We start from the raw sequence: 112722 nt of genomic DNA, 5'->3' as shown, positions 1-112722 counted from the left end.
GCGGGTGGTCGCGCTCGGCTTCCAGATCAAGGACGGCCGGTTGATCGGCCCGCGCGACATGTTCGACGACCCGGCGTTCGACGGAGCCCGGCGGCAGGCCGTCGAGGTGATGGACTACCTGCGCCGCCACGGCCCGTTCGAGCCCCACCGGCTGCCGCTCGAGGACCTCGAATACACCACCATGACCTCCCTCACCAAGCGCCTGGCACACCGCTGGACGCCGATCACGACCGAGGTCGCGACCCCGGTGGGTTCCTGATGAAGGCGTCGGTCGGCGACCGGCTGATCGTCGAGAGCATCCATCGGGGCAGGGCGGGCCGCATCGGGATCGTGATGGCGCTCTACCACACCGACGGCTCGCCCCCCTACCTCGTGCGGTGGCTCGACGAGGAGCGGGAGACGTTGTGCTTCTACCCCGGGCCCGACGCCCGGATCGAGCACTACTGGGAGCGGTTGCCGGAGAGCCCCTGACCACCCAGCAGGTCGCGCACCTCGCGCGGCAGCTGGCCGAGCGCGTGGTCGACCACCCCCGGCGTCAGCTCCTCGTACATCACCGCGGTCACCGCCCTGGCGAGCTTGGGCACGTCGGCGTTGGCGATGCGGCCGGTGGCGGCGAAATGGGCCGCGAACTCCTCGCGGTCCCGGCGGATCGGCACCGCCGCGGGGTCCCAGCCGTTGTAGTAGATCCCGCGCAGCAGGTCGGGCAGTTGCGCGGCGAGGTGCGCCGCGGCGGGCACCGGGAGGCCGTCGCGCACGGCGTGCAGCCAGGTCCGCAGCACGCGGTGGGCGAACTCCCGGTCCTCGGTGCCGATGGCTCCCGCGAGGGCGGCCAGCCACCGGTTGGTCGTCTGGACCGTGTGGTCAAGGCTGTGCACATGGTGGGTGGTGGACATGACGTCCTCCTCCGCTGACAGTCGCTCCATCCCACGCTGCGCATCCGGCCACGTCTTCCACCAGGGCCGATGGTCCCTATTCGGCCGCGAGCCGCAAACACTCGACCACGTCCTCGTCGCTCGCCTGGGTGAAGTCGTCGTACCACGCGCCGATCGCGTAGAAGTGGTCGGGCGTGTCCAGGCAGACGACCTCATCGGCGTCTCTGCGCAGGCTCGCGATCGTCTCGGGGGCGCCGACCGGCACCGCGAGCACCACCCGGGAGGCTCCGTGCGCGCGGGCCACCTGGCAGGCGGCGCGGGCCGTCCCGCCCGTCGCGATCCCGTCGTCCACCACGATCACCGTGCGGCCGGCCAGGTCCACCGGCTCGCGGCCGGCCCGGAAGCGGCGGGCGCGGCGCTCCAGCTCGGCCCGCTCGCGGCGCTCCACCTCGGCCATCTCGTCGCGGGTGATGTTGGCGAGCCGTACGACGTCGGGGTTCACCACCCGCACCCCGCCCTCGCCGATGGCGCCGAAGCCCAGCTCCGGCTGGTACGGCACGCCCAGCTTGCGTACGACGATCACGTCCAGGGGGGCGCCGAGGGCCCTGGCCACGTGATACGCCACCGGCACGCCCCCTCGGGGCAGCCCGAGGACGACCGCGTCCTCCGTCCCCGGGAGTCCGCGCAGCCGCTCGCCCAGGCGCAGGCCCGCGTCACGACGATCGACGAACACGGCGGTCACCCCTGCCTTTCACCCCTGCCTTTCAGCCCTGCCTTTCACCCCCTGACTTTCACCGTCGGCCCCCGCCGCCGTCCGCGGTAGGGCCGAAGGGCCCGGGGAAGACTTGGAGCATGTCCCATCCTGAAGAGATCGACGAGCTCAAAGCCAGGCTCGACGCGACGGAACGGCAGGTGCGCACGCTCGCCGAGGCCGTACGGGCGCTTGCGGGCGGCCTGGAGGGCGGGCCGCTGGAGGAGGCCGGGCAGGCCCGGCCCGAGCACGCCGCCCGGCTCGCCCACGAACTGCTGCTCGCGGCCGGCCTGATCCAGCCGAAAGAGAGCGAAGGCCCATAGACTGTCGCCGTGACCTCGACCGACCGGGCCCTCGACGGGGAGCTTCCGCCTCAGAGGCTGACCGTGGCCGAGATCGCCCACCTGGCGGGAGTGTCGGCGCCGACCGTGTCGCGGGTGCTCAACGGGCATGCGGGAGTCGCCCTGGCCACCCGGCAGCGGGTGGAGGCGGTGCTGCGGGAGCACGGATACCGGCGCCGCGACAGCGAGCCCGCGGCGATCATCGAGCTCGTCTTCCACGCTCTGGAGAGCCTGTGGGCGCTGGAGATCATCCAGGGGGTCGAGCAGGTCGCCAGGGAGCATGAGCTGGCCGTGGTGCTGACCGAGATGCAGGGCCGGCTCACCCCGGGCAGGGCGTGGACCGAGCAGGTGCTCGCCCGCCGCCCGACCGGCGTCGTGGCGGTCTTCTCCGAGCTCACGGTGCAGCAGCAGTCGCAGCTCGCCACCCGCTCGATCCCCCTGGTCGTGCTCGACCCGACGGGCGAGCCGCTGCACGAGACCCCGTCGGTCGGCGCCACCAACTGGAGCGGCGGGATGGCCGCGACCCGCCACCTGCTCGACCTCGGCCACCGCCGCATCGCGATGCTGAGCGGCCCGACGCAGTGGCCGTGCTGCCGGGCGCGCCTCGACGGCTACCGCGCCGCGATGGACGCGGCGGGCGTGCCCGTCGACCCCGATCTCGTGCGCGTCAGCACCCTGTACGTGGAGGGCGGCCTGCGTGACGGGGCCGAACTGCTGCGCCTGCCCGATCCCCCGACCGCCGTCTTCACCGCCAACGACCTGCAGGCGCTCGGCGTGTACGAGGCCGCCAGGCGGGCCGGGCTGCGAATCCCCGAGGACCTCAGCGTCGTCGGGTTCGACGACCTGTCGTTCACCCAGTGGGCCGGGCCGCCCATCACGACCGTACGGCAGCCGCTCGTGCAGATGGGGGCCGCCGCCGCGCGGATGGTCCTGGCCCTCGCGGACGGCGAGCCGCTCGAACAGCACCGGGTCGAGCTCGCGACCACCCTCGTCGTACGGGAGAGCACCGCACCGCCGCACCGATGACCGGCACAGCGATAACAGTACTTTCGGCCGGTTCTGCCCGGGCGGCCGATCTCGTAGCCTCGCTGCTGTGCGTGTAGGGGGATGGGCGGCCGACGTCGGACTTGGCGCCGTTTTCGCCGCGGTGCTGGCCTTCTGGGCGTCCCGGATCGCCGGCAGCTGGGGCGGCGGCTACTGGCGGTTCGACTGCGCCGCGGGCGCGGTGGTGTGCGTGATCGCCCTGGCGCGGCGGTTCGACCCGGCACGGGCGGCCGGGGCCGGTCTGGCCGTCGCGGCGACCGCCGTCCTGGCCGCCAGGTTCGCCGATCTGCCCAGCGAGCCCGGTCCCGGGATGGCCCTCGGCCTGGCGGTGCTGGTCGGCACGGCGGTCAGGGCGCTGCCGGTCCTCACGGCCTGCGGCGTGGCGGCCGGCGGGCTTGCCGTGGCCGCCGGCAGCCTGCTGACGGCGCACACGCTCGCCGCCGCAGTGCCCTCGGTCACCCTGATGAACGTCCTGGCCTGGGCCTTCGCCGTCGTGGCCGGGCTGTGCCCGCGGCTGCTCGACGCCCGCAGGCGGGCCGTCGCCGATAGGGTGCGCCGCGCGGAACGGCTGAGGCTCGCCCGCGAGCTGCACGACGTCGTCGCCCATCACGTCACCGGCATCGTGGTGCAGGCCCAGGCCGCCCGCCTGGTCGCGCGGAGGAGCCCGGAGAAGGCGGGCGACGCCCTGGCCGAGATCGAGGCCGCCGGGTCCGACGCGCTGGCCGCGATGCGCCGGGTTGTCGGCCTGCTGCGCGACCCGGACGAGCCCGCCGCCCCCGCGCCCGGCGGGCTCGGCGAGCTGGGTGGGCTCGGCGATCTGGTCGGGCGTTTCGAGGCGGGCGGCCGTGCGGTGCGCCTGCGGCTGCCGGGCGAGGAGGAGACGGCGACGTGGCCGCCCGAGGTGGCCGCCACGGTCTACCGGATCGTGCAGGAGTCGCTGACCAACGTCTCCCGCCATGCCCCGCGGGCCCGCTCGGTCACGGTCAGCGTGGAGCGGGACCGTGAGACGCTCACCGTCGAGGTCGCCGACGACTCCCCGCGAGGCCCCTCGCGGCACCACCAGCGCGGCGGGTACGGCCTGATCGGAATGCGCGAGCGGGTCGAGGCACTCGGCGGCACACTGCGCGCCGGGGCGCGTCCGGGGTCCGGCTGGTCGGTGCTCGCCACCCTGCCCGTGCCCCGGTCACAGGCGCTGCCGGAGCGGGCACGCCGATGACGATCAGGGTGTTGGTGGCCGACGACCAGGCGATGGTCCGCGGCGGCCTGCGGCTGATCCTGGAGGACCAGCCCGACATCGAGGTGGTCGCCGAGGCGGCCGACGGCGCCGAGGCCGTGGAGGCGGCCCGGCGGCTGCGACCCGACGTGTGCCTCGTGGACGTGCGCATGCCCCGGCTCGACGGCATCGAGGTCACCCGCGCCCTGGCCGGGCCCGGCGTCCCCGACCCGCTGCGGGTGGTCGTCGTCACCACGTTCGACCTGGACGAGTACGTCTACGGTGCGTTGCGGGCGGGTGCGACCGGCTTCGTACTCAAGGACTGCGGCCCCGCCCTGCTCGTGGAGGCCGTGCGTGCCGCCCACCAGGGGGACGCCCTGGTCTCCCCGTCGGTCACCCTGCGGCTGCTGCGCCATCTGACGGCTCAGCTGCCGACCTCCGGCGGGGCGGACCATCCGCTCTCCAACAGGGAGCTGGAGGTCGTCCGGGCCGTCGCCCGGGGCCGTACGAACCAGGAGATCGCGACCGAGCTGTTCATCTCGCTGAGCACGGTCAAGAGCCACGTGGCCGGCATCCAGGCCAAGCTCGGCCTGCGCAACCGGGTCGAGGTCGCGGCCTGGGCCTGGGAGAACCGCATCGCCCGGCCCTGATCGTCACTCTTTGTTGCGTTTTGTCCGGTTTCGCCTGGGCAGAAGGCAGGCAGCCGAACACAAGGAGGGTGGCAGCATGGCCGTCAGCGGCATCATCTCCGCCATAATCATCGGACTCATCATCGGCGCTCTCGGCCGGCTGGTCGTTCCCGGGCGCCAGGCCATCCCTATCTGGCTGACCGTGGTCATCGGTATCATCGCCGCTCTCATCGGCTCGGCGATCGCCCGGGGCCTGGGAGTGGCCACCACTCCGGGGATCGACTGGATCGAACTGATCATCCAGGTGGCCCTCGCCGCCGTCGGCGTCGTGGCCGTGGTGGCGTTGTACCGCCGCAAGAGCGTCGGGTAGGCCCTCGCTCCCTCGATGGCCCCGGCGCGACCGGGGCCATCGGTGTGCCCGGAATGTAGCGGTCTTTACGAAATCACCGACATCTGTTGATTCCCCCCGTCACGACGCGGCGTACGGTCGTTAACCAGGGGATTTCCTGCGGGGAAGACGCGATCCGGGGGAAGTGGTCCGCGATGGACCAGGCGGTCCTTGCACGTGTTCCTGAGGTGTTCGCTCGTCGTGTGGGGCCGGCGCTCGGCCTTGCCGACGAGGCCGACGTGGTGGCCAGGGCCTGCCACGCGATGGCGACGCGCTTCCACGGCGGCGGCAGGCTCATCGTCTTCGGCAACGGCGAGGCCGCCACCGACGCCCAGCACATCTCGGTGGAGTTCGTCCACCCGGTGATCGTGGGCAAGCGGGCGCTGCCGTCGTTCTCGCTCACGAGCGACGTGGCGACGATCACGGGGGTGGCCGCGACCGCGGGCCTGGAGGAGGTCTTCGCGCACCAGCTTCGCCGTCTCGCCGCGCCGCGGGACATCGCGCTCGGCATCTCCTCCGACGGCGGCTGCGTGAACGTGCTCAGAGGCTTGGAGACGGCGCACCGGCTCGGCCTGCTCACGCTGGCGCTGACCGGCGGCGACGACGGCGGCCCGATCGGCCGCAGCCCGGCCGTCGACCACGTCCTGATCGCCCGCTCCGCCGATCCCCGCGTGGTCAAGGAGGTGCACGTCACCACCTACCACATCCTCTGGGAGCTGGTGCACGTGTTCTTCGAGCAGCCCGGCGTGCTGGATCCACGGGTCATGCCATGAGCTGCCACGACGACACACACGGCGAGACGTGCGTCACCTGCTCGGACGAGGCCGTCGCGGTGACCGTCGTACGGCTCATGGAGCGGGACCTCGCCCTCGTCGACACCGGCCGGGGCCGGGAGGTGGTCAGCGTCGCCCTCGTGGAGGCCGGGCCCGGCGACACCGTCCTGGTCCACGCCAAGGAGGCCATCGCGGTCGTGAGGGAGATGAGGCAGTGAGCGACATCGAGGCGCTGTACCCCTTCCTCTACTCGGGGTCCACGGACCTCGACGCGGTGATGACCTCCGTACGCGGGTCGACGGTGGAGAAGGTCGACGAGATCGTCACCCTGCGCCGGACGGTGCTTGAGCGCGACGGGGAGCGGATCGCGGCGTGCGCCGAGGCGATGGCGGAGGCGTTCACGGCGGGAGCCCGGCTGTTCGCCTTCGGCAACGGGGGCAGCTCGACCGACGCCCAGGACGTGGCCACGCTCTTCATGAATCCCGGGGATCATGCCCGCCCTCTTCCCGCGCTCGCCCTCACGGCGGACATCGCGGTCGTGACGGCGCTGGCGAACGACATCGGCTTCGAGGTGGTCTTCGCCCGGCAGCTCGCCGCGTCCGCCTTCGCGGGAGACATCGCCCTCGGCCTGTCCACCAGCGGGAACTCGCGCAACCTCATCGCCGCGTTCGAGGAGGCCGACCGGCGCGGCATGCTCACGGTCGGGCTGGCCGGCTACGGCGGCGGCCAGATGGCCGAGCTCGGCACCATCGACCATCTGTTCGTGGTGCCCTCGGCCTCGGTCCACCGGATCCAGGAGGCCCAGACCACCGTCTACCACGCGCTCTGGGAGCTGACCCAGCACGCGCTGATCCGATCGGAAGCTGGTGACAGCGATGACGGCGCCTGACGGACAGAAGGAGCCTGTCATCCACATCCTGTGGATAAACGCCGGACTGAGCTGCGACGGCGACTCGGTCGCGCTCACCGCCGCGACCCAGCCGAGCATCGAGGAGATCGTGCTCGGCGCGCTGCCCGGCCTGCCCAAGGTCGCGGTCCACTGGCCGCTGATCGACTTCGAGTGCGGCCCGATGCAGGGCGCAGACACCTTCATCGAGTGGTACTTCAAGGCCGACCGGGGTGAGCTCGACCCGTTCGTGCTGGTCATCGAGGGATCGATCCCCAACGAGTCGATCAAGCGCGAGGGCTACTGGTGCGGGTTCGGCAACAACCCCGACACCGGCCAGCCGATGACCACCAGTGAGTGGCTCGACCGTCTCGCGCCCAAGGCGACCGCCGTGCTCGCGGCCGGCACCTGCGCGACGTACGGCGGCATCCACGCGATGGCGGGCAACCCGACCGGGGCGATGGGCGTGGCCGACTACCTGGGCTGGGACTGGCGGTCGAAGGCCGGGGTGCCCATCGTCAACGTGCCCGGCTGCCCGATCCACCCGGACAACCTGTCGGAGACGATCCTCTACCTGCTCTACCAGCTCGCCGGGCAGGCACCGATGATCCCGCTGGACCACATGCTGCGCCCCACGTGGCTGTTCGGCCAGACCGTGCACGAGGGCTGCGACCGGGCGGGCTACTACGAGCAGGGCCAGTTCGCCACCGAGTACGGCTCGCCGAAGTGCCTGGTGAAGATCGGCTGCTGGGGGCCGGTCGTGCGGTGCAACGTGCCCAAGCGCGGCTGGATCAACGGCATCGGCGGCTGCCCCAACGTGGGCGGCATCTGCATCGCCTGCACGATGCCCGGCTTCCCCGACAAGTTCATGCCGTTCATGGACGAGCCGCCCGGCGCCCGCGTCTCCTCGACCGCGAGCGTGGCGTACGGCACGGTGATCCGGGCGCTGCGCAGCATCACGTTCAAGACGGTCGACAAAGAGCCGAAGTGGCACAAGAAGGGCCGCGAACTGCTCACCGGTTACAAGGCGCCCTGGAGTTAGCGATGACGCTGCAACGCGACCGGGAGCAGCCGCTCCCCACCGAGAAGGAACGCGAACTGGTCGAGATGGCCTGGGACCCGATCACCAGGATCGTCGGGAGTCTCGGCATCTACGCGAAGGTCGACTTCGCCAACCGCGAGGTCGCCGAGTGCTACAGCACCTCGTCGGTGTTCCGCGGCTACAGCATCTTCATGAAGGGCAAGGACCCGCGCGACGCGCACTTCATCACCAGCCGTATCTGCGGGATCTGCGGCGACAACCACGCGACCTGCTCGGTCTACGCCCAGAACATGGCATACGGCGTGCGCCCGCCGCACATCGGCGAGTGGATGATCAATCTCGGCGAGGCGGCCGAGTACATGTTCGACCACAACATCTTCCAGGAGAACCTGGTCGGGGTCGACTACTGCGAGAAGATGGTGCGCGAGACCAACCCGGGGGTGCTGGCGCAGGCCGAGCGCACCGAGGCCCCGCACGCGGCCGACCACGGATATCGCACGATCGCCGACATCATGCGCTCGCTGAACCCGCTGGAGGGCGGGTTCTACCGCGAGGCGCTGGCGATGAGCCGCACCACCCGCGAGATGTTCTGCCTGATGGAGGGCAGGCACGTGCACCCCTCCACGCTCTACCCCGGCGGGATCGGGACGGTCGCGACCGTGCAGGTGTTCACCGACTACCTCACCCGGCTGATGCGGTACGTCGAGTTCATGAAGCGGGTCGTCCCGATGCACGACGACCTGTTCGACTTCGTCTACGACGCGATGCCCGGCTACGAGCAGGTGGGCCGGCGGCGGGTGATGCTCGGCTGCTGGGGCAGCTTCCAGGACCCCGAGCACTGCGACTTCGACTACCGGAACATGAACGACTGGGGCCGGAAGATGTTCGTCAGCCCGGGCATCGTGGTGGACGGGGAACTCGTCACCAACGACCTGGTGGACATCAACCTCGGCATCCGCATCCTGCTGGGCAGCTCCTACTACGACGACTGGGCCGACAGGGAGCCGTTCGTCACCGAGGACCCGCTGGGCAACCCGGTGGACATCCGCCATCCGTGGAACCAGCACACGATCCCGCATCCGCAAAAGCGCGACTTCACCGACAAGTACAGCTGGGTGATGTCGCCGCGCTGGTTCGACGGGCAGAACCTGCTCGCGCTCGACACCGGCGGCGGGCCGCTCGCCCGCCTGTGGGTCACCGCCCTGTCGGGCCTGGTGGACATCGGCTACGTCCGGTCCACCGGCCACAGCGTGGAGATCAACCTGCCGAGGACGGCGACCCGGCCGGAAAAGACGTTCGAGTGGCGGATCCCCCGGCGCGACGGGGAGTTGCTGTCCAACGCCATCGAGCGCAACCGGGCCAGGACGTACTTCCAGGCGTACGCCGCCGCGTGCGCGCTGCACTTCGCGGAGCAGGCGCTGGGCGAGGTCCGCCAGGGGCACACCCAGACGTGGTCGCCGTTCACCGTGCCCGACGAGGCGATCTCCTGCGGCTTCACCGAGGCCGTGCGAGGCGTCCTGTCGCACCACATGGTGATCAGGGACGGAAAGATCGCCAACTACCACCCGTACCCGCCGACGCCGTGGAACGCCAGCGTGCGCGACTTCAACGGCACCCCGGGGCCGTACGAGGACGCGGTGCAGAACACGCCGATCTTCGAGGAGAACCCGCCGGAGAGCTTCAAGGGCATCGACATCATGCGCACCGTCCGCAGCTTCGACCCGTGCCTGCCCTGCGGCGTCCACATGTACCTCGGCCGGGGCAGGCAGCTGCGCGTGGTGCACAGCCCGCACGCGTTCACGGGGACGCCATGACTCACGACGTCGCCGCCACCGGTGAGCGGATCGAGCGGCTCATCGCGGAGCTGACCGGCGAAGGAGCCCGGGCCAGGGCCGAGGAGCTCGTGCGGGAGATCGTCGGCCTGTACGGCGCGGGCCTCGAACGCGTCATGGCGATCGTCACCGAGGCCGGGGCGGCCCGCGCGCTGCGCGGTCTCGTGGAGGACCCGCTGGTCTCGGGCCTGCTCGTGCTGCACGACCTGCACCCGCTGACCACCGCCGAGCGGGTGCGGGCCGCGCTCGACGGCCACCCCTATGGTCACGGGGCCGAGCTGCTGAGCGTGGAGGGCGGCGTCGTACGGCTGCGCCTGGAGGGGGCCTGCGGCTGCCCCTCGTCGCGGATCACCGTCACCGAGTCGATCGAGCGCGCCATCGCCCGGGTGGCCCCCGAGGTGGCGCGGGTGGACGTCGAGAGCCCGGTCAGGGATGCCGTGACACTCCTGCAGATAGGCAGGCGGCCGTCGTGAGCACCGGCCTGCGCCGCTTCCGCGAACCGGCCCGGGCCGAGCCGGCGGAGCGGTGCGAGATGTGCGCCGAGTTCCTGGAAGGCGAGCACGGGCACGTCGTCGACCTGGAGACCCGGGCGTTGATGTGCGTGTGCCGAGGCTGCCGCCTGCTGTTCGTCCGGCCGGGTCAGGGGCGGTATCACGCCGTGCCCGACCGCTTCCTCTACGCGCCGTCCTTCCGGGTCTCCCCCGACGACTGGGACGACCTGGGCATCCCGGTGCGTACGGCGTTCTTCTTCCACAACTCCTCGCTCGGCCGGACCGTGGCCTTCTATCCCAGCCCGGCCGGGGCGACCGAGTCGCTGCTCCCGCTCGCGACCTGGGAGCGGGTGCTCGCGGCCAACCCGGCGCTGGCGGACGCCGAGCCCGACGTCGAGGCGCTGCTGGTGGACCGGGCTCCCGACGGGTCGTTCTCCTGCCATCTCGTGCCGATCGACGCCTGCTACCGGCTCGTCGGCCTCGTACGGCTGCACTGGAAGGGCTTCGGCGGCGGGCGGGAGGCGTGGGAGGCCATCGACGGCTTCTTCGCCGACCTGCGCCGGCGGGCCCGTGTTCTGAAGGAGGTCTGACCTTGGACGATGGTCTCCGCTTCGACTGCCTGGGCGTCCGGCCCGAGCCGTACGCGGCCTCGCCCACGCTCGTCTTCCGCCTGCGCGTCACCGACCCCTCCCCCGAGGGCGTCCACGCCGTCGCGCTGCGCTGCCAGATCAGGATCGAGCCGCGCCGCAGGCCGTACGGGCCGCAGGAGGCGGCGCTGCTGGCGGACCTGTTCGGCGAGCCGGCCCGGTGGGGCGACACGCTGCGGCCGGTGCAGTTCGCCATGGCGCAGGCGATGGTGCCCGCCTTCACCGCGAGCACGGAGATCGACCTGACCGTGCCGTGCGGCTACGACCTGGAGGTGGCCGCGGGCCGATACTTCGCCTCCCTGGACGACGGCGAGATCCCGCTGCTGCTGCTGTTCAGCGGGACCGTGCTGGCCCGCTCCGGCGGCGGGGTGAGCATGCGGCAGATCCCCTGGCACTGCGAGACCCGCCACCGTCTGCCGGTCGGGGTGTGGCGCGAGACGATCGACACCGCCTTCCCCGGCTCCGGGTGGCTGCGGCTGCGCCGCGACACCGTGCGCGAGGTCCTCCGCTTCAAGTCCGAACGCGTGCTCGCGACCGTCGACGAGGCGATCGAGCTGCTCATGAAGGAGGCCGGCCGGTGACCGCGCCGATGGAGGCGGCCCGCCGCGTCGCGGACGCCGTGCTGTACGAAGGCTACCTGCTCTACCCCTACCGCGCCTCGGCCGCCAAGAACCGCATGCGCTGGCAGTTCGGCGTGCTCGTGCCGCCGAACTACCCCGGCGAGCCGTCGGGCAGCGTGACCGAGTGCCTGCTGGAGGCCCCCGGCGAGGCCCAGCTCGATGTGCGCCTGCGGTTCCTGCACGTCAGGAGCAGGACGGTCGAGCATGAGGAGGACGACGGCTACTGGCCCGTGCCGAAGCTGACCGTCGGCGGGCGCGACTACCTCAGCTTCGACGAGGCCACCGAGCGGGAGGCCCGCACCAGGCTGAGCCTGACACACGTGACGAATGGGCGGCGCACGATCGAGGTCCGGGTGCCCGGCGACCGCGTCATCGAGAACATCGCCGACCCCGGCGGCGAGCGGACCGGCCGGATCGTCTGCGAGCACCAGCGGCTCGACGCGGAGATGCGGGTCTCCGCCGAACGGCTGCCCGGGCCGTACGGGCTGGTCCGCCTGCGGGTCGAGGTGGAGAACACGGCCCACTGGGAGCGGGCGGACGCGCCGCGTGAGGAGGCCCTGCGCCGCTCTCTGGTCGCCGCCCACCTGCTGATCGGGGTGAGCGGAGGGGCCTTCGTCTCGCTGCTCGATCCGCCGATGTGGGCCGAGGCCGCGGCGCGGCAGTGCCGCAACGAGAACACCTGGCCGGTCCTGGTGGGCGAGCCCGGCCGCCGCGACGTCGTGCTGTCCTCGCCGATCATCCTGTACGACCACCCGGCCATCGCGCCGGAGAGTCCGGGCGACCTGTTCGACTCGACCGAGATCGACGAACTGCTCACGCTGCGCACGCTGACCCTCACCGAGGAGGAGAAGCGGGAGGCCCGGGTCACCGACCCGCGCGCCGCCGAGATCCTCGAACGAGCCGCCGACCTGCCGCCGGAACTGCTCGAACGTCTCCACGGCGCCATCCGTCACCTGGAGGTCCCCACCAGGACGACACCGGAGGACGACGCCGTGACCGTGGCCGGGGTGCGGATCGCCAGGGGGAGCCGGGTGCGGCTGCGGCCCGGCGCCCGGCGCGCCGACGCGCATGACATGTTCCTGGCCGGGCGGGTCGCCCGGGTCGAGGCGGTGTTCCTCGACGTGGACGGGCTGCATCACCTGGCCGTCACACTGGAGGACGATCCCGGTTCCGATCTCCACCGCGAGCAGGGACGCTTCCTCTACTTCGCGCCGGACGAGGTGGAACCCGCGTGAGAACCCTGGTGGCCGGCGTGGGCAACGTCTTCCTCGGCGACGACGGTTTCGGCGTGGCGGTGGCCCGCCACCTCGCCGCCACCGGGGTGCCCGAGGGGGTGGAGGTCGGCGACTTCGGCATCCGGGGGATCCATCTCGCCTACGAGCTGACCTCGGGATACGACCTCACGATCCTCGTGGACGCGATCCCGGCGGGACGGGCCCCCGGCACGCTCAGCGTCCTGGAGCCCACCCTCCCGGAAGCGGCGCCGGCCTTCGTGGACGCGCACGCGATGACCCCCGACGCGGTGCTCACGCTGGCCTCCGGCCTCGATCTCCCACGGGGCGGCAGTGTCCTGCTGGTCGGCTGCGAGCCCGCCGACGTGACGCCGGGGATGGACCTGAGCCCGCCGGTCGCGGCGGCGGTCCCCGAAGCGGCCGTCCTGGTGCTCGAACTGATCGCGAAGGAGGCGGGAGGATGCGCAGACCTGTGATCACCGTGCTGCTCCTGGCCGGCGCGGCCGGGCTGGCCGTGCTGGTCGTCCAGTCGCTGCCCGACATCCGACGTTATTTGCGGATCAGAAGGATGTGACCCCGATGCACGAGTTCGGGATCGCCGAGGCCGTGGTCGACGCCGTGGAGCGCCGGGCCGACGGCAGGCGGGTGCGCCGTGCCCGGGTGCGGGCGGGCGCGCTGCTGCGCATCGCCCCGCACGCCCTCGACCAGGCCTTCTGCCTGGCCTCCGCCGGCACCGTCGCCGAGGGCGCGACGCTCGACCTGGTCGTCGAGCCCGTACGGCTCATCTGCCGGGGCTGCGGGCACTCCGCGATGTGCGCCGACCCGCTCACGATCTGCGGATTGTGCGGCGGGATCGACGTCGACACCGAGGGCGGCGACAGCCTCGTCCTCGAATCCATCCAGCTCGACCCCGACACCACTGCGGAGGCGTCCTATGTGCCTGGGCATTCCGGGCGAGATCGTGGAGATTCCGCCCGGCCAGACTGACCTCGCCAGGGTAGACGTGAGCGGGGTCCGGCGGGCCGTCAACATCGGCCTGCTCGACGGCCAGCCCCTGCGGCCCGGCGACTGGGTCCTGATCCACGTCGGCTTCGCGCTGTCGAAGATCGACGAGGCCGAGGCCAGGGCCGCACTGGAGTTCCTGGAGGGCATCGGCCAGGCGTACGAGGACGAGCTGGCGGCGCTGCGCGACTCGTCCATAGAGAGGTGAGCGGCGGTGCGTTTCGTCGACGAGTACCGCGACGCGGACAAGGCGCGGGCGCTGTCCGCCAGGATCGCGAGCCTGTGCCAGCCGGGCCGGGCCTACAAGTTCATGGAGGTGTGCGGCGGCCACACCCACACCATCTACAAGCACGGGCTGGAGGACTACCTGCCCGAGACGATCACGCTGGTGCACGGCCCAGGATGCCCGGTCTGCGTGATCCCGATGGGCCGCGTGGACGACGCGATCCACATCGCCGAACGGCCGGACGTGATCATGACGTCGTTCGGGGACATGATGCGGGTGCCGGGCGGGCGCGGATCGTTCTTCGACTCCACGGCCCAGGGCGCCGACATCCGCATGGTCTACTCGCCGCTGGACGCCCTGAAGATCGCCCGGCGCGAACCGGACCGCCAGGTGGTCTTCATGGCCATCGGGTTCGAGACCACCGCGCCGTCGACCGCCATGACCGTGCTGCGGGCGGCGGCCGAGGGCGTGCGGAACTTCTCGGTCTTCTGCAACCACGTGACGATCATCCCCGCGATCAAGGCGATCCTGGACTCGCCCGACCTGCGTCTCGACGGCTTCATCGGGCCCGGCCACGTCTCCACGATCATCGGCTGCCGGCCGTACGAGTTCATCGCCCGCGGCTACGGCAAGCCGCTGGTCGTGGCGGGCTTCGAGCCGCTGGACATCCTCCAGTCGGTCTACATGCTGCTGCTCCAGCTCACCGAGGGCCGGTCGGAGGTCGAGAACCAGTACGCCCGGGTCGTGCCGTGGGCGGGCAACCTCCGTGCCCTGCGGGCCGTCAACGAGGTGATGGAGCTGCGGCCCTACTTCGAGTGGCGCGGCCTGGGCTTCATCTCCCACTCGGCGCTGCGCATGCGCGAGAAGTACGCGGCGTACGACGCGGAGCGGCTGTTCGACATACCCGGCAACCGGGTGGCCGACCCCAAGGCCTGCCAGTGCGGCGAGGTGCTCAAGGGCGTGCTCAAGCCGTGGGAGTGCAAGGTGTTCGGCACGGCCTGCACGCCGGAGACGCCGATCGGCACCTGCATGGTGTCGTCCGAGGGCGCCTGCGCGGCCTACTACAACTTCGGCCGCTTCTCCCGGCAGCGGGTGAGGGAGGCGACGAGGTGACCAGCCGTGAGGAACAGGTCCTCGAACGCATCGACCGCGCGCGACAGCGGAAGGCCCGCGTGCGCGAGGAGCACATCACGATGGCCCACGGCGCAGGCGGCAAGGCGACCCAGACCCTGATCGAGGCGGTCTTCCTCGACGCGTTCCGCAACCCGCTGCTCGAGCCGCTCGAGGACGGCGCGGTGTTCGGCGCGGGCGGCGCGCGGCTCGCGTTCACGACCGACTCCTACGTGGTCTCCCCGCTGTTCTTCCCCGGGGGCGACATCGGCGACCTCGCGGTCAACGGGACCGTGAACGACCTGTCGGTGTGCGGGGCCCGGCCGCTGTACCTGTCGGCCGGCTTCGTCCTGGAGGAGGGGTTCCCGGTCGAGGACCTGCGGCGGATCAGCGCGTCGATGGCGCGGGCCGCCACGGCGGCGGAGGTGTCGATCGTGACCGGGGACACCAAGGTGGTGCAGCGCGGCAAGGCCGACGGCTGCTACGTCACCACGGCCGGCGTGGGACTGCTGGAGCGGGACGCGCGCCTCGGCGTCGCACACGCCCGTCCCGGTGACGCCGTCCTCGTGTCCGGCCCGGTCGGCGAGCACGGTGTCACGATCATGCTGGCCCGGGGCGAGCTGGACATCGAGGCCGACGTGACGTCGGACACCGCCCCGCTCAACGGCCTGATCGCCGCCCTCCTGGCCGCCGTGGGTGAGGGAGTGCGGTGCCTGCGGGACGCGACCCGGGGCGGCGTCGCGACGATATTGAACGAGATCGCCCGCGCCTCCGGCGTCGCCGTCGTGGTCGAGGAGGACGCGGTGCCCGTACACCCGGCCGTACGCGGAGCCTGCGAGCTGCTGGGCATCGACCCGCTCTACGTCGCCTGCGAGGGCCGGATGGTCGCGGTCGTGGACGGGGACGCGGCCGAATCCGCGCTCGCCGCGCTGCGGGGCCACCCGCTCGGCGAGGGCGCCGCGGTCGTCGGCCACGTGCGGGACGATCCCCCGGGCCTGGTGCTGCTGAAGACCGCCTTCGGCGGCACCCGGATCATCGACGTGCTGGTCGGCGACCCGCTGCCGCGGATCTGCTGACCGGGAGGTGACTTCATCATGAGTGAAAACGAACGACCGGACACCGAGGCCAAGCGGGCGGGCGACCTGGCGTTCCGGCCGGAGGCCGCGGGCGAGCCCGGACCCGGGCGGAAGCCGTCCGCCGAGGAGGAGTCGGGCGTGACCGTGGGCGAGACGATCACCAGGGGTGGCGAGGAGCTCGCCAAGCAGAAGCAGGAACCCGGCCGGGAGCAGGCGGGCGTGAAGGGCAAGACCGACCGTCCGCACGGCCGCTCCACCCTCGAGGACTCCACCGGCATCGCGCCGGAGGGGCCCATCGACGAGGAGAGCCCGACCCTGCCCGCGGGCGACCAGGGCGGCTAGCCGTGGCGCGGGCGGCGCGTCCGGAGCATGAAGAACACGGCAGCGGCGCCGAGTGCGGTGAGCAGGGCGACGCCGCAGAGGGTCACCCGCCACCCATCGGTGAACGCGGCCTGTTCGTGAGCGGCGACGTCGCCCGCGGCGATTCGTGCCGCCGCGACGGCTGAGCCGGTCCTGGCGCCGATGATGCTGACCAGCACCGCGCCGAACACCGCGATGACCAACGCCTCGGCCGTGCCACGCACGGTGTTGAGGAATCCTGCCGCGACTCCGACGCGGTCGGGTTCGACGACGTTCATGGCCTGGCCGTCGGTGATCCCGAACGACAGTCCCATCCCGACGCCGATCAGCAGCAACGGGCCGAGCAGCGCGAGCGTCCCGATCCCAGGGTGAAGCACGGTCAGCCAGGCGTTGCCCGCCGCGACCAGGGCCAGCGCCGCGGTGATCAGAGCGCGTCCGGGCACACCGCGGGTCACCAGCCAGCCGCCCAGCGGCGGGACGACCAGGACAGGGGCGGTCAGCATGAGCATCATCACGCCCGCCTCGCTCGCCGAGACTCCGTTCACGCCCTGCACGTAGGTGGGCAGGAAGACAAGCACGCCCAGGAAGCCGACCGAGGTCGCCAGGGTCCCCAGGCACCAGCCCATGAACGACACGTTCCCCACCAGCGTCAGGTCCAGGACCGGGTGATCGCTGCGGCTTTCCACCAGGGCGAAGGCCACGAGCAGCACGGCTCCCGCCGCCAGCGCGCCGAGCACCGGCGCTGCGCCCCAGCCCTGCTCGGGCCCCCGCATGACGCCGAACATCAGCAGGGCCAGCCCGCCGACGAAGGTCGCGGCCCCGGCGCGGTCAACGCGCGGGCGTTCTGCGGCCCGCGACTCGGGGGCGAACCTGCTGCCCGCCAGGACCAGCAGGCCGACGGCGACGTTCACGCCGAAGGTGCCACGCCAGCCGAACTCGCCGATCAGCCAGCCCGACAGGCTCGGGCCGATCGCGATGCCGACGCCCGCCATGGTGCCCATCCCGGCGAAGGCACGCGTACGCGCCGCGCCCTCGAACGTCGCCGCCAGGATCGCGCCGCCCGCCGCCATCATCCCGGCGGCTCCCACCCCGGCCAGCAGCCGTGCCGCGTTCAGCACCCAGATGCCGTCCGCGACCGCGCTGACCAGCGCCGCCACCGTGAACAGCGCCGCACCGAAGGTGAAAACGCGGCGGCGGCCGAAAAGATCGGCCAGCGAGCCGCACACGAGCGTGAACGCCGCGAAGGTCAGGTTGTAGCCGGCGACCACCCACTGCAGGGACCCCGCCGACACGCCCAGGTCGCTCCCGATGCGCGGGACCGCCACCGCGGTGCCCGCGATCGCCATGGCCAGCGCCAGGACGCCGAGCAGCACGGTGGCGGCGGTCACTGGCGGGCTCATCCGTCCCGCACGTCGTGCGGCGATGCTGACGGTGCTCACAACGTCCTCCCCGAGTCGTCGGTGGGCACCATCCTGGAACCTCAAGTTAAGTTGAGGTCAAGCTCTTTGGGAGGACCTCGATGGCGAAGCTGAATCCGGCCGATCTGCTGACAGTCGGCGAGGTGTCGCGACGTACGGGGGTCGCCGTCAGCGCCCTGCGCTTCTACGAGGCGCAGGGCCTGATCTTCTCCCGGCGGACGGCGGGGAACCAGCGGCGCTACTCCCGGCACATGATCCGCCGCGTGTCGCTGATCCAGGTGGCGAAGCGGCTGGGCATCCCGCTGCGGGACGTGGCGGAGGTCTTCCGGGACCTCCCCCATGACCGCAAGCCCACCAGGAGAGAGTGGGAACGCATCGCGCGCGCCTGGTCCGCCGACCTGGAGATGCGCCGCGCAGCTCTCGAACGGCTCCAGCGCGAGCTCACCAACTGCATCGGGTGCGGCTGCGTCTCCATGAGTGCCTGCCGGTTGCTCAATCCGTACGACGAGCTGGCGAGCCAGGGTCCCGGCCCGCACCGGCTCGACCCCCTTCCCGCCGACCCCGACTGAGATGACGTTCAGGGGGGACAGTCGCGGGCCGCGGCGACGGCGGCCTGGCCGAGGCTGACGCCGCCGTCGTTCGGCGGGACGCGGTGGTGGGTGAGCACCGTGAAGCCGCGCTCCTCCAGCAGGGTCACGGCCCGGCCGAGCAGCAGCAGGTTCTGGAACACGCCGCCCGACAGGGCCACCGTGGACAGGCCACGGGCCTCCCTGATCAGGGCGCAGCCGTCCGCGACGACGCGGGCCACGGCGTTGTGGAACCGGGCGGCGACGAGGTCGCGCGGCACACCCGCGCGCAGGTCGTCGGCGACCGCGCGGACCAGCTCCGCGCCGGGGACGGCGAACCGCGTGCCCGAGGGAACGAGGCCGCAGGGATAGGCGTCGTCCACCGCGGGATCGGCGAGCTGCTCGAACTCGATCGCGGCCTGGCCCTCGTAGGTGATCGCGTCGCGGACGCCCGCGATCGCGGCCACCGCGTCGAACAGGCGGCCCATGCTGGAGGTGGGGGGCGCGTTCCCGCCCCGGCGGGCCAGCGCGACGACGGCCGCCCACCGCCCGGCGTTGCGGCGTACGACGTCCAGGTCCTCAGGGACGTCTCCGCCGTAGGCGAGATCGAGATAGGCCGCCGCCATGCGCCAGGGCTGCCTGATCGCGGTCGCGCCCCCGGGCATCGGCACCGGCGTCAGGTGGCCCGCCCGTTCGAAACCGGCCAGGTCGGCGACGAGGAACTCACCGCCCCACAACGTGCCGTCCGGGCCGTAGCCGAGGCCGTCGAAGGCCACCCCCGCGACCGGCCCCGCGACGCCGTTGTCCGCCAGGCAGGAGGCGACGTGGGCGTGGTGGTGCTGCACGCCGACGAGGTCCGCGTCCTCCCGGTCCAGCATGTCGAGGGCCCACTTCGTGGACAGATACTCGGGGTGCAGGTCGTGGGCGACCACCTCGGGCGTGATGTCGAACAGCCGCCGGAAGTGCTCGACGCCCTCGGTGAACGACCGCAGGGTCTCGTAGTTCTCCAGGTCGCCGATGTGGTGGGAGACGAACGCACGGTCATCCTTGACCAGGCAGAACGTGTGCTTCAGCTCGGCGCCGCAGGCGAGCACGGGCCGGCGGGCCCCCCGGGCGAGCGGCAGCGGGTGCGGCACGTATCCCCGCGACCGCCTGATCGGCAGGTCGCGGCCCCGGAAGACCCGTACGACCGAGTCGTCCGTACGGATGTGGATGGGGCGGTCGTGGGTGAGGAAGGCGTCGGCGATGCCGCCGAGCCGTTCCAGGGCGTCGTCGTCCCGGTAGGCGATGGGCTCGTCGGACACGTTTCCGCTGGTCAGCACGATGGGCCGGCCCAGCGCCCGCAGCAGCAGGTGGTGCAGCGGCGTGTAGGGCAGCAGCACGCCCAGCCACCGGTTGCCCGGTGCTGCAGACGGCGCGACGGGCGCGCCCGGCAGGCGCCGCAGCAGCACGACGGGGCGGGCGGGACCGGTCAGCAGGCGCTCCTCGGCCGGGTCCACCACACACAGCCGCCGCACCGCGGCCGCGTCGCCCGCCATCACCGCGAAGGGCTTGTCCTCGCGATGCTTGCGCGACCGCAGCGCCGCCACGGCGGGCTCGTCCGCCGCGAGCGCCGCCAGGTGATAGCCGCCGAGTCCCTTGACCGCCAGCACGCCGCCCTCCCGCAGCAGCCTCACGGCCCGCTCCAGCGGGTCGTCGCCGCCGGCGGGACCGATGAAGCGCAGCCGGGGCCCGCAGGCGGGGCAGCACACCGGCTGGGCGTGGAAGCGCCGGTCGGCGGGGTCGTGGTATTCCCGGGCGCAGTCCGCGCACATCAGGAAACCGGCCATCGTCGTGTTCGCCCGGTCGTAGGGCACGTCGCGGACGATGGTGAAGCGCGGGCCGCAGTCGGTGCAGTTGGTGAAGGCGTAGCCGCACCTGCGGTCGGCCGGGTCGGTCAGGTCGCGCAGGCAGGCGTCGCAGGTCGCCGTGTCCGGCGAGACGAGCGCGTGCCGGTCCCCACCGGCCGCGCTCGGCGCGATCACGAAGGTCCTGCGGCCGGTGACGGGCGCGGGGCCCGTGCTGATCCGCTCGATGACCGCCAGCGGCGGCGGGTCGCCGCTCAGCGCGGCGAGGAACTCCTCGACCAGCGCGCTGCCGCCCTCGACCTCGATGAAGACCCCGCGCTCGTCGTTGCCGACCAGCCCGGCGAGGCCGAGCCGCGTGGCGAGGCCGTACACGAAGGGCCGGAAGCCGACCCCCTGCACGATCCCCTCGACGCGGACGGCGACGGCACGCCTGCTCACCTGCACATTGTCTCAGCCGGGCAGGGAACTCACCTGGGAAGGTCGAGCACGTCGTCGAGGGCGACGACCTCGATCAGGTGGCGCAGGTAGGGGGTGAGGCCGACGATCCGGAAGGCCGCCCCGCGCTCCTCCGCGTCGCTGAAGGCGTTCATCACGACGGCCATGCCCGACGAGTCGATGAACTTCAGCCCCGACAGGTCGAATTCGAGCACGTCGACGCCTTCTGCGAGCGTCTTGGCCACCTCGGCGGACGCGTCCTCCGCGGTGGTGTAGTCGAGCTCACCGGTCATGATCAGGCGCGCCGCACCGGGCTCGGGAGTGAGCGACTCGACCTGGAACGGGGGCGTGTCCTGCATCAGACGCTCGTCTCTGTTCGGCGATCCGCACAGCACGTCTGTGCCGCGGCGACGCCCTCGTTCAGCAGCGCCCGGGCGTGGGGGCAGTCCGTCAGTACATCATGGAAAACGCCCAGACCGAGCACTACGGACTCCGCGGGCACCTTCCTGGCCACCAGCACCTGGCAGGTCCAGGTGATGAAGTCGGTGAACAGCGCGGCGTCGTGGACGTACATCGCGGCGATCAGGAAGTCGGCGATGTGACCGAGATCCTCGGCGGTGTGCTCCAGCTGCCGCGCGCTGTAGCCGCCCATCGGGGGGTACGCCTCCTTGAGCGTGTCCGTGACGCGGGCCAGCAGGTCGGCGCGGTGCCGGGTCAGGTACGCGTACTCCTCGCCACCGAGATGAACCGCGGCGTCGCCGGGGCCGTCGTGGGCCGCGGGGAAGGACGGCAGCCCGGCGGCGAGCCGCTCGGCCGCCGCGTCGGCGGTGGGCGCCCACGCGTCCGCGCCGAGCAGGCGGGCGAAGCGGCCGTCGACACCGAACCCGGCCCCACCGGCCAGCACGGGGATGCCCACGGCCTGGCAGGCCGCGATGGTGGCGTGCGCGCGGGGCAGCCGGGTCGGCAGCGTGCAGCCGAGCGCGACCACGTCGGGCCCGGTCTGGTGCAGGTGCGTGATCAGGTGCGGGCCGGGCACGCTGGCCCCCAGGAATTCGACCTGCCATCCCCGCAGCCGCAGCACCTCCGCCATGATGCGGGTGGGCAGCGCGTGATACTCGCCGTCGGCGCAGGCCACGGCCACCCGGCCGCGGGTCGCCGTGGGCCGGACGCGCCCGCTTACGGCGGCCACCACGCGCTCGCTGACCGCGGTCGCCCCGTGCTCGCGCGCCACGGACCACTCGTTCGACGCCCACAGCTCGCCCACCCGGCGCTGGCCGGGGGCGACGATCCGCAGCAGCACGTCCTCCGCGGGGACGCCCTCGTCCATCAGGCCCAGGACCAGGTCGACCGCGCCGTACTCGTCGGCCCGGCCGATCAGGTCCAGGTAGCGCCCGCCGGCGGCCTCCAGGTCCTTGGTCACCACGATGTTTCCGTCCGTCCCGTCCCCGCCCGTACGGCGAGCAGGGCGCGGTCGTCCTGCTGCCCGCCCGGGCCGCCGCCGAGCCACTCGGTGCTGAGCTGCTCCAGCCGCTCCACCAGGGCCTCGACCGGCATTCCCGCGCAGGTCGCCAGCGCCTCCTTCAGCCGATCCTCGCCGAACATCTCCCGGCCGCTCGGGCCGCCGAACGCCTCGGTGATGCCGTCGCTGTACAGCAGGCACACCTCGCCGGGCGCCAGGTCGAGCGTGACGGGCCACAGGGTGATCTTCTTCAACGCGCCGAGGATGGAACCCCGCACGGCGACCTCCTCCACCGTGCCGTCCCTGCGCAGGACCAGCGGCGCCGGATGCCCGGCCACGGCCAGGTCGACCAGCACATGATCGCCGGGTGCGGTCCGCAGCGCGGCGAGGATCATCGTGACGTAGGAGTGCGGCGACGGGGAGGCGAGCAGCGACCGGTTGAGCAGTTCGAGCAGCCGGTCGGGACGGCTTTCCAGCAGCAGCAGCGTACGCAGGCTGTGACGGACCTGACCGGCCAGGACCGCCGCGCGGGCGCCCTTGCCGCAGACGTCGCCCAGGATGACCAGCGGCGGCCGCTCCACGATCCCTCTGTCGGGCGCCGCGTCGGGCAGGTAGACGTCGTAGAAGTCGCCGCCGATGGCGCCCGCCTGCTGCGAGGCCCGCAGCCGGCCGGCCAGGCGCATGCCCTCGATCTCCGGCAGCTCGGGCGGCAGCAGGTCGCCGGTCAGGATGGCGTTGATCGTGCTCTGCTGCCGGAACAGGGATGCCGCCGAGATCGCGGCGCCGGCCCGGGTCGCGAGGTCGCGCGCCATCACCTGGTCGTCGTCGTCGAACGGCGGCCGTCCGGCGCGGCGGGCGAGCACGATCGCCCCGGCGGGCACGCCGTTGCCGGGCATCGGGAGCACCAGCAGGTGGCCGGCCGGGCCGAACCCCTCCGGCAGCAGCCAGTCCGGCGCGCCGCCCGGGTCCTGTTGTCCCGCGATGCCGTGCCGCAGGCCCGCGAGCGCGTCGATCAGGCCGGGCACCTCCGCCGCCGCGGCGGCCGGCAGGACACCTTCCTCCGGGCCGTACCGGCCGGAGACGGCGCGCACCCACTCCACCCGGCGGCGGGAGGTGGGCGGCAGCAGCACGGTCGCCATGTCGGACAGGAAGTCGGCGCCCAGCTCCGTCGCGGCCAGGGCGCACCGGTGCGGGTTGAGCGAGGCGGACAGGCGGCGGCCGGCCTCCAGCAGGAACTCGGTCCGCCGCGCCGCGTTCAGATCGGTGAGATACCAGGCGAGCCTGCCGCCGCTGACCGCCTCCGCGCGGATCCGGATCGACCGGCCGCTGTGGATCACGGTCCGGCCCTCAGGGGCCGGAGGGACGGAGTCGAGCGGCGCGGGCGCGGCGAGGCCCGGCTCGACCCCCGGCACCAGGCGGGCCGCCGCCGCGTTGGCCAGCGTCACGACGCCGTCCGCGTCGCTCAGCACGATGCCCTCGCCGCTGCCTTCGAGCAGCGCCGCCACGAGGTCGGGGGACAGCCCTACGGCGCCGGTGGCGCCTTTCACCCGTGCTTTCCCGTCATGGCGCGTCCCCGATTCTGATTCGTTCCTCCAGCCTACCTTTGCCCCATAAACGGAAATATCGCACTGGTGGCCGCGGGCCGGGGTGGTGTCCCGGCCCGCTGACGGCCGTGACCCGCTTGCCGCTCTGGGTCGCCTTGGCGGGTCACGTGTGGTCGGGGAGGCCCGGGCCGGTCAGGTGCCCGGGTCGTCGCCCTGCAGCAGGACGAGGGCGGCGGCGCCGAAGAGCCCGGCGTCGCGGCCCAGGGAGGTCGGGTCCACCCGTAGGCGCCGCAGGAAGCCGAGCCCGGCGTTCCTCTCGATCGCCTGCCTGAGCGGGTCGAACAGGATCGGCCCCGCAGCGGCCACGCCCCCTCCGATGACGACGTGGTCGAGGTCGAACAGGGCGGACGCCGTGAGCACGGCGGTGGCCAGCGCGCCGGCCGCGCGCCGGAAGGCGAGCATGGCGGTGGGGTGCCCGGCCCGGGCGTCGGCGGCCAGCGCCCGCGCGTCCTCACCGGTCCAGCCGTTCGCGGCGGCCCACCGGACCATGCCGGGCCCGCTCGCGATGGTCTCGACGCAGCCGACGCCGCCGCAGGGGCACGCCTCGCCGCCAGGATCGACCGTGATGTGGCCGATGTGCCCGGCGTTGCCGGTCGGGCCGACGTACGGCACGCCGTCGAGGACGAAGCCCCCGCCGACGCCGGTGGAGACCACCATGCCGAGCATGGCCCGGCTTCGCGCCGCGCCGTCCTCGCTCAGGCCGCGCCACCACTCCCCGAGCGCCATGCACTGGGCGTCGCCCGCGAGCCGTACGGGCCGGCCGGGCAGCACCTCGCCAAGCGTGTCCACCAGCGGGAACTCGCGCCAGGCCGGGATGTTCACCGGGCTGACGGTGCCCCGGCGCGGGTCGAGCGGCCCGGCCGAGCCCACCCCGATCCCGTCGAGGCGGGCGGGCGGCACGCGCTCGGTGATCCGGCCCACGACCTCCGACAGCGTCCGGTCGGCCGACCCGGGGCCGCGCAGCGGCACCTCGGCACGGGCCAGCATCTCGCCGTCGGGCGCGACGGCCGCGGCCGCGAACTTCGTGCCGCCGATGTCCACCGCGAGGACGGTCATCGCCGGGTCCCCGGCCACTCAACCACGCTGACTCCCGCCTTGTGTCTGACGAACGCGCCACTTAACCGGATAAGGTCCGGCCAAGGTATTGGGTGCGCGACCACCACGTCAACGGCCGATCACCGGTGTGATCCCTCCCCGACCTCCACCCGCCCCGATCACAGCGAGAAAGCGCAGCCAGGCGCGGGTGACGGGCCCGTCGCCGGGTACGCCGCGGCAGATCGGCCGAACCGGTTCAGCGAGAAAGGTTCACCCATGACAGGGGGGTATCCATAATTCCGATGGGTTAGGTAGGGTTAGCGGGTGCATTTCGACTACACCATGGCGATCGGCTCGTTCCTGGTCGCCGTCGTCGTCGGCCTCACCGGGATGGGCGGCGGCGCCCTGATGACGCCCATGCTCGTGACGTTCTTCGGCGTGCCGCCCCTCGCCGCCGTCTCCAGCGACCTCGTCGCCGCCGCCGTCATGAAACCGGTGGGCAGCCTCGTGCACCTGCGCCGGGGGACGGTCAACCTCCGGCTCGTCGCCTGGCTGTGCGCGGGCTCGATCCCCGCGGCGTTCTGTGGAGTGCTCATCGCCCGCGCCCTGGGCAAGGGCGAGGCCGTGCAGGAGGTGATCCAGAAGGGCCTCGGCATCGCCCTGCTCATCGCGGCCGGGGGCCTGGCCATACGCGGCTACCTCGCGATGCGCGACCGCGCCGAGGGCCGCACTCCCGAGACCGGCCGCCGCACCGCAGCCCCGGGCGAGCCGGCCGCGACCGAGATGCCCACCGTCACCGTACGACCGCTGCCGACCGCGCTGGTGGGGGCCGTCGGCGGACTGGTGGTCGGCGTCACCTCGGTCGGCTCAGGCTCTTTGATCATCGTGGCCCTGCTGGCGCTCTACCCCGCGTTGAAGGCCAACCAGCTCGTCGGGACCGACCTGGTGCAGGCCGTGCCGCTCGTCATGTCGGCCGCGCTCGGGCACCTGCTGTTCGGCGAGTTCACGCTGTCGGTCACGGTCGCGCTGCTGGTGGGCTCCATCCCCGGCGTCTACCTCGGCTCGCGGATCTCCTCGCGCGCCCCCGGCGGGCTGATCCGCCGCGTCCTGGCGTTCGTGCTGCTCGCCTCGGCGCTCAAGATGTTCGGCGTCGGCAACACCCCGACCGTCTGGGTGCTGGTCGCCGTGCTGCTGCTCGCCCCGGCCTTCTGGATGATCCTGCGGGTGCGGTGCGGCCTGCCCGCGCTCCCCTGGAGGCGGGAGGCTCAGGCCGCCGGGAGGTGACGGCGCAGGAAGTCCATGGCCAGCCCCCACGCCGTACGGCCCGCCTCCGGGTTGTGGAACATCGGCGCGAAGAAGTTGTGGAAGGCGTGGCCGGCCTCCTCCTGGACGTGGACCTCCGCGTTCGGCCGTCCGGCCGTCGCCTCCTCCACGACCGCCACCCTGTCGCGGGGGATGTAGGGGTCCCGGCCGCCGAAGTGGAACTGGATCGGACAGCGGATGTCGCCCATCAGCTGCGGCGCGTCCGGCACGGCCGAGCCGTAGAAGGACACCACGGCCGACAGGTCGCTCCCTTCGGCGCGGGCGGCGACCGCGTAGGCCAGCGAGCCGCCGAGGCAGAAGCCCAGCGCGCCGGTCCCGCCCGTCACCTCCGGCCGCGCCGTGAGCGCGGCCAGCGCGGCGGCGCAGTCGTCCGCGGCCTTCTCCGGGTCCAGGTCCGCCGACAGCTCCAGTGAGGCGCGCAGCCCCTCCTCGTCGTGCGCCGCCGCCCAGCCGGGGCGCAGCCGCCAGAACAGGTCCGGCACGCCCACGACGTAACCGAGCTCGGCGAGGTCGGCGGCGACCGCCCTGATGTAGTCGCTCACGCCCCAGATCTCCGGGATCAGCAGCAGCCCCGGGCCGCTCCCCCGCTCCGGGATCCACAGGCGCAGGTCGAAGCCGCCGTCCGCGACCGTCACCGTCTGCGTGCGCTCGGGCATCGTTCCTCCCATCCGCGTGCCGGCGGCGATCATCTCACGCCTATAGATCACGCAGGGCGGGGAGGAGCTCCTTCTCCGACCACTCGAAGAACTCCCGCTGGCGCTCCCGTCCCACCTGCACGAGCGCGAGGTGGGTGAAGCCGGCCTCGGTGTACTGCCGCACGGCCTCGACCACGGCGCCGACGTCCGCGCCGCAGGGCACCTTCTCCGCCACGTCCTCCGGCCGCACGGTCTCGGTCGCGGCGGCGAAGTTGACCGGCGCGGGCAGCTCCGACATGACCTTCCAGCCCGCCACCGACCAGCGCCACAGGCGGTGCGCCCGCTCGACCGCGGCGTCCTTGTCGGGGTCGTAGCAGACGGCCAGCTGGCCGTAGACGGGCTTGCCCTCGCCGCCGGACGCGGCGAACTTCTCCACCAGCGCCCCGTCCGGGTCGATCGCCACGAGGCCGTCGCCGAGTTCGCCCGCGATGTCCACCGACTGCTCGCCGGACGCGGCGATCGCGATGGGCACCGGCCGCTCGGGCAGGTCGAACAGGCGGGCCGAGTCGATGTCGAAGTACTCGCCGCGGTAGTTGCGGTAACCGCCCTGGAAGAGCTCCTTGATGACCTCGATGGCCTCGCGGAACATGTCGTGCCGGGTGTTGACCGGCGGCCAGCCGTGCCCGACCACGTGCTCGTTGAGGTTCTCGCCCGCGCCCACGCCGAGCGTGAACCGGCCGTCGCTGAGCACTCCCATCGTGGCCGCCTTCTGCGCCACCACCGCCGGGTGGTAGCGCATGATCGGGCACGTCACGTAGGTCATCAGCGGCAGCCGCTCGGTGGCCTGCGCCGCCGCGCCCAGCACCGACCAGGCGTACGGGGAGTGGCCCATCTCCTCCAGCCACGGGAAGTAGTGGTCGGAGATGACCGCGTAGTCGAAGCCCACCCGCTCGGCGGTGACCGCGTCCTCCACCAGCTCCTTCGCGGGCGTCTGCTCGCACATCAGGGTGAAACCGATCTCTGCCATACGGCCACCCCTACCCACTGGCGCGCGGTCAGACCGCGCGGTGGTACTGGTCGGGCCTGCGCCCGGGCGCACCGAGCTCCCGCGCCGCCAGGTTCGGCCAGTAGGGGTTGCGCAGCAGCTCACGGCCGAGCATGACCGCGTCGGCCCGCCCGGAGGCGACGATCTCCTCCGCCTGGCGCGGCTCGGTGATGAGGCCGACGGCCGACGTGGGCAGGTCGGTCTCCGCCTTCACCCGGGCCGCGAACGGCACCTGATATCCCGGCTCCACGGGGATCCGGGCCTTCGGCGCGTTGCCGCCCGTCGAGACGTCGAGCAGGTCCACCCCGTGGGCGAGCAGTTCCTTGGCCAGCCGCACGGTGTCGTCGGCCGTCCAGCCCTCGCGGGGGTCCTCGGGGTTCTCGCTCAGCCAGTCGGTGGCCGAGACCCGGAAGAACACCGGCAGCTCGTCCGGCCACTCGGCGCGCACCGCGTCGACCACCTCCAGCGCGAAGCGGGCGCGGTTCTCGAAGGACCCGCCGTACGCGTCGGTGCGCCGGTTGCTGAACGGCGACAGGAACTCGTGGATCAGGTAACCGTGGGCACCGTGGATCTCCACCACCTTGAAACCCGCCGCGAGCGCGCGGCGCGCGGCCGCCGCGAAGCCGTCCACCAGCCGCCGGATGTCCGCCTCGCTCAGCTCGTCCGGCACCGGGCGGCCCTCGTCGAACGGGATCGGGCTGGGCGCGACCGGCCGCCAGCCGTGGTCATCGGGGCCGACCGGCGCGCCGCCGCGCCACGGGCGGTCGGTGGACGCCTTGCGCCCCGCGTGGGCGAGTTGGATGCCGGGCACCGCGCCGTGCTCGGTGAGGAACCGGGTGATGCGGCCGAACTGGGCTTGTTGGCGCTCGTTCCACAGCCCGAGGTCGGCGGGGCTGATCCGGCCCTCGGGGGACACGGCGGTGGCCTCGACCACGATCAGCCCGGCCCCGCCCACCGCCCGGGACCCGAGGTGGGTGAGATGCCAGTCGGTGGGCACGCCCTGCTCCGGCCCCTCCACAGCCGCGCTGTACTGGCACATCGGCGACATCCAGGCGCGGTTGGGAATGGTCAGGTTCCGCAGGGTCAGGGGCTCGAACAACGCGCTCACGCCGTGCTCCTCTTCTCATCTGGACCCTTGTACGATAGCTGCCGTAGTACGGCATCTGTCAAACTACGAAGACCTTCGTACAAGGGGAGGCCCGATGACCCCTCAGCCCCGGACGCTCGACCATCCGGACCGGTCCGAGATCCGGCTGGAGGACGTGCTGCACGCGCTGTCCGACCCCGCACGCCTCCAGGTGGTGCGCTTCCTGGCCGCCGCCGGCGAGTCCTCCTGCTCGGCGATCGACCTCGCGGTCAGCAAGTCGACGAGCACCCATCACTTCCGGGTGCTCCGCGAGGCGGGCGTGATCAGGCAGGTCTACCGGGGGACCGCGAAGATGAGCTCACTGCGCCGTGAGGACCTCGACGCCCTCTTCCCCGGCCTGCTCGACACCGTGGTCATCGCGTACGACGCCCAGCGGGCCAGGGCTGTGACCGTTTAAACGAGCTTGACCAGTCACACCCCTTTGCCGTACCTTTGTAACTGCCAAAGAAATTTAAGACAGTTACAACGGCGACCTGGACGGTAATGATGTTCTACGACTACTCCCTGGCCACCGAGCGCGTCACCCAGTTGCACCGCGAGGCCGACAACGCACGCGTCGCCAGCCGCCTGGTCGCGGCCAGGCGCTGGTCGCGCCTCGCGTCCTGGGCGCAGCGTCAGGCCCAGAGGGCGAGCCACGACCTGGGCTGACGGCCGTCACCGCGTCGGTCCGGAAGGGAAGGGCCGATGCGTACGACACGCGACATCCGCACGGCGGTGGTGAAGCCGGTCGTCGCCGCCCTCATGGAGGACGCGGGCACCGGCCTCGACTACGGCACCCGGCCCGACCGCCTGCCGGGCCTGCTCACGCCCCTCGACCGATTCTTCGTCCGCAACCACGCCCCGACCCCCCGTCTCGACGCGAGAACCTGGACGCTGCGCGTCGAGGGCGGCGGTGTGCGCCGCACCGTCCGCTACACCTACGACGATCTGTGGCGCCGGTTCCCGCTCGTGTCCGTCGTCCGCACCCTGGAGTGCGCGGGCAACCGGCGGGCTCTCTTCGGCGCCGAGCACGGCCACCGCTTCGGCGGGGTGCAGTGGGGCCGCGGCGCGATCGGGACCGCCGAGTGGACCGGGATCCCGCTGCGCGACCTGCTCGAACCCGCGGGCCTGACGGACGCCGCCGTCGAGGTCATGCCCGAGGGGCTCGACGAGGCGCGCGGGCGCCGCCCGATGCCCCTCGCCAAGGCCCTGGCCCCCGACACCCTGCTCGCGCTCGCCATGAACGGCGAGATCCTGCCGCCCGACCACGGCTTCCCCGCCCGCGTGGTGGTCTCCGGCTGGCTCGGCGCCGCGAGCATCAAGTGGGTGGGCCGGATCGAGGTGTCCGACCGGCAACTGTCCGTTCCGTGGAACACCGAGGACTACGTGATCGTCGCCCCCGGCCGGCCCTCCGTGCCGATCACCTCCACGCCGGTCGCGAGCCTGGTCGAGCTGCCCTGGCCGGGGCGGCTGCGTCCAGGCCCGCAGACGATCCGCGGCCGGGCGTACGCCGGGGAGGACCGCGTCGCCGCCGTCGACTACCGGATCGACGACGGCCCCTGGCGGCCTGCCGCCCTCGACGGGCCGGACCTCGCGGGCGTCTGGACCCGCTGGCGGTTCCCCTGGGATCCCACCCCGGGCGCGCACGTCGTGCGCGTGCGGGCCACCGACGAGCACGGCCGCTCCCAGCCCGAGGCCACCCCCTGGAACGACCTCGGCTACTGCCACAACTCGGTGCTCCCCCACCCCGTCCTGGTGGCTTAGGGTTCGTCGCTCAGGGAACGAGCACCACCTTGCCCGTGGTCGCGCGGGTCTCCAGCGCGGCATGCGCGGCGGCGGCGTCCTTGAGCGGGAAGCTCTGCACCAGCGGGACCAGCGCGCCCGACCCCGCGGCCGCCAGCGCCCGCTCCTCCAGGCCCCGCAGGCCGCCCGGCCGCTTCAGCACCCGCGGGCCGACCGCCACCGCCGCGGTGATGCCGCGCGCGTACAGGTCCTCCGTGGTCAGCGCGGTCGGGCCGCCCTGCGCGTCCGCCCAGCCGAACAGCACGATCCTGCCGCCGACGCCGAGCAACTCCAGGGTCGCGCGCCCGAGGTCCCCGCCGACGCCGTCGAGCGCCAGCGTGACCTCCCGGTCGCCGAGGATCGCCCTCACCTCGTCGGGCCAGCCGGGCACGGCGTAGTCCACGGCGTGGTGCGCGCCCAGCGCGAGCACCCGGCTCACCTTCGCCCCGCCGCCGGCGAGCCCGACGACCGTCGCGCCGGCGCGCACCGCCGCCTGCACGAGCAGGTTGCCGATGCCTCCGGCCGCCGCCGTCACGAGCACGACGTCGTCCGCCCGGATCTCCGCGACGTCGAGGATGCCCATGGTCGTCCGGCCGGTGCCGATCATCGCCACCGCCTCGCCGTACCCCAGGCCGTCCGGGATCTCGTGGATCGCCGAAGCGTCCCGTACGGCCAGTTCGGCGTAGCCGCCGGGAGCCATGCCGAGGTGGGTCACGACCCGCCTGCCGACCAGGCCGGGATCGGCCCCTGGGCCCACGGCGTCGACGACCCCGGCGACCTCCCGGCCGGGGATCGTGGGCAGGTCGGGGACGGGGATCGGGCCGCCGGCGTACTTCCCGGCCCGCAACGTGGTGTCGACGAGGTGCACCCCCGCCGCCCGTACGGCCACGCGGACCTGGCCGGGCCCCGGCTCGGGATCCTCGACCTCCTCGTAGACGAGATTCTCGGCGGGACCGAAGGCGTGAAGTCGAATGGCGTGCATGCGTCCCGTTATAGATCTCCGAGCCACGCCCCCACATCGGGCGATGGTCCTAGGTCGTTGTAGGCCGATAGATGGAGTCACAGAGTTATGGCGTTCTTCGTTGGGTTTTCCCCCGGCGGCCCTTATGCTCGCACCAAGTCCTCTTTACTACCGTGAGTGAGGAGATGTTGCGTGGCTGATGACGCGCCGCCACCCGGTATCGATGCGCGCGTCCCCAATCCCGCGCGCATGTACAACTACTTTCTCGGCGGAAAGGACAATTTCGCGGCCGACCGGGAAGCCGCCGAGCGGGTCATGCAGGTCGCGCCCGAGGCCCCCACGCTCGCCCGCCGCAACCGCGCCTTCCTGCGCCGGGCCGTACGCCATCTGGTGACCGAGGCCGGGATCCGGCAGTTCGTGGACATCGGCACCGGGCTGCCGACCGAGGGCAGCGTTCACGAGGTGGCGCACGAGATGGACCCCGGTGTCCGGGTGGCGTACGTGGACAACGACCCGGTCGTGCTCGCGCACTCCCGGGCCCTGCTGTCGGGCACCGCCGCCGCCACCGTCACCGTGCAGGGGGACCTGCGGCGCCCCGAGGAGATCATGGCCGATCCGGAGCTGCGGTCGCTGATCGACCTCGCGGAGCCGGTCGCGATCCTGCTCGTGGCCGTGGTGCACTTCCTCTCCGACGACGACAAGCCGACCGAGCTCGTGGCCCGCCTCAGGGAGTCCGTCGCCCCGGGAAGCCACCTCGTGCTGTCGCACGTCACCGACGAGGAACGGGCCGGCGACGCCCGCGAGGGGGCGGCCGTCTACCGGCAGGCCAGCACCGGTGTCACGCTGCGGAGCCGCGAGCAGATCCACGAGCTGTTCGACGGCTTCCAGCTCATCGAACCCGGCCTCGTCCCGCTCGACGACTGGCGGCCCGACGACGAGAACCTGCTCGCCCGGCAGGCCCGCCGGCACCTGCCCACGTGGTTCCTCTGCGGGGTCGGGCAAGCGCTCTGAAAAAGCCGTGAATATTGTGTTACGTCCTGTGTGTACTTGTTTCTTCCTTTAGGCGTGATACGCCAGGCTATGCGGCATGCTCAAGCGCACCAGGCTGTTCGGGCAGAAGACCCGAGTCACCTTCGCCCTGCCCGTTGACGAGCCCTCGGGGACGGTCAGCGTGGTAGGCGACTTCAACGACTGGCTGCCCGGCCGCCACGAACTGCTGCGGCGCAGGAACGGCACCCGTACCGTGTCGGTGATCCTCCCGCCCGGCGCACACCGGTTCCGCTACCTCGCGACGGGCGGCGTGTGGTTCGACGACGACAACGCCGACCAGGTGGACGACCAGGGCAGCGTGCTGCACCTCTGACAGAGAGGGACACCGTTTCTCCCGCCAGAAGCAGGGCATACGGGGAAACCATGAAGGCAGTTACCTGGCACGGCAAGCGCGACGTACGGGTGGAGGAGGTCCCCGACCCGGCCATCAAGGAAACCACCGACGCGATCATCCGGGTCACCACGACCGCGATCTGCGGCTCCGACCTGCACCTCTACGAGGTGCTCGGCCCGTTCATCGGCGAGGGCGACATCCTCGGCCACGAGCCGATGGGCATCGTCGAGGAGGTCGGCGCGGAGGTCACCCACATCTCCCCCGGCGACCGCGTCGTGATCCCGTTCAACATCTCGTGCGGCCACTGCTACATGTGCGACCGCGCGTTGTACGCCCAGTGTGAGACCACCCAGGTCCGCGAGTACGACACCGGCGCGGCGCTCTTCGGCTACACCAAGCTGTACGGCGAGGTGCCCGGCGGCCAGGCGCAATACCTGCGCGTCCCGCAGGCGCACTTCGGGCCGATCAAGGTGCCGGACGGGCCGCCGGACGAGAGGTTCGTCTACCTCTCCGACGTGCTGCCCACCTCCTGGCAGGCCGTCGAGTGGGCCGAGGTGCCCGACGGCGGCAGCGTCACCGTCTTCGGCCTCGGCCCGATCGGGCAGATGTCCGCCCGCATCGCGCGCCACCGCGGCTACCGGGTGATCGGCGTGGACATCGTCCCCGAACGCCTGGAGATGGCCCGGCGGCACGGCATCGAGGTGATCGACGGAAACGAGACCGACGACGTGCCCGAGGCGATCCGGTCGATGACCGGAGGCCGGGGCACCGACTCGGTCATCGACGCCGTCGGCATGGAGGCGCACGGCTACACCGTGGCCAAGCTCGCCCAGACGGTCACCGGGATGCTGCCCGACAAGGCCGCCGCCGCCATGATGACCCGCGCCGGCCTCGACCGGCTCGCCGCCCTGCAGGACGCCATCGAGACCGTACGCCGCGGCGGCACGATCTCGATCAGCGGTGTGTACGGCGGGATGACCGACCCCATGCCCATGCTGCAGATGTTCGACAAGGGCATCACGCTCAGGATGGGCCAGGCCCACGTCAAGCGGTGGGTGGACGATCTCATGCCGCTCCTGACGGGCGACGGCGATCCCCTGGGGGTCGAGGACCTGGCGACCCACCGCCTGCCGCTCGACCAGGCCCCGCACGGCTACGAGATCTTCCAGAAGAAGGAGGACGGCGCCGTCAAGGTGCTGCTCAAGCCCTGACGGCCGCGGCTCGCCTGACCCGGCCGCGTACGGCGGTGCCGAGGAAGACCGCCCCGAACACCAGGCCCACGAACAGGGCGATGGAGGCCCCGGTCGCGACGTTCCACCGCGTGGAGACCCATACGCCCGCAAGGGCGCACGCGACCCCGATCGCGGCGGCGAGCGGGAACAGCGGCGCGAGCCTGTCGGTGAGCAGGCGGGCGGTCGCGGCCGGGCCCACGATCAGCGCCACGGCGAGGATCGTCCCCAGCGCCGGCACGGTGGCGACGACGGTCACCTCGACGACCGCGAGCAGCGCGAAGTCCAGCAGCACGGTGGGCAGCCCGAGCGCCGCCGCCCCCACCGGGTCGAACGCCGCGAGCAGCAGTTCCTTGCCCACCAGGGCGAGCAGGAGCAGCACGCCCGCGGCGACGGCGGTGGTCGCCACCAGGTCGCCCGTGCCGACGGCGAGGACGTCGCCCACCGTGTAGGCCGCCAGGTCCTTGGTGAAGCCGTCCTGGGCCGAAACCAGCACGACGCCGAGCGCGAAGCCGCCCGACAGCGCGATGCCGGTGGCCGTGGTGAAATCCTGCCCCCGGCCCCGGCCGAACACGAGGACGGCGGCGACCACCAGCAGCCCGAACAGCCCGCCGCCGAGGTAGAGGTTCACCCCGAGCAGGGCGGCGACGACGATGCCGGGGAACGTCGCGTGCGTGAGGGCCATCGTGAAGAACGGCAGCCGCCGGGCGATCACGAAGACCCCGACCGCCCCTCCCAGCGCGCCGACCAGGACGGCCTCGACGAGGGCCCGGTGGACGGTGGAGTCGAGCCAGTTCACGCCGCCTCCAGGACCGACCGGCGGCGGGCGCGGCTCAGGCCCGCCTTCCTGCGGACCAACGCGGCGGCGTGGGCCAGGCCGTACATCGCCACCAGGACGAGCACCACGGTCGCGCCGGAGGCGAGCCTGATGCCGTATCCGACCGACGCCTCGTAGCTCACGACGAGTCCGAGCCACCCGGCGGCCGCGCCGACGAGGCAGGCCAGTGGCACGATGACCGCGAGCCGGTCCGACAGGCTGCGCGCCGCCGCGGCCGGCACGATGAGCAGCGCGATCACGAGAACCGTGCCGACCGCCTTGACGGCGGCCACGACGACCAGCGCGACCGCGACGTTCAGCACGAGGTCGAGCAGCCCGACGCGCACCCCGGCCGCCTGGGCGCCCTCGGGGTCGAAGGCGCGCAGCAGCAGCGGCCGCCGCAGCGCCGCCAGCAACGCCACGACCACGACCGTCACGACGGCGGTCTGCGCGAGCTGCGCCTCGGTGACCGTCAGCACCCGTCCGAACAGGAACGCGGTGAGATCGGCGGTGAAGCCGGTCTGCCGCGACACCAGCACCACGCCGACCGCGAACAGCGTGGTCAGCAGCATGGCGAGCGCGGCGTCCTCGCTCACCCGGCGGCGCTGGGTGAGCAGCGTGAGCAGGACGGCCGTGACGACCCCGGCGGCCAGCGCGCCCCAGAAGATGCCGCCGTCTCCGGCCATGAGATGGCCGATGACCACGCCGGGAAAGACGGTGTGCGTCAGGGTGTCGCTGACGAAGGCGAGCCGGCGCAGCAGCACCAGCACGCCGACCGTGCCCGCGAGCGCGCCGAGAAGGACCAGTTCGACCAGCGCGCGGGCCATGAACGGCAGGTGGAAGGGTTCGAAGAGGATCATGTCTGGGTCACGATCACGCGGTCGCCGCGCAGTTCGAGCGCGTGCCCGCCGTACGTCGCGCGCAGCCGCTCGGGCGTCAGCACGTCGCCGGTCGGGCCGAAGCCGAACTGGTGCCGGTTGAGCAGGCACACCTCGTCGCAGGCGAGGTGCGCGATGGCGAGGTCGTGGGTGCTGACGACGACGGAGGCGCCCTGTGCCTTCAGCGAGCCGATCGCCTCCAGCAACGCGTGCTGGCTGACCGCGTCCACGCCGTTGAACGGCTCGTCGAGCAGCAGCATCCGCGGCTTGGCGGCGATGGCCCTGGCCAGCAGCACCCGCTGGCGCTGCCCGCCCGACAGCGTCCCGAACCGGTCGCGGGCCCGCGCGGCCAGCCCGACCTGCTCCAGGGCGTCGGCCACCTCGGCCCGGTCGGCGGCGGAGGGGCGGCGCAGCCAGCCGATCCGCCGGTAGCGGCCCATCATCACCACCTGCTCGACCGACACCGGGAAGTCCGGGTCGAGCGTGTCGGCCTGCGGCACGTAGGCGACGTCGCGGCGGGCCTGCGCCGGGGGTCGGCCCAGCACCTCGATCCGGCCGCGCACGACCGGCACCAGGCCGAGCAGCGCCTTGATGAACGTGGACTTGCCGGCGCCGTTCGGGCCGATCAGCGCCACGGCCTCGCCCTCGTGGACGACGCCGTCGAGTTCTTCCAGAACCGGGACGTCGCCGTAGGCCACGCTCGCCCGGTCGAGCACCAGGGTCGGCGCGCGCTCACTCATGCGGCGGTCCCCCTCAACGCGTTGACGATGGTGTCGGTATTGTGCTCCTCCATCTGCAGGTAGGTCGCACCGGCCGACCCTTCGGGGCCGAGCGAGTCGCCGTACAGCGCGTCCTCTCCGGCCACGACCGTCACCCCGGCCTCGCGGCCGATCGCCTCGGCCGTCTTGGGCGGCAGCGACGCCTCCGAGAAGATCGCGGCCACCCCGGTCGTCTTGATCTTGGCGACGAGGTCGGACACCTGCTTGGCGGACAACTCGGCCGAGGTGTCGAAGCTCGGGATGATCGATCCGACGAACGTCAGCTTGTAACGGTCGAGGTAGTAGCCGAAGGCGTCGTGGTTGGTCACGAGCTTGCGCCGGTCGGCGGGGATCGACTCGATCTTCTTCGCGATCTCGCCGTCGAGTGTGTCCAGCTTCGCGTCGTACGCCGTCCGGTTGGCCTGGTAGGCCGCGGCGTCATCCGGATCGGCGGCGGCGAACGCCTTCTCGATCGTGGCGGCCATCGTCTTGACGTTCAGCGGGTTGTGCCAGATGTGCGGATCGCCGTCGCGGATCGGTACGCCCTGGGAGGCGTCGACCACGGGCCCGTCGAAACCGGCGGCCGAGATCGTCTCGTCCAGCCATTTCTCCAGGCCCACGCCGTTCTTGACGAGCACGTCGGCCTCGGCGATGGCCTGCATGTCCGCCGGGGACGGCTCGTAGTCGTGGGGATCGACGTTCGGCTTGAGCAACTGGTGGACGCTGACCCGGTCGCCGCCGACGTTGCGGGCGAAGTCGGCCACCTGTGTGGTGGTCGCCACCACCTTCAGCGGCTGGGCCGGATCGGAAGAGGAGGGGGGCTTGTCCGCGCCGCCACAACCGGCGGCGAACAGCACGAGCAGGGCGACGGACGACAACGTACGGGCGAGCGGCGAGAGCACGACGAATCCTCAAGTCGGCATATCAAAGTCAGTGCATCAGTCGGTGCATCAGGGGAAACATCCCTTTCAAATGTCTCGCAAATGAAAATCATTGTCAACTTAGGACACTTCGGCCGTACCACCACGTGAGGCCGGCCGCGCCGTCGCGTACGAGCCGCGCAGCGTGCGGGGCACTTCACCGACCGTCGCGGGCCCGCCGCGTCGTGATCGCAGCCGTCCTCCTCCTGGTGCCGGCTGTGGCACAGCCGTCGCCGCACAGCCACCGTAAACGCGTACGGCTCCCGCGCCGGGGGGCGCGGGAGCCGTACGGAGATGGGGGAACCGGGTCGGTTCCTCGTGGAGCTGATCAGACCTGGCCGGCCTTCTCCAGAGCGGTGCAGCAGGTGTCGACCATCAGGCGGGTGACGACGTAGGGGTCGACGTTGGCGTTGGGGCGCCGGTCCTCGATGTAGCCCTTCTTGTCCACCTCGACCTGCCACGGGATGCGGACCGAGGCGCCGCGGTCGGAGACGCCGTAGCTGAACTTGTCCCACGGGGCGGTCTCGTGGTGGCCGGTGAGGCGGTCCTCGATGCCGTGGCCGTAGTTCTTGACGTGCTCCATGGCGTTGTCGGCCAGGGCCTCGCACGCGGTGATGATCGGGTCGTAGCCCTCACGCATCGCCCTGGTGGAGAAGTTGGTGTGCGCGCCCGCGCCGTTCCAGTCGCCCTTCACCGGCTTGGGGTCGAGCGTGGCGGCGACGTCGAACTCCTCCGCGGTGCGGTAGAGCAGCCAGCGGGCGACCCACATGTGGTCGCCGACCTCCAGCGGACCCGCCGGCCCCACCTGGAACTCCCACTGGCCGGGCATGACCTCGGCGTTGATGCCGGAGATCTTGAGGCCGGCGGCCAGGCAGCGGTCGAGGTGCAGCTCGACGATGTCACGGCCGAACACCTCGTCGGCGCCGACCCCGCAGTAGTAGCCGCCCTGCGGGGCGGGGAAGCCGCCCAGCGGGAAGCCGAGCGGGCGGCCCTCCTTGAAGAAGGTGTACTCCTGCTCGATGCCGAACCACGAGTCCTGCTCGGCGAACCGCTCGGCCACCCCGGCGAGCGGGGCGCGGGTGTTGCTGGCGTGCGGGGTCATGTCGGTGTGCAGGACCTCGCACAGGACCAGCACGTTGTCACCGCCGCGGATCGGGTCGGGGCAGGTGAACACCGGCTTGAGCACCAAGTCGGAGGAGTGACCGGTGGCCTGGTTGGTGCTGGACCCGTCGAAGCCCCACAGCGGCGGCTCGGCGCCGTCGGCAAGGACCTTGGTCTTGGAACGGAGCTTCGCGGTCGGCTCCGTGCCGTCGATCCAGATGTACTCGGCCTTGTAGGTCACGTCGATCCCTTTCGAACGAGGCGGCCTGGCGTTCGTCCGCCACGCTCGAGATTGCCGTTCTGGGATTTCGTAGCTTTTGCCCGTTTGTGAACACGGTGTTAACGCGCATTCTTTGCCTTGGCCCTGCTGTGACCCGGCGCACATGATCCGCGTCTGTGCGGGCAGTCGGAGAAGCGTCCACGAATCGCAACCGCACAGCAACCAGTATTTGGGAGTGAGGGCAGATGGTCTTATTGGGCCTGCTTCTGATCCTGATCGCGGCGGCGGCCGTCATCGAGGTGTCGGTCAACGACACCGCGAACACCTTGCCGATCACGGTCCTGGACCGCACGTTCAACCTCAGTCCGTTCGAGCTGTTCATCGCCGGCGTCGTGACCGCCGCCGTGTTCGTCGTCGGCCTGCTGCTCATCACGGCCGGCATGCGCCGTGCCGCAGTGAAGCGCCGCCGGGCGCGTGAGGCGCGCCTCGCGGAGCGGGACCGCGTGTCCCGCCTGGAGGCCGAGAAGCGCGACCTGGAGCGCCGTCTGGAGACGAACACGACGACCTCGACCACCTCGACGACCTCGACGTCCACCCCGGCCGCCGAGCCCGTCACCAAGCAGTATCCGAAGGTCGACAGGGATCGCGACGGCGTCGACGACCGGGCCGAGCGCGCCGAGCGGCCCACCGCGCCGCACAACCGCCTCTCCGTACCCGCCCAGCAGTCGTCCCCCGACCAGCTGGTGGCGGGCGGGCGTCACGCGGCCGACGACCGCCGCGCCTGATCCGTCATGTCGGGGGTGACACTCGCCCGTCCGGTCACGACCGGACGGGCTCGGGGGTCCGCTCGGGAAGCCGGGCCCTGCTGACGTCCCGCCCCTGCGCGCACGCCAGCTCCGCGAAGGCGATCGCGTTGCGTACGGCCGCGCCACCGGGGTCGTTGTTGAAGTAGACGTAGGCGTCCGGCACGTCCCCCAGGCGGTCCACCCAACTGCGCAGCGCACGCCGGCCGTAGTTGGGCCAGGGTTCCGCCCCTCCCTCGTGGAAGCGCAGGTAGACCCAGTCGGCCGTACGCCACAGGGGGCCGGCCGGCCGGCCGAGCCGGTCCGCCCAGCACAACGCGGCCCCGAACTCGGTCAGCAGGGCGCGGATCTCGTCGGTCCACCACGAGGCGTGCCGCGGCTCGACCGCGACCCGTACGGCACGCGGAAAACGGGCCAGGCAGGCCCGCAGCCGCCCGGCGTCCACCTGCAGGGTCGGCGGCAGTTGCAGCAGGATGGGGCCCAGCTTGGGGCCGAGGCCCTCGGCCACGCCCATCAACCGCTCGACCGGCTCCTCCGGGTCCTTCAACCGCTTGATATGCGTCAGGAAGCGGCTGGCCTTGACCGCCATGACGAAGTCGGGCGGCGTGCGCTCCCGCCACGACTCGAACGTCTCCCGCTTCGGCAGCCGATAGAAGGCGTTGTTGTTCTCGACCGTGGCGAAGATCTCGCCGTAGCTCTCCAGCCACAGTCGCTGGGGTACGCCGCCGTAGACGAGGTCACGCCAGTCGGCGTACTGCCACCCAGATGTCCCCACCAGCACGGGCATGTTCCTCCCCTACCCAGCGAACGGCATAGATCGCGGTCAGCGGGGCACGCGACGTCAAGAAGGAGCAAAAACGCGAAGAAAGGGGAGCACGATGATCCAGGGCAAGACCATCGCATTCCTCGTCGCCCCCGAAGGGGTCGAGCAGGTCGAGCTCACCGAGCCGTGGAAGGCCGTCCAGCAGGCGGGCGGCACGCCGAGGCTGGTCTCGGTGGAGCGCGGGCAGATCCAGGCGTTCAACCATCTCGACAAGGCCGGCACCTTCCCTGTGGACGCCGTGGCCGGGGAGGTCTCCGCCGCCGAATTCGACGGGCTGGTCCTCCCCGGCGGGGTCGCCAACCCCGACTTCCTGCGGATGCGGCCGGAGGCCGTACGGTTCGTCAAGGAGTTCTTCGACGCGGGCAAGCCGGTCGCGGCGATCTGCCACGCGCCGTGGACCCTCGTGGAGGCCGACGTGGTGCGCGGGCGCACGCTGACCTCGTGGCCAAGCCTCCAGACCGACCTGCGCAACGCGGGGGCGACCTGGGTGGACCAGGAGGTCATGGTCTGCACGAGTGGCCCGAACACTCTGGTGACCAGCCGGAAGCCGGACGACCTGAAGGCCTTCTGCCAGGCCGCCGTGGACGCGTTCGGCGCCTGAGCGAGGACTTTCCCGGGCGGATCAGGCTCTGTCATGCTTTCCGGGTGCGATCCCGCGGACTTACGGCATGACCCAGGTTTTCACGCTCGGAGAGGCATTGGGCGTCGTCTCCGGCGACCGGCTCCGGCATGACATGACCATCCGCCTCGACGTGGAGGGGCCCGAGCTGACGACGGCGGTCGGCCTGGCCCGGCTCGGCCACACGGTGAGCTGGCTGGGCCGGGTCAGCGCCGACGAACTGGGCATGCGCACGCTGACCGTGCTGCGCGGGGAAGGCGTGGACGTCTCCAACGTACGCGTGGACGAGACGGCGGCGACCGGGCTGATCCTCCGCCAGCGGCGCATCGGCCGTTCTTCGCACGCCGTCCACTACCGGGAGGGCTCGGCCGGATCGCACCTGTCGACCGGCGACGTGCCCGGTGAGGCGGTCCAGTCGGCGCGGATCCTGCACGTCACCGGCGTCACCCTCGGGCTGAGCGGCCTCGCGTGGAGCGCCGTCCACCATGCCGTCAAAATCGCGAGGGACGCCGGTGTGCTCGTCTCCGTGGACGTCAACCACCGCGCGAACCTGTGGGAGAGCGCGGAGGAGGCCCGGCAGGGGCTCACGGAACTCGCCGCCTCGGCCGACGTGCTCTTCGCGACCCAGGACGAGCTCATGCTCGTGGAGCCCGTGCTCGCGTCCACGCCCGAACTGGTCGTGACCAGGGGCGCCAAGGGAGCCAGCGCCACCATCGAGGGCCTGCGCTACGACACCCAGGCCGCCCCCGTGACCGCGGTCGACCCCTCCGAGGTCGGCGGCGCGTTCGTCGCGGGCTACCTCAGCGCGATCCTCGACGGGCTGCACCCGGCGGACCGCCTCAAGCGCGGCATCTCGGTGGCCGCCTTCGCGGTCGCCAGCCACAGCTCCTGGCAGGGCCTGCCCACCCGCGGCGAACTGCCCCCGTGACCGGTCACCTACCGGCCGCCGCCCAGGGCTCGGCCTTGACGCGGGAGCCGTCCGGGTCGTAGAGCGGCTCACGGGTGACGGCGGCGCCCACGCGGCGGCCGTTGACGCCGATCTCCACCCTGCCGCCGATCTCCACCTCCACGGGCAGGTAGGCGTACGCGATCGAGCGGCCGACCCGGTGGCCGAAGCCGCCGCTGGTCACGCGGGAGACCGGACGGCCGTCCAGCCGGACGGGCTCGCCGCCCAGGCAGACGTCACGCTCGTCGTCGAGCACCAGGCAGCGCAGCGCCGTACGGGGACGTGGCAGGGCGGCCCGGCGCTCCGGCCGTACGGCGAAGCCGAGCCCGGCCTCCAGCGGGGTGGTCTCGGGCGTGACGTCGAGGCCCCAGACGCGGTAGCCCTTCTCCAGCCGCAGCGAGTCGAGCGCGCGGTAGCCCGCCGGCCGCATGCCGTGCGGCAGGCCCGCCTCCAGGAGGGAGTCCCACAACGTCAGCCCGTACTCGGACGGGCAGTAGAGCTCCCAGCCGAACTCGCCCACGAACGTGACCCGCTGGGCGAGCACAGGGACGTGCCCCACGCTGATCTCGGCGGCCCGCAGATAGCCGAAGGTCAGATCGTCGTCGGTCAGCGACGCCAGAATCTCGTACGCGCGAGGCCCCCACAGGCAGTAGCACGCGTAGGCGGAGGTGACGTCGGCGACCGCGAGCCCGTGACGGCGCAGCAGCGCGGCGTCGTGGACCCCGAACGCGGTGCCGGTGACGAGGCGGAACCGGTCCTCCGCCAGCCGGGTCACGGTCACGTCCGCCTCGATGCCGCCGCGCCGGTCGAGCAACTGGGTGTAGACGACCGAGCCGACCGGCCGGTCCAGCGTGTTGCCCGCGAGCCGTTCCAGGTCAGCGACGGATCCGGATATTTCCAGCTTGGCGAAGGACGTCTGGTCGAACAGCCCTGCGGCGTCCCGCGTCGCCAGGCACTCCTCGCGAATCGCCGGAGACCAGACCCGGCCCGCCCAGCCCCTCGGCCGTGCCACGTCCTCATCCGCGGTGGGCGGATACCAGTTGACCCGCTCCCAGCCGGCCTTCTCGCCGAAGGACGCGCCCAGCGCCTCGTGCCGCACCCAGGCGGGCGAACGGCGCAGTGGCCGGGCGGCGGTGCGCTCCTCACCGGGATAGACGATGTCGTAGTACGTGCTGTAGGAGTCCAGGGCCCTGGCGCGGGCCCAGCGCGCGGATCGGGCGTGCCCGCCGAAGCGGCGGACGTCCATGCCGAAGACGTCGTACTCCGGAGCGCCCTCGACGATCCACTCCGCCATGACCTTGCCCACACCGCCGGCGGCGGCCAGGCCGTGCACGCAGAAGCCGGCCGCCACCCAGAGCCCGGCGACCGCGGTCTCCCCAAGCAGGAACTCCCCGTCGGGCGTGAACGCCTCGGGTCCGTGCACGACCTTGCGGAACGCCGCCGGGTCGTCGCCGTCCCCGACCGGCTTCAGTGACGGCACCCGCCGGACCGCCGAGTCCCACGACTCGCGGAACTTCGGCATGTCGGGCGTGAAGAGGGTGCGGGGTTCGGACAGCGGCCGGGCGGTGTCCCAGACCTGCGGGCTCCTGATGTAGCCGCCCACGAGGATGCCGCCGTCCTCCTCGCGGAAGTACACGATGTTGTCCGGGTCCCGGACGGTCGGCGTGTCCGCCGGGACGCCGGACGCCGGGGTCACCACGTACTGGTGCTTGATCGGCACGATCGGGATGTCGGCCCCGGCCATCCGGCCGACCACCCCGGCCGCCGCCCCCGCCGCGTTGACGACGGTCTCCGTGCGCACGACGTGCTCGCCGTCCCCACCGTGCACCCGTACGGCGGTCACGCGGCCGTCGTGGACGTCGATGCCGGTGACCTCCACTCCGGTGAAGATCCGTACGCCGAGCCTGCGGGCGCCCTCCGCCAGGGCGTGACCGAGCCGGGCCGGGTCGAGCCACCCGTCCCCGGGCAGCCACAGCGACCCGAGGACGTCGCCCACCTCGAGCAGCGGCAGCCGGTCGAGCGTGCCCCGGGGGTCGAGCACCTCCAGGTCGAGCCCGTACGTCTCTGCGGCTCCGGCCTGGCGCAGCAGTTCCTCCATGCGCTCGGGGGTGGTGGCCAGGCGCAGGCCGCCCACGCCGTGCCAGCCAGGATCGAGCCCGGTCAGCTCGCGCAACTCCGGGTAGAGACCGGCCGAGTACATGATCATCCGGGTCTGCGTGACGGTGGACCTGAGCTGGCCGACGAAGCCGGCGGAGTGCCAGGTCGTGCCCTCGGTGAGGTCGTGCCGCTCGACCAGGATCACGCCGGTCCAGCCGAGCCGGGCGAGGTGATAGGCGACGCTGCATCCGGCCACTCCGCCGCCGATGACGACGGCGCGGGCGTCTGCGGGAAGTTGCGACATCGGTACCGTCCTGTAACACCCGGCCCAGACAATCGGATCAATGGTCTGAAGGTAGACCAAAAGGAGCCGGGCATGCCAGATCCCGTCGCAGACGCAATGGATCTCGTCACGGCCTGGGCCGGCCGGCCGCTGACCTTCACGACGATCAAGGGCGGGCTCAGCCACCACATCGCCAGGGTCGACAGCGAGGACGGCGACCGCTGGCTCCTGCGGGTGCTCGACCCGCGCATCGCCGAGACCGGACTCGGCATCCCGCTCGACCGGGAGATCGCCAACACGGTCGCCGCGGCGTCGTCCGGGATCGGTCCCCGCGTCGTCCACGTGCTGCCGGGCGTCCTCCTCCTGGAGTACGTCGAGGGGGTCACCCTCGACGCTCCGGCCGTGGCCGCGCGGATCGAGGAGGTGGCGGACGCCTGCCGCCGCCTGCACGCCGGCCCCCGCTTCGGCAACGACTTCTCGATCTTCGACAAGCTCCGCGAGTATGTGGCGCGCTGCCGCGCCCACGGCCTGGCCCTCCCCGCCGGGTACGAGGACGTGCTGCCGGCCGTGATCGGCATCGAGGAGGCGCTGGCCCGGCGCCCGCTTCCCACGGTTCCCTGCCACAACGACCTGCTGGCGGAGAACCTGATCGCGACCCGCGACGGCGTCCGGATCGTCGACTACCAGCTCTCCGGCAACAACGACCCCTGTTTCGAGCTGGGGGACGTCGCCGCCGAGTCCGACTTCGACCCCGACCAGGTCGTACGGCTCACGCGGGCCTATTTCGGCGACGACGAGCACGTCCCCCGGGTGCGACTCAACCTGATCATGTCCAACCTCACCTGGACGCTCTGGTTCGTCATCCACAAGGGGCTGGTCCGCGATGGGGCCCTGCCCGGATTCGACTACTCCGCCGAGGCCGCCGACAAGTTCGCCCAAGCCGTACGCGACCTCGGGGATCCACGCTTCGGACGCCTGCTCGACGGCGTCCGGAAACTCCGCACCGGTTAGAGGAGGCCTCAGTGGCGCAAGCCCTCGACGACGACGCCAAACGACTAGCGGAACTCGGCTACAAGCAGGAACTGGCCCGCACCTGGAGCGGGTTCTCCAACTTCGCGATCTCCTTCTCCATCATCTCGATCCTGGCCGGGTGTTTCACCACCTTCAGCCAGGCGTGGAACAACGGCGGGCCCCTTGCGATCTCGGTCGGCTGGCCGCTGATCTCGGCGTTCATCCTGATCATCGGGTTCTGCATGGCGGAGCTGGTCTCCGCGTACCCGACGGCGGGCGGCATCTACTGGTGGGCCGCGAAGCTGGGCGGGCCGGTCCACGGCTGGTTCACCGGCTGGCTCAATCTGATCGGCCTGATCGCGGTGACCGCGTCGGTCGACTACGGCTGCGCGACGTTCCTGAACATCACGATCGGCCGGTTCAGCGACTCCTGGGCGAACGGCAACGCGCTGCAGCAGACGTTCCTGCTGTTCGCGATCGTCCTGGTGCTGCACGCGTTGATCAACATCTTCAGCCACCGCCTGATCTCACTGCTGCAGAACGTCTCGGTGTGGTGGCACGTGTTCGGCGCGGCGGCCGTCGTGCTGATCCTGATCTTCGGCCCGTCGAAGCACCAGAGCGTGGGCTTCCTGTTCGAGACGTTCAACCACTCCGGTTTCGGCGACGGCGACTCGGGCCCGGCGTTCTGGCTGTACGTGCTGCCGCTGGGCTTCCTGCTCACGCAGTACACGATCACCGGCTTCGACGCCTGCGCCCACGTGTCGGAGGAGACCCACGGCGCGGCCCGCACCGCGGCCAAGGGCCTGTGGCAGTCGATCTTCTACTCCGCGATCGGCGGCTGGATCCTGCTGCTGTCGTTCCTGTTCGCGGCCACGAACGTGGGCGCCGTCGACGCCGAGGGCGGCTTCGTCGGGGCCATCTTCACCTCGTCGCTGTCGTCCACCCTCGCCACCGTCATCTTCGGCATCTCCACGGTCGGGCAGTTCTTCTGCGGCATGAGCTGCGTGACCTCGATGTCGCGGATGACGTACGCGTTCTCCCGCGACGGCGCGGTGCCGGGCTGGCGGCTGTGGTCGAAGGTCGACCGCAACCGCACGCCGGTCAACGCGATCATCGGCGGTTGCGGGGGCGCGCTGCTGATCACGCTGCCCGCGCTCTACGCGCCCGAGGGCACGACGACCCCCGTGGCGTTCCTCGCCGTGGTGTCCATCGCGGTGATCGGGCTCTACCTCGCGTTTCTCATCCCGATCTGGCTGCGCCTGCGCGCCGGGGACTCCTTCCAGCCCGGGCCGTGGACCCTTGGACGCAAGTACAAGGCGCTGTCCTGGATCGCCGTGATCGAGATCGCGATCATCTCGATCTACTTCATCCTGCCCATCGCCCCCGCGGGCGTCCCGGGCAACAAGGACTTCGCCTGGACGTCGGTGAACTACGCCCCCATCGCCGTGGGCGCCGTGCTCGTCGGCATCGCCCTGTGGTGGCACCTGTCGGCCAAGCACTGGTTCGCCGGGCCCCGCCGCACCGTCGACGACGTCGGCGACGGTGTCGGCGAGCCCGAGCCCGTCGCCTGACCCCCTAGAAACTCACGAGCCAGGAACTCCCGAGGCCTCGAACGCCTCCGCGACGACTCGGCGGGTCTCCTCCATGGAGGCCCGCCCGAGCTCGTGGGCGATCGAGGTCATCTCCACGTCGGGCATCCCGCAGGGGACCGCGAGGTCCCACGGCGTGAGGTCGCCGTCCACGTTGAGCGCGAAGCCGTGGCTGGTGACCGACCGGCTCGACCGCATGCCGATCGAGACGATCTTCCGCCCGGTGTCCCGGGTCCACACGCCCGTGAGCAGCTCCGACCCGGGCGGGGTGTCGCGCCGCTCGGCCGGGACACCGAGCCTGCCCAGCGCCTCGACCAGCCGCAGCTCGACCTCGCGGATGTAGTCGACCACGCCCTCGCCGGCCCGCAGCTTCACGATGAGATAGCCGACGAGCTGCCCGGGCCCGTGATAGGTGAGCTGGCCGCCGCGGCCGGTCGGCACCACGGGGATGCCGGCCGACGGGTCGGGCAGGTGGGTCTCCAGAGTCCGCTTGCCGACCGTGAAGACCGGCGGGTGGCTGAGCAGCCACAACGTGTCGGGCCGCGCGTCGTCCTGCCGTTCCTCGACGAGCGCGGCCATGCGCTCCATGGCCTTCTCGTAGTCGACCAGGTCGTCCTGGACCAGCGTCAGGGGCCGTTGCCGCATCATCGCTCACCTCTCCTGATGTGAGCATAAACGGGCCCGCGCGATGCGTGGCGTCTACCTGCGCCCGTACGAGTAGTCGTAGCCCGGGGCGGAGGCGGCCGGGGCCTTGGGGAACAGCACCCACATGATGAGGTAGGCCACGAACTGCGGACCGGGCAGAATGCAGGACAGCAGGAACAGCACCCGCACGACCGTCGGCGACATGCCGTACCGGTCCGCGATCCCTCCGCAGACGCCAGCGATGATCTTGTGCTGTCTCGATCGGTACATCGATCGGCTCCTTTCGTCATCCGGTTCAACGGACGGCCATGGACATCACGTTCCACGAGGAACCCTGAGAAAACCCCGAGCCCTCAACCCTGAGATCACAGGGACCTATCCGCGCTGCCAGGGCGCGCCCGGAACGACCAGCGGGCCGCCCGTGACCGGGTCCGGCACGACGACCGACGTCAGTCCGAAGACCTCCTGGACCAGATCGGCGGTGATGATGTCGCTCGGTGCGCCCTGGGCGACGATGCGTCCCGCCTTCATGGCGATGAGGTGGTCGGCGTAGCGGGCGGCCTGGTTGAGGTCGTGCAGGACGACGACGACGGTCCGGCCGCGCTCGCGGTTGAGCTGCCTGACCAGGTCGAGCACCTCGACCTGGTGCGCGATGTCGAGGTAGGTCGTCGGCTCGTCGAGCAGCAGGAGGCCGGTGTCCTGGGCGAGGGCCATCGCGATCCAGGCCCGCTGCCGCTGGCCGCCGGACAGCTCGTCGACCGGCCGCTCCGCGAGATCGCCGGTCGCGGTGCGGTCCATCGCCTCGCCGACGGCCTTCTCGTCCGCCTCCGTCCACTGCTGCCACCACTTGTGGTGTGGCTGCCGCCCGCGGGTCACCAGTTCGGAGACCGTGATCCCCTCCGGCGGCACCGGGGTCTGCGGCAGCAGCCCGATCTCCTGGGCGACTCGTCTGGTGGGGATGCGGGCCAGCTCGGTGCCGTCCAGCAGGACCGAGCCGCGCCGCGGCTTGAGCAGCCGGCCCAACGCGCGCAGGAGGGTGGACTTGCCGCACGCATTGGGCCCGATGATGACGGTGACCCGCCCGTCCGGGATCTCCAGGTCGAGGCCGTCCACGACCGTGCGGTCCTCGTACGTGAGCACGAGCCCTTCGGCCCTCAGGCGGTTGCCGGTCATGCGGTGCCTCCGGAACGGCTGCGAGTGCGGACGATCAGCCACATCAGATACGGGGCGCCCACCGCCGCGGTGAACACGCCGACCGGCAGCTCGATCGGCGAGAACAGCCTGCGGGCCAGCAGATCCGCGACGGTCACGATCAGGGCGCCGGTCAGCGCGGAGCCGACCAGGGGGATGTGCGCGGTGCGGGTGAGGCGGCGGGCGATCTGCGGAGCGAGCAGCGCGACGAAGTCGACCGGGCCTGCCGCGGCCGTCGCCATCGACGCCAGGACGACGCCGAGGACGGTCAGGCACAGGCGGACCCGGCCGAGCCGTACGCCGAGAGCGGTCGCCGTGTCGTCGTCGAACGACACCGTGCGCTGGGCCCGGGCCGCCCAGAACAGCGCCGGCGTCAGCACGAGCAGGACCGAGGCGAGCGGTGCGGCGTGGTCGTAGCCGCGGCCGTTGAGCGATCCGGTGAGCCAGACCTTGGCCTGCTGGGCCACCAGGTAGTCGCCCTTGGTGAGGAGCAGCTGTGTCAGGGAGCCGAGGGCCACCGAGATGCCGATGCCGATGAGCACGAAGCGGGCGGCGTGCAGTCCCCTGCGCCAGGCGAAGACGTAGACCAGCGAAGCGGCGGCCAGGCCGCCGAGGATCGAGACGTACGGCAGGGTGCTGTGCGCGGTGACGCCGAAGGTCATCGCGGCGACGGTCGCCGCGCCTGCGCCCTGTGTCACACCGATCACGTCCGGACTGGCGAGCGGGTTGCGGGCCACGGTCTGGATGAACGATCCTGCGACGCCGAAGGCGGCGCCGGCGAGCAGCCCGACCACGAGGCGGGGCATCCGCAGGGTGCCGACCACGAACTCGTCGGGGCTCGGCTGCCCCGCGAGCACGCGGACGACCTCCCCGGGACCGACGAAGGACTCACCGACGCACAGATAGACGACGGCGGTCACCGCGAGCACCGCGCCCAGCAGGATGGCCACGAGGGTCGCCCTGCGGTGCAGCAGGAAGCTGCCCCGCCCCGCGCGCAGGACGGAAAAGCCCGTGGGGCGCGTGGGGCTTTCGGGCATCGTCACGCCGCCACCACCGCCTTCCTGCGCACCAGTGCGATCAGGAACGGCACGCCGAGCAGCGCGGTCATGACGGCCACCGGCACCTCCGAGGGCGGGAAGACGATGCGGCCGAGGACGTCCGCGACCAGGAGCATCACGGGACCGAGCAGGGCCGCCGCGGGAAGGACCCAGCGGTGATCGGTGCCCACGAGAGCCCGCGCGATGTGCGGGACGGCCAGGCCGGTGAAGGCGATCGGACCGGCGGCGGCGACCGCGACGCCGGTCAGGACGGTGGCGCCGAGGCCTCCGAGGATCCGCAGCAGGGGAACGTTGTGGCCGAGCCCCTTGGCCACGTCCTCCCCGAGCGCGAGCGCGTCGAGTCCCCGGGCCATCGCGGCGACCAGCAGCAGCCCCGCGAGGAGGAACGGCCAGGTCTGACCGGCGATCTCAGCGCTACGGCCGCTGATCGAGCCGACATGCCAGAACCGGAACTCGTCCAGGGCCTCGGCGTCGGTCGTCGTGATGCCGGAGACCACGGAGGCGAGCAGGGCGTTCATCGCGGTGCCGGCCAGGGCGAGCTTGACCGGGGTGGCGCCGCCGCGCCCGCCGCTGGCGATGACGTAGACCGCGACCGCCGCGATCCCCGCGCCCGCGAAGGCGAACCACACATAACCGCTCAGCGAGTGCACTCCGAGGAACGCGATCGCGCACACCACGCCCACCGAGGCGCCCTGGCTGACTCCCAGGATGCCGGGCTCGGCGATGGGGTTACGGGTGATGCCCTGCATGACCGTGCCGGCCACGGCGAGGGCGACGCCGACCATCACCCCGATCAGGGTGCGAGGCACCCGCAACGACCGTACGACCTGGGCGTCGTCGCTGCCGCCGCCGTGCACCCCACCGTGTATCAGGGCGTCCACCACCACACTCGGCGCGATCTGGCGGCTGCCTGCCGCGAGGCTGAGCAGCACGGCGAGGACCAGCAGTCCGGCGAGGACCAGCAGGAGCGCGCCCCCGGCCGTCGGGCCGATGCGGCGTCGGGTGGCACGGGACATTCGTTCGCTTTCTCGGAGCCGGGGAGGGACCGCGTGCGCCTATCCGGCGAGGTACCTCTCCAGATCCCCGACGACCTCCATGGCGGCGGTGACACCGAGGCCGAGATACCAGGTCTCGTCCGGGACCTCGTAGGCGTGCCCGGCCTTGACCGCCTTGAGGTTCTTCCACAGCGGATTGCCCTGGACCGCCGACTTGTCGGTGGCCTTCGGATCGCCGTAGACACCGGTGAAGATGACGTCCGCGTCCGCCTGGTCGATGTTCTCCGCGCTCACCTCGGCGGCGAGGTCGGGGATGTTCTGGTTGGCCGGGCGCGGGACGCCGGCGTCCTGGAGGATGGTGCCGATGAAGGAGGCGTTGGCGTAGAGGCGGATCACGCCGTCGGGCAGGAAACGCACCATCGAGACGACGGGCTTGTCGTCGCCCAGCTTCGCGCCGAGGTCCTTCACCTTGCGGTCGTACTCGGCGAGTTTCGCCTTGGCCTCCTCGGTCTTGTCGAGGGCCGCCGCGTTGAGGAGGTAGTTCTCCTTCCAGGTGAAGCCGGGACGGATGGAGAAAACGGTCGGGGCGATCTTCGACAGCTCGTCGTACTGCTCGGCGGCGCGCAACTGGCTGCCGAGGATCAGGTCCGGGCGCAGCCCGGCGATCGCCTCCAGGTTGAGGTTGTTGATGGTGCCGACGTTCTTCGGGGTGCCGGCGTCCTGCTTCAGGTAGGACGGCAGTTCGGGAGAGCCCTCGCTGGGCGCGAAGCCGACCGGCTTGACGCCCAGGGACACGACGTTGTCGAGCTCTCCGACATCCAGGACGACGACCCGCGTGGGCGGGGCCTTGATCTCGGTCGTGCCCATGGCGTGGGTGACGGTGCGCGGCCACTCGCCCGGCTTGGCGTCGGTGCCCATCGCGGCGGTCTTCTCCGCGGCGGTGCCGAAGTCCGCGCCGCCCTTGGCGACGGCCTTCTTGGCGGCCTCGGCGGCGGGCGCGCCGGAGCCGGAGCCGCTACCGGCGCCGGTGCCGGAGGATGCGCCGCAGGCAGCCAGTGAGAGTGCGACCGCGACGGCGCCGATACCGAGACCGATACCGCGGTGCCGGAGAAACATACAGGGCTCCCTGCCGAGACAGTGATTAGGTAAGCCTTACCTTATAGGGATCTCGCCTTGTTGCATCAAGCCCGAAAAGTGTGGTTATGGTCACTGAAGTCGTCCAGCCCGCCGGGTCGTCGATTCAGTGGCGTCTCGTTGGTGATCTTCTTCGGGAAGAGGGCATATAGGGAGGCAAAAGACCGTCCTTGGAGTCTCATATGGATATAGCGACCCTGCAGGCACAGACCCGCCTGTACCTGCGCCAGAAAATCACCATGATGGTGAACAGGTATGTCGTCCATGTGGCTCTCCCCGACGGTTCGGAAGGCGAGGCCGTGGCCTTCGCCGAGCAGAAGCGGATGGCGCTCAAGGAGCAGGTGACGCTCTACACCGACGAGTCCCGGCAGGCGACGCTGGCCGGGTTCAAGGCGCGCAAGGTCCTCGACCTCGCGGGTGAGTACGACGTGGTGGACGACACGGGGAACCCCATCGGGACGTTCCGCAAGGATTTCGGCCGGTCGCTGCTCCGCTCGACCTGGCACCTCCAGCAGCCGGGACTGCCGACGCTGACCGGGCGGGAGCTGCGCCTGGCGGTCGCCCTGCTGCGCCGGTTCTCCGATTCGCTGGAGTGGCTGCCGTACCACTTCGACTTCAGCATCGGCGCCTCGATCGCGTTCTCGGTGGACCGCAGGTGGGGCCTGCGCGACCGGTACGCCATCGAGATCCGCGACCCGCGCCTCGACCGCCGCCTGGTCATCGCCATGGCCGTGGCGCTCGACGCCCTCCAGGCCCGATAGCTCTCGAGGGAATTGCCACATCAAGTGAGCCTGTTATAGTCAGCGACAAGCCGTATGGTTCTGGCTCCGCGGTCCGACCGCCAGTGACACCGTCAGTGACACTGATGAGCCCATACGCGCACAGCACGCCTGGTCGGCTTTCATCGTCCTCCTGAACGAGACGCTGCGCCGGGAGGAACCTCCGAGCCTCGCGAAGCCCGCTCCGCCGGTCCTTCGCCGCGGTCCTCGCCTCCTCCCGCTCCGCTCCCGCCTTTCCCCGCCAGTCCCATCAGCATGAACTCTCATCGATACCCAAGGAGCCCCATGACCACCAGCACTCTCAGCGTTCCCAAGCCGCGCAGCGTTTCCCGCACCACGCCGGCCCGAACGAAGAACACCCGAACCACCGAGGTCACCGGCCTGCTCGACAGGTCGGGCAGGAACACGGTCATCCGTACGAACGGCTACCTGCCCGGCTCGAAGGACGTGACCGTCCCGGCCGCGCTCGCGGACGCGCTCGACCTGCGCCGCGGCGACCACGTCCGCGGCATCGCCCAGAACGGCACGCTCACCGCCGTCACGGTCGTCAACGGCGCGCCCGTGGACACCGCGCGGCCGCACTTCGCCGACCTCGTGCCGATCTACCCCGACGAGCCGCTGCGCCTGGAGACGACGCGCAACGTGCTGGCCACGCGGGTCATCGACCTGTTCGCGCCGATCGGCAAGGGCCAGCGCGGCCTGATCGTCGCCCCGCCGAAGGCCGGCAAGACGATGTTCCTCAAGGCCATCGCGAACGCCATCACGACCAACCACCCCGAATGCCACCTCATCGTCGTCCTGGTGGACGAGCGGCCCGAGGAGGTCACGGACATGCGCGAGTCGGTCCGGGCCGAGGTGGTCGCCTCGACCTTCGACCGTGCGCCGCAGGACCACATCACCGCGGCCGAACTCGCCGTCGAGCGGGCCAAGCGGCTCGTGGAGACGGGCCGTGACGTGGTCGTGCTCATCGACTCGATCACCCGCCTCGGCCGGGCGTACAACATGGCCGCGCCGAGCGGCGGGCGCCTGCTGACGGGCGGAATGGACGCCGGGGCCCTGCACCAGCCCAAGAAGGTGCTCGGCGCCGCCCGCAACATCGAGGACGGCGGCTCGCTCACGATCATCGCCACCGCGCTGGTCGAGACCGGCTCGAAGATGGACGACAACCTCTTCGAGGAGTTCAAGAGCACCGGCAACATGGAACTGAAGCTGAGCCGGAGCCTGGCCGACCGCCGCGTCTTCCCCGCCGTCGACGTCGTCGCCTCCGGCACGCGCCGCGAGGAACTGCTGCTCCACCCCGCGGAGCAGCCGCTGATCTGGCGGCTGCGCCGGGCGTTGCAGGACCAGGAGGGGTTCGAACGCTTCCTCGGCTCGATGAAGAACACCGGCTCGAACGCCGAACTCCTCCTGGCCCTGGCGAAGGGCTAGATCCCGATCGGATGCCAGACGGTCTTGGTCTCCAGGAACGCCGTCATCCGCTCGATGCCGGGGTCGGCGAGCCAGTCCACGCGATCGGCCGGCGGCCGGAGCACCCGCTTGAGGTTCTCCGCGGCCAGTTCCTCACACGTGACCGCCAGCTCGGGGTCGGCGCCCGTCAGGTCGATGCCGTTGACGTCCATGTGGCCAGCGAGCCAGGGAGCGATCTCGGCGGCCGAGCCGGTGAGGATGTTCACCACCCCGCCCGGCAGGTCGGAGGTCGCCAGCACCTCGGCCAGCGTGATCGCCGGCAGCGGCGCGCCCTCGGAGGCGACCACCACACAGGTGTTGCCGGTCACGATCACCGGCGCGATCACACTGACCAGTCCCAGCAGCGGTCCCGCCGGCGGGGCCACCACCGCGACCACGCCGGTCGGCTCCGGGCTCGACAGGTTGAAGTACGGCCCGGCCACCGGATTGGCCGACCCGAGGACCGCGCCGATCTTGTCGGACCAGCCCGCGTACCAGACCAGCCGGTCCACCGCGGCGTCCACCAGCTCGCCCGCCTTCTTCGCGGAGACACCGTCGGCGTCGGCGACCTCGGCGGCGAACTGGGCGCGACGGCCCTCCAGCATCTCGGCGATCCGGTACAGGATCTGGCCCCTGTTGTACGCCGTGGCCCCCGACCAGCCGGAGAACGCCTTCCGCGCGGCCGAGACCGCGTCCCTGGCGTCCTTGCGCGAGGCCCTGGCCGCGTTGGCGAGGAAGTCGCCCTTGGAGGAGGTCACGACATACGACCTTCCGCTCTCCGAACGCGGGAACGCGCCGCCGATGAACAGCTTGTACGTCTTGCGCACGCTCAACCGTTCGGTGCGCTCACTCATCGAAGGTTCCAATCTCCAGAGGACGGGCCGGCTGATAGGTCTGGCCGCACCGGCACACGCCGCCGCGGTGCGCGAACCAGCCGTGCCGTACGGCGAAGCGACGGGAGCGGCGGCCCCGGGAGAAGCCCTCGCCGGCCCCCGCGCGGGCCCGGCGGACCAGGCGACGGCGCTGCCCGTCGTCGCACCTGCCGAGCGACCGGCCGGACGGGCGGCCGGAGGAATGATCACACCGCAAGGTAGGCCTCCAGACCGTGCCGCCCACCCTCGCGGCCGTAGCCCGACTCCTTGTAGCCGCCGAACGGCGAGGTCGGATCGAACCGGTTGAACGTGTTGGACCAGACGACGCCGGCCCGCAGCCGGGACGCCGTCCACAGCATGAGCGAGCCCTTCTCGGTCCACACGCCCGCCGACAGCCCGTACGGCGTGTTGTTGGCCTTCTCCACCGCCTCGGCGGGGGTGCGGAAGGTCAGCACCGACAGCACCGGCCCGAAGATCTCCTCCCGGGCGATCCGGTGCGACTGGGCCACACCGGTGAAGACGGTGGGCGGGAACCAGTAGCCGCGATCGGGAATCGGGCAGGCGGGCGACCACCGCTCGGCTCCCTCGGCCTCGCCGGCCTCCGACAGCTCGCGGATCTTGGCGAGCTGCTCGGCCGAGTTGATCGCGCCGATGTCGGTGTTCTTGTCCAGCGGGTCGCCGAGCCTCAGCGTGCCGAGGCGCCGCTTGAGCGCCTCCAGCAGGTCGGCGGCGATCGACTCCTGCACCAGCAGCCGGGACCCTGCGCAGCAGACGTGGCCCTGGTTGAAGAAGATGCCGTTGACGATGCCCTCGACGGCCTGGTCCAGCGGCGCGTCCTCGAACACGATGTTGGCGGCCTTGCCGCCGAGCTCCAGCGTGAGCTTCTTGCGGGTCCCCGCGAGGCTCCTGGCGATGAGGCGGCCGACCTCGGTCGAGCCGGTGAAGGCGACCTTGTCCACACCGGGGTGATTGACGAGCGCGGCGCCCGTCTCGCCCGCGCCGGTGACGATGTTCACGACCCCCGGCGGCAGGTCGGCCTGGCGGCAGATGTCGGCGAACGCCAGCGCGGTCAGCGGCGTGGTCTCGGCCGGCTTGAGCACGACCGTGTTGCCGCAGGCCAGCGCGGGCGCGATCTTCCAGGCCAGCATGAGCAGCGGGAAGTTCCACGGGATGACCTGACCGGCCACGCCCAGCGGACGCGGGTCGGGCCCGAACCCGGCGTACGACAGCTTGTCGGCCCAGCCGGCGTAGTAGAAGAAGTGGGCGGCGACCAGCGGGAGGTCCACGTCGCGGGACTCCCTGATCGGCTTGCCGTTGTCGAGCGTCTCCAGGACGGCCAGCTCACGCGCCCGTTCCTGGATGATCCGGGCGATCCGGAACAGGTACTTGGCCCGCTCCGCGCCCGGCATGGCCGACCACACGGGGAACGCCTTGGCCGCGGCCTGGACCGCGCGGTCGACGTCGGCCTCCCCCGCCCACGCGACCTCCGCGAGCACCTCCTCGGTGGCCGGGTTGACGGTCTTGTGGCGTTCCTCGCCCTGCGGCTCGACCCACTCGCCGTTGATGAACAGGCCGTACGACGGCCGGATGTCGACGATGTCCCGCGACTCGGGCGCGGGTGCGTATTCGAACATGCCTCAGTCCAGCCCTCAGTCCAGCGTGAAGTAGTCGGGACCGGCGTACCGGCCGGTGGCCATCTTCTGCCGCTGCATGAGCAGGTCGTTCAGCAGCGAGGAGGCGCCGAGGCGGAACCAGTCGGCGTGCAGCCAGTCGGGCCCGGCGGTCTCGTTGACCAGCACCAGATACTTGATCGCGTCCTTGGTGGTGCGGATGCCGCCCGCGGGCTTCACGCCCACCTTGCGGCCGGTCGCGGCGAGGAAGTCGCGCACGGCCTCCAGCATGACGAGCGTCACCGGGAGCGTCGCGGCCGGCGACACCTTGCCGGTCGATGTCTTGATGAAGTCCGCCCCGGCGATCATCGCCAGCCAGGAGGCCCGCCGCACGTTGTCGTACGTCGCGAGCTCGCCGGTCTCCAGGATCACCTTCAGATGCGCGTCGGCACAGGCTTCCTTGGTGGCGACGATCTCCTCGTACACCTTGAGGTAGTCGCCGGCGAGGAACGCGCCGCGGTCGATGACCATGTCGATCTCGGATGCTCCGGCGGCGACGGCGAGGGACGTCTCGGCGACCTTCACCTCCAGGGAGGACCGGCCGCTGGGGAACGACGTGGCGACGGACGCCACCTTCACGCCGGACCCGCCCAGCGCCTCGACGGCGGTCGCCACCAGGTCGGGGTACACGCAGACGGCGGCGACCGGCGGCACCGACGCGTCGGTGGGGTCGGGCCGCACCGCCTTGGCGCACATCGCCCTGACCTTGCCGGGGGTGTCCGCGCCTTCCAGGGTGGTGAGGTCGACCATTCCGATGGCCAGGTCGATGGCCTGTTTCTTGGCGGTCGTCTTGATGGATCGCGTGCCCAGCATCGCGGCCCGGGCGTCCGCCCCGACCCTGTCGACCCCGGGAAGGCCGTGCAGGAACGCCCGCAGCGTCGAGGGTGAGGAGGCGACCTCCGCGAGCGGAGTAGTCATAGTTGGCACGACACCAGCATCCCCGACCACGAGGAATGATTCCAAACCCGGGGATCCCGGCGTTCCTAAGGCATCGCCTTAGCCGCCTTAGAAGTCCTATGCCGCAAGGCCCGGCCAGAGATAGGGCATCCGCCCGATGTGCCGCACCACGCCTTAGACCGAACCTTGAGGAGTACGGAAAGAGATCCGAAACAAGGAGACACCGCGATGGGTCCCGAACTGCAGTACCAGGTAATGATCAGCCGGGCGACCGACCTTCAGGAGGAGGCCGCCGACCACCGCCTCGCCCGGCAGGCGCAGGCGGGCAGGAAGGCTCAGCAGCGGTCCGGCCAGCGCCGGCTGCGTGCGGCCTTCGGCAAGCTCCGCCTCTCATGAAACGCGCACGAAGGCCCGGCCGGACCCTCCCTCCCGGCCGGGCCTTTCAGCCGCCGTGAGTCCCACAGGCCACATAGGTCTGACCGGAAAACCAGGCGAAGCCATACAAAGGGTCATGACATGCTTGACGACATGACACGCCGGGCGGTGAGCCCCGTTTTCGTCGGGCGGGGCGCGGAGCTGGAAACCCTGGGCGAGGCCTACGACCAGGCCCGCAAGCAGGCCACCGCGGCGGTGCTCATCGGCGGTGAGGCGGGCGTGGGGAAGACCCGCCTCGCCGGCCGGTTCGCCGAGCAGGCCGCACAGGACGGCGCCCACGTGCTCGTCGGGGGCTGCGTGGAGCTGTCCGCCGAGGGCCTGGCCTACGCGCCGTTCACCGCCGCGCTGCGGCAGCTCGTCCGGGAGTGCGGCGCGGCCGAGGTCGCCGCCCTGCTGCCCGACGGCGCCGCCCGCGACCTGGCCAGGCTGCTGCCCGAGTTCGGCGAGCCGAGTGGCGACGGGGAGACCGAGTCGGCCCGCGCCCGGCTGTTCGAGCTGATCCTCGCCCTGCTCGAGCGCCTCGCCGAGCGGCGGCCGGTGGTGCTCGTCATCGAGGACATCCACTGGGCCGACCGCTCCAGCCGGGACCTCATCGCCTTCCTCAGCCGCAACCTCAAGTCGGCTCCCGTCCTGATGGTCATGACGTACCGCTCGGACGAGCTGCACCGCACCCATCCCCTGCGGCCGGTGCTGGCCGAGCTGGGGCGGGTCGACGGCGTGGTGCGGGTGGACCTGCCCCGCTTCACCCAGGACGAGGTCGCCGCGCAGATGGCCGGGATTCTCGGGGTGACCCCCGAGTTCGCCAAGGTGGACCGGGTCTTCGACCGCAGCGGCGGCATCCCGCTGTTCGTGGAGGCGCTGCTCGACTGCGGCGACGAGTGCTCGTTCCCCGACTCGCTGCACGACCTGATCATCGGCTCGGTGGAGCGGCTGCCCGAGGAGACCCAGCGGGTGCTCAGAATCGCCGCCGCCGGGGGCGTACGCGTCGGGCACGCCCTGCTCGCGGCGGTCAGCGGCCTGTCCGACGTGGACCTGGAGAACGCGCTGCGGCCGGCCATCGCGGCCAACGTGCTGCAGGTGGCCGACGGCGGGGCGTACGCGTTCCGGCACGCGCTCATCCGCGAGGCGGTCCACGACGAGCTGCTGCCCGGCGAGCACGCGCGGATGCACGCGCGGTACGCCGAGGAGATCGACCGCGACCGCGCCCTGGTGCCCCCGGGCCGGGCGGCCATCGAGATCGCCCACCACTGGTACTCCGCCCGCGACGACCTGTGGGCGTTGATCTCGGCGTGGGAGGCGGCCGAGAAGGCGGCCAAGTCGTTCGCCTACACCGAGCAGATCCAGCTCCTCGAACGCGTGCTGACGCTGTGGGACAAGGTCCCCGACGCCGCCGAGCGCATCGGCTACGACCACTGCACGGTGCTGGAGCGCGCCTCGGAGGCGGCCTTCCTCAGCGGCGAGATGGAGCAGAGCCAGAAGTACGTGCGGGGCGCGCTGGCCGAGCTGGACGAGCGGACCTCCCCCGAGCGGGTGGCCGAACTGCTGGTCCGCATGGCCAACGTCAAGGCGCACAAGGGCAGGCCGGGAAGCCTGGAGTACCTGTGGCGCGCCGAGCGGCTGGTCCCGCAGCCGGGCGACGTCCGCGCGCTCGTGCTGACCCGGCTGGGCCAGGCGCTGATGTGCTCCGACGGGGTCGCCGAGGGGACCGCGCTCACCGAGGAGGCGCTGCGCATCGCCCGCGAGATGGGCGACGAGGTGCAGGAGGCCGACCTCCTGATCAACCTCGCGCTCGGACATTCCATCAACGGCGACCTGGAGACCACGTTCGCGACCAACGAGCAGGCGCTGGCGATGGGCACCCGCCTGAACTCGCCCCGTATCATCCTGCGCGCTTTGGCGAACAACGTCGACGCTCTCGACAACCTCGGCCGTTCGGAGGAGGCCGTGGCGCTCGCGCTCGAGGGTGAGAAGCTCGCCCGGCGGTACGGCAGGTTCCGCCACCAGGGCACGTTCATCGCCAACAACCGGGCGGAGGCGCTGGAGTCACTCGGCCGGTGGGACGAGGCCGTCGAGATCATCGAGCGGTCCCTGACGATGGGACCGACCCTGCGCAACCGGTGGCACATGCTGCGCGTCCGCGCGGACATCGCCATCGCGCGCGGCGAGGAGGACTTGGCGCAGGACATCCTCACCGAGGTCGGCGCCTTCTCCCCGCACCGGGACGAGCAGACGCAGGAGTGGACGAACAACGCCCGCCTGCGTCTCGCGTGGCACCTGCTGCGCGGTGAGCCGCTGGCGGCCCTCGACGTGCTGGAGGCGGCGCTTGACGACCCGCCGCTGGCCCGCAAGGCCATGCTCGCCGGGCGGCTGCTCGCGTCCGTCCGGTACGTCTGCGACGCGGCGGCTCCGGTCGCCCCCGACCGGGTGGCGCATGTGCGGGAGCTGGGCGACCGTCTGGCCGTCAAGTTGGGCGACGGGCCGGTGAACGAGGCGTTCGGTCTGGTCTACCGGGGCGAGTTCGACGCCGCGGCCGAGGCGTGGCGGCGGCTGGGCCGTCCGTACGTCCAGGCCAAGGCGCTGCTCCACGGCGCCATGGCCGCCGCCGCGAGCGGCGACCGCGAGGGGGCCTCGGCGCGCCTGCGCGAGGCCTGCCCGCTCGCGGTCGCGTTGCGCGCCACCCCTCTGGTCACCCAGATCGAGACGCTGGCCCGCCGCGTCGGCTCTCCCCTATCCCGATCGACGCAGTCCGACGCCACGCCGTCCGAGCCCGTACGGCAGGCCGACCTGACCCCCCGCGAGCTGGAGGTGCTGCGCCTGGTGGCGGCCGGGCGCAGCAACCGGGACATCGCGGCCGAGCTGTTCATCTCGGCCAAGACCGTCAGCGTGCACGTGTCGAACATCCTGCCCAAGCTGGGCGTGTCGACCCGGGGCGAGGCGGCCGCCGCGGCCCACCGCCTGTCTCTCCTCGATTAGGCGAACGAGAGTCAGGCGAACGAGAGTCAGGCCAACGAGAGTCAGGCCAGCAGGGGCTCGGCCAGCAGCAGCACGCCGAAGACGGCGAACGCGGCGGCCGCGCCATACTTGATCCACTTCTCCGGCAGGCGCGAGCCGAGGAACCGGCCGACCAGGATGGCCAGCGCGTCGGCGGCGACCATGCCCACGGTCGAGCCGACCCACGTGCCGAACCAGCCGTGCTGGGTGGCCAGCGTGATGGTGGCGAGCATGGTCTTGTCGCCCAGCTCGCTGAGGAAGAACGCCACGGCGACGGCGATGAACGCGTTGCGGGTGGTCCGGGCGGCCTTGCCCTTCTCCTCCTCGGTGAGCTCGTCGCCGCGCAGCGTCCACGCCGCGAAGGCGAGGAACGCGAGGCCCGCGATGATCGAGATGGCGGTGGTGGGGAGGGCGTCGCCGACGACCCTGCCGACGCCGACGCTGACGAGGTGGACGAGCGCGGTCGCGACGGTGATGCCGGCCAGCACCGGCGCCGTCTTGAACCGGGTCGCGAAGGTCAGGGCCATGAGCTGGCTCTTGTCGCCCAGCTCTGCGACGAAGATGACGACGAGGGAGATCCAGAGGGCTTGCACGGGGTCGCCTTCCTACAGGGGGTGCGACCGGGCCGCCGTACGACACCCGGGGAGTTCGGGCACGACTTCGGCCCGGCAGCATGTGATCATGACTGTCGGGCCGAAGGTCTCGTCCGCCACGAGGGCTCCACGACCGGGCGGACGAACCGCCAGTGTGTCGATCAGTGGATTTCGGACTACTCCCCTTCGGTGTCGTCCCAGTTTAACCGAGCTAAAGACTTACTCCCACCAGCACGGGTTCGTTGACGAGCCACACCCCGAACTTCTCGTGCACGCCGTCGCGCACCTCGCGGGCCAGCGCCAGCAGCTCGGCCGCGCCCGCCTCGCCGGAGGGGTTGGTGAGGGCCAGCGTGTGCTTGGTCGAGATGCGGACCCGGCCCCTCTCGTAGCCCTTGGGGAACCCGGCGTTCTCGATCAGCCACGCCGCCGGGATCTTGACCGTGCCGTCGGGCATGTCCCAGCGCGGATGGCCGGGGGCCCGCAGGGCCAGGGCCGCCGCCTCCTCCGGGCTCAGCACGGGGTTGGTGAAGAACGACCCGGCGCTGCGCGTGTCCGGGTCGTCGGGGTCGAGCACCATGCCCTTGCTCCGCCGCAGCTCCAGCACCGCCTCACGCGCGTCGGCCAGCGGCACCCGGGCGCCGATCTCCACGCCGAGGCGCACGGCCAGCTCCTTGTAGGCCACCGGCCCCGACAGCGGGGAGCGCTCCAGGGCGTAGGTGACGGCCAGCACCATGTGCCGGCCGGGGTCGTGCTTGAACGCGCTGTGCCGGTAGGCGAAGCCGCACTCGGCCGCCGTGAGGTCCCCCACCTCGCCGGTCTTCCGGTCGTACACACGGACGGCGGCGACGGTCTGCGAGACGTCCTGCCCGTACGCGCCGACGTTCTGGATCGGGGTGGAGCCCACCAGCCCGGGTATGCCCGAGAGGCACTCGACGCCCGACCAGCCCTCGGCCACGCAGCGGGCGACCAGGGCGTCCCAGTCCTCCCCCGCCTGCACGGTGACCAGCGCGCGCCCGTCCTCGACCGTGACGTCGACGCCCCGGGTGGCGACCCGCACCACGAGCCCGTCGAACCCGTCGTCGGACACCACGAGGTTGCTGCCGCCGCCGAGCACCAGCACGGGCTCACCGTCACGGTCGGCCTCGGCCACGGCCGCGACCAGCTCGTCCTGCTCCTGCGCCTGCGTGAACGCCCGGGCCGGGCCGCCCGTCCGCATAGTGGTGTACGGGGCGAGCGGCACCCCTGCCAACCGGTCAGCCATCGGTCTCCTCGCACCCGGAACATCCCGACGAACAGGATAGCTATTCCCGGTGCTCGCGCTCCGCCTCGGCGATCGACTCGTCGACCCTCGACGTGGCGGAACTGCCGTCCCACAGGAGCTGGGAGGCGACCACCGACGGCTCGCCCGAGGGGGTCAGCGCGGTCTCGATCGTCCCGCCGGGAGCGACGTCCCGCTTGACCTCGGTGATCTCTTCCGGGCCCGCGGCTTCGGCGGCCTCCCTGGCGTTCTGCGCCCGCGGGCGCGGCAGCGCGCCGCCGTGCGCGTCGCCGGCCTTGCCGGGGTCCTGGGTCTCCGCGGCGACGCCGGCCACGTCGCCGTGCTCCCGCTGGGTGGTGACCGGCTCGTTCTTCGCTTCGATGTCTCGCTCGCTCACGATCCGACCGCTACCCAGCACCGCCACGGCCAATCGGGCCGGCCAGGAGAGGCCGGCCAGGAGGGGGTGCCTCAGGAGAGCTGGACCACCGCGCGGGCCTTGGACAGGACGCGGGCGTCGCCGGATCTCGCGGTCAGCGCCACGACGACGCGCTTGTCCTCGCGCTTGTCCTCGACGACCCCGCTGATCGTGATCGTCGCGCCGTTGTCGTCGTCCGGCACCACGACCATGGAGGAGAACCGGACGCCGTACTCCACCACCGCGCCGGGGTCGCCCGCCCAGTCCGTCACGAACCGGCCGCCCTGCGCCATCGTGTACATGCCGTGCGCGATGACGTCGGGCAGGCCGACCGCCTTCGCGTACCGCTCGTTCCAGTGGATGGGGTTGAAGTCGCCCGACGCGCCGGCGTACCTCACCAGGTCCACCCGGCGGACCCGGTATTCGACGGCCGGGATCTCCTGGCCGGTCTCCACCTCGTCGTACTTGACCGTCGCCGCCATGATCAGGCCGCCCCTCCCCGCTCCACGATGATGTTGTACGTCCGGCAGACCAGCTCACCCGAGGTGGTCGAGACGTCGCTGCGCAGGGTCAGGAACTCGTTGCGGCCGACGCTGCGGATCTCCGCGACGGTCGAGGTGCACACCAGCTCGTCGCCCGCGTGGATGGGCCGCTCGTACTCGAACCGCTGCTCGCCGTGCACGACCATCGCGAAGTTGAGCCCGAGGTCGGGGTCGGCGAGCGCGTCACCGGTCCCGAAAAGGCTGAACACGATGGGGAACGTGGGCGGCGCGACGACGTCCGGGTGCCCGGCCGCCACGGCGGCCCGCCTGTCGTGGTAGATCGGGTTGGAGTCGCCGATCGCGGTGGCGAACTCGCTGATCTTCACACGGCTGACCTCGTAGGGCGCGGACGACTCGTACGTCCGCCCGACGAAATCGCGGTTCAAAGGCATCGGGCCGGGCTCCTTCTGATGAGCAGGGTGAGCCGTACCGTAACAGACTCACGCCGGCGAACACGGGCCCACATCGCTCCGGACACGACAAACCGGCGCCCCCGCAGGGAACGCCGGTGTCGGAAGTGCGTGCGGTCCGCGCCGTAACTAGCGGGTCTCGCGGTGCGCCCGGTGCGTCTTGCAGTTGGGGCAGTACTTCTTCAGCTCAAGCCGATCCGGGTCGTTGCGCCGGTTCTTCCGCGTGATGTAGTTACGGTGCTTGCACTCCTGGCAGGCCAGCGTGATCTTCGGCCTAACGTCTGCGGCAGCCACGTGGGAGTGCCTTTCTGCGTTCGGGACTACTGGACAACCCACACCAGGGTCCCCTTGTTCAGGTGACCCGGCAGGGTAGTAGCGGAGGCCGGACTTGAACCGGCGACACAGCGATTATGAGCCGCTTGCTCTGCCTGACTGAGCTACTCCGCCTCGACCGGAAACTGGATCCGGCCACGCAAGGATACCCGACCTGTACGGCTATTCGCGCATCGGGATCAGCCATGATCGAGATCGGTCTTCCGATGAGAATGCGAGGCATCCCCACCAAGCCGAAAGCCCCACCCCGCAGCGCTCAGTCAGAAACACTGCTTGGATAGGACTTTCCGGCTAGAGCCCCCAAACGGAATCGAACCGTTGACCTTCTCCTTACCATGGAGACGCTCTGCCGACTGAGCTATAGGGGCGGGTCCGCCTGCCGCTCTCGCGCTGCGGACAGGTGTAACCATACACGGCCACGGCGGTGTGCGCGAATTCGAATCTCCCTCCGGCGCGCGGCTCAGGGCACGGCTCAGGGCGTCGGCAGCACCCCGGACAGGTCGGCCTCGGGACGGTGCCGGAGGGGCACGTCGGCCGTGATCGCGTACCGGCTGAAGTACCCCTTCCCCTTGACCGGGATCACGCTGCTCAGCGTCACCGTGGCGGCGTACGGCGCGTCCACGCACTCGGGCAGGCACCACGTGCCGCTGAGCTTGCCCGCGCCGGTCGCCCGGGTCGGCCCCCAGGTCCGCCAGGTGACCCCGCTCATCGTGCTGAACTCCGAGAGCACGAGGTTCGCCGGGCGCTGCTCGGCCCTGCCCCGCTCGGAGTTCTGGAGGTTGAGCACGTACACCGGCGTCTCTGCCGCGGGGCCCGCGGGCGCCGACGCGCAGCCGCCGGCGGCGACGCAGAGCACGGTGACGGTGACAGGCAGACAGACAGGCAGACAGACCGGCAGGCTGGCAGGCAGGCGCATCGATTCCCCCTCGGCACTCTGAGTGCCCAGGCCCCGCCGCTGTTACGCCTGTGAGCAGGCTATTTGACGGCCGTACGGGCGTCGCTGGCCCTGGCGGGCAGCGGGATCACCTCGCAGAGGTCGGCGAGGTCGACATACCGGGCGACCTCCTCGACCGAAAGACAGTCGGCGACGACCTGGCCGTTGCGCCGCACCCGCAGCACCTGACGGTCGCGGCGGTACGCGGGGACGATCTCGTATCCGTCCGGTCCCACCCATCGCCTGTCCATAGGGGAACAAGCTATCGGCTTTTCCCCATGTCTATCTCCCGTCCCATGGGAATCGTCTTAAGTAGGGTCTTAATCGACCCCAAGTGCCGGGCCGCACAGTGAGCGTGACGCACCACCGTTCTCCACGTTCACGAAGGGGCTTCCGATGTCCGACACCCCCAACCTGCTGGGCTTCCGCATCGCGCACCGGGCGATGCGCACCGACTCCCGGCGGCTCGCCGACGTCACCGCCGAGATCGCCGCGGGCCGGCAGCCGTGCGGCCCGGATCGCGCCGCCGCCATCCGCGAGTACGCGACCAAGCTGTGCCGCGGCATCCACCATCACCACAAGGCGGAGGACGACCACCTGTGGCCGCTGCTCGTCCGCTCTGCGGGCGCCGAGATAGACCTGAGCGAGCTGAGCGAGGACCACTCCGAGCTCGACCCGCTGCTCGAGGAGATCCAGGCGGTCGCGGGCGACCCGGCCGAGCTGGCCAAGCCGCTGCGCCGGCTGGCCGACCTGCTCGACGAGCACATCCAGGAGGAGGAGCGCACGATCTTCCCGATCATCATGCGGCACGTCTCCGGGAAGGACTGGGAGGTGATGGAGCAGCACGTCCGCAAGGGCGGCGACGTGCGCTTCGAGCTGCCCAGGATCGAGCAGCACGCGCGGCCGGAGGAGCTGGCGGAGCTGCGCAAGCTGGCCGGGCCCGTCCTGGTCGTCATGCTGGCGCTGATGCGCCGCGCCCACCTCCGCCGCGAGCGGCTCATCTTCGGTGCCGCGTGAGCGCCTGGCGGGCGGCCTCCTCCCAGTGGGGGGAGCCGACCTGCCGGGCGACCTCGGCGGCCCGCAGGTAGTGGACCTCGGCGTCGCCGGGCCGGCCCAGGAACGCCGCCAGGTCGCCGAGCGTGTGCGCGACCGGCCCGAGCGTGACCGAGCCCGAGTGCAGGCCGGCCAGCTCGCCGTCGGACGACAGCAGCAGGCGGTAGCACTCCTCGGCCGCCGCCCGGTCGCCGAGCGCGATCGCGTTGTCCGCACGCAGAGACATGAACACGAGCCAGTAGTAGTCCTGGCGGGGAACCCGCGCGGAGGCCCACACCGCGCGGGCCTCCTCCAGGCGGCCGGCCCCGGCGAGCGCCCGCGTGTACAGCTCGGCCACGTCCTGCGGCAGGCGTTCCCACAGGGCGGCGAGTTCCTCCACCGACTCGTGGACCTGCCCCGCGGCCAGCTTGACCACGAAGCGGCCGACCGTCCCCACCATCGCGCCGTTGGCGTCACCGGTGCGGGCCAGCCGCTCCCCGAGCTGCGTGTAGACGCTCTCGGCCCGCTCGAACTCGCCCCTGACCAGCAGGTGCAGGGCGTCGAGGAAGGCGAGGATGCCGAGGGCCAGGCCGAGCTGGCCGCTCGTCGACAGCTCCATGGCCTTGTCGGCGTGCCGGCGGGCCGTGGTCCAGTCGTTGCGGCTGAGCGCGACCATGAGCAGCGAGAAGTGGCCGAGCGTCTGGTAGCCGAGGAGCCCGGCGGCGGCCGAGGCGGCCAGCAGATCGTGCCCGAGCGTCTCCAGGTCGTCCCGCCTGTCCGGGGTCAGGCAGACCCAGTAGCGGCCGTTGAGCGCCATGCACCGCAGGCGGAGGTCGCCGAGCGCGTCCGCGATCGCCAGCGCCTCCGCGCTCGCCGCCTCGATGCGCTCCGCGTCGTGTCCTTCGAGTGCGTGGCAGAGGGCGACGAGCATCCGGCAGCGCAGCTCCCCCGCCTCCGCGGGCAGCGACTCCTCGATCGCCGCGACGAGATCGGCGTCGAGCGCGCGGCCGGGCTGGATGGTCCAGATGACCGGCGCGTCGAGCGATGACACCGCCCGCGCCACCGCGTCGCGATCCCCCGTCTGGCGGGCCACCGCGAGCGCCTTCGCCCGGTTGCGCACCGCTGTGATCACATCGCCCGCGTGCGACTGCGCCGACACCAGGCGGCACAGGAGGTCGAGGCGGACGTCCCGGGGCGCGTCGTCGGCCCCTCCGCTCACCAGGTCGAGCGCGCCCAGCGCGCCCTCCAGCAGCGCCGCCGCCTCCCTGTGCGCGTACAACGCGGTCGCCTGGCCGGCGGCCCGCGCCGCGTACTCGGCCGCTGTCAGGGCGGTCGCGGTGGTCGCGGCGGCGAGCGCGTGGTGCCCGAGCGCTCCCACGTCGCCGGGGCGCACCCGCTCGAGCGCCGCCAGGACCTTGCCGTGCATCCGCGTACGGCGCAGCCGCGGGATGTCCTCGTACAGCGTCTCGCGGACGAGCACGTGGGCGAACCGGACGCGGCCGGGGCGCGGCTCCTCCAGCAGACCGGACAGCACGCCCGCCTCCAGGCCGTCGAGCACGGTCTCCTCGTCGGCTCCCGGCATGGCGATCAGCACGTCCGCGTCGGCCTCCCGGCCGAGAACCGCGGCGTTGCGCAACGTCGTCCGGGCCGTCGCGGGCAGCCGGGCCAGACGCCTGCGGATGAGGTCGCGCACGCCGGGCGGCAGCGCGTGGGCCGCCGACGGGCCGTCCACCGCGAGCAACCGGGCCGTCTCGGTCACGAACAGCGGATTGCCTCCGCTCCGCTCGGTGATCGTGCGCACCGTGGCCTCGTCGACCTCCGTGCCGGAACGTTCGGCGAGCAGCCTGGCCACCTCGCGTTCGCCGAGGCCGCCCAGGGTGATGTTCTCCACCGCCTGCACGGCGAGCGCCGCCCCGGTGGCCGTGAGGTCGTCGCCTGCCTCGGCCGGCCGGTGCGTCAGCAGGACGAGGACCGGCGTCCGCGCCAGGCGGCCGGCCAGGTGGCGCAGGAGCTGGAGGGTCTCCTCGTCGGCCCGGTGCACGTCCTCCAGCACGATCAGCAGCGGTCCCGGCACGCCCTCCAGGTAGTCGCCGGCCGCCCGCGCCAGCCAGAACTGGCCCACGGGCGCGGCGTCGTCGGTCAGCAGGGGCGCCAGCCGGGCCGCGGTCCCGGGTTCGGGCGTGCAGGTCGCGGACAGCTCTCGCAGCACCTCGCTCCACGCCCACGCGGGCGGCACGCCGCCGGTCGTCTCGGGGCAGCGGCCGACCACGGTCTGCCAGCCGTCGGCCGTCAGGCGTCGCACGAGCGCGTCGGCCAGGGTGCTCTTGCCCGAGCCCGCCTCGCCGCCGAGCCAGGCGATGCGGAAACCGGCCCGGGCCCGCTCCGCCGCGGCGGCCAGCCGGGACAGCTCGGCCGTACGGCCGACCATGCGCGCGGGCTCTTGGGCGGGCTCCTGCGCGTGCGTCGGGGCGGGCGGCGGGGCGGGGACCACGCGCGCGGAAGCCGCCCGGGCCACCGGGGTCGCGTCGAGCGACCCGGCCTGCGCGAGGATGTCCGCCTCCAGCGCGCGCAGGGCGGGCCCGGGATCGACGCCGAGCTGGTCGGCGAGCAGGCCGCGCGTCCTGCGCAGGACCGCCAGCGCCTCCCCCTGCCGCCCCGCGCGGTAGTAGGCGAGCGCGAGCAGCCGTACGGCGTTCTCGCGCAGGGGATGGGCGGTGAGGTGGCGCTCCAGCTCGGGAACGACCTCGGCGTGGCGGCCGAGTGCGAGCCCGGCCTCGGCGCGATACTCCACGGCGACCGCCCGGAGCTCGTCCAGGTGGACCACCTCGGGGACGGCCCACTCCTCCTCGCCGAACTCCGCGTACGCCTGGCCGGTCCACAGCGCCAGCGCCTCGTCCACGACCTCGAGCGCCTGCGCGTGCCGCTCCTCGGTGAGCAGGCCGGCGGCGGACTCGACCAGCCGGGGGAAGCGCCAGGCGTCCACGTCGCCGGGCTCCAGCGCCAGCCGATAGCCGGGGGGAGCGCTGACCAGCACGCGGGCGGCGGCGCGGGGGGCGCGGCCCGGCTCCAGTGCCCGCCGCAGGTTGGAGACGTAGACCTGGAGCGCGCCCAGCGCGCGCGGCGGAGGCTGGCCCCTCCACAGGTCGTCGACGAACCGGTCGGTCGAGACCACGTGTCCCTGGGCGCAGACCAGCCGGGCCAGAACGGCGCGCTGGAGCGAGGTCCCGAGGTCCGCGGGGCGCCCGTCGACCTCCGCCGTGATCCGCCCCAAAACCCGGAGTTTTACCATAACGGGGGCAAGCATAGGGATCAGGCTCGGTAGTGGTAGTAACCGAGCAGGTCATCCAGCACGGACACGTCGTCCATGCGGATGCGCGTCCCGGTGGCGAACGCGTTGATCATTTTTCCTCCCCCGACGTACACCCCGACGTGGTGGGTTCTGCCGGGCCTGCCGTAGAACACCAGGTCGCCGGGTTGCGGCACGCCGACCCGGCGCAGCCGCCCGATGTGGTCGTCGGTGTTGCCCGGGCCGAGCACGTCGTCGCCGAACGCCAGGTCGTACACCCATCGGGTGAAGCCCGAGCAGTCGAAGCCGCGCGTCCGGCTCGCCGGGCAGGGCTTGACCGAGCCGCTGTACCCCCGGCAGGTCCCCTTCGACGGACCCGGCCGCGTCGCGTGTCCCCCGCCCCACGAGTACGGCAGGGCCCCCTGGGCGGCGTAGGCGACGGCGACGGCCCTGGACAGTTCCTCGTCGAGCGGCGCGGATCCCGCGACGGCCAGCGCGACGATTCCCCCGATCAGCACCAATCGGCGCCTCAGCGTGCGCTTAACCCCCATGGATCGTGACAATAGCCACTCAACTCCGTCGTGACCACGGAAGCTTTGCTTCACTCGATCGACGCACCGGAGGCGGATTGTTACCCTGAGTACGGCTCAGCTCGTACGGTCACTCGGCGCGTCGGTCGAAGCGCTTCGTCGGTCGCCCCGGACTTCCCCGAGTGCCGCGACCGCCAAGATCTGCCCGGACGGAGCGGTGGCCAGAGTGGTGCATCGCAAGGCGGAGGAGGAGCTCGTAGCGGAGCCTACGAGCGACGACGACAACGCAGCGAGGTGCCGCTCTGGGCGACGCGACGGGGCAAAGATTGGCGGGAGGGGCACTAGCTCCCCCGGTGGTCCCCGGCGCCAAGGAGAGCGAAGGGAACCACCGTGGAGACGTGGACGGCACAACCCCCTTCCCCCACCCGCTGGTGGGTGCTCGGGCTGCGCGGAGAGCTGGATCTCCATGCGGTGCGGCACCTGCGCGAGCCGCTGCTCACCCAGATCGAGGCCCACGGACCGTGGCTGGCCATCGACCTCAGCGAGGTGCGGTTCATCGACACCACGGGCGTGGGGCTGCTCGTGCGCCTGGTGCACGCCCTGCGCGGCAGGAACGGCGACCTCGCCCTCATCGCGCCGGCCGGCCAGGTGCTGCGGATCCTCCGCTGGACGAACCTGACCCGGCTCTTCCGCGTCCTCGACACGGCCGATGCGCTGGACGACTAATTGGGCAGGATCGTCACCGGCGTGTCGCCGCCTCCGGTCGGGCCGTCGCCCCCCGTCGGAGGCGTCACGGACACCAGGCCCCGGCAACTGTCGCCGCAGCCGCCGAACCGCTCGCCGTCGACCGGCGTGAAGTCCGTCGCGGGCACGCCGCGCAGGGCCCTCAGCATGGTGTCCTTCCAGATCGGCCCGGGAACGCTGGCGCCGAACACCGAGCCGTAGTAGCGGCCGCCGATCGTGACGCCGTTCAGCTTGTACTTCGACGTGCCACGGGGGTCGCCGAGGCTGACCGCGCCGGCGAGGTCGGGCGTGAACCCCGCGAACCAGGCGGAGGAGGAGAGGTCGTTGGTCCCGGTCTTGCCCGCCGCGTCACGCCCGATGCCGCCGACCGCCGCCATCGTGCCCTTGGTCAGGACGCCGGACAGCACGTGCGCCGCCGCGTCCGCCACCTCGGGGTCGAGGGCCTGGCGGCACTTCGGCTTGTAGTCGGTGGTCTTGCCGGTGCTGTCGGTGATCCGGGTGATCGCCATCGGCGCGCAGTACTTGCCGCGCGCGCCGATCGCGGCGTAGGCGTTGGCGACCGTCACCGGGTCCATCTCGTTGATGCCGAGCGTGAACGTCTCGTACTCCTGGAGCGGAGCGCCGTCGGCGCGGTGGATGCCCAGCGACTTGGCCGTCTTGACCACCTCGCAGAGCCCGACCCGCTGCTCCAGCATCATGAAGAACGTGTTGACCGAGTGCCAGGTGCCGGTCTGCAGGGTCAGCCAGCCGGGCGACCCCTCGTCGTTGGTGACCGTATGGCTCGGGTCACCGATGGGCTTGCCCGCGCAGGTCTTGAACGACGAGTAGCCGGGTGCGGTGTAACCGGCGCCCGCGCTGAACCCGTCGTTGATCTTCATACCCTGCTTCAGCGCGGTGAGCAGGGTGAACGTCTTGAAGGTCGAGCCGGCCTGGAAGCCGATGCCGCCGCCGTGCGCGACGTCGGCCACGAGGTTGTAGGACACCTCGTTCTTGCTCTTGCGCGTCCCGTACGGACGGCTCGCGGCCATCGCCTTGATCGCCCCGGTGCCGGGCTGGACCAGCGCCTCGGCGGCCACGGGGTTGTCGGAGGGGTGGACCCACTTCCTGATCGCCTTGTCGGCGGCGGCCTGCATCGTGGGGTCGATCGTGGTCCTGATGGTCAGGCCGCCGCGGTTGAGGAACGCCAGGCGCTGCTTGGCCGTCTTGCCGAAGTCGGGGTTGCTGAGGATCTCGTTGCGCACGTAGACGCAGAAGTACGGATACTTGCTCGACTCGCAGCCGCCGGGCAGCGGGGTCCCCTTGTAGCCGAGCCTGGCCTTCTTCGCCTCGGCCGCCTGTTCCTTGGTGATCTTGCCCAGCTCCGCCATCCGGTCGAGCACGACGTTGCGCCGCTTCAGCAGCCGGTCGCGGCTGGTCTTGCCCAGGTTGGGGTCGGTGGCGTTGGGGTCCTGCACGGCTCCCGCCAGGGTGGCCGCCTGCGGCAGCGTCAGCTTGCTCGCGTCGACCCCGAAGAACCGCTTGGCCGCCGCCTCGACGCCGTACGCGCCCGCGCCGAAGTAGGCGATGTTGAGGTACTTCTCCAGGATCTGGTCCTTGGAGTACTTCTTCTCCACACCCATCGCGTAGCGCAGCTCGTTGAGCTTGCGGGCGTAGCTGGCCTCCAGGGCCTTGTTCTTCTCCGCCTCGGTCTGGGCGGAGTTGAGCAGCACCTGCTTGACGTACTGCTGCGTGATCGACGAGCCGCCCTGGGCCACCCCGCCCGACTGCAGGTTCTTCGCCAGGGCGCGGACAGTGCCCTCGATGTCGATCGGGCCGTGCTCGTAGAACCGGTAGTCCTCGATCGAGATGATGGCCGTCTTCATGATGTCGGCCATCTGATCGAGCGGGACGACCTCGCGATACTGCTCGTAGAACCGCGCGATCTCGTGGCCCTTCACGTCCTGCACGACCGAAACCTGCGCCAGCGGGGGCTCGGCGAGGTCCCGGGGTTCGAGGCCCACGTCCTGTACGGCCGACACCAGCCCGACGCCCGCGCCTCCCACCGCCGGCAGCGCGATCCCCGCGACCAGCACGCCCGCCGCCGCTCCCATGGCGGCCAGACGCAGCACCTTCCCCGTGGCGTTCACTCGATCCTCCCCCAAATGGCTATAGACAAGGTTATGGGGCCGTAAAGCGCGGTCGGCCCCATAACGCGGTATCTCGGTGTTACGGCAGCCGGCCGAGGCCGCGCGCGAGCACGGTCGCCGTCCGGGCGATGACCTTGTTGTCTGCGGCGCCGTCGGCGGCCAGGCGGTTGGTGTAGATCGCCATGATGATCGGGGCGGCGCCCTTGCGCGGCCAGACGACGGCGATGTCGTTGGCGGGGCCGTACGTGCTGCCGGTGCCGGTCTTGTCCCCCACGATCCACGTCTTCGGCAGCCCGTCGCGGATGCGCGCGTCCCCGGTCGTGTTGCCGCGCAGCCAGCCGATCAGCCGGGACCGGTCCTTCGCGCCCAGCACGTCGCCGGTCGTGAGCGTCCTCAGGTCGCGGGCGGCGGACGCGGGCGTGGTGGTGTCGCGCCTGTCCTTGGGCGACCAGTCGTTGAGCTCGGTCTCCCAGCGGTCAAGCCGGGAGATCGGGTCCTTGAGCGTGCGGAAGTAGCGGGTGAGCCCCTCCGGCCCGCCGATCCGCTTCAGCAGCATGTTGCCCGCGGTGTTGTCGCTGTAGGTGATCGCCGCCCGGGCCAGCTCCGCGAGGGTCATGCCGTCCTCGACGTGTTTGCTCGTCTCCGGCGAGTAGTCCTTCACCTCGTCGGCCGTCCAGTGGACGACCTTCCGCGTCAGCTCGCGGTCGGTGGTGCGGGCGAGCACCGCCGCGGCCGCGACCGCCTTGAAGGTGGACAGCAGCGGGAACCGCTCACCCGCCCGGTAGCCGATCGTCTTCCCGGTCGCCGTGTCGATCGCGTACGCGCCGATGCGGCCCTTGAACGACGTCTCCAGCGCGCGCAGCGCGGCGGCCACGTCCGTCCGGGGCGCGGCGGCGGTGACGGTGGCAGCGGTGGCGGGGGTCGCCGCGGGAGCGGCGCCGACCAGGAGGGAGACGGTGACCGTGGCGGCTTTCAGCGCAACCGGCAGTGTCCGTGTCATGGCATGTCCTTGCTCTCGTCCGTCACAGGGGCGTCAGACGCAGGAGCAAAGCAAAGTGTTCGGAACATGTCCAATATTCATATGGACACCCGATCGATATGCGTTCTCGTATCAATCCAGCTCACAACGGCTCAGCCCATAACGGCTCAGCTCATAACGGCGGGGCGAACCGGTGACCGGCCGCGACGAGATCGTCGACGGCCCGCGCTGCGGCGCTCAGCCGCTCCTCGTGCGGCCCGGAGACGACGACGTGCGGGAGCCCGCGATCGGCCAGCTCCGCGCGCAGGCGGCGGTCCATGCCGTGTCGCACGTGCTCGCCGTCGCGCCAGCCGTCCTGCTCGAACGGCACGCCGTCGACGGAGGTGTGGATCCACAGGTCGTGCCGGGCCCGTTCGTGGACGCGCAGGACCTCGGAGCTCACCGTGCCGAGATACCGCTCGTGCCACAGCGCGGTGGCGAGCGCGTCGGTGTCGCAGAACAGCACTGGCGACCCGGTCCGCGCCGACGCCTCCTCCCAGTCGAGCTGCCGGTGAGCGATGAGCGTGAACTCCTCCGGCTCCCACTCCAGGTCGTCCAGCCACGGTTCCCGCGCCCCCGCCGCCTTGGCCGCCCGGCGGGCCGACGCGAGCTTCTCCTCGCAGTACGTCCTGCCGTACTCGGGCACCCACCGGGTCGCCGCCCAGACTCCGCCGCGTGCGGCGTAGTGAGCGGCCAGCGCGCGGGCGAGCGTGGTGGTGCCGGTGGACTCGGCCCCGACGACGACCACTCGCCAGGCGAGGTGGGCGCGCACGGCCGGGCTCAGCCAGGGCCACGCGGCCACCGGATCGTCGCGGACCGTCGTCCCGCTGACCGGATAGCGGATCCTGTCCGGATCGACCGCCACGTGCGCGCCGCCGAACCTGCGGGCCAGCTCCGGCCCGTACGCCTCGGACGAGAAGACGGCGTCGACGTCCGGCGCGAGGCCGCCGTGGGCCAGCGCCAGCGCGTGCCGGAAGACCTCGACGTGTGCGGCCCAGATCCCCGGGTCGTCGTAGTCGATCTCGATGTCGTCCACCACCGGCGCGACCACCACGTGGGGCTGCGGGTGCGCCTCGCGCAGCCACGCCGTACGGAGGGCGAGCGGGATGCTCTCCACACTGCTGGCGGCGACGACCACCGTGACCAGCGCGCACTGCTCGGCGGCGGTGTCGACGAGGTGGTGGTGGCCGGCGTGCGGAGGGTAGAACTTGCCGATCACCAGCCCATGCGTGTAGCGGGCGCTCATCGCGTCACCGCGGGGGCGGGAGCGGGCCGGGCGGCCGGGTCGCGCCGCCAGGCGAGCAGCCCGGCCACGCACAGCGCCAGGAACAGCACGTAGAGCACGCTGGTGAGGTAGAGGTCCTTGTAGGCGTAGAGGGGGATGTAGACCAAGTCGACCGCGATCCACAGCCACCACGACTCCACCCGCTTGCGGCACTGGCCGTAGGTCGCCATGAGCGACAGCGCGGTCGTCAGGGCGTCCCAGAACGGGACGGCCGAGTTGGTCCAGGTCGCCAGTGCGGCGGTGAGCAGCGCCGTCACCGCGGCGCCAGCGAGCACGAGCCACCCCCACTCCGCGCGGCCGGTCCTGGTGACCGTGAGCGTGGTCCGCCCGGCCCCGCCGTACAGCCACTGCCACCAGCCGTACAGGCCGAGGAGCACGTAGACGATCTGCAGGGCCGCGTCGGCGTACAGGCCCACGGCCAGGAATACGAGACCGAGCAGGACGACGTTCGCGACGCCGATCGGCCAGTTCCAGATGTGCTGGCGGACCACCAGCCAGACGGTGAGCGCCCCTGTCGCGAACCCGAGCAACTCGGCCCAGCTCGTCGACACGCCGCCCCGGGTGATGGCGGGCTCCAGGAGGGGCCCCAGCAGATCGGTCAGCGCCACCACGACCTCCTTAATCGTCAATGTGACGATAACAAGGGATCGCGATCAGGGATAGAGAGGCGGCCCCCGTGCCGGTAAAACGGGAGCCGCCTCGGTCATCGGGGGTCACCTCACGTGGTGACTCTCCGGCGGGCCGAGGTAACTCGGGATCACGCCGCCGGTGTCCACCACGAACCGCTGCACGACCACGGTCGGGTCGACCATCCAGAACTTCAGCGTGTGCACGCCCGGTCCGCTGATCGTGTGGGTCGTCGTGGTCACGTTCGCGTTGTCGGACGTGTTGCGCGCCCACTGCGCGTTCATCGTCGTGTCGTTGGCTCCGGTGGCCTTGGTGACGTTCACCACCTGCGGCGCGCCGTCGTCGATCGAGACGGCGTAGCGCAGGCCCTCGGCCGGCAGCACGTTGTTGCGCGGGGACAGGTAGGTGGACACCTTCACCGGCCCGCCGCCCGTCACGGTGCCCGTCAGGGTGAACGTGTACTCCAGGCGCGCGCCGTCGCCACCGGGGGTGCGGCTCGCGGCGGTGACAGGCCACGGGGTGACCCCGTCGCCGGTGCGGCCGATGCCGGGGACGACCTTCCATCCGGCCCCGGCGGTGTCCACGGCCCGGGTGTAGTGGGCGGCCTCGATCGCGACGTACCCGCCGGCCTCGACGAAGCCCTTCACCCGCACGTCCGGCTTCTCGGCCACCGCCGTGACCGTCACCGTGGCGCCCGAGGGGCCGGTCACCGTGATCGGCACCTCGGTCGTGCCCTTCGGCGCGCGGGACCAGTCGACGCGTACGTCCGCGCGCACCTGGTCGGTCACCCTCCCGGCGGCGGGCGTGACGCTCACCCACGGCGCGGACGGCGTGATCGAGTAGTCGAAGGGCGTGGCGCCCCGGTTGAACACCTCGATGTACTGCCCCGGCGCGGTCTGGTAGGGACTGAACGCCGGCAGCACGGCCGGGGACGTCTCCGCGGGCCACCATGCGTCCGAGCCGTCGATCGCGACGCCCATGTCGGCCGCCTGGGGCACCTCGATCCTCCTGAGGTGCGGGTAGAAGGCGTCGGGCAGCGCCACGTTGTCGAGCTCGGGCTGCTGCCAGGGCGCGTTCGGGCCGTACCGTTCGACGTCCCCGTAGCCGATCTTGGGCTGGGTCTGGAAGCCGTTCCACTTCCCGCCCGCGAGCGTCTGGTTGTAGTACGCCGACATGGCCTGGTCCTCGTCGAACCCGGCCTGCGCGAGGTCGGCCATCCGGTTGGTCGCCGCCCTCCCCTGCCGGGCGTACAGCAGGTTGGTGAATTGCGCCCTGCGCAGCTCGTACAGGTTGGCGCTCGCCTTCACCTCGTAGTAGACGAGCTGGTAGAAGGCGTCGTCATAGCCCGCCGGCAGGGCCTCGCGAATCTTCTCGGCCTTCGCCGCGAGCCGCTGCCACTCCGCCGTGACCCGGTCCATCTCCTGGTAGGCCGTGAGGCTGAACGGCGTCGCCCGGTCGTCGTTGACGACGGCCGAGGAGTCGGTGGCGAGGTCCTTCGCCGGATCGACGGTGATCTTCCGGTTGAGCAGCTCCGGCTTGCGCCGCGACTGCAGCCGGCCGTACTCGTCGAGGACCTCGGCGATGTCACCGGCCAACTCCGGGCCGAAGTTCTGCGCGGCGTACGCGCGCCGCCACTCGCCGAGCCGCTCCAGCGGCCAGCGGCCGGGGTCCCAGGCGTAGTCGAGGAAGAACTGGAGCGGGAGCTCCTGGTTCTTCATGTCGCCGGCGTTCACCACCCACAGCCGGTCCACGCCATAGGTGTAGGCGAGGTTGAGCTGCTCCCAGGTGTTGGCCAGGTTGGTCGTGTCGACCCACTTGTAGTTGCGCCCGGCGCCGACGTAGTCGAAGTGGTAGTAGATGCCGTAGCCGCCGGACCGCTCCGGCAGCGACCGGTCAGGCAGCTTGCGCATGTTGCCCCAGTTGTCGTCGCAGAAGACGACCGTCACGTCGTCCGGCGGGCGCAGGCCCTGGTCCCAGTAGCGCTGGACCTCCTTGTAGAGGGTCTGGACCTGCGGGATCGTCGTGATGTCCGCCCCACTCTCCTTCGCGAGGATCTCCCGCTGCGCGGCCAGGATGCTCTTCATGAGGTCGATGCCGTCGCCGTCGGGCAGGCCGACGTCGCCGTTGCCGCGCATGCCGAGCGTGACCACGCCCTCGAAGCCCTGCTCCTTCATCCGGCGGATGCCGTCGGCCCAGTACTTCTCGATCGCCTCGCCGTTGCGGCGGAAGCTCCACTCGCCGGTCCCGCCGTACGGGTCGTGGCCGGGGGTGACGATGTTCCCCTGGCTGTCGCGTACGGCGGCCACGGCGTGCCGGTTCCACTCCTCGATGCCGCGCATCATCGGCGCCTCGTGCGAGGTGCCCATGACCACGCCGTACCGACTGGCCATCTTGTGGTTGTCCGGGTCGTCCTCGGCGAACGCCCGGCCCCACACCGCAGGCCACAGGTAGTTGGCCTTGAGGCGGAGCATGACCTCGAAGACCTTGGCGTAGAACCTGCCGGTGAAGCCCCCCTCGTAGCCGGGGGCGAGGCCGGGGCCGAAGAACTCGGGCGCCCACGTGCCGAGCGCCGGGTTCTCGTCGTTGACGAAGAAGCCGCGGTATCTGACCTTCGGCGTGCCCTGGCTGTGCCGCCCCGGCAGGACGTACAACGCGTCGCGGTGGCGGGCCGGGACGTCGTCCCACCAGTACCAGGGCGAGACGCCGATCTCCCTCGACACGTCGTAGGCGCCGTAGATCGTGCCCCGCTGGTCGCTGCCCGCGATGACGAAGGCGCGGCGCACGCCCGGCAGCGGGTTCTGCACGACCTGCTCCAGGGACGTCTCCCACCTGCCCTCGATGCCGCGTACGTCGAGCTTGCCCGCCTTGATCAGACCGTCGATGAGCGGGCTCTTCCCGATCGTGCCGACCAGCACCACCTCGCCGGTCTTCGGCACGGTGTCGGTGGAGACCGCGGGCTTCACTCCGGTGACCCGCTCCACGTCGGCCTGCAGGTCGCCCACCACCCGCGTGACGCCGGGGAAGTCGCTCGCGCTGACGACGATCGGGGCCGCCCTGCCCTCGGCGACGAGGGGGAACCGGCCGGCGCCCGGCGTGAAGGCGATGTAGGAGCCGGCTCGTACGTCGTCATGGTGAGGCGTGGTCGCGGACGGGTTCGCGGGGGCGGGACCGGCGACCGCGGTGGTCGCGGACACGGCCGCCGGCGAGAGGAACACCCCCAGGAGTTGTGGCCCGGCGAACCTGCTCATCACGCCATTCGAAACTTTCTATTCGACTCCGAAATTTTCGAGTAAACGGATGTTAGCTTTCACCACAGAAGTGGTCAATGGCTATTTCGTGCGGAGCGAATGAATGGCGTATCCGACGGCGGCGCCCACCGCGTACCAGAACAGGTCAGGGGCGTTGAACGTGGTGCCGAGCACCAGCCGCGCCAGCGTGCTGTGCGCCGACAGCACGGCCGGCACGCCGGTGAGCTGGGCGAACTCGACCAGCCAGCTCACCCCGAGCGCCACGGCCGCCACCACGAACGGCCGGGCGCGCGGCGCGGCCGCGACGACAAGGGCGTACACGAGGAGGGTGTAGAGAAGGTCGCCCGCATACTTGGCGACCACGCCCAGCGGCAGCGCACGGACCGCCAGACCGGCGGCCACGACCACCACTGCGGCGGCCAGCGCTGCGAGTCGGCGATGCGGCATCCGGGCACCCTATCGGGAGCCCGGCGTTCTCCGTCCACGCCGACCACTGGCTCGTCCCGCTCGTCTTCGTCGCGATCGGCACGCTGATCGTGCTCGAAGCCGGAGTCGTCGGCCGCTTGATCGCCCTCTTCTGAACGTCCGGGCCTCACGGAGATCGCGTTGACAGATCAAGACGACCGGTCATATTGTTCCCTCGGCCGCTCGCCCCGGAGCGCCGGAAGCACGAACAGAAAGAAGGCCGACCATGGCCAGCACGACGCCGGTCCCCACCCGGCTCCCCCTCAACACCCTCGGCATCGGCTTCGGGCTCTCCGGACTCGCGGGCACCTGGACGGCGGCCGGCCCCGCGCTCGGCGCTCCGCCCGCGGTCGGCGAGGCCCTCTGGGTGACGGCGGCGGCGCTGTGGGCCGGCACCCTGGCCCGGTATGGCGCGAGGGTCACCCGCCTCGGTGACATCGCCGAGGACCTGCGGCATCCGGTCCTCGGGCCGTTCGCCGCGCTCGCCCCCACCACCGGCTCGCTCCTCGCGGCCCACCTCGCGGCGTACCTCCCGGGCGTCGGGGCGGCGCTCGTCTGGACGATGCTCGCGATCGCCGCGGTGTTCGGCGCGTGGTTCGTCGCCTCGATGCTCACCACGCCGCGTCAGCCCGGGGCGCTGCACGGCGGTTATCTCCTCCCGACCGTGGCGGCCTCCCTCATCGCCGCGCAGTCCCTCGCGACCATCGGTCACCGGGCGGCGGCCACCGCACTGTTCTCCGTGGGCATCCTCTTCTGGCTGCTGATCGGCGCCGTCCTCCTCGTGCGGTTCGCCACCGGCCCCGAGCTGCCCGGACCGCTCATGCCGACGCTCGCGATCTTCTCCGCGCCGCCGGCCGTCGCCGGAAACGCCTGGTGGGCGATCGCGGGCCCGCACCTGAACACCGCGCACGAGGTGCTGCTCGGCACCCTCGCCGCCCTGCTGCTGCCCCACCTGTTCCTGCTCCGCAGGTATGCGCACATCCCGTTCGTGATCGGCTTCTGGGCCTTCACCTTCACCACGGCGGCGAGCGCGACCTACGGCGTGCGCCTGCTGACGCTCACCCCCTCGGCCCTGCACACGACGCTCGGCTGGCTCGTGGTGGCGCCGGCCACGGCGATCATCGGCGGCATCGCGGTCCGCTCGCTCGCCCTGCTCCACCTGCCGCGCCGCCACGCGGAACACGTCCAGCCCGCCTGACTTTTGACAACTCCAAGACGAACGGTCATATTGAAGCCATGCCTCAGGTAAGCGTGAAGAACAAGCTGGTCGAGAGCGCCGAGGACGTGTTCCGCCGACAGGGGTTCAACGGCGCGAGCGTGCAGGACATCACCAGCGCCGCGGGCGTCCCCAAGGGGTCGTTCTACAACCACTTCGAGAGCAAGCAGGCGCTCGCCGTCGAGATCGTGCGGCGCTACGCAAGCGGCACGAACTTCGCCGTGCTCAGCGGTGACGGGTCCGCCCTGGAGCGGCTACGCGGCCACTTCGTCGCCATGGTCGACCGGACCCGCGACACCGGCGTGGAGTTCGGCTGCCTCCTCGGCACCTTCGCCAGCGAGAGCAGCAGCGCCGGAGATCAGGTGCACACGGCGGTCCGCGAGATCCTCGATGACTGGACCGAGGACGTGGCCCGCACGGTGCGCGAGGGCCAGGAGGCCGGCGAGATCACCTCGGCCCGTCCGGCGCGAGCGCTGGCGGCCTTCCTGATCGACTCGTTCGAGGGCGCCACCCTGCGGGCCAAGACCATCGGCGACCAGTCCGTCGTCACGGAGCAGCTCGAGATCGCCCTCGACGCGCTGCGTCCCTGAACCCCACTGCCCCTGAACCCCACTGCCCCTGAACCCCCGCCCGCTCGTCCCGGGTGGGCGATTTCCGAACACCTCAAGATGACTGGTCATTTTCATACAGGAGATCTCATGTCCACGACTCACCAGACCGCCCCGACCCGGTTCGTCGACGCGGACGGCGTCACCTACGCCTACCGCAGGTTCGGACGGGCGGGAGGCACGCCCCTGCTGATGCTGCAGCACTTCCGCGGCAACCTCGACAACTGGGATCCCGCGCTCACCGACGCGCTGGCCGCGGAGCGGGAGGTGATCCTGGTGGACTACCCGGGGCTGGGGTCCTCGACCGGACGGCCGGCGCGCACCGTCGCCGAGACGGCCCGTCAGATCATCGCCTTCGCCGACGCCCTCGGCCTGGCCCAGGTCGACCTGCTCGGTTTCTCACTCGGCGGGTTCGTCGCCCAGGACATCGCCCTGATCCGTCCCCACCTCGTACGGCGGCTCGTCCTGGCCGGAACCGGTCCGAAGGGCGCCCCCGGCATGCACGGCTGGCGGCAGGACATCGCCGACCGTGCCCGGGCGGACGAGCCCGGCGGCGAGGACCTCCTGTACATCTTCTTCGCCCACACCGAGACCAGTCAGGCCAAGGGCGTGGAGTTCCTGCAGCGCTTCATGCGGCGCGAGCAGGACCGGGACGCGCCCAGCAGCCTCACGGCGCGCGACGCACAGCACGACGCCGTCCTGGAGTGGGGCGTGCCGGACCACGCGGCCCTGCAGCGGCTGACCGGCATCACCAGCCCGACGCTGATCCTCCAGGGCGACGGCGACCTGATGATCCCGACCAAGCTCAGTCACCTCATGGCCGGGCTCATCCCGGACGCCCGCATCCGCCTCTACCCCGACGCCGCGCACGCCTTCCTGTTCCAGTACCCCGGCGAGGTCGCCGACGAGGTCAGCCGCTTCCTCTCCTGACCGGATGTCATACAAGCGAAAAATCACTCTATGGAACGATCTAGCCGGAAAAACGATGGCTAGTTAAACTCCGAGTCAGCTTCGGCCACCCGTCTCGGGTGGCCGTTCGCTCGTCGCCCAACGGGGAGGGCCGTGGCCCTCCCATGCCCGTGGGCGGCGCGGCTCCTCCACGCCTGGACGGCGAGGCCTGACAGGTCTCCATGGAGGTGTCGTGTCGAAGAAGCCCCCACCTGCCTACGTACGGACCACAGCGATCGTCGCCGGCCTCGGCCTCGTGACAGCGATGATCCCGGCGGCCTCCGCCGCCGCGGACCCCACCCCCACCCCCTCGCGGTCGTGGAGCGCCACGGCCGTGACGGGCGCCGAGCGCGTCCAGGGCGCCAAGTCGGCCAGCGGCCGGCTCGCCAAGAGCGACGCGGCGCTGCTCGCCTCGAAGTCGCCGGAGCGGACGAGCGTCGTCGTGAAGCTCGACTACGACGCGCTCGCGGCCTACAAGGGCGGCCTGCCGGGACTCCCCGGCACCAGCCCGTCGGTCACCGGGAAGTCGCTCAACCTGAAGAGCGGCGACGCGGCGAAGTACCAGAAGCACATCGAGGGCATCGAGAACACCTTCCTCGGCGAGCTGGGCAAGAAGATCCCCGGCGTCAAGGTGGGGCAGAAGCTCCGCACGGTCTACGGCGGCGTCGCCCTGACGCTGCCCGCCGACAAGGCCGCCGACCTGCTCAAGCTGCCCGGCGTGGCGGCCGTGCAGGAGGACAAGCGGGAGCAGCCGCTCACCGACTCCAGTCCCGAGTTCATCGGCGCGACCACCATCTACAACCAGCTCGGCGGCGCGAAGTCGTCGGGCAAGGGCGTCATCGTCGGCATCCTGGACACCGGCGCGTGGCCGGAGCACCCGTCGTTCGCCGACCCGGGAACGCTCCCCGCTCCCCCGCAGAAGGCGGACGGCACCCCGCGTACGTGCGACTTCGGCGACAACCCGCTGACGCCGGCGGCCGACCCCTTCCAGTGCAACAACAAGCTGATCTCCGGCCAGCCGTTCCTGGAGACCTACAACGCCGTGGTGGGCGGAGAGGTGTACGGGGACAGCGCCCGCGACTCCAACGGCCACGGGACGCACACCGCCACCACGTCGGCGGGCGGGCCGGTCGACCACGCCAACCCGCTCGGCATCGACCGCGGCGCGATCCACGGCATCGCGCCCGCGGCCCACGTCGCGGTCTACAAGGTCTGCGGCGCGGAGGGCTGTTACCAGTCCGACTCGGCGGCCGCGGTCGCGCAGGCCATCGCCGACGGCGTGAAGGTCATCAACTTCTCGGTGGGCGGCGGCTCGGACCCCTACAGCGACCCGGTCGAGCTCGCGTTCCTCGACGCGTACGCGGCGGGCGTGTTCGTGTCGGCCTCGGCGGGCAACTCGGGACCGGGCGCCGGGACGACCGACCACCGCGGCCCCTGGGTGACCACCGTGGCGGCCTCGACGCAGAGCCGCACCTACCAGTCGACGATCACGCTGACCGGCGGGCCGTCGATCAAGGGTGCGTCCATCACGCAGGGCGTCTCGTCGCCGCTGCCCGTGGTGCTCGCGTCGGCCCCGCCGTACAACGACCCGCTGTGCGTCAACCCGGCGCCTCCGGGGCTGTTCACCGGCAAGATCGTCGCCTGCGAGCGCGGCCCCAACCGGGTGCTCAAGGGATTCTCGGTCAAGCAGGGCGGCGCCGCGGGGATGATCCTCTACAACTCCTCGCCGCTCGACGTCATGACCGACAACCACTGGCTGCCGACGGTCCACATCGACAAGCCGGAGACCGACGTGCTGCTCGCCTGGCTGAGCGCGCACCCGGGCGGCACGGCGAGCTTCACCCAGGGTGAGAAGACCACCTGGCAGGGCGACGCGATGACGACGTTCTCCTCGCGCGGCCCGGGCGGCGACTTCCTCAAGCCGGATGTCACCGCGCCCGGCCTGCACATCCTGGCGGGCAACACCCCGACCCCCGAGTCGCCGCTGGAAGGCCCTCCGGGCAACCTCTACCAGGTGATCGCCGGCACCTCGATGTCGTCGCCGCACGTCGCGGGCGCGGGCGCGCTCGTGTTCGCGCTGCACCCCGACTGGACGCCCGGCCAGGTCAAGTCGGCCCTGGAGACCACCGCGACGACGAAGGTCACCAAGCAGGACCGGACCACCCCGGCCGACCCGTTCGACTACGGCGGTGGCCGCATCGACCTGACCAAGGCGGGCGACCCGGGCCTGACCCTCGACGAGACCGCGGCGAACTACGCCGCCTCGGCCGCCGACCCGATGAACCGGATCGACCTCAACCTGCCGTCGGTCAACGCGCCCGTCATGCCGGGTGTGATCAGCGCCAAGCGCACGCTCGTCAACGCGACCGGCAAGACGCTGACCTACGCCGCGACGGGCACCACCGTCAGCGGGGCGAACATCACGGTGCTGCCGCCGCTGTTCACGGTGAAGCCCGGCAAGAGCCAGAAGATCACCGTGGTGATCACCGCGCCGGACCTCCCCGACGGGCAGTACTTCGGCCAGGTGAACCTCAAGCAGGTCGGCGGCAAGCGGGAGCAGCACCTCCCGGTGGCCTTCTACCGGCAGGAGGGCGCCGTGCCGATCGACCAGACCTGCGCCCCGAGCACCATCGCCAAGAACACGGGCGAGTCCACCTGCACGGTCACGGTCCAGAACAACACCCTGGAGGACACGGACGTCACCGCGCTCAGCACGCTGGACGCGAAGCTCCGGCTCAACAGTGTCACCGGCGCGACCAAGATCGGCAGCCAGATCGTGACGGCCAGGAGCACGCTCGCGGGCAGGCAGCCGGACAAGCCGACCATCGCGCCCGGTGAGACTCCGGCGGGCTACCTGCCGCTCTCGGCCTTCGGCATCGCCCCCACCCCCATCGGCGACGAGGAGGCGCTGAACTTCAACGTCCCGGCCTTCACCTACGCCGGCCGTACGTACAACAGGATCGGCATCGTCTCCGACGGCTACACGGTCGCGGGCGGCACGAACGGCTCGGCGGACATCCAGTTCGCCCCGCAGACGCTCCCCGACGCCGCGCCGCCGAACGGCGTGCTCGCGTCGTACTGGACCGACCTGAACGGCGAGGGCGCCCCCGGCGTCTACGTCGCCAGCCTGACCGACGGGGTGAACAGGTGGCTCGTCGTCGAGTGGCGGGTCTACCTGTACGGCACGAACAGCCTGAAGGTCTTCCAGCAGTGGATCGGGCTCAACGGCGCCGAGGACATCTCGTACGCCTACGACCCGGCCAACCTGCCCGGTGACCCGGGGGCGGCCTATGGGCTGACCGTCGGCGCCGAGAACGCGGACGGCACCGCCGGCAGCCAGATCAGCGGCCCGCCGACGCAGGACTACCGGATCACCAGCACGCCGGGTGCCCCCGGCGGCACGCTCAGCTACTCCTTCAAGGTCAAGGGCGTGTCCTCCGGCACCGGCACCGTCACGACCGGCACCTCCACCCCCCAGGTGAAGGGCATCACGGTCGAGGTGGACAAGATCACCGTTCAGTAGGGTTCCGGGGCTTTCGAAGGGGCCCGGCGGACGCGCGGCGTCCGCCGGGCCCTCATCGCCGCGTTCTTCAGTCGGCGATGGCGATCTGGGCGCGTACGGCGGGGCTGAGCCCGGCCAGAAGACGCTCCGCGCGGCCGTCCGTGGTCGCCCGGAGCAGGGCCGCGGTGATCGGCGGCGGCACGTACTCCAGCACCTGCCGGGCCCGCCGGGTCGTCATCGCCTCGACCAGCCGTACCGCGGCGGGGGTGACGCCGAGCGCGTTGAGGATGTCCGCGGCGACCCGATCGGGAACCTCCGCAAGGATGCCGGCGCCCCGGCTCGCGGGCAGCTGCCGCAGCAGCGCGGCCGCTCCCCCCGCGGTCATGTGACCGACCACCCGCCCGGCCTGACCGGACGGCAGCAGGGCCAGCACGCCGGCCGCCCGGGACGGATCGCCGGCCATGGCCTCCAACGCCTGCCCGGCGGCGCCGGGCGCCATCGCGGCGACCGCCGCGGCGGCGCCGCGTAAAGAGGAAGCGTCCAGCGCCGGTAGCGGCTGGGGTGGTCGCGATCGCGGCCTCTCGACCGGCGGCCTGGGCGGCGGCGGGGCGGCGATCGCCGCCAACCGGCGGTCGAGTTCGGCCGCCCCCATCCGGAGAGCGGGGTCCTTCCTGAGCAGCCCGGCGATCACGTCGTACAGCGGCCCGCGGCGGCGAGGCGGCGGAAGGTCGTCGGTGCAGACGGCGTGCACGGTCGCGTAGGCGTTGTCCCGCCGGAAGGGCGAGTAGCCTTCCAGCGCGCAGAAGAACGTGACGCCGAGCGACCACAGGTCGGCGGCGGGTCCGGCCGTTCGCCCGTCGATCCGCTCCGGCGCCATGAACTCCGTGGTGCCGAGCATGATGCTGTGCGAGGTGAGCCCGCTCTCGCCGACGATCTGCGCGATGCCGAAGTCGACGAGCACCACCTTTCCGCCGTGGCCCACCACGATGTTGGCCGGCTTGACGTCACGGTGCAGCACATGCGCGGCGTGTGCGGCCGTCAGCCCGGCCAGCACGTCGCGGCCCACGGCGGCGATCTCGCGCTCGGGCAGCGTCCGCCGCCGGATCAGGTCGTCCAGGGAACCGCCCTCGACGTAGACCATGACGATCCACGGCGAGCCGCCCTCCTCGAAGACGTCGTAGATCTCGGCGATCGCGGGATGCCTGATCCGGGCCAGCGACCGGGCCTCGCGCAGGGCCCTCGCCCGCTGGACCTCGAGCCCCTCGCCGTACGGCGTGAGCACGACCTCCTTGAGCGCGACGAGCCGGCCGAGCATCCTGTCCATCGCGAGCCAGACCGTGCCCATGCCGCCGCGGCCGAGCTGGGACCTCAGCTCGTAACGATCCCTGATCACCCGCCCCGGGCGCGCCATCGGAGCGTCAGTCGTCATCGGGGAGCAGCTCGACACCGCCGGGGCGCTCGGCGCCGGTCCGCGGAACCCGCGTGGTCCTGGCGTCCGGCATCCGCCTCAGTTCCTGGTCCTCCATCGAGTCGTACACGTCGGTCTCGCCGACGGTCTCCGCGCGGGTGCCGGTGGGCCCCCGGTACGCCGCGCCGTCCTCGGGGACGGTGACGACCGGTTGGGGGCCGGTTTCGCCCGTACGGGACCAGATGCGCCAGACGTCCTGCGAGCGGCCCGAGGGCGAGGCGGGCGTCCCGGGGCCGCCCGGGCCCTGCGAGGTGAAGGCGCCCTGCCCGGCGAAGGTGCCTCGCGCGTCCCGGAACTCGTGCTTCTCGGCCAGCGCGAGGACCTTCTCGTAGTTGCCCGGCCGCTGCATCAGCTTGATCGTGACCGGCAGGCACTCGATGAGGAGGAACAGCAGGAACAGCAGCAGCCGGGTGACGCCGAGGCTGGAGTCCTTGCCGGTCACCTCGTTGAGCGCCTGGATGCGGATGAGCAGGCCGTTGGTCGCCATGTTCTCCGCGTCGAAGGAGGCCTGGAGGTCCGCCTGCCGCTTGATCCCGGCGTCGAGCTGCGCCTTCGCCTTGGGCAGGGCGTCCTGCGCGCTCGCGAGGCGGGCCTGCTTGGCCTCCTCGCTGCCGGCGTTCAGCTCCCGCTTCCGGTCCTCGATCTGCCGGTTGATCAGATCGATCCGCCGCTTGTCCTTCTCGTACGCGCGCCGGCTGTCCTGGGCGAGAGGACCGTCGCCCTTCTTCGGACACGACGGTCCTCCGTACAACTGGCACTGCCATTCGCCGTAATGCTTGTCGGCCAGCTTCTGCTGCTTGGCCCGCTCGGCGGTCAGCGCCTTGATGTTCGGATCCTGCCCGGTGTCGATGGGCACGTCGCCACCGGAGGAGATGACTTTCTCCAGGTCCGCCACCTCTTTGCGGAGCTGGCCGACGTCCTTGCCGACATTGCCCTGCTGCTGCTGCGCGGCGAACGCGTCCGCACGCTGCTGCTTGATCTGGACGATCTGGGCATCGATTTCGGACCGGAAGATCTGGAGCACCAATGGCGTGGAGATGACGAATCCGAGCAGGAGTGCCATGAGAACGCGCGGAACGGCCAGCGGCCAGCGACGCGGGGCGTCCGCCTTCATCGTGCTGACCAGCCAGCGGTCGAGGCTCAGGATCATCAGGCCCCAGACCAGCGCGGCGAGGACGGCCAGGACGACGTTGACGCCCAGGGCGCTGTTGAGAGCGAACGTCATCGAGACGACCGCGAGGACGGCCGTCGTGAGCACGGCTCCGCCGATGCCCTCGAACTTCCCGTACTCGCTCGGACACCGTTCGAGCACCTCAGGCCGCGCTCCGGACAGCGCAATCAGAAACCGCCTCATGTTTCTCCTCGCCTACGCGCACATATTGGAACGTGGCATAACGCTCGAGACTCGGGCTATCGTAGATCCTCGCCGTAGGATTGCGGGAAACTGAGAATGATTCGACGCAACGACACAACAAGAACCCTACCGTTATGACAAGTCGTCTTTTCGTTGTTACCGGCTAGTTCGGATATAAGGGCACGGGGGCGACGAGCAGGACAATAAACGGAGGATACGTGTCAGAGCCCGACAAGGCTCTGCTTCGCAAGGCCGTCGCCCGAGCCGTTGCGGGGCTCACCGCCACCGGCCGCCTCACGATCGTGGAGGTCGCCGCCGACGGCATGACCGTCTTCCGAATCCACCGGGACGACAACGGCAGGCCACGCTGCCACTACTGGTCGTCGTCATGGGAGGACCTGACCTCCGATTCCGAGCAGGGGTGGGGGCACGAGTCCTCCCGGCAGGCCGTGCTCCGGGCCGCCGACCTGCTCTCCGCCGACGAGGTCGTCCTCGTCTGCTCGTTTCCGGACGGCGCGGAGGCCAACCGGGCGCTCGGCTGGCTGGGCGAGGTGCGGCCCGCCTCCGTTCTCCCCAGTGACGGGCCGGTCGTCGCGATCGTCGAGGACGTCCTGGCCTCCGACCCGCTGTCACGGTCGTACGACCTGGTCGTGTTGCGCGCCGACCACGCGAGCGGGCGGCTGCGGCTGGGAAGCAAGCAGTTGTTCCCGATCGGCACCCTTCCCGGCACCCGGACCGAGGTGCCCGTGCGGTGCGAGCCCGGCGACGAGTACGGCACCGCGTTCGCCGTGGTCACCTGGCAGGGCCGGGAGCCCAGACTGCTGTCGGTGCACAGCGCGAGGCTCACCCCCGGCCGTTACCTGCTGACGGCCGAGCTGGTGCGACCGGGGAAGGTGCGATTCACCGGCGTGCCCGAGCTGGCCAGGGACCCGCGCGGCTGGAGCGACCTCGTGGCGGCGGCGCCGTCGCAGCTGCCGCCCACAGCGGGGCCGGCACACCTGATCTGCGCCGTGGAGGTGTGCGGGCCGGACGCGAAGGTGGAGGAGCGCCTGAGCCGCGTGCGTCAGATGGTGAGTCACCTGTCCGCCGAGCTCGCGGGCCTCCTGCGGGTCTCCCTCGTGGCGTACGGCGCGCACTCCTACGACGACCGGGCGGCAGGAGAGCATCCGGTGGAGGTCGCCGCGTGGCAGGTCACGCCCGAGCGCGCGCTGGCCGCCCTGGATCGGCTGGAGGAGCGCGGCGCGATCACCGTGGGCTACCCCTACTATCCGCACGCCGCCCAGGTGGAGGACATGCTGGACGCGGTGGCCCGGCGGCTCGCGACGTCGGAGCAGGTGCGCACGGTCCTGCTCACGGTCGGCGACCGCCCGCCGCACCCCGCGCGGACGAACCGATCGCTGATCCTGCCCTGTCCGCGCCCGCACGACTGGCGGTTACTCCTCGGCCGCGTCCAGAGCCGGCCGGACACCGTGCTCGCCGCCATCTGCGACCGTGAGGACACCTCCGCGCACCCGGCCTGGCGCCGGCTCGGCGCGAACGCGCTCGCGCATCTCGACGCCCTCGACATCCGGGGGCTGGCCGCGGACCTGGGACTGGCCGCGCCCGACGCCCTCCCCATCCCGTTCCCCCTCCTCGACGAGACGGAGTGAGACCAGACATGCAGTCCGACCCTGCGCAGGGGCCACCGGCCCACGACATCGCCATGTGGGGCGCCCCCGGCAGCGGCAAGACCACGCTTCTGGCCGCCCTGAACATCGCGCTGATGCGGCGGAAGGACGACTGGAAGATCATCGGCTCCGACGCCGCCTCGTCCGACTACCTCATCGAGAGAACCAACGCGCTGTCGAACGGAAAGATCTTCCCGGAGGCGAGCCAGAGCCTGGAGCACTACCGCTGGACGCTGGTCGGGCCGTCCGGGCGGCAGGAGCGCCGGTGGCTGCGCAAGGCCCGGCCCGCCCCACCGTTGAAGATCGGCATCAGCATGGTCGACGCGCCGGGCGGTCTGTTCAGCGCCGGTCCCCTCCACACGGGGAACGGCTCCGGGATGGGCGACGAACTGCGCGGGCGCCTGATGGACAACCTGGTGAAGAGCCGGGGCCTGGTCTTCCTCTTCGACCCCATCCGGGAGTTCGAGCTCGGTGACGCCTTCGACCACCTGCACCCGCCGCTCACCCGCCTCGCCGAGAAGATGCTCGAGACCGGAGAGCTGCGGGACGGGATGCTCCCCCATCACGTCGCGGTCTGCATCACCAAGTTCGACGACCCCCGCGTGCTGGAGACCGCGGAGAAGCTGCACCTGCTCGACTCCTCGCCCGACGACGAGTACGGGTTCCCCCGGGTGAGCAGCGAGGACGCCCGCGACCTGTTCCGGGCGCTGTGCGAGGTGTCGGCGAGCGGCAACGCGGACATGGTCGTCAACGCCCTGGACCAGTTCTTCCACCGCACCCGCGTCGAGTTCTTCGTCACCTCGTCGATCGGCTTCTACGTGCGGCCGCACACGAAGACGTTCGACCGGAACGACTACCAGAACCTGCTGCCCGAGGCGGGCAGGGACCTGCGGATCCGGGGGCAGGTCCATCCCATCAATGTCGTCGAGCCAATGCTGTGGCTCGGCCGGCGTCTCGCCGCCGGCGGTCCCCGGTGATCGGTTTCGAGTGGGCGCTGGAAGGCAAGCGGCCCGGCAGCTACGACGAATACGGCCTGCTGGAGTGGAGCGACGGGCGGCTCGATCGCGGGGTGTTCGACAAGCTCAGGCACCGCTACACCGCGAGCACCGCCGGCGACCTGCCCCAGGTGACGATCGGGACCGCGAGGATCAGCGAGAACGGGGAGATCTCCCACTACCTCGTTCTGGCGATCCGGGAGTGGTCGGGTCACCGCGACTTCGCCAACCGCAAGATCGCCTACACCCGATGGTTCTACGTGCCGTACGAGCAGCTCGTCGACCAGCCGGTGTCGTACACGGCGCTCTACACCGCCTTCGCCGCGTTGCCGCTGGAGCCGCGGCCCCCGCTGACCGTGGCCGTGCCGCCGTACGACCCGGAGGCCATGGCACCCGGGCCGGACACGCTCTCCGCCGCGGCGCTGCTGCTGAACGGCCGGCCCGTGTGCGTGATCGGCGCCGACGCCGTCCCCATGATCGATCGGCTGCGCTTCGCGGACACCGTCGCGGCGCTGCTGCCGTACGGGACGCGGACCAGGTTCACCGCCGCCACCTGGACCAGCAGCACGAGCGAGCACAGCATCAAGCTGTCGTTCGCGCGGTATGCCCCCGAGGGGGCGCAGACGGTGGTCTGGGGGCGCGCGGCCGACAGCGTCCTCGACCAGACGCCGTCGAAACTCTGCCACCAGTTCTACACACGGTCGGACGTCCCGGCCGCGGAGATGATCGCCAGGCTCGCCCGGCAGACCGAGCCGCTGTCGATCGAGAAGGACCGGCCCAAGGTGCTTCAGCTGGTCGAACAGTCCGGTTCCGCGGCATCGGAGCCCGAACCCGAGCCGGATCACTCCCCGCCCGGCCCTCCTCCCGCCCTGCCCACGGGCTCCGCGGAGCCCACGGTGGCGTACCGGAACGGAGCGGGAAACCCCTTCACCGAGGCGCTGGCCGACGCGCTCCCGTACGCCGCGGACGTCAGCGCCGCGGTCGAGGACCTGGCTCGCTCGGGCACGAACCCCACCAGCCGGCAGCACCTCCAGAGGGTGCTGCTCCAGCGCAACTGCTTTCGTAGTGTGATCGATCCCCGGAGTGACGCGCCCCGGCTCTATGCACGGCTCGTGGACGCGGCCTTCCCGGCCGAGGAGATGTGGAGGCAGTCCAGCCAGGACGTGGCCGACGCCCTCATCTGCTCGACGGCCACGCCGGACGCCGTCCGGCACAGGCTCGCCTCCCTCATGAGCACGCCTGCGGTCGAGCACCGGCGGACCTGGTGGCCTCCTGGCCGGCGCGTCCGCCTGGCGGTGATCCTGACGGGCACGGCCGCGCTCGTCGCGGTGGCCGTCGTGGCCGTGTTCATGACCCTGGGCGACACCGGCGAATCCCCACCGGAGGGCCTCTCCCCTCCGCCGCCGGCGGTGCTCGTCCAGGCGCCCGCGGACCAGCGGTACGCCGCCGAGGCCTTCGCCGAGAGGCTCCGCCGCGACGGCTACGCCCCGGCCGTCGAGACGATCGATCCCACGAGCGTCACGCCGCCCGTCGGCCGGCCGGCCGTGACCATCGCGTACGACCTCGACGTTCTCGGGGCGGTCAGCGGCGGCCGGTACTCCGGCAGGGACGTGCGGGGGGACCTGCAGACACGGGGCCTCAGTGAGCTGGCGGACCTTCGGGTGACGAATCCCGACGTCCTGCTCGTCAGAGACGGCGTCAAGCCGGAGAGATTTCTCGACCACCCCGGCGAGGGCGACGACATCCTCATTCGCAACACGATCGGCGAGGAGCAGTTGCGCGCACTGGCCGACTGGGGCGTCCGGCTAAGCACAGTGCCGGCCCAGCAGATCACACGTCTGCTGGCCGAGCGCCACGCTGACGCCGCGATCGTGCCCGAGAGCGCCAGCGCCGTCGAGGGCTACCATCGCCCCGTGCCGCGGGACCTGCCGCTTCCGCAGCGCAGGCTGGTCGTGCTCGTCAACCGCGCGGTGGACGAACCGATGCGGCAGGACCTGCTCCAGGTCATCGGAACACCGGACTTCGGGCGCACATCCCAAGGCGACCCCGGCCTGGCCGCGAAGGCCCTCGTCGACCAGATCGCCCCGGTAGCGGAACCGACGTCCGTGGAAGAGCCCGAAGGGACGGCCTCCTTCCCGTACGTCCTGTTCTTCGTGGTGGTCGCCCTCGCCTTCGTGGCGGTGGTGCTCTTGATGTGGCGGCCCGCCCGGTTCGGCGGAACGATCAGCCGTCACCGCCGGTGACCGTCTCGGTGGCGCAGCAGACGGAGCCGGCCTCCGCGTCGTCGGCACCCGCCACCACATCGGCCGCCACCACGGCCGCTGGCGCGACGTCGTCCTCCTCTAACGCCGCAGCACCGTCACGGGTCTCTGACCCACCGTGCCCGGCATGACGACCGAGGATGAGGTGACGGAGTGGCTCAGGTCGCGAGCGATACCGCTGAACGGCCTGACACCGGGCGCCGGAACCGATGACCTGGCGCCGCTCCGCGTCGTACTGGACGGTGTGCGGGTGGCGGGGCTCGGCGAGGCCACGCACGGCAGCCGGGAGTTCTTCCTGGTCAGGCACCGGTTGCTGGAGTTCCTGGTCGAGGAGCTGGGCTTCACGACGCTCGCGGTGGAGGCCAGCGCTTCGGCGTCCCGGGCCGTGGACGACTACGTGCAGGGCGGCTCCGGCGATCCGGTCGAGGCGCTCGCCGGGCTGGGTTTCTGGACGTTGCACACGGCGGAGATGCTGGCGGTCGTTGAGTGGCTGCGTGACCACAACCGCACCGCCTCGCGGAAGGTGAGGTTCGTGGGCATCGACCCGCAGCATCCGGCGGCATCGCTGGACGCCCTGCGTACCTGCCTCGGCGATGACGCGGCGGACCTGCTCGGCCCCCTCGCTCCCCTCGCCGGCAAGCGTCTGGGCGTCGGCCCACCGCTCGACCGGCGGATCGAAGCCGACGCCCGCCGCGTCGAGGACTTCCTGACCGGAGTCTCCCTGTCGGATGAGGCGCTTGCGCATGCGCGGATCGTGCGCCAGAGCGCCGACCTCGCGAGCCGGCCGTTCCGGCACTCGGACCCCGCGCAGACCGTGAGCGTCGCCCGTGACCGCTACCTCGCCGACAACGTGGACCTGCTCCTGGACGACCCGGACGCCAAGGTCGCCCTCTGGGCGCACAACGGCCACGTCATGAAGGCCGGCCATAGCGGCGGGTCGGTACCCACGATGGGCCTGCACCTCAGGCAGCGCCACGGCGAGGCGTACTACGCACTCGGTGTGCTCTTCGGGTCGGGCCGGTTCCGGGCCCGCCGGCGACGATTCGGCAGGGTGGACCCGGCCAGGCCTCCGGTCACCTTCCGCGTTCCGCTCGTCCGGAGACCGACGATCGTGGAGGCTCGCCTGGCCACCGCCCACCCGGGCGATCACGTGATCGACCTCCGGAGCGGCCCCCGGCCGGAGGCCGTGACGCGGTGGCTCGGCGAGCCCCTTCACATGCGCGGTTACGGAGGGGCGGTGACGAGGCGGTTCACCTACAAGCTCGGCTACATGCCCACGGTGCTCGCCGAGCACTTCGACGGCATCGCCTTCGTGCCCGAGACCACCGTCTCCACCCCTCTGTGAGTCCTCACAGGCCGAGAGCGAGGGTGGCGAGGTGGCGGGCGATCCCGGCGGTGTCGGTGTCCTGCACGTTGCTGAGCACGACGACCTGGATGTCGTCGTCGGGCAGGTACATGTTGCTCGCCGTGTAGCCCATGAAAAGACCCGGGTGATACCGGAGCCGGTGTCCGTGGAGCCGGTCGACGAGCCAGCCGAAGGCGTACGCGCTCGACGGCAGGTTGAGGCAGCCGGAGGGGGGACACTTCGCCTGCGGCGTGAACGCCAGCTTGACGGTCGCGGGCGACGCGACCGTGTACGAGCCGAACGCCCGGTCCCAGCGAGCGAGGTCGTCGACGGTGGAGTAGAGGCCGGTCGCGGAGAACAGCTCCGAGCCGTTCAGGAGCGGGGCCGGTGACCCGAGCGTGAAGTAGCCCTTCGCGTACCCGTCGGGCGGATATCCCCTGCTGTAGCCGGTGTGTTCGAGGTGCAGCGGGCCGGTGATCTCGTCGCGGAGTACGGTGCCGTACGGCTTGTGCGTCACCGCCTGGATGATCGCACCGGCCAGGACGTAGCCGGAGTTGGTGTACTTCCAACTGGTGCCGGGCGTGAAGTCCAGTGGCAGGTTCACGAACTGCTGGATCAGTTTCCTGGGCGTGGTCGGTCGCGTGACATTGGCGAGGTAGCTGGGCAGTTTCTCGATGTTGGGGATGCCCGATGTGTGTGTGAGCGTCTCGCGGATCGTGATGGGACGCCACGCCGCCGGGCAGGCCTTGATGTACGCCGGGACGAGATACGGGCAGATCCGGTCGTCCAGCTTGAGCAGCCCGCGGTCTTGCAGCTTCAGCACGAGCATCGAGGTGAACTGCTTGGTGATCGACATGACCCGGTAGACCGTGTCCGGCCGGTTGGGGATGTGCTTGTTCTCGTCCGCCTCGCCCGCGGCGAAACGAGCCAGCACCCGCCCCCGCCGTACGACCAGCGCCGAGCCGGTGAACTGCTTCTTCGCGGCCAGATCCCGCAGGTAGGCCAGCATCTCCGTACTGGTGGAATCGTCGGGCGGCGCTGATGACGTGCCCGGCGGGTCGGATTTCTGCGTGGAATCGCTCGTGTCGCCGGTGGCCGATGAGTCCGATTTCTGGGCGGGCCGGTTCGTGATGTCCGACAGGTTGTTCTGATCGCTGAAGGAGTTCGCAGTCGTATCCGTTTTCTGCCAGTTGTACGGCAGAGCCCGCGAATCGGTCTCGCCCTTCTGCATCGGGGTGAGGGCGAGCGTGACGTCGCGGAGCAGGTTCTGCCGTTGCCGCTGCCGCTCGCGCTCCGACTGCCGCTGCCTGTCGCGATGCCCGGCGCCACGACGGCCGTGACCTCGGGCGTGATCGCGTACGACCGGGTGATCGACGTCGAGGCCCGTCACGACGGCACCTCCGACGGGCGCGGCGATGGCGGGAGTGCCCAGGGGTACGGCCCCACCGGACAGCGCGGTGCCGAGCATAAGGAACCCGACAACATTAGGACACTTGGGCATTTTCTCCCCCACGAAACGTACCACCGTCCCGAATTCAGACATTTCCCGAAACCAATTGAGTTCGAGAATGCCCTGCGGACAATTCTTCCGGGGGGCTGTTTTCCTTTCACTGGCACCACAAAACGCCGATCGACGCGGTTTTCCTTATTTGTTAAAGCTACCGTGACCAGCCACTACGAAGGGCGCTACCAAGGGAAAGCTCAATGCGCCGGTTCCTGTGACCCCCAGCCGTGGACCAGCAGGTCGAACGCCGTCTCCACCGCCGCGCGCGGATCGCGCCGTCCCTGGGCCAGAGTTGGAATTTCCAGGACGAACCGCGCGAGAGCCGAACATACGAGATCATCCGCCTCCCGCCCGAGTTCCCCTGATCGCGGGCTTGCTGACGGGACTGGCCCATCCCGCATTGGGCGTCGCGGTGAGCGCGCTACCGTCCCTCCTCGCCGCACTCGCGGGCATGAGGAGGCCTCGCCGTCCCACCGAGCTCCCCGAAAGGCAGGCGGCGAACTGATCAGAGCTCAAGCATCATGAGGATCTCGTCGCGATCATCGCCGGGCGCGAGCCGTAGCGCGTTGGGCCACCGGCCGATCTCCTTCCAACCGAGCCGCCCATAAAAGTCTTCGAGGCCCACACCGCCTCGGGCGGCGAGGTGAAGTTGCTCGAGACCCATCTCTTCCCGGGCCACATGCCGCACCTCGCGCATCAGCGCGGCACCGATGCCCCTGCTACGAAACCTCGTGTGTGTCTGGACGTGATGAACCGTGCCCCAGTGAGCGATCAGCGGGTCGGTGTTCCTGCGTACGTTCAGCCAGCCGGCAAGCGACCCATCGACGTGGGCCAGGAGGAACCGGCTGCGCTCCGGATCGAGGCCGGCGATGAGCTGATCGGCCACCACCGCGACCTCATCGAAGGTGACAGGAGGAAAGGGGAAGCCGGCCGCACCTCCGGCGTTGGTCACCGTGACCCAGCACTCGAGCAACTCCCGCCGCAGGTCGGGAGACATCTCCTGTCCGTCCGTGATCTGAAGGAACACCGCAACACCCTCGCGCGTCATTGCCCCAGCCTGACAGACCCCTCCGACAGGACCAGGGAGAAGGGCCGCCTCCGGCCGTCAGGTGGTTGTCGCAGGCGCACGACGGGGAGCGGCCGCCTTCTTGTGGTTACGCACTTCCGCGAACGTGACGATTGCCGCCATGAGCACCAGTACGGCGAGCACGTACAGGGCCTGCGGGGCCGGTCCGCTTCGCCGGCGTGACGGGTCAGAGGGGCGCTCGTGTGCGATGCCGAGGTGACACATCGGGTGCCTTGCACACGCTGTGTTAGCATCGCGCACATGTTCGACCCTCGTGCCTGAAGAACGGCCCCACGCGCCGCCCGTCCGCCATGGGCTTGACGCGGAAGCCGTCCCCTCAGGTCCGCAGCGTTCACCGCCGTACACCGGCCTCACGCTGCCTTTTCGAGGTCACCTCATGTCATCGCAGTCCGCAGCGTCCTACTACGCCGTTCTTCGCACCCCACTCGCCGGCCGTACCTTTATCGCGGCGTTGGTCGGGCGGCTGTCCTACGGGATCGTCTTTCTTTCGCTGGTCCTGGCGTTCACCCAGGCCACCGGCTCCTACGCCATCGCCGGCGGTGCCATCGCCGCGTTCGGACTCGTCAGCTCAGTGCTGTCGCCGATACGTGCCCGTCTGATCGACAGATACGGCGTCCGCCGTGCCCTCACTCCTATGGCGGTCGCGTACGCCCTGCTTCTCTGCCTGGTCGCAGCCCTCACCTGGCGACCCGGGGCGTCCGGTGCCCTGCCGTGGCTGCTCGCGGGCACCACCGGCGCGTTCACTCCGCCGCTCGGCCCCGTCATGCGCAGTCTGTGGAGCGACCTGCTTCCCGACGGCCCGCTTCTCCAACGCGCCTATTCCCTCGACACCGTCGCCGAGGAACTCCTCTACGTGACCGGCCCCCTGATGGCGGGCATGCTGGCGGGACTGGCCCATCCCGCATTGGGCGTCGCGGTGAGCGCCGGCCTGGTGACCGTCGGCTCACTGGCACTGGCGTTCTCGCCCGCCGCAGCAGGTGTGGCCGCTCGCGGCAGCTCCCGGGCCGCCGCCGGGACGCCGGCCGTCTCTCAGCCGTCGTCCGCCGAGCGCACCAACCGGAGTCTGCTCGCGGCCGCCGCCGGCCTACGTCGGCCCGTCCTGGTCGCCGGCGGCGTAGGCATGGCGCTCGGCGCGCTGAACCTCCTCGTTGTGGCCTTCGCCGAGCGGCACGCGCGACTCGCCGCGGTCGCCTGGGTCGAGGCCGCACTGGCCGCCGGAAGCGCCGTCGGCGGCCTGGCCTACGGTGCAGTGTCGTGGCGGCTGAGCCTGGAACGCCGGCTGCCCCTGCTGGCGACCGCGCTGGCCGTGCCCCTGGCCGCCGCCGGGTTCGTATCGAACATGGTCGCGCTGTCCTTGCTGGTCGGCGTCGCGGGGCTGTTCGTCGCCCCGGCCCTCACTACGGCCTACATGCTGGCGGACAAGGTCGCGGCTCCCGATTCGAAGACACAGGCCGGCGCGTGGGTCAATACGGCGTTCAACACCGGAAACGCCATGGGCTCGGCGTCCATGGGACTGCTCGTCGGACGACTCACCCTGGCCGCGTCCTTCGCGGCCGGCGCACTGCCGTCCCTCCTCGGCGCGCTCGCGGGAATGAGGAAGGCTCGCCGTCCCACCGACCTCTCCGAAAGGAAAGCGCCGCAGGAAGCTCCGGCTGACGGTCGGCCGTAGGAGCCGCACACGAGCGTGGTCTCCAGTGAGCTGGTCGACGGTGGTACGGCCGCGGCGACCGGCCGGGCCTGTGAGAGGCCTTCAGGACATCGGCGAGGCGATGAGCGCTCCGGCGCGCAGGGCGGCGGCCAGCGCGTCCGGATTCCCGGTGCGGGTGTAGACCTCGGCCGCGGTGTCGGTGAACTTGATGACGTGCTCGTCGGCGTGCGCGACGGCCCGGTCGAGAACCTCCGCTGCCCCGTCCGCGGCCTGCGGCGGCTCCGGCAGGGCGGAGCGCGGAGCGGGCTCCTTCGGGGCGTAGGCGGCGTAGACGGCCGCGGTGGTAGTCCAGATGGCGGTCAGGCTGGGCGACCACAGCTCCCGGGGGAGCGCGGGCAGCGTGTGCAACACGGCGTTCGGCGCTGTTGCGGTGTGCACGAGCAGCACGGGGTGAGCGTGGCCGTGGGTGAGGTAGCGCAGCGTCGCGGCGGCGACCAGGTCGGCCAGGCGGGCGGGCACCTCGTCTGGGACGGCGGCGGGCGCGAGGCCCGCGACCGCCGCCGCCCAGCCGGGCATGCCGGGGAGCTGACCGAAGCGGTTGGCGACGTTGCCGCTCTGGTCGGGGACACGGGGGACGCCGTCCAGCGCGGCCCCCGCGTCGAGCCTCCCGGCCGGCGCCGCCGCGGCCGGATATGGGCGCGACCTGGCGGCCCAGAAGGCCAGGCCATGGGCGAGCTCGCCGAGCGCCTGCGGGGTCTCCGCGCCCGCGAGCAGCGCCCGTACGACATGGCCGACGCGGATGACGCCGTGTGTGGTGCCGGCGACGATGCCGGGGAGGAGCCGCTCCCACCAGACGGCCAGCACCTCGCGCCACGGCCGTTCCGTGAGGGCGCGGGAGAAATAGACGGTCCAGTCGCCGACGCGGCGTCCGTCGCCCAGGGCTTCGGTCCAGTTCGCGTCGGTGATCGTGCCGGTGGGCGAGGGCAGGTCGTCGAGGCGGCGCAGGTAGCCGCTCGTCCAGCGGTCGACCAGGTCCGCCCGGCCGCGCCGGACGAGGACCTCGACGGCCATGGGACCGTGGTTGGTGAGCTGGTCCTCACCCCATTCCGGGCCGGTGCGGTGGAAGCGCTCGTAGGCGTCGTTCAATATGCCGCCGGTCATGCGCAGTCGTCTCCTCCGGTCGTGGGCTCGTGGAGCCAGTGTCACGAGGGCGGCGGAGCGGGGCATCCGTGCTGACCACCTATTCAGCACTCAGATAGGTTTCGGAGGATATAGGGGTGATGGTGATATAGATCAGGTGAGTCCGGAAAGGGTGTCGCCGCGTGAGGCCGAGGTGCTGGCGCTGCTCGGCGAGCACCTGACCAACGCCCAGATCGCCCGGCGCCTGAGCATCTCGGTGCGGACCGTCGAGAACCACGTCTCCTCGCTGCTGCGCAAGCACGACGCCGCCGACCGGCGGGCGCTGGCGGCGTTCGCCGGTCGGGCGCGAGCGCCCATGGCCGCGATGCCGTCCTGGCGGACGGGGTTCACCGGGCGGGCGCACGAGCGGGACACGCTGCCGGCGTTGCTGCGGCCGGGCGCACTGGTGACGATCTCCGGGCCGGGCGGGGTCGGCAAGACCCGGCTGGCGGCCGTGGTGGCGGAGGCGGCCGCACCCGACTTCCCGCTCGGCGGGGCGTTCGTGGACCTCGTTCCGGTGCGCGACGGCGAGGTGGCCGGGGCGGCGGCACGAGCGCTCGGGGTGGGCGAGTCTCCGGGCCGGTCGCTGGCGGACGCCGTCGCACACGCGCTGGACGGCGGCCGGCGGCTGCTCGTGCTGGACAACTGCGAGCACGTCCTGGACGACGCGGCGGCCCTCGCCGACCGGGTGCTGTCGTCGTGCCCCGGCGTCACGGTGCTGGCGACCAGCCGGGAACGGCTCGGCATCCCCGGCGAGCACGTGGTGCCGATCTCGCCGCTCCCGCTGTCCTCGGAAGCGGAGGCCCTGTTCGTGGACCGGGCCAGGGCAGTGGACCACGCGTTCGCCGCCGACCCGGTGCTGGTGGCGGAGATCTGCGCACGCCTCGACGGCATGCCGCTGGCCATCGAGCTGGCCGCCGCCCGGTGCGCGTCTCTGGGGGCGCACGGGGTGCTGGCTGCGCTGGAGGACTCGCTGCGGCTGCTGGCGGGCAGCCGGCACGCCGACGAGCGGCACCGGTCACTGCGGGCGGTGCTCGGGTGGAGCCACGACCTGCTAGGGGACGACGAGCGGGCGCTGTTCCCGAGACTGGGGGTGTTCGCCGGCGCCTTCGACCTCGACGCGGCCTGCCGGACGGCCCCGTACGCCTCACGAGGGGAGGTGGCGGACGTGCTGGGCCGGCTCGTGGACAAGAGCCTGGTGGTGCGCGACGGCGGCTCGGGCGGCGAGTGGCGGCTGCTGGCGACGGTCCGGGCGTATGCGCTGGAGCGGCTGGCGGCGGCGGGTGAGCTGGAGCGGGTGCGGGAGTTGCACCTGCGGTGGGCGGCCGGCACGGCCAGGTCCCTGGCCGACGAGACGCTACGGCCCCCGCTGACCGAGACGGCGTGCGGCCCGTCAGCCGACATGGCGTGGGGGCGGGCGGGGAAGCGGACCCCGCAGTGGCAGGAGAGGTTCGACGCTGTCGGCGCCGACCTGCGGTCGGCGTTGCGGCACGCGCCCCCGGGGCCCGGCGCCGCGGCACACGAGCTGGCGCGCTCGCTCGGGCGGCTGGCGTACGCCCGGCGGCTCATGCGGGAGTCGGTGGCGCATTTCCGTGAGGCGGCTCGGCGCGCGACGGACGCCTCGGACGCCGCCGCCGACCTGCGGTGTGCGGCGCAGGCGGTGTTCGGGGCGGGACTGGCGAGCGGGGCCTTCGAGTTGCTGGTGGAGTCGGCGGAGAGGGCCCGGGTGGCGGGCGACAGGACAGCCGGGGCGATCGCCCTGGCTCAGGCGGTGGTGACGGCCCGCCGGTTCCTGTCGGGCTTCGCCCAACCGGTGGCCGAGCCTGCGCTGCGTCAGCTGCTGGAGGAGGCCGTGGCAGCGGCGCGGCCCGGGACGGCGGTCGCGGGAGACGCCGGGACGACGCCCGGCGACGGCGGGAAGCCGGCCGTGCCGGATCACATCGTGGCGGCGCATGTGGCTGTGGCGCTTACCTGGTGTCCGCCGTCGCCGCGGGCGTTTCCCGACCCGTCGCTGGCCGGGGCCGCGGTGGCGGCGGCGCGTGCCACAGGCGATCCGGTGCTCGTCAGTGCCGCGCTGGACGCGCCGGCTTCGCTGGCGATACGGGCGGGGCGGTTCCGGCGGGCCTACGCGATCGCACGCGAGCGGCTGCAGCTCATCGACGGGATGAACCGCAGCGATCCTGCCTGCGCGGCGGAGATCCTCGACGCGTTTCACCACACGTGGCTGTCCGCCTTCGCGGCCGGCGACCTCGAGGGCGCGCTGGCGGTGGCCGAGCGGATCGCCGGTGACGAGTTGCTGGGCGCGCACCCGTACCGGCCGGCGGGCAAGCTGATCCCGCCGCTGGTGCTGCTCGGACGATGCGAGGAGGCGCTGGAACTGGCCGAACCGATGTGGCGGGCGTGGCGAGGCTCGGGTGCGCCGATCGCGGCCTGGCTGTCTCCGGCCGCGTCGGCGGTCGCGCTGGCCCACGGCCTGCGCGCGGATCGGGAGGCGTCCCTGCTGTGGCGGAAGCGGGCGGAACTCGCACTGGGGCCCGCTGCCGATCCCTCCAGTGAGCCGATGGTGTTCGCCGCGTTCGCCGCCGCGCTGGCCGCGGCGGAGACGGGGACGGCGACGGTGGAGGACACCGCGGAGCTGGTGGCCCGAGCGTTCGCGGGTTCGCCCACAGGCTGGTCGGCCGCGTACGCGCGGGCGGCGGGAGCGGAGCTCGCCGTACGCGCCGGTCTTCCGGACGCGGCGGACCGGGTGGCGGCGGCACGCGAGACCGCGGGCGAGAACGTCTGGGCATCGGCCCGCCTGGCCGACCTGGCCGCCCGCCCCACACTCCCGCCTGGCCCTGGAACGGGACCATGCGAGTGATACGGCTCCTGCGGAGCGCGGCCCGGAAAGATGACGGCCCCGGCGGTCCTCGTCGTTCGCTCATCCGCACTACAGGCGCCTGAGCAGGTGGAGCAGGTGCGCGCTGAGCCGCACGCTCACCGCGCACCTGCGCCGGCCGCGCTCCCCTACGGCCGGTCGAGGAAGGCGGAAACGGCGGGGAGCAGCAGTTCGGCGTTGTTCTCCATGCCGACGTGGGTGGTGCCGGGGAGGACGGCGAGTTCGGAGGTGGCCGGGCCACCGGCTCCGTCGCCGGGGAGGCCGCCGCCGCGGAGGCGGAATATTTCCGCGGCGTGCTCGATGCTGGGGAGGTCGGTGTCGCCGATCGCGATCAGGGTCGGCGCGCGCATCCCGCGGATGGCCGAGGGCGGATAGCTGGGGGTGTGCCGGTTGATGTCCTTGATCTTTTCGACCAGGGTGGGGAAGTCCTGCGGGCGCGGCGCGGTCTGCAGGTAATCCTTGAGCCAGACGGTGTCCTGGAAGTTCTCCGGGCGGAGTTGCTCCATCTGGTCGAGATACCCGGGCGGCAGGCCGGAGGCGTCGAAGACGGTGGAGGCGACCACCAGCTTGCGCACCTGGGCCGGATAGCGGATGGCGACGTTCAAGGCGATGCCACCGCCCATGCTGTAGCCGAAGAAGTCCGCCTGCCTGACGCCGAGCCGGCGGAGCAGTTCGACGGTGTCGTCGGCCATGTACTCGTAGCGCAGCGGGCGGTCGATGTCGGCGGTATGCCCGTGTGCCTGCTGCTCGATGGCGATGATCTGGCGATTCTTGGCAAGAGCGGGCAGCAGGCGTCCGAAGGAGACGCGGATCGACGACATACCGCCGTGGAGCAGGACGAGCGGTGGTTCGCCGTGGCTGCGGCCGTGTACCTCGTAGTACATGCGTAATCCGTTGACGTTCGCGTAATGGCCGGCGCCGGTGGCGGATACGGCGGGCTTACCGACACTCAGCACGAGAGCGATCACGGTCAGTAACGTTGCGGGAATCGACTTCTTCATCGTCATCTCTCATTCAGCTTCAGGCGGCGGGCCCGGCCGGGCGGTAGTCGAGGACGATTGCGCCGGAGTCGAAGGTGTGGGTCCCCGCCAGGCGCCACGCCTTGGCGTCGAGCCCTTCGGCGAAAAGGCGCTTGCCCCTGCCGACGACGACCGGGTGGAGGAAGAGCTTGAGCTCGTCGAGCAGGTCGTGCTCGATGAGGTAGTTGACCAGGTCGCCGCTGCCATAGATGAGGATGTCCTTGCCGTCCTCGGCCTTGAGCTTGGTGACGGCCTCGGCGACGTCGCCGTCGATGACGGTGGCGTTCCACGTCGGCTCCTTCAGCGTGGTCGAGGCCACGTACTTCGGGATGCTGTTCATGACGCCCACGTCCTCACCGGCCTTCTCCATCGCGGGCCAGGCCTGGGACATGCCGTCGTAGGTGACGCGGCCGAGCAGCAGGGCGCGGCTCTGGGAGAGCTGGCCGGCCTGGAACTTGCCGTGGTCGTCGCTCCAGTACGGGGCGGTCCAGGCCGGCTCTTCCACAACGCCGTCCATGGAGATGTAGACGACCGAGACGATCTTGCTCATGATGCTCCTTGCGACGGTTGGGATTTGGTGTGTAATGAGAGCTTCCCGAGCCGTCGAATCGGCCGGTAGTGCCACGTTCACGAGTGCCGTGTGAAGGATTCACAGTGATCAGGATCATGATCGCGGAGGATGTCCGGATCCTCAGGGAGACGCTGTCCGCGGTCCTCGATCTCGAGGACGACCTGGAGGTCGTCGCCCAGGTAGAGCGGGGTGACCGGATCATCGCCGCGGCGCTCGCGCACCGCCCCGACGTGGCCCTGCTCGACATCGACCTGCCTGGGCTCGACGGTCTCACCGGCGCGGACCAGCTCCGGCGGCAGCTTCCCTCGTGCAGGGTCATGGTGCTGTCCGGGCTCGCCCGTCCCGGCTACTTACGCCGCGCCCTGAACTCCGGCGTCTCCGGTTTCCTGCTCAAACACGCGCCCACCGATGAGGTCATCGACGCGATCCGCCGGGTGAGCGCCGGTGAGCAGGTCGTTGATCCGCAGCTCGCGCTCATCGCGCTCCAGCGAAGCGAGAGCCCGCTCACAGAGCGCGAGGCCGAGGTGCTCAAAGCGGCCGCGACCGGGGCGGAGGCCGACGAGATCGCCGGGATGCTGTCGCTGAGCCGCGGCACCGTACGGAACTATCTGTCGTCGGCGATCGTGCGCCTCGGCGCGCGCAACCGCGTCGACGCGATCCGTATCGCGACCGACGAGGGCTGGATATGAGCCGGGTCGAGCGGAGTGAGCGGGATCTCGGCGGTCAGCTCGTAGGACCCGTCCACGGCCTCGCTCGTCAAGGTCCCGCCCACGGCTTGCAGCCGGTGCCTGAGGTTGTCCAGACCCGCTCCGGGCGGGACGTCGTTCGCCCGGACGCCGTCGTTCCGCAGGCGTAAGCGCACCGTGCCGCCGGTAACCCCGGCCTCGATCGTGCAGCACCGCCCGTCGCTGTGCCGCAGGACGTTGGTGACGCCCTCGCGCAGTACGGTCGCGAGCACGTTGCTCTGCTCGGCGGTGAGCGGCGGGGTGTCGACGGTTCCGTTCACCTCGAGCCCCGCCGTCCTGAGTACGGCTCTGGCCGACTCGACCTCGTCCGGCAGGCAGATGCTGCGATAGCCCGCCGCTACGGCGTCGATGTCCGCGAGCGCCTGGCGGGCGGCGTCCAGGCCGTCGTCCAGCTCTCGTTCCGCGCGCGCCCGATCCTTGTCGAGCAGGCGGAAGGCGAGCTCACTCTTGAGAACGATCACTGAGAGGCTGAACCCGAGCAGGTCGTGCAGGTCCCGGGCGAACCGCAGGCGTTCACGAGCGATTTCGGTACGTGCCAGCTCGGCGCGAGCGTGCTGTAGTTCGCGCGTGAGGCGACCCATGCGGACGAAACCGTAGACGACGAGGACGCGCTCGCCGACCCAGACGATCTGGTAGGTCTGGTCGACGAAGGTCGGACCCTGGAGCGTGACATCCCAGAGCGCGAGGGTGAGCCAGTCCTGGGCGATCAGCGGGATCGTCACCGCCCAGCGCAGCCATCCGCGCAGCAGGACGAGCGTGAGCGCGGGCAGGAAGATGCTGAGATACCAGAACGACCGCTCGAAGACCAGCTCGGGAGCCAGCGCGACGACGAACGCGGCGGCGAGCGCGGTCCGCCAGAAACGCGGCCGCCCGTCGTCGCCGCCGACCGAGCAGCACCACAGGAACAACGCCGTGAAGACGGCCACGAGTCCGAGGTACAGCACGGTCTCGCCGCTGGTCTCGTCCGCCTTGAGTACGGACTTGATCGGGTTGGTGAGCAGCATCAGCAGCACCGCGGCCACGCCGAGCCCCATGACGACGCTCGCCGTCAGGTCGTCGGCGACCCGCCGTCCCGCGGGGGCGCCGTCACGATGGGCGTGCGCGACCGACCGGGTGCCGGCCAGCGCGGACCTGGCGGTCGCCAGGCTCTCGGCCAAGCGTTCGCGGGCGGCGGGCACCTCGGCCGCCCGCCTGACCGCCTCACCGTGGCGCACCACCTCCTCAAGGCTCGTCCCGACCCGCTCGTTGAGCAATTGGGCGAACGCCAGCCGCTCCCGGGTGACCTCGGCGTCGGCCAGAGCCGTTCTGGTCTTCTCCAGGTCCCCGACGAGGTCGGCGAAGCGGGCGACGCCGTAGAGCGCGATGCCCACGAAGGCCGTGTGGCCGATGGCCAGGTAGGCCGCGTCCCAGACCGTGGGGCGTACCTCGAGTCCCGAGAGATATTGCGCGAGGACGATGACAGCGAATCCGGCCCAGGCCGGCCCCGCCGGACGGATCAGCAGGAGGATGGCGGCGGCGAGGAAGCCGGTGTTGCCATACCACGTGCTCGGGAACATCAGCAGTCCGGCACCGGTCAGTACAGCCTGCAGGGCGAGCGTCCACTGCCACGCCTTCGGACGCCGCCCGTCGACCATCCGTACGCAGTTGTAGAGGTGCATCAGGAGCAGGCCGACCAGGAGCCCGCATCCCAGCGCCTTGCCGCCGGCGGGGTCGTCGGAGCGGAAGATGCCGATGAACCCCCCATAGGAGAACCCGACACTGACGACGATCGCGACGAGACGCGCGAGCCTGTACGCCGACCACATGGCTCGGAACCTAGCCGCAACCCACCAAGCCGTACAGAATGAACCGCGCCGGGCCTGAGGGTGACCGGGTCAGCCGGCGTGGGCTTCGCATTCGGCTGGGGGAAGGTCGTTGCAGGCACTCGGTTTGCATGCGCAGCCCGGAGATCATGAGGCATTACGTCCTTCAGACCTGCCGCCTTCACCGCCGGGTCGAAGTGCCACCGGCGCCGGGCGTTTACGCGGAACGCCCGGCGATCACCCTGGTGACGATCGCCCGGCGTCTTCCGTCTTGCCTAGCAGCAGGACCTACCCGCGCTCACCGTCTCCTTTCGGCGTCGTCGGTGGTGCAGCACGCGGAGTCGGCCTCCTTGGTGAGGGTGCCGGCGTCGGCCTTGACCACGTAGACCTCCCAGGGCTCGTTCCCGGGACCGTGGACCCACACCTTGTCCTGAAGGGCGTAACAGCAGGTGGTGTCGTTCTCCTCGAAGGTCGCCAGGCCGGCCTCCTTCAGGCGCTCGGTCGCGGCGGTGACCTGCGCGGTGTCCTCGACCTCCACGCCGAGGTGGTCCATCCGCGTCGGCTCGCCCTCCTCACCCTCAAGGAGAACCAGCTTCAGCGGGGGCTCGGCGATCGCGAAGTTGGCGTAGCCGGGCCGCCGCTTGGCGGGCTCAACGCCGAACAGCTTGGAGTAGAAGGCGATGGAGCCTTCGAGGTCGGCGACTCGGAGGGCGAGCTGGACACGGGACATGGGTTCCTCCTGATGTGAGACGGGGTCTGGCGGGTGGGCTGGGTCAAAGGCGGCCGAAGCCGGCCGCGAGAGCAGAAGTACGGGCCTGCTCAAGACGAGCGTTGCTGCGGCAGGCGGCATCGCAGACCTCACCCGTGGCCTCGTCGAAAGTCACGAGGCCACGCACCGGATGGGCCCGGCCGGTGGTCCTGCGAAGCAGAGCGAGAAGTCGAGGCGCCATCGCAAGCTCCTGATTAGATGAGTATCTAATTAGTACCCTGGGCTCAGCTTGCACCCGTACATAGATATCTGTCAAATTAGAACCATGTCGAAGCAAGAGCTGCCGATCATCGATGCGGGCGTGGACGTGTCCGGTGCGGCGTGCTGTGCGCCGCTGGCGTGCGAGCCGTTGTCGGAGAGCGAGGCCGCCGAGCTGGCCCCGTTGTTCAAGGCGATCGCCGATCCCGTACGGCTGCGCCTGCTGTCGCTGATCGCCTGCCACGAGGGCGGCGAGACCTGCGTATGCGACCTGACGGCCGCTTTCGACCTGACCCCGCCGACGATCAGCCATCACCTCAAGGTGCTCAAGCAGGCCGGGCTGATCGACTCCGAGCGCCGGGGCACGTGGGTGTACTACTGGATCAAGCCCGAAGTTCTGGCCCGCATGTCGGCCCTGATCGGTCCGGCGTCGCCCGTCCTCGCCCGTACGGCATGACCACGGGCATCGAACGGCGGGCGTTCGCCGAGTTCCCGGGCACCGGCCTGCTCGTCGCCGTGGTGATCAGGTCGGGCGTCATGGCCGTGCGCCTGTCGCAGGACGTCGGGATACGACTGCCGCCAACAGTGCGGCCACCGCGGCTGCTCTGCCGGTCATCATCACCCTGGTCGGGCCGATTTCCGGCGCGCACCTCAACCCGGTCGTCTCCCTGGTCGACTGGCTGCTCGGACGCCGCGACCGGAGCGGGCTCACCGCCCGCGAGGTGGTCGCCTACCTGCCCGCCCAGGTCCCCTGAGGCGTCGCCGGGGCAGGCCAGGACGACGGGGACCATGACGTCGTCGTGCCGTACTCGCCCTGACCCCTGCCGCTGAGTCCGTCAAGGAGCCCATGTGTCCGACATCCCCCAGGTGCTGTTCGTCTGCGTGCACAACGCCGGACGCTCCCAGATGGCCGCCGCACTGCTCGACCACCACGCCGCCGGCCGGGTGCGGGTCCGCTCCGCCGGATCGGCTCCCGCCGACACCATCACCCCCGCCGTGATCGCGGTCATGGACGAGCTCGGTCTCGACCTGTCCAAGGAGTTCCCCAAGCCGTTGACGGCCGAGGCCGTCCAGGCCGCCGACGTCGTCATCACCATGGGCTGCGGGGACGCCTGCCCGATCTTCCCGGGCAAGCGCTACCTCGACTGGCAGCTCGACGATCCCGCAGGCAAGCCCGTCGATCAGGTCCGCCCGATCCGCGACGAGATCGACCGCCGCGTACGCGGCCTGCTCGCCGAACTCGTCCCCGCCCACTAGAACGACGTCATCTCGGACCGGTCCGGCATCCGCGGGCCGGTTTCCCGTCTTCCGCGACAGGCACTTAATCGTTTATCGTCGATGAACGATGAATGAGGGAACGAAGCCGCTGGACCGGGCCACCGCCGCCGAGTACGCCAGTTGGTTCAAAGCCCTGGCCGACGCCACACGCATCCAGATCGTGACCCTGCTCGCCCGCGCCCAGACGCCGATGGCGGTCAAAGAGATCGTGGAGGCCGTCGAGGTGGGGCAATCGACCGTCTCCGCGCACTTGAAGGTGCTGGCCGAGGTGGGGTTCGTCCTGGTCGAGCATCGCGGGACGGCCAGCCTGTACCGGATCAACGACGCCTGCGTGAAGTGCTTTCCCACCGCCGCCGACGTCGTCATGGGCCGCCCCGTTCCCGACCCTGCGCCGCCCTGCTGAACGGAGAAGACATGTCCGAGAACGTGGAAGCAGTCAGAGCCGGGGTCGTCACCCGCTACGGCGAACTGGCCAAAGCCGCCCAGGCAGGCAAGCAGGTCATCGACTGCGGGCCGCAGGAGTTCACCGACGGCTGCTTCGGCGCGGCCGGTTACGACGACACCACCGGCCTGCCCGACGGAGCTCTGCGGACCAGCCTGGGCTGCGGTAACCCGGTCGCCGTGGCCGGCCTCCAGCCCGGTGAAACCGTCCTCGACCTGGGATCGGGCGGAGGCATCGACGTCCTGCTCTCGGCCCGCGGAGTCGGCCCGACCGGCAAGGCGTACGGCCTGGACGCCACACCCGAGATGATCGAACTGGCCAGGGCCAACGCCACCGAGGCCGGAGCGACCAACGTCGAGTTCCTGCACGGCCACATCGAGGACATCCCGCTCCCCGACGCCGCCGTGGACGTCGTCATCTCCAACTGCGTGATCAACCTGTCCGCCGACAAACCCCGCGTGCTCGCCGAGGCATTTCGCGTGCTCGAGCCCGGCGGCAGGCTCGGCGTCTCCGACGTCATCGCCGACGACGGACTCGACCCCGCCCAGCGCGCCGAAGCCGAACATCTCGTCGGCTGCTCGGTCGGCACCCTTACCGAAGCCGAGTACCGCGCCCTGCTCGCAGCGGCCGGGTTCACCACGTACACGATCACCCGCACCCACGCCGCGACCGGTGGCCTGCACTCGGCGATCGTGCAGGCGGCCAAGCCTGACGCCCCGCCCGGGATCCTGATCCGCCCCATGCGGGAGTCCGACGCGGCGCAGGTCCTCGCCATCTACCAGGCCGGCCTCGACGGCGGAAACGCCAGCTTCGAGACCACGGCACCGGCCTGGCAGGCGTTCGACGCCGCGAAGCTGCCGCTCCACCGGCACGTCGCCGTCGACGCCGTCAGCGGACAGGTCATCGGCTGGATCGCGGTCAGCGCCGTCTCCTCCCGCTGCGTCTACGCCGGAGTGGTCGAGCACTCCGTCTACGTCCACCCCGGCCACGGCGGCCGCGGAGTCGGGCTTGGGCTCCTGAACGCCCTCATCCAGTCCACCGAGACCGAGGGCATCTGGACCATCCAGTCGGGCATCTTCCCCGAGAACACCGCCAGCCTGCGCCTGCACGAGAAGGCCGGCTTCCGCGTCGTCGGCACCCGCCACCACATCGGCCGCCACCACGACCGCTGGCGCGACGTCGTCCTCCTCGAACGCCGCAGCACTCTCGCAGGCCTGTGACCACTGATTGTGCTGCCGAAGTGTGCCCATAGGGATCAAGGCGACGGCGCGGGCGCCGCCGCGAGGCACACGGGACGATCAGGGAGACGAGGCGTGCGCGGCCGCGCAGGAGCACCCCCGATCGCCTGCCCCGAACGTGCCCTGAGTCAGGGTCAGACAGGGGGAATCAGGGGTACCCAGGGATCAAAAAATGAAGAAGCCCCCGACCGGCATCTCTGCTGATCAGGAGCTACTTTCCTGCTGGTGGCAGGTCCAGGGTTCGAACCTGGGTCGGGCGTCGATCAAGCTCGACGCCCGCGACAGGGCGCAACTGGTCGCTATCTTCTTCCAGGGCAACAACCCCTGAAGCGAGACGATCAATGTCAGATCCTTTAGCGCATGCTCATACCAGCGCCAACCCTGCTCCACGCGGTCCTGCCGCTCTCCAGATCGCCAAGACTTACCATCGCTCCCGCGACAACTTCTTCCTCAGCACGCCGCCGGCGGCGAAGGCACGCATGACCATCGAAGAGTTCGCCACCACGCGTTTCATCCCCCGAGTCGACATCACCCCCAGGCGTATCGGGATCGGGTTCGGTGCGACTGTGTTGTTCATGGGTTTCCTTGTCGGAGCCCGGCGAGCGAAATTCGTCGTCCTTCGGTGGCCGACCGGCCGATAGCGTCCAGGAGCCGGTGACGTTCAACGGCATGGGCGAAGTCCGGGGCGGTCGCGGTGCCGTGGGTGAGATCGTCGCGGATCGCCGCGTACGCGTGCGCCAAGCTGTGAATCGGTGTTCCGGCCAGATGGGGGTAGTCGTCGTAACCGTCGG

Annotated in this window: 112 protein-coding genes, 2 tRNA genes and 1 pseudogene (2 of these 115 only partly in view); 59 read left to right on the top strand and 56 right to left on the bottom strand. The window is 71.3% G+C overall.

Translation table 11 applies throughout. The annotated features are described in order from the left end of the window. On the top strand, nt 1-259 hold the end of the coding sequence (fbp, locus tag FLW16_RS18445; protein WP_142561324.1) for a fructose-1,6-bisphosphate aldolase/phosphatase. 863 nt of this gene lie to the left of the window's left edge; 259 of the gene's 1122 nt are visible here — the last part of the coding sequence; its start codon lies off the left edge, out of view; its stop codon occupies nt 257-259. Then, nucleotides 259-471 (top strand): DUF1918 domain-containing protein, encoded by a 213-nt coding sequence (locus FLW16_RS18440; RefSeq protein ID WP_142561323.1) that lies wholly within the window; start codon nt 259-261, stop codon nt 469-471. Before fbp ends, FLW16_RS18440 begins: the two co-directional genes overlap by 1 nt. Here the strand turns inward: FLW16_RS18440 and FLW16_RS18435 are convergent. Next, the gene (locus FLW16_RS18435) at nt 441-893 is read right to left on the bottom strand and encodes a DUF2267 domain-containing protein (RefSeq protein ID WP_185949483.1); all 453 of its coding nucleotides are present in this window, start codon (nt 891-893) and stop codon (nt 441-443) included. The genes FLW16_RS18440 and FLW16_RS18435 overlap by 31 nt on opposite strands. Nucleotides 894-969: 76 nt before the next feature. Further along, on the bottom strand, nt 970-1605 hold the full coding sequence (locus tag FLW16_RS18430; RefSeq protein ID WP_185949482.1) for a phosphoribosyltransferase: 636 nt from the start codon (nt 1603-1605) through the stop codon (nt 970-972). A 119-nt stretch (nt 1606-1724) separates the two neighbouring features. Between FLW16_RS18430 and FLW16_RS18425 the strand changes: the two genes are divergently transcribed. The 21 genes from FLW16_RS18425 to FLW16_RS18330 all read left to right on the top strand — a co-directional run bounded on the left by FLW16_RS18425 (nt 1725) and on the right by FLW16_RS18330 (nt 16517). Then, nucleotides 1725-1946, top strand: coding sequence for a hypothetical protein (locus FLW16_RS18425; RefSeq protein ID WP_142561321.1), 222 nt, complete (start codon nt 1725-1727; stop codon nt 1944-1946). Nucleotides 1947-1955: 9 nt separating this feature from the next. Further along, the gene (locus tag FLW16_RS18420; RefSeq protein WP_142561320.1) at nt 1956-2990 is read left to right on the top strand and encodes a LacI family DNA-binding transcriptional regulator; all 1035 of its coding nucleotides are present in this window, start codon (nt 1956-1958) and stop codon (nt 2988-2990) included. Nucleotides 2991-3057: 67 nt separating this feature from the next. Beyond that, the gene (locus tag FLW16_RS18415; RefSeq protein WP_142561319.1) at nt 3058-4224 is read left to right on the top strand and encodes a sensor histidine kinase; all 1167 of its coding nucleotides are present in this window, start codon (nt 3058-3060) and stop codon (nt 4222-4224) included. After that, nucleotides 4221-4871 carry a response regulator transcription factor gene (locus FLW16_RS18410; RefSeq protein ID WP_142561318.1) on the top strand — a complete coding sequence of 217 codons (651 nt, stop codon included), beginning with the start codon at nt 4221-4223 and terminating at the stop codon, nt 4869-4871. Before FLW16_RS18415 ends, FLW16_RS18410 begins: the two co-directional genes overlap by 4 nt. A 76-nt stretch (nt 4872-4947) precedes the next feature. Further along, complete coding sequence (locus tag FLW16_RS18405; protein ID WP_142561317.1) at nt 4948-5220, top strand: GlsB/YeaQ/YmgE family stress response membrane protein; 273 nt, start codon at nt 4948-4950, stop codon at nt 5218-5220. A 206-nt stretch (nt 5221-5426) separates the two neighbouring features. Continuing rightward, nucleotides 5427-6011 (top strand): SIS domain-containing protein, encoded by a 585-nt coding sequence (locus FLW16_RS18400; protein ID WP_260615373.1) that lies wholly within the window; start codon nt 5427-5429, stop codon nt 6009-6011. Beyond that, entirely contained in the window at nt 6008-6229 is a 222-nt protein-coding gene (locus FLW16_RS18395) for a HypC/HybG/HupF family hydrogenase formation chaperone (RefSeq protein ID WP_142561315.1), read from the top strand. The genes FLW16_RS18400 and FLW16_RS18395 overlap by 4 nt, the downstream gene beginning before the upstream one ends. Beyond that, entirely contained in the window at nt 6226-6900 is a 675-nt protein-coding gene (locus FLW16_RS18390) for an SIS domain-containing protein (protein ID WP_260615372.1), read from the top strand. Before FLW16_RS18395 ends, FLW16_RS18390 begins: the two co-directional genes overlap by 4 nt. Continuing rightward, nucleotides 6887-7939 carry a hydrogenase expression protein HypE gene (locus FLW16_RS18385; RefSeq protein WP_142561314.1) on the top strand — a complete coding sequence of 351 codons (1053 nt, stop codon included), beginning with the start codon at nt 6887-6889 and terminating at the stop codon, nt 7937-7939. Before FLW16_RS18390 ends, FLW16_RS18385 begins: the two co-directional genes overlap by 14 nt. A 2-nt stretch (nt 7940-7941) precedes the next feature. Continuing rightward, complete coding sequence (locus FLW16_RS18380; protein ID WP_142561313.1) at nt 7942-9753, top strand: nickel-dependent hydrogenase large subunit; 1812 nt, start codon at nt 7942-7944, stop codon at nt 9751-9753. Next, nucleotides 9750-10244, top strand: a complete 495-nt coding sequence (locus tag FLW16_RS18375; RefSeq protein ID WP_142561312.1) for a NifU family protein — start codon at nt 9750-9752, stop codon at nt 10242-10244. The genes FLW16_RS18380 and FLW16_RS18375 overlap by 4 nt, the downstream gene beginning before the upstream one ends. After that, nucleotides 10241-10852, top strand: a complete 612-nt coding sequence (locus FLW16_RS18370) for a DUF5947 family protein (RefSeq protein WP_142561311.1) — start codon at nt 10241-10243, stop codon at nt 10850-10852. The genes FLW16_RS18375 and FLW16_RS18370 overlap by 4 nt, the downstream gene beginning before the upstream one ends. A 2-nt stretch (nt 10853-10854) precedes the next feature. Next, nucleotides 10855-11490: a DUF6084 family protein gene (locus tag FLW16_RS43755; protein ID WP_185949481.1), complete on the top strand. Its 636-nt coding sequence runs from the start codon at nt 10855-10857 to the stop codon at nt 11488-11490. Further along, nucleotides 11487-12764, top strand: coding sequence for a hypothetical protein (locus FLW16_RS18360; protein ID WP_221891141.1), 1278 nt, complete (start codon nt 11487-11489; stop codon nt 12762-12764). The genes FLW16_RS43755 and FLW16_RS18360 overlap by 4 nt, the downstream gene beginning before the upstream one ends. After that, nucleotides 12761-13237, top strand: a complete 477-nt coding sequence (locus FLW16_RS18355; RefSeq protein WP_142561310.1) for a hydrogenase maturation protease — start codon at nt 12761-12763, stop codon at nt 13235-13237. The genes FLW16_RS18360 and FLW16_RS18355 overlap by 4 nt, the downstream gene beginning before the upstream one ends. Next, nucleotides 13222-13335 (top strand): DUF6893 family small protein, encoded by a 114-nt coding sequence (locus FLW16_RS46210; RefSeq protein ID WP_396686526.1) that lies wholly within the window; start codon nt 13222-13224, stop codon nt 13333-13335. Before FLW16_RS18355 ends, FLW16_RS46210 begins: the two co-directional genes overlap by 16 nt. A 5-nt stretch (nt 13336-13340) precedes the next feature. Beyond that, nucleotides 13341-13748, top strand: coding sequence for a hydrogenase maturation nickel metallochaperone HypA (locus FLW16_RS18350; RefSeq protein ID WP_142561309.1), 408 nt, complete (start codon nt 13341-13343; stop codon nt 13746-13748). Beyond that, nucleotides 13696-13971, top strand: a complete 276-nt coding sequence (locus FLW16_RS18345) for a HypC/HybG/HupF family hydrogenase formation chaperone (protein ID WP_030510833.1) — start codon at nt 13696-13698, stop codon at nt 13969-13971. Before FLW16_RS18350 ends, FLW16_RS18345 begins: the two co-directional genes overlap by 53 nt. A gap of 6 nt (nt 13972-13977) precedes the next feature. Then, on the top strand, nt 13978-15102 hold the full coding sequence (gene hypD / locus FLW16_RS18340; protein ID WP_142561308.1) for a hydrogenase formation protein HypD: 1125 nt from the start codon (nt 13978-13980) through the stop codon (nt 15100-15102). Continuing rightward, nucleotides 15099-16175: a hydrogenase expression/formation protein HypE gene (gene hypE / locus FLW16_RS18335; protein ID WP_312847144.1), complete on the top strand. Its 1077-nt coding sequence runs from the start codon at nt 15099-15101 to the stop codon at nt 16173-16175. The genes hypD and hypE overlap by 4 nt, the downstream gene beginning before the upstream one ends. An 18-nt stretch (nt 16176-16193) precedes the next feature. Further along, nucleotides 16194-16517, top strand: a complete 324-nt coding sequence (locus FLW16_RS18330; RefSeq protein WP_142561307.1) for a hypothetical protein — start codon at nt 16194-16196, stop codon at nt 16515-16517. Here the strand turns inward: FLW16_RS18330 and FLW16_RS18325 are convergent. Continuing rightward, nucleotides 16514-17974: an MFS transporter gene (locus FLW16_RS18325; RefSeq protein ID WP_260615370.1), complete on the bottom strand. Its 1461-nt coding sequence runs from the start codon at nt 17972-17974 to the stop codon at nt 16514-16516. The two genes, FLW16_RS18330 and FLW16_RS18325, sit on opposite strands and share 4 nt — an antisense overlap. Before the next feature lie 80 nt (nt 17975-18054). Here FLW16_RS18325 and soxR point away from each other — a divergent pair, with 80 nt between their 5' ends. Next, entirely contained in the window at nt 18055-18522 is a 468-nt protein-coding gene (gene soxR, locus FLW16_RS18320) for a redox-sensitive transcriptional activator SoxR (protein ID WP_142561306.1), read from the top strand. Between the two features lie 8 nt (nt 18523-18530). Here soxR and hypF read toward each other — a convergent pair whose 3' ends face one another. The 5 genes from hypF to FLW16_RS18295 all read right to left on the bottom strand — a co-directional run bounded on the left by hypF (nt 18531) and on the right by FLW16_RS18295 (nt 24920). Beyond that, complete coding sequence (gene hypF / locus FLW16_RS18315; RefSeq protein WP_142561305.1) at nt 18531-20804, bottom strand: carbamoyltransferase HypF; 2274 nt, start codon at nt 20802-20804, stop codon at nt 18531-18533. A 29-nt stretch (nt 20805-20833) separates the two neighbouring features. Next, nucleotides 20834-21160, bottom strand: a complete 327-nt coding sequence (locus FLW16_RS18310) for an STAS domain-containing protein (RefSeq protein ID WP_142561304.1) — start codon at nt 21158-21160, stop codon at nt 20834-20836. Further along, a complete protein-coding gene (locus tag FLW16_RS18305) occupies nt 21160-22224 on the bottom strand; it encodes a B12-binding domain-containing protein (protein WP_260615368.1) in 1065 nt (354 codons plus the stop codon). Before FLW16_RS18305 ends, FLW16_RS18310 begins: the two co-directional genes overlap by 1 nt. After that, nucleotides 22218-23807 carry a PP2C family protein-serine/threonine phosphatase gene (locus tag FLW16_RS18300; RefSeq protein ID WP_142561303.1) on the bottom strand — a complete coding sequence of 530 codons (1590 nt, stop codon included), beginning with the start codon at nt 23805-23807 and terminating at the stop codon, nt 22218-22220. Before FLW16_RS18300 ends, FLW16_RS18305 begins: the two co-directional genes overlap by 7 nt. 189 nt (nt 23808-23996) lie before the next feature. Then, nucleotides 23997-24920 carry an ROK family protein gene (locus tag FLW16_RS18295; protein ID WP_142561302.1) on the bottom strand — a complete coding sequence of 308 codons (924 nt, stop codon included), beginning with the start codon at nt 24918-24920 and terminating at the stop codon, nt 23997-23999. Nucleotides 24921-25241: 321 nt separating this feature from the next. On the opposite strand from FLW16_RS18295, the gene FLW16_RS18290 reads away from it, so the two are divergent. After that, nucleotides 25242-26183, top strand: coding sequence for a sulfite exporter TauE/SafE family protein (locus FLW16_RS18290; RefSeq protein WP_142561363.1), 942 nt, complete (start codon nt 25242-25244; stop codon nt 26181-26183). Here the strand turns inward: FLW16_RS18290 and FLW16_RS18285 are convergent. Genes FLW16_RS18285 through FLW16_RS18275 form a run of 3 tightly spaced genes read right to left on the bottom strand, consistent with a single transcriptional unit; the run spans nt 26165 to nt 29010 of the window. After that, nucleotides 26165-26878 (bottom strand): dienelactone hydrolase family protein, encoded by a 714-nt coding sequence (locus FLW16_RS18285; RefSeq protein WP_142561301.1) that lies wholly within the window; start codon nt 26876-26878, stop codon nt 26165-26167. The genes FLW16_RS18290 and FLW16_RS18285 overlap by 19 nt on opposite strands. Nucleotides 26879-26918: 40 nt before the next feature. Beyond that, nucleotides 26919-27884, bottom strand: coding sequence for an LLM class F420-dependent oxidoreductase (locus FLW16_RS18280; RefSeq protein ID WP_142561300.1), 966 nt, complete (start codon nt 27882-27884; stop codon nt 26919-26921). Between the two features lie 28 nt (nt 27885-27912). Further along, the gene (locus tag FLW16_RS18275) at nt 27913-29010 is read right to left on the bottom strand and encodes an NADH:flavin oxidoreductase/NADH oxidase (RefSeq protein WP_142561299.1); all 1098 of its coding nucleotides are present in this window, start codon (nt 29008-29010) and stop codon (nt 27913-27915) included. Nucleotides 29011-29104: 94 nt separating this feature from the next. Here FLW16_RS18275 and FLW16_RS18270 point away from each other — a divergent pair, with 94 nt between their 5' ends. From FLW16_RS18270 to FLW16_RS18265, 3 genes are all read left to right on the top strand, one after another. Then, nucleotides 29105-29446 (top strand): helix-turn-helix transcriptional regulator, encoded by a 342-nt coding sequence (locus FLW16_RS18270; RefSeq protein WP_142561298.1) that lies wholly within the window; start codon nt 29105-29107, stop codon nt 29444-29446. A gap of 86 nt (nt 29447-29532) precedes the next feature. Continuing rightward, nucleotides 29533-29697: a hypothetical protein gene (locus FLW16_RS43750; protein WP_185949479.1), complete on the top strand. Its 165-nt coding sequence runs from the start codon at nt 29533-29535 to the stop codon at nt 29695-29697. Nucleotides 29698-29733: 36 nt separating this feature from the next. Then, nucleotides 29734-30792, top strand: a complete 1059-nt coding sequence (locus FLW16_RS18265; protein ID WP_142561297.1) for a sulfite oxidase — start codon at nt 29734-29736, stop codon at nt 30790-30792. A 10-nt stretch (nt 30793-30802) separates the two neighbouring features. Here the strand turns inward: FLW16_RS18265 and FLW16_RS18260 are convergent, their stop codons facing one another. Continuing rightward, nucleotides 30803-31792: a zinc-binding dehydrogenase gene (locus FLW16_RS18260; RefSeq protein ID WP_142561296.1), complete on the bottom strand. Its 990-nt coding sequence runs from the start codon at nt 31790-31792 to the stop codon at nt 30803-30805. Nucleotides 31793-31963: 171 nt separating this feature from the next. On the opposite strand from FLW16_RS18260, the gene FLW16_RS18255 reads away from it, so the two are divergent. The 3 genes from FLW16_RS18255 to FLW16_RS18245 all read left to right on the top strand — a co-directional run bounded on the left by FLW16_RS18255 (nt 31964) and on the right by FLW16_RS18245 (nt 34366). Then, nucleotides 31964-32782 carry an SAM-dependent methyltransferase gene (locus FLW16_RS18255; protein WP_142561295.1) on the top strand — a complete coding sequence of 273 codons (819 nt, stop codon included), beginning with the start codon at nt 31964-31966 and terminating at the stop codon, nt 32780-32782. A gap of 76 nt (nt 32783-32858) precedes the next feature. Further along, the gene (locus tag FLW16_RS18250) at nt 32859-33134 is read left to right on the top strand and encodes an isoamylase early set domain-containing protein (RefSeq protein WP_142561294.1); all 276 of its coding nucleotides are present in this window, start codon (nt 32859-32861) and stop codon (nt 33132-33134) included. A 50-nt stretch (nt 33135-33184) separates the two neighbouring features. Beyond that, complete coding sequence (locus tag FLW16_RS18245; RefSeq protein ID WP_142561293.1) at nt 33185-34366, top strand: zinc-dependent alcohol dehydrogenase; 1182 nt, start codon at nt 33185-33187, stop codon at nt 34364-34366. Here the strand turns inward: FLW16_RS18245 and FLW16_RS18240 are convergent. The 5 genes from FLW16_RS18240 to glnII form a co-directional block, all read right to left on the bottom strand. Further along, complete coding sequence (locus FLW16_RS18240; RefSeq protein ID WP_142561292.1) at nt 34356-35183, bottom strand: metal ABC transporter permease; 828 nt, start codon at nt 35181-35183, stop codon at nt 34356-34358. The two genes, FLW16_RS18245 and FLW16_RS18240, sit on opposite strands and share 11 nt — an antisense overlap. Next, nucleotides 35180-36061 carry a metal ABC transporter permease gene (locus tag FLW16_RS18235; RefSeq protein ID WP_142561291.1) on the bottom strand — a complete coding sequence of 294 codons (882 nt, stop codon included), beginning with the start codon at nt 36059-36061 and terminating at the stop codon, nt 35180-35182. Before FLW16_RS18235 ends, FLW16_RS18240 begins: the two co-directional genes overlap by 4 nt. Continuing rightward, nucleotides 36058-36819, bottom strand: coding sequence for a metal ABC transporter ATP-binding protein (locus tag FLW16_RS18230; RefSeq protein WP_142561290.1), 762 nt, complete (start codon nt 36817-36819; stop codon nt 36058-36060). The genes FLW16_RS18235 and FLW16_RS18230 overlap by 4 nt, the downstream gene beginning before the upstream one ends. Then, complete coding sequence (locus FLW16_RS18225) at nt 36816-37739, bottom strand: metal ABC transporter substrate-binding protein (protein ID WP_142561289.1); 924 nt, start codon at nt 37737-37739, stop codon at nt 36816-36818. Before FLW16_RS18225 ends, FLW16_RS18230 begins: the two co-directional genes overlap by 4 nt. A 346-nt stretch (nt 37740-38085) precedes the next feature. Then, complete coding sequence (gene glnII, locus FLW16_RS18220; RefSeq protein ID WP_142561288.1) at nt 38086-39099, bottom strand: glutamine synthetase; 1014 nt, start codon at nt 39097-39099, stop codon at nt 38086-38088. Nucleotides 39100-39323: 224 nt separating this feature from the next. Here glnII and FLW16_RS18215 point away from each other — a divergent pair, with 224 nt between their 5' ends. After that, entirely contained in the window at nt 39324-39863 is a 540-nt protein-coding gene (locus tag FLW16_RS18215; RefSeq protein WP_142561287.1) for a hypothetical protein, read from the top strand. A gap of 34 nt (nt 39864-39897) precedes the next feature. On the opposite strand, the gene FLW16_RS18210 is transcribed toward FLW16_RS18215, so the two are convergent. Next, complete coding sequence (locus tag FLW16_RS18210) at nt 39898-40668, bottom strand: DUF72 domain-containing protein (RefSeq protein WP_142561286.1); 771 nt, start codon at nt 40666-40668, stop codon at nt 39898-39900. A 91-nt stretch (nt 40669-40759) separates the two neighbouring features. Here FLW16_RS18210 and FLW16_RS18205 point away from each other — a divergent pair, with 91 nt between their 5' ends. Both FLW16_RS18205 and FLW16_RS18200 read left to right on the top strand, forming a co-directional pair. After that, the gene (locus FLW16_RS18205; protein WP_142561285.1) at nt 40760-41305 is read left to right on the top strand and encodes a type 1 glutamine amidotransferase domain-containing protein; all 546 of its coding nucleotides are present in this window, start codon (nt 40760-40762) and stop codon (nt 41303-41305) included. 67 nt (nt 41306-41372) lie between these two features. After that, complete coding sequence (locus FLW16_RS18200; RefSeq protein ID WP_142561284.1) at nt 41373-42251, top strand: sugar kinase; 879 nt, start codon at nt 41373-41375, stop codon at nt 42249-42251. 4 nt (nt 42252-42255) lie between these two features. Here the strand turns inward: FLW16_RS18200 and FLW16_RS18195 are convergent, their stop codons facing one another. After that, the gene (locus FLW16_RS18195; RefSeq protein ID WP_142561283.1) at nt 42256-44670 is read right to left on the bottom strand and encodes an FAD-dependent oxidoreductase; all 2415 of its coding nucleotides are present in this window, start codon (nt 44668-44670) and stop codon (nt 42256-42258) included. A gap of 72 nt (nt 44671-44742) precedes the next feature. On the opposite strand from FLW16_RS18195, the gene FLW16_RS18190 reads away from it, so the two are divergent. Together FLW16_RS18190 and FLW16_RS18185 are read left to right on the top strand one after the other, a co-directional pair. Further along, on the top strand, nt 44743-45660 hold the full coding sequence (locus tag FLW16_RS18190; protein ID WP_142561282.1) for a choline kinase family protein: 918 nt from the start codon (nt 44743-44745) through the stop codon (nt 45658-45660). Nucleotides 45661-45671: 11 nt separating this feature from the next. Beyond that, complete coding sequence (locus FLW16_RS18185) at nt 45672-47231, top strand: amino acid permease (RefSeq protein WP_142561281.1); 1560 nt, start codon at nt 45672-45674, stop codon at nt 47229-47231. A 12-nt stretch (nt 47232-47243) separates the two neighbouring features. Here FLW16_RS18185 and lipB read toward each other — a convergent pair whose 3' ends face one another. The 6 genes from lipB to FLW16_RS18155 form a co-directional block, all read right to left on the bottom strand. Then, a complete protein-coding gene (lipB, locus tag FLW16_RS18180) occupies nt 47244-47897 on the bottom strand; it encodes a lipoyl(octanoyl) transferase LipB (RefSeq protein WP_142561280.1) in 654 nt (217 codons plus the stop codon). Nucleotides 47898-47948: 51 nt separating this feature from the next. Then, nucleotides 47949-48164 (bottom strand): PspC domain-containing protein, encoded by a 216-nt coding sequence (locus FLW16_RS18175; protein ID WP_030510798.1) that lies wholly within the window; start codon nt 48162-48164, stop codon nt 47949-47951. A gap of 105 nt (nt 48165-48269) precedes the next feature. Next, nucleotides 48270-49067: an ABC transporter ATP-binding protein gene (locus tag FLW16_RS18170; RefSeq protein WP_142561279.1), complete on the bottom strand. Its 798-nt coding sequence runs from the start codon at nt 49065-49067 to the stop codon at nt 48270-48272. Beyond that, complete coding sequence (locus tag FLW16_RS18165; protein ID WP_142561362.1) at nt 49064-50122, bottom strand: iron chelate uptake ABC transporter family permease subunit; 1059 nt, start codon at nt 50120-50122, stop codon at nt 49064-49066. The genes FLW16_RS18170 and FLW16_RS18165 overlap by 4 nt, the downstream gene beginning before the upstream one ends. A gap of 2 nt (nt 50123-50124) precedes the next feature. Then, on the bottom strand, nt 50125-51159 hold the full coding sequence (locus tag FLW16_RS18160) for an iron ABC transporter permease (protein WP_142561278.1): 1035 nt from the start codon (nt 51157-51159) through the stop codon (nt 50125-50127). Nucleotides 51160-51198: 39 nt separating this feature from the next. Next, entirely contained in the window at nt 51199-52254 is a 1056-nt protein-coding gene (locus tag FLW16_RS18155; RefSeq protein ID WP_142561277.1) for an ABC transporter substrate-binding protein, read from the bottom strand. A 200-nt stretch (nt 52255-52454) separates the two neighbouring features. Here FLW16_RS18155 and FLW16_RS18150 point away from each other — a divergent pair, with 200 nt between their 5' ends. Together FLW16_RS18150 and rho are read left to right on the top strand one after the other, a co-directional pair. After that, nucleotides 52455-53033 (top strand): hypothetical protein, encoded by a 579-nt coding sequence (locus tag FLW16_RS18150; protein WP_142561276.1) that lies wholly within the window; start codon nt 52455-52457, stop codon nt 53031-53033. Nucleotides 53034-53336: 303 nt separating this feature from the next. Continuing rightward, nucleotides 53337-54479, top strand: coding sequence for a transcription termination factor Rho (gene rho / locus FLW16_RS18145; protein ID WP_142561275.1), 1143 nt, complete (start codon nt 53337-53339; stop codon nt 54477-54479). Here rho and FLW16_RS18140 read toward each other — a convergent pair. The 3 genes from FLW16_RS18140 to deoC all read right to left on the bottom strand — a co-directional run bounded on the left by FLW16_RS18140 (nt 54476) and on the right by deoC (nt 57957). Beyond that, the gene (locus FLW16_RS18140; RefSeq protein WP_142561274.1) at nt 54476-55351 is read right to left on the bottom strand and encodes an aldehyde dehydrogenase; all 876 of its coding nucleotides are present in this window, start codon (nt 55349-55351) and stop codon (nt 54476-54478) included. The genes rho and FLW16_RS18140 overlap by 4 nt on opposite strands. A gap of 224 nt (nt 55352-55575) precedes the next feature. Next, nucleotides 55576-57003 (bottom strand): aldehyde dehydrogenase family protein, encoded by a 1428-nt coding sequence (locus FLW16_RS18135; RefSeq protein WP_142561273.1) that lies wholly within the window; start codon nt 57001-57003, stop codon nt 55576-55578. Between the two features lie 15 nt (nt 57004-57018). Continuing rightward, nucleotides 57019-57957, bottom strand: a complete 939-nt coding sequence (gene deoC, locus FLW16_RS18130) for a deoxyribose-phosphate aldolase (protein WP_142561272.1) — start codon at nt 57955-57957, stop codon at nt 57019-57021. Nucleotides 57958-58164: 207 nt separating this feature from the next. Here deoC and FLW16_RS43745 point away from each other — a divergent pair, with 207 nt between their 5' ends. After that, the gene (locus tag FLW16_RS43745; protein WP_185949478.1) at nt 58165-58332 is read left to right on the top strand and encodes a hypothetical protein; all 168 of its coding nucleotides are present in this window, start codon (nt 58165-58167) and stop codon (nt 58330-58332) included. Nucleotides 58333-58464: 132 nt separating this feature from the next. Then, nucleotides 58465-61344 carry an AAA family ATPase gene (locus FLW16_RS45950; RefSeq protein ID WP_312847143.1) on the top strand — a complete coding sequence of 960 codons (2880 nt, stop codon included), beginning with the start codon at nt 58465-58467 and terminating at the stop codon, nt 61342-61344. A gap of 41 nt (nt 61345-61385) precedes the next feature. Here the strand turns inward: FLW16_RS45950 and FLW16_RS18120 are convergent, their stop codons facing one another. The 10 genes from FLW16_RS18120 to FLW16_RS18075 form a co-directional block, all read right to left on the bottom strand. After that, nucleotides 61386-61955 (bottom strand): TMEM165/GDT1 family protein, encoded by a 570-nt coding sequence (locus tag FLW16_RS18120; RefSeq protein ID WP_142561270.1) that lies wholly within the window; start codon nt 61953-61955, stop codon nt 61386-61388. A 211-nt stretch (nt 61956-62166) separates the two neighbouring features. Continuing rightward, nucleotides 62167-63216 carry a UDP-N-acetylmuramate dehydrogenase gene (locus FLW16_RS18115; RefSeq protein WP_142561269.1) on the bottom strand — a complete coding sequence of 350 codons (1050 nt, stop codon included), beginning with the start codon at nt 63214-63216 and terminating at the stop codon, nt 62167-62169. Between the two features lie 40 nt (nt 63217-63256). Further along, on the bottom strand, nt 63257-63610 hold the full coding sequence (locus tag FLW16_RS18110) for a hypothetical protein (RefSeq protein ID WP_142561268.1): 354 nt from the start codon (nt 63608-63610) through the stop codon (nt 63257-63259). Nucleotides 63611-63681: 71 nt separating this feature from the next. Beyond that, entirely contained in the window at nt 63682-64110 is a 429-nt protein-coding gene (locus tag FLW16_RS18105; protein WP_142561267.1) for a MaoC family dehydratase, read from the bottom strand. A gap of 2 nt (nt 64111-64112) precedes the next feature. After that, entirely contained in the window at nt 64113-64562 is a 450-nt protein-coding gene (locus FLW16_RS18100) for a MaoC family dehydratase N-terminal domain-containing protein (RefSeq protein WP_139579907.1), read from the bottom strand. A gap of 147 nt (nt 64563-64709) precedes the next feature. Further along, nucleotides 64710-64874, bottom strand: a complete 165-nt coding sequence (rpmG, locus tag FLW16_RS18095; RefSeq protein WP_030510782.1) for a 50S ribosomal protein L33 — start codon at nt 64872-64874, stop codon at nt 64710-64712. Nucleotides 64875-64953: 79 nt separating this feature from the next. Then, nucleotides 64954-65027, bottom strand: a tRNA-Met gene (locus FLW16_RS18090). Nucleotides 65028-65208: 181 nt separating this feature from the next. Next, nucleotides 65209-65281, bottom strand: a tRNA-Thr gene (locus tag FLW16_RS18085). A gap of 104 nt (nt 65282-65385) precedes the next feature. Beyond that, nucleotides 65386-65829, bottom strand: coding sequence for a hypothetical protein (locus tag FLW16_RS18080; RefSeq protein ID WP_142561266.1), 444 nt, complete (start codon nt 65827-65829; stop codon nt 65386-65388). 59 nt (nt 65830-65888) lie between these two features. Continuing rightward, entirely contained in the window at nt 65889-66098 is a 210-nt protein-coding gene (locus FLW16_RS18075) for a transposase (protein ID WP_142561265.1), read from the bottom strand. A gap of 145 nt (nt 66099-66243) precedes the next feature. Between FLW16_RS18075 and FLW16_RS18070 the strand changes: the two genes are divergently transcribed. Further along, complete coding sequence (locus tag FLW16_RS18070) at nt 66244-66864, top strand: hemerythrin domain-containing protein (protein ID WP_139579904.1); 621 nt, start codon at nt 66244-66246, stop codon at nt 66862-66864. Here the strand turns inward: FLW16_RS18070 and FLW16_RS18065 are convergent. Then, complete coding sequence (locus FLW16_RS18065; RefSeq protein ID WP_260615366.1) at nt 66845-70150, bottom strand: BTAD domain-containing putative transcriptional regulator; 3306 nt, start codon at nt 70148-70150, stop codon at nt 66845-66847. The genes FLW16_RS18070 and FLW16_RS18065 overlap by 20 nt on opposite strands. A 38-nt stretch (nt 70151-70188) precedes the next feature. Continuing rightward, a complete protein-coding gene (locus FLW16_RS18060) occupies nt 70189-70716 on the bottom strand; it encodes a C40 family peptidase (RefSeq protein ID WP_142561263.1) in 528 nt (175 codons plus the stop codon). Nucleotides 70717-71085: 369 nt separating this feature from the next. On the opposite strand from FLW16_RS18060, the gene FLW16_RS18055 reads away from it, so the two are divergent. After that, nucleotides 71086-71421 carry an STAS domain-containing protein gene (locus FLW16_RS18055; RefSeq protein WP_142561262.1) on the top strand — a complete coding sequence of 112 codons (336 nt, stop codon included), beginning with the start codon at nt 71086-71088 and terminating at the stop codon, nt 71419-71421. Here FLW16_RS18055 and FLW16_RS18050 read toward each other — a convergent pair. The 6 genes from FLW16_RS18050 to FLW16_RS18025 form a co-directional block, all read right to left on the bottom strand. Next, a complete protein-coding gene (locus tag FLW16_RS18050; protein WP_312847142.1) occupies nt 71418-73565 on the bottom strand; it encodes a transglycosylase domain-containing protein in 2148 nt (715 codons plus the stop codon). The genes FLW16_RS18055 and FLW16_RS18050 overlap by 4 nt on opposite strands. Before the next feature lie 79 nt (nt 73566-73644). Continuing rightward, on the bottom strand, nt 73645-74565 hold the full coding sequence (gene bla, locus FLW16_RS18045; protein ID WP_142561261.1) for a class A beta-lactamase: 921 nt from the start codon (nt 74563-74565) through the stop codon (nt 73645-73647). A 151-nt stretch (nt 74566-74716) separates the two neighbouring features. Further along, nucleotides 74717-75829 carry an AAA family ATPase gene (locus FLW16_RS18040; protein WP_142561260.1) on the bottom strand — a complete coding sequence of 371 codons (1113 nt, stop codon included), beginning with the start codon at nt 75827-75829 and terminating at the stop codon, nt 74717-74719. Then, nucleotides 75826-76497: a nicotinamide riboside transporter PnuC gene (pnuC, locus tag FLW16_RS18035; RefSeq protein ID WP_260615365.1), complete on the bottom strand. Its 672-nt coding sequence runs from the start codon at nt 76495-76497 to the stop codon at nt 75826-75828. Before pnuC ends, FLW16_RS18040 begins: the two co-directional genes overlap by 4 nt. An 84-nt stretch (nt 76498-76581) precedes the next feature. Continuing rightward, nucleotides 76582-79743 carry a glycosyl hydrolase 115 family protein gene (locus FLW16_RS18030; protein WP_142561258.1) on the bottom strand — a complete coding sequence of 1054 codons (3162 nt, stop codon included), beginning with the start codon at nt 79741-79743 and terminating at the stop codon, nt 76582-76584. Nucleotides 79744-79824: 81 nt separating this feature from the next. After that, the gene (locus tag FLW16_RS18025) at nt 79825-80190 is read right to left on the bottom strand and encodes a DUF2809 domain-containing protein (protein WP_142561257.1); all 366 of its coding nucleotides are present in this window, start codon (nt 80188-80190) and stop codon (nt 79825-79827) included. A 244-nt stretch (nt 80191-80434) separates the two neighbouring features. Here FLW16_RS18025 and FLW16_RS18020 point away from each other — a divergent pair, with 244 nt between their 5' ends. The 4 genes from FLW16_RS18020 to FLW16_RS18005 all read left to right on the top strand — a co-directional run bounded on the left by FLW16_RS18020 (nt 80435) and on the right by FLW16_RS18005 (nt 86503). Then, on the top strand, nt 80435-81406 hold the full coding sequence (locus FLW16_RS18020) for a C4-dicarboxylate transporter (protein WP_142561256.1): 972 nt from the start codon (nt 80435-80437) through the stop codon (nt 81404-81406). Between the two features lie 38 nt (nt 81407-81444). Continuing rightward, nucleotides 81445-82014, top strand: a complete 570-nt coding sequence (locus tag FLW16_RS18015) for a TetR/AcrR family transcriptional regulator (protein ID WP_142561255.1) — start codon at nt 81445-81447, stop codon at nt 82012-82014. Nucleotides 82015-82122: 108 nt separating this feature from the next. Beyond that, nucleotides 82123-82962: an alpha/beta fold hydrolase gene (locus tag FLW16_RS18010; protein ID WP_142561254.1), complete on the top strand. Its 840-nt coding sequence runs from the start codon at nt 82123-82125 to the stop codon at nt 82960-82962. 211 nt (nt 82963-83173) lie between these two features. Then, nucleotides 83174-86503 (top strand): S8 family serine peptidase, encoded by a 3330-nt coding sequence (locus FLW16_RS18005; protein WP_312847141.1) that lies wholly within the window; start codon nt 83174-83176, stop codon nt 86501-86503. Between the two features lie 67 nt (nt 86504-86570). Here FLW16_RS18005 and FLW16_RS18000 read toward each other — a convergent pair whose 3' ends face one another. Further along, nucleotides 86571-87911, bottom strand: a complete 1341-nt coding sequence (locus tag FLW16_RS18000; protein WP_142561253.1) for a protein kinase domain-containing protein — start codon at nt 87909-87911, stop codon at nt 86571-86573. Next, entirely contained in the window at nt 87901-89304 is a 1404-nt protein-coding gene (locus tag FLW16_RS17995) for a DUF4407 domain-containing protein (RefSeq protein WP_142561252.1), read from the bottom strand. The genes FLW16_RS18000 and FLW16_RS17995 overlap by 11 nt, the downstream gene beginning before the upstream one ends. A gap of 218 nt (nt 89305-89522) precedes the next feature. Here FLW16_RS17995 and FLW16_RS17990 point away from each other — a divergent pair, with 218 nt between their 5' ends. From FLW16_RS17990 to FLW16_RS17970, 4 genes are all read left to right on the top strand, one after another. Beyond that, nucleotides 89523-90953 (top strand): hypothetical protein, encoded by a 1431-nt coding sequence (locus FLW16_RS17990; RefSeq protein ID WP_142561251.1) that lies wholly within the window; start codon nt 89523-89525, stop codon nt 90951-90953. 8 nt (nt 90954-90961) lie between these two features. Beyond that, nucleotides 90962-91948, top strand: a complete 987-nt coding sequence (locus FLW16_RS17985) for a hypothetical protein (RefSeq protein ID WP_142561250.1) — start codon at nt 90962-90964, stop codon at nt 91946-91948. Next, complete coding sequence (locus tag FLW16_RS17980) at nt 91945-94209, top strand: hypothetical protein (RefSeq protein WP_142561249.1); 2265 nt, start codon at nt 91945-91947, stop codon at nt 94207-94209. Before FLW16_RS17985 ends, FLW16_RS17980 begins: the two co-directional genes overlap by 4 nt. Before the next feature lie 145 nt (nt 94210-94354). After that, nucleotides 94355-95572 (top strand): erythromycin esterase family protein, encoded by a 1218-nt coding sequence (locus FLW16_RS17970; protein WP_221891139.1) that lies wholly within the window; start codon nt 94355-94357, stop codon nt 95570-95572. Nucleotides 95573-95576: 4 nt separating this feature from the next. Here FLW16_RS17970 and FLW16_RS17965 read toward each other — a convergent pair whose 3' ends face one another. Together FLW16_RS17965 and FLW16_RS17955 are read right to left on the bottom strand one after the other, a co-directional pair. Next, nucleotides 95577-96962 (bottom strand): serine hydrolase, encoded by a 1386-nt coding sequence (locus tag FLW16_RS17965; RefSeq protein WP_185949477.1) that lies wholly within the window; start codon nt 96960-96962, stop codon nt 95577-95579. A gap of 619 nt (nt 96963-97581) precedes the next feature. Beyond that, nucleotides 97582-98124 (bottom strand): GNAT family N-acetyltransferase, encoded by a 543-nt coding sequence (locus tag FLW16_RS17955; protein ID WP_142561247.1) that lies wholly within the window; start codon nt 98122-98124, stop codon nt 97582-97584. 415 nt (nt 98125-98539) lie between these two features. On the opposite strand from FLW16_RS17955, the gene FLW16_RS17950 reads away from it, so the two are divergent. After that, the gene (locus FLW16_RS17950) at nt 98540-99832 is read left to right on the top strand and encodes an MFS transporter (protein ID WP_142561246.1); all 1293 of its coding nucleotides are present in this window, start codon (nt 98540-98542) and stop codon (nt 99830-99832) included. 81 nt (nt 99833-99913) lie between these two features. On the opposite strand, the gene FLW16_RS17945 is transcribed toward FLW16_RS17950, so the two are convergent. Continuing rightward, on the bottom strand, nt 99914-100972 hold the full coding sequence (locus FLW16_RS17945; protein ID WP_142561245.1) for a questin oxidase family protein: 1059 nt from the start codon (nt 100970-100972) through the stop codon (nt 99914-99916). Nucleotides 100973-101108: 136 nt separating this feature from the next. Between FLW16_RS17945 and FLW16_RS17940 the strand changes: the two genes are divergently transcribed. Then, nucleotides 101109-103850, top strand: a complete 2742-nt coding sequence (locus FLW16_RS17940) for a LuxR C-terminal-related transcriptional regulator (RefSeq protein WP_185949476.1) — start codon at nt 101109-101111, stop codon at nt 103848-103850. A gap of 146 nt (nt 103851-103996) precedes the next feature. On the opposite strand, the gene FLW16_RS17935 is transcribed toward FLW16_RS17940, so the two are convergent. Beyond that, nucleotides 103997-104875, bottom strand: coding sequence for an alpha/beta fold hydrolase (locus FLW16_RS17935; RefSeq protein ID WP_221891138.1), 879 nt, complete (start codon nt 104873-104875; stop codon nt 103997-103999). A 13-nt stretch (nt 104876-104888) separates the two neighbouring features. Then, entirely contained in the window at nt 104889-105437 is a 549-nt protein-coding gene (locus FLW16_RS17930) for a dihydrofolate reductase family protein (protein ID WP_142561243.1), read from the bottom strand. Between the two features lie 104 nt (nt 105438-105541). Here FLW16_RS17930 and FLW16_RS17925 point away from each other — a divergent pair, with 104 nt between their 5' ends. Continuing rightward, entirely contained in the window at nt 105542-106147 is a 606-nt protein-coding gene (locus FLW16_RS17925; RefSeq protein WP_142561242.1) for a response regulator, read from the top strand. On the opposite strand, the gene FLW16_RS17920 is transcribed toward FLW16_RS17925, so the two are convergent. Further along, nucleotides 106063-108009, bottom strand: a complete 1947-nt coding sequence (locus FLW16_RS17920) for a sensor histidine kinase (protein WP_142561241.1) — start codon at nt 108007-108009, stop codon at nt 106063-106065. The genes FLW16_RS17925 and FLW16_RS17920 overlap by 85 nt on opposite strands. 295 nt (nt 108010-108304) lie before the next feature. Then, nucleotides 108305-108736 (bottom strand): ArsI/CadI family heavy metal resistance metalloenzyme, encoded by a 432-nt coding sequence (locus FLW16_RS17915; RefSeq protein ID WP_142561240.1) that lies wholly within the window; start codon nt 108734-108736, stop codon nt 108305-108307. 304 nt (nt 108737-109040) lie between these two features. Here FLW16_RS17915 and FLW16_RS17910 point away from each other — a divergent pair, with 304 nt between their 5' ends. The 6 genes and pseudogenes from FLW16_RS17910 to FLW16_RS43740 all read left to right on the top strand — a co-directional run bounded on the left by FLW16_RS17910 (nt 109041) and on the right by FLW16_RS43740 (nt 112259). Next, a complete protein-coding gene (locus FLW16_RS17910) occupies nt 109041-109430 on the top strand; it encodes a metalloregulator ArsR/SmtB family transcription factor (protein ID WP_142561239.1) in 390 nt (129 codons plus the stop codon). 130 nt (nt 109431-109560) lie between these two features. Next, nucleotides 109561-109728: pseudogene (locus FLW16_RS46205) on the top strand (aquaporin); the annotation flags it as partial. Nucleotides 109729-109822: 94 nt separating this feature from the next. Beyond that, the gene (locus tag FLW16_RS17900; RefSeq protein ID WP_142561238.1) at nt 109823-110230 is read left to right on the top strand and encodes an arsenate reductase ArsC; all 408 of its coding nucleotides are present in this window, start codon (nt 109823-109825) and stop codon (nt 110228-110230) included. An 88-nt stretch (nt 110231-110318) separates the two neighbouring features. Further along, nucleotides 110319-110654 carry a helix-turn-helix transcriptional regulator gene (locus tag FLW16_RS17895; protein WP_142561237.1) on the top strand — a complete coding sequence of 112 codons (336 nt, stop codon included), beginning with the start codon at nt 110319-110321 and terminating at the stop codon, nt 110652-110654. 11 nt (nt 110655-110665) lie between these two features. Then, nucleotides 110666-111913, top strand: a complete 1248-nt coding sequence (arsM, locus tag FLW16_RS17890) for an arsenite methyltransferase (RefSeq protein ID WP_142561236.1) — start codon at nt 110666-110668, stop codon at nt 111911-111913. A 190-nt stretch (nt 111914-112103) separates the two neighbouring features. Continuing rightward, the gene (locus tag FLW16_RS43740; protein ID WP_185949475.1) at nt 112104-112259 is read left to right on the top strand and encodes a hypothetical protein; all 156 of its coding nucleotides are present in this window, start codon (nt 112104-112106) and stop codon (nt 112257-112259) included. A 245-nt stretch (nt 112260-112504) separates the two neighbouring features. On the opposite strand, the gene FLW16_RS17885 is transcribed toward FLW16_RS43740, so the two are convergent. Further along, nucleotides 112505-112722, bottom strand: partial view of a Gfo/Idh/MocA family protein gene (locus tag FLW16_RS17885; RefSeq protein WP_142561235.1) — the final stretch only. It continues 901 nt past the right edge of the window; only the last 218 of its 1119 coding nucleotides appear in the window; its start codon lies off the right edge, out of view — the gene reads right to left on this strand; the stop codon is at nt 112505-112507.

This window comes from Microbispora sp. KK1-11 (assembly GCF_006874435.1).
GTDB lineage: Bacteria > Actinomycetota > Actinomycetes > Streptosporangiales > Streptosporangiaceae > Microbispora > Microbispora catharanthi.
This window is presented reverse-complemented; position numbering and strand designations above follow the sequence as displayed.

Excerpts from the sequence above, each read along its gene's own strand:
- FLW16_RS18440 (WP_142561323.1), top strand. The coding sequence starts at position 259 with ATGAAGGCGTCGGTCGGCGACCGGCTGATCGTCGAGAGCATCCATCGG.
- FLW16_RS18435 (WP_185949483.1), bottom strand. The coding sequence starts at position 893 with ATGTCCACCACCCACCATGTGCACAGCCTTGACCACACGGTCCAGACG.
- FLW16_RS18425 (WP_142561321.1), top strand. The coding sequence starts at position 1,725 with ATGTCCCATCCTGAAGAGATCGACGAGCTCAAAGCCAGGCTCGACGCG.
- FLW16_RS18410 (WP_142561318.1), top strand. The coding sequence starts at position 4,221 with ATGACGATCAGGGTGTTGGTGGCCGACGACCAGGCGATGGTCCGCGGC.
- FLW16_RS18405 (WP_142561317.1), top strand. The coding sequence starts at position 4,948 with ATGGCCGTCAGCGGCATCATCTCCGCCATAATCATCGGACTCATCATC.
- FLW16_RS18395 (WP_142561315.1), top strand. The coding sequence starts at position 6,008 with ATGAGCTGCCACGACGACACACACGGCGAGACGTGCGTCACCTGCTCG.
- FLW16_RS18385 (WP_142561314.1), top strand. The coding sequence starts at position 6,887 with ATGACGGCGCCTGACGGACAGAAGGAGCCTGTCATCCACATCCTGTGG.
- FLW16_RS18380 (WP_142561313.1), top strand. The coding sequence starts at position 7,942 with ATGACGCTGCAACGCGACCGGGAGCAGCCGCTCCCCACCGAGAAGGAA.
- FLW16_RS18375 (WP_142561312.1), top strand. The coding sequence starts at position 9,750 with ATGACTCACGACGTCGCCGCCACCGGTGAGCGGATCGAGCGGCTCATC.
- FLW16_RS46210 (WP_396686526.1), top strand. The coding sequence starts at position 13,222 with ATGCGCAGACCTGTGATCACCGTGCTGCTCCTGGCCGGCGCGGCCGGG.
- FLW16_RS18350 (WP_142561309.1), top strand. The coding sequence starts at position 13,341 with ATGCACGAGTTCGGGATCGCCGAGGCCGTGGTCGACGCCGTGGAGCGC.
- FLW16_RS18345 (WP_030510833.1), top strand. The coding sequence starts at position 13,696 with ATGTGCCTGGGCATTCCGGGCGAGATCGTGGAGATTCCGCCCGGCCAG.
- FLW16_RS18330 (WP_142561307.1), top strand. The coding sequence starts at position 16,194 with ATGAGTGAAAACGAACGACCGGACACCGAGGCCAAGCGGGCGGGCGAC.
- soxR (WP_142561306.1), top strand. The coding sequence starts at position 18,055 with ATGGCGAAGCTGAATCCGGCCGATCTGCTGACAGTCGGCGAGGTGTCG.
- FLW16_RS18310 (WP_142561304.1), bottom strand. The coding sequence starts at position 21,160 with ATGCAGGACACGCCCCCGTTCCAGGTCGAGTCGCTCACTCCCGAGCCC.
- FLW16_RS18295 (WP_142561302.1), bottom strand. The coding sequence starts at position 24,920 with ATGACCGTCCTCGCGGTGGACATCGGCGGCACGAAGTTCGCGGCCGCG.
- FLW16_RS18290 (WP_142561363.1), top strand. The coding sequence starts at position 25,242 with ATGGCGATCGGCTCGTTCCTGGTCGCCGTCGTCGTCGGCCTCACCGGG.
- FLW16_RS18285 (WP_142561301.1), bottom strand. The coding sequence starts at position 26,878 with ATGCCCGAGCGCACGCAGACGGTGACGGTCGCGGACGGCGGCTTCGAC.
- FLW16_RS18280 (WP_142561300.1), bottom strand. The coding sequence starts at position 27,884 with ATGGCAGAGATCGGTTTCACCCTGATGTGCGAGCAGACGCCCGCGAAG.
- FLW16_RS18270 (WP_142561298.1), top strand. The coding sequence starts at position 29,105 with ATGACCCCTCAGCCCCGGACGCTCGACCATCCGGACCGGTCCGAGATC.
- FLW16_RS43750 (WP_185949479.1), top strand. The coding sequence starts at position 29,533 with ATGATGTTCTACGACTACTCCCTGGCCACCGAGCGCGTCACCCAGTTG.
- FLW16_RS18265 (WP_142561297.1), top strand. The coding sequence starts at position 29,734 with ATGCGTACGACACGCGACATCCGCACGGCGGTGGTGAAGCCGGTCGTC.
- FLW16_RS18260 (WP_142561296.1), bottom strand. The coding sequence starts at position 31,792 with ATGCACGCCATTCGACTTCACGCCTTCGGTCCCGCCGAGAATCTCGTC.
- FLW16_RS18250 (WP_142561294.1), top strand. The coding sequence starts at position 32,859 with ATGCTCAAGCGCACCAGGCTGTTCGGGCAGAAGACCCGAGTCACCTTC.
- FLW16_RS18245 (WP_142561293.1), top strand. The coding sequence starts at position 33,185 with ATGAAGGCAGTTACCTGGCACGGCAAGCGCGACGTACGGGTGGAGGAG.
- FLW16_RS18235 (WP_142561291.1), bottom strand. The coding sequence starts at position 36,061 with ATGATCCTCTTCGAACCCTTCCACCTGCCGTTCATGGCCCGCGCGCTG.
- FLW16_RS18230 (WP_142561290.1), bottom strand. The coding sequence starts at position 36,819 with ATGAGTGAGCGCGCGCCGACCCTGGTGCTCGACCGGGCGAGCGTGGCC.
- FLW16_RS18215 (WP_142561287.1), top strand. The coding sequence starts at position 39,324 with ATGGTCTTATTGGGCCTGCTTCTGATCCTGATCGCGGCGGCGGCCGTC.
- FLW16_RS18210 (WP_142561286.1), bottom strand. The coding sequence starts at position 40,668 with ATGCCCGTGCTGGTGGGGACATCTGGGTGGCAGTACGCCGACTGGCGT.
- FLW16_RS18205 (WP_142561285.1), top strand. The coding sequence starts at position 40,760 with ATGATCCAGGGCAAGACCATCGCATTCCTCGTCGCCCCCGAAGGGGTC.
- FLW16_RS18200 (WP_142561284.1), top strand. The coding sequence starts at position 41,373 with ATGACCCAGGTTTTCACGCTCGGAGAGGCATTGGGCGTCGTCTCCGGC.
- FLW16_RS18195 (WP_142561283.1), bottom strand. The coding sequence starts at position 44,670 with ATGTCGCAACTTCCCGCAGACGCCCGCGCCGTCGTCATCGGCGGCGGA.
- FLW16_RS18190 (WP_142561282.1), top strand. The coding sequence starts at position 44,743 with ATGCCAGATCCCGTCGCAGACGCAATGGATCTCGTCACGGCCTGGGCC.
- lipB (WP_142561280.1), bottom strand. The coding sequence starts at position 47,897 with ATGATGCGGCAACGGCCCCTGACGCTGGTCCAGGACGACCTGGTCGAC.
- FLW16_RS18175 (WP_030510798.1), bottom strand. The coding sequence starts at position 48,164 with ATGTACCGATCGAGACAGCACAAGATCATCGCTGGCGTCTGCGGAGGG.
- FLW16_RS18170 (WP_142561279.1), bottom strand. The coding sequence starts at position 49,067 with ATGACCGGCAACCGCCTGAGGGCCGAAGGGCTCGTGCTCACGTACGAG.
- FLW16_RS18165 (WP_142561362.1), bottom strand. The coding sequence starts at position 50,122 with ATGCCCGAAAGCCCCACGCGCCCCACGGGCTTTTCCGTCCTGCGCGCG.
- FLW16_RS18160 (WP_142561278.1), bottom strand. The coding sequence starts at position 51,159 with ATGTCCCGTGCCACCCGACGCCGCATCGGCCCGACGGCCGGGGGCGCG.
- FLW16_RS18155 (WP_142561277.1), bottom strand. The coding sequence starts at position 52,254 with ATGTTTCTCCGGCACCGCGGTATCGGTCTCGGTATCGGCGCCGTCGCG.
- FLW16_RS18150 (WP_142561276.1), top strand. The coding sequence starts at position 52,455 with ATGGATATAGCGACCCTGCAGGCACAGACCCGCCTGTACCTGCGCCAG.
- rho (WP_142561275.1), top strand. The coding sequence starts at position 53,337 with ATGACCACCAGCACTCTCAGCGTTCCCAAGCCGCGCAGCGTTTCCCGC.
- FLW16_RS18140 (WP_142561274.1), bottom strand. The coding sequence starts at position 55,351 with ATGAGTGAGCGCACCGAACGGTTGAGCGTGCGCAAGACGTACAAGCTG.
- FLW16_RS18135 (WP_142561273.1), bottom strand. The coding sequence starts at position 57,003 with ATGTTCGAATACGCACCCGCGCCCGAGTCGCGGGACATCGTCGACATC.
- deoC (WP_142561272.1), bottom strand. The coding sequence starts at position 57,957 with ATGACTACTCCGCTCGCGGAGGTCGCCTCCTCACCCTCGACGCTGCGG.
- FLW16_RS43745 (WP_185949478.1), top strand. The coding sequence starts at position 58,165 with ATGGGTCCCGAACTGCAGTACCAGGTAATGATCAGCCGGGCGACCGAC.
- FLW16_RS45950 (WP_312847143.1), top strand. The coding sequence starts at position 58,465 with ATGACACGCCGGGCGGTGAGCCCCGTTTTCGTCGGGCGGGGCGCGGAG.
- FLW16_RS18115 (WP_142561269.1), bottom strand. The coding sequence starts at position 63,216 with ATGGCTGACCGGTTGGCAGGGGTGCCGCTCGCCCCGTACACCACTATG.
- FLW16_RS18105 (WP_142561267.1), bottom strand. The coding sequence starts at position 64,110 with ATGGCGGCGACGGTCAAGTACGACGAGGTGGAGACCGGCCAGGAGATC.
- FLW16_RS18100 (WP_139579907.1), bottom strand. The coding sequence starts at position 64,562 with ATGCCTTTGAACCGCGATTTCGTCGGGCGGACGTACGAGTCGTCCGCG.
- FLW16_RS18080 (WP_142561266.1), bottom strand. The coding sequence starts at position 65,829 with ATGCGCCTGCCTGCCAGCCTGCCGGTCTGTCTGCCTGTCTGTCTGCCT.
- FLW16_RS18075 (WP_142561265.1), bottom strand. The coding sequence starts at position 66,098 with ATGGACAGGCGATGGGTGGGACCGGACGGATACGAGATCGTCCCCGCG.
- FLW16_RS18070 (WP_139579904.1), top strand. The coding sequence starts at position 66,244 with ATGTCCGACACCCCCAACCTGCTGGGCTTCCGCATCGCGCACCGGGCG.
- FLW16_RS18060 (WP_142561263.1), bottom strand. The coding sequence starts at position 70,716 with ATGGGGGTTAAGCGCACGCTGAGGCGCCGATTGGTGCTGATCGGGGGA.
- bla (WP_142561261.1), bottom strand. The coding sequence starts at position 74,565 with ATGACACGGACACTGCCGGTTGCGCTGAAAGCCGCCACGGTCACCGTC.
- FLW16_RS18040 (WP_142561260.1), bottom strand. The coding sequence starts at position 75,829 with ATGAGCGCCCGCTACACGCATGGGCTGGTGATCGGCAAGTTCTACCCT.
- FLW16_RS18030 (WP_142561258.1), bottom strand. The coding sequence starts at position 79,743 with ATGAGCAGGTTCGCCGGGCCACAACTCCTGGGGGTGTTCCTCTCGCCG.
- FLW16_RS18025 (WP_142561257.1), bottom strand. The coding sequence starts at position 80,190 with ATGCCGCATCGCCGACTCGCAGCGCTGGCCGCCGCAGTGGTGGTCGTG.
- FLW16_RS18020 (WP_142561256.1), top strand. The coding sequence starts at position 80,435 with ATGGCCAGCACGACGCCGGTCCCCACCCGGCTCCCCCTCAACACCCTC.
- FLW16_RS18015 (WP_142561255.1), top strand. The coding sequence starts at position 81,445 with ATGCCTCAGGTAAGCGTGAAGAACAAGCTGGTCGAGAGCGCCGAGGAC.
- FLW16_RS18010 (WP_142561254.1), top strand. The coding sequence starts at position 82,123 with ATGTCCACGACTCACCAGACCGCCCCGACCCGGTTCGTCGACGCGGAC.
- FLW16_RS18000 (WP_142561253.1), bottom strand. The coding sequence starts at position 87,911 with ATGACGACTGACGCTCCGATGGCGCGCCCGGGGCGGGTGATCAGGGAT.
- FLW16_RS17995 (WP_142561252.1), bottom strand. The coding sequence starts at position 89,304 with ATGAGGCGGTTTCTGATTGCGCTGTCCGGAGCGCGGCCTGAGGTGCTC.
- FLW16_RS17985 (WP_142561250.1), top strand. The coding sequence starts at position 90,962 with ATGCAGTCCGACCCTGCGCAGGGGCCACCGGCCCACGACATCGCCATG.
- FLW16_RS17970 (WP_221891139.1), top strand. The coding sequence starts at position 94,355 with ATGACGACCGAGGATGAGGTGACGGAGTGGCTCAGGTCGCGAGCGATA.
- FLW16_RS17955 (WP_142561247.1), bottom strand. The coding sequence starts at position 98,124 with ATGACGCGCGAGGGTGTTGCGGTGTTCCTTCAGATCACGGACGGACAG.
- FLW16_RS17950 (WP_142561246.1), top strand. The coding sequence starts at position 98,540 with ATGTCATCGCAGTCCGCAGCGTCCTACTACGCCGTTCTTCGCACCCCA.
- FLW16_RS17945 (WP_142561245.1), bottom strand. The coding sequence starts at position 100,972 with ATGACCGGCGGCATATTGAACGACGCCTACGAGCGCTTCCACCGCACC.
- FLW16_RS17935 (WP_221891138.1), bottom strand. The coding sequence starts at position 104,875 with ATGACGATGAAGAAGTCGATTCCCGCAACGTTACTGACCGTGATCGCT.
- FLW16_RS17930 (WP_142561243.1), bottom strand. The coding sequence starts at position 105,437 with ATGAGCAAGATCGTCTCGGTCGTCTACATCTCCATGGACGGCGTTGTG.
- FLW16_RS17920 (WP_142561241.1), bottom strand. The coding sequence starts at position 108,009 with ATGTGGTCGGCGTACAGGCTCGCGCGTCTCGTCGCGATCGTCGTCAGT.
- FLW16_RS17915 (WP_142561240.1), bottom strand. The coding sequence starts at position 108,736 with ATGTCCCGTGTCCAGCTCGCCCTCCGAGTCGCCGACCTCGAAGGCTCC.
- FLW16_RS17910 (WP_142561239.1), top strand. The coding sequence starts at position 109,041 with ATGTCGAAGCAAGAGCTGCCGATCATCGATGCGGGCGTGGACGTGTCC.
- FLW16_RS17895 (WP_142561237.1), top strand. The coding sequence starts at position 110,319 with ATGAATGAGGGAACGAAGCCGCTGGACCGGGCCACCGCCGCCGAGTAC.
- arsM (WP_142561236.1), top strand. The coding sequence starts at position 110,666 with ATGTCCGAGAACGTGGAAGCAGTCAGAGCCGGGGTCGTCACCCGCTAC.
- FLW16_RS43740 (WP_185949475.1), top strand. The coding sequence starts at position 112,104 with ATGAAGAAGCCCCCGACCGGCATCTCTGCTGATCAGGAGCTACTTTCC.